Source organism: Sporosarcina aquimarina (assembly GCF_019748715.1).
Classification (GTDB): domain Bacteria; phylum Bacillota; class Bacilli; order Bacillales_A; family Planococcaceae; genus Sporosarcina; species Sporosarcina newyorkensis.
This window is the reverse complement of sequence record NZ_JACLBZ010000002.1, coordinates 1-115,343: the sequence shown is the minus strand read 5'-3', so window position 1 is coordinate 115,343 and position 115,343 is coordinate 1. Positions and strand designations below refer to the sequence as shown.

General features: G+C 42.8%; 121 protein-coding genes, 1 pseudogene and 1 riboswitch (1 of these 123 running past the window's edge). Of the genes and pseudogenes, 103 read left to right on the top strand and 19 right to left on the bottom strand.

All coding sequences use genetic code 11. The features are described 5' to 3' along the window. Together H7J92_RS00725 and H7J92_RS00720 are read left to right on the top strand one after the other, a co-directional pair. A protein-coding gene (locus H7J92_RS00725; RefSeq protein WP_221835023.1) for an LTA synthase family protein crosses the window boundary here: on the top strand, positions 1-1,157 show its 3' portion. The gene continues 736 nt to the left of window position 1, outside the view; 1,157 of the gene's 1,893 nt are visible here — the last part of the coding sequence; the start codon falls outside the window, past its left edge; it ends in the stop codon at positions 1,155-1,157. A gap of 85 nt (positions 1,158-1,242) precedes the next feature. Continuing rightward, positions 1,243-2,319, top strand: coding sequence for a YqgU-like beta propeller domain-containing protein (locus H7J92_RS00720; protein ID WP_221835022.1), 1,077 nt, complete (start codon positions 1,243-1,245; stop codon positions 2,317-2,319). Between the two features lie 50 nt (positions 2,320-2,369). On the opposite strand, the gene H7J92_RS00715 is transcribed toward H7J92_RS00720, so the two are convergent. Continuing rightward, positions 2,370-2,552: a DUF2759 domain-containing protein gene (locus tag H7J92_RS00715; protein WP_009496822.1), complete on the bottom strand. Its 183-nt coding sequence runs from the start codon at positions 2,550-2,552 to the stop codon at positions 2,370-2,372. A 158-nt stretch (positions 2,553-2,710) separates the two neighbouring features. Here H7J92_RS00715 and H7J92_RS00710 point away from each other — a divergent pair, with 158 nt between their 5' ends. Further along, a complete protein-coding gene (locus H7J92_RS00710; RefSeq protein WP_078816546.1) occupies positions 2,711-3,346 on the top strand; it encodes an MBL fold metallo-hydrolase in 636 nt (211 codons plus the stop codon). Between the two features lie 51 nt (positions 3,347-3,397). Here the strand turns inward: H7J92_RS00710 and H7J92_RS00705 are convergent, their stop codons facing one another. Continuing rightward, positions 3,398-3,640 carry a DUF2626 domain-containing protein gene (locus tag H7J92_RS00705; protein WP_009496820.1) on the bottom strand — a complete coding sequence of 81 codons (243 nt, stop codon included), beginning with the start codon at positions 3,638-3,640 and terminating at the stop codon, positions 3,398-3,400. Positions 3,641-3,984: 344 nt separating this feature from the next. On the opposite strand from H7J92_RS00705, the gene comGA reads away from it, so the two are divergent. The 10 genes from comGA (at position 3,985) to gcvPB (ending at position 12,509) form a co-directional block, all read left to right on the top strand. After that, the gene (gene comGA, locus H7J92_RS00700; RefSeq protein ID WP_078816547.1) at positions 3,985-4,989 is read left to right on the top strand and encodes a competence type IV pilus ATPase ComGA; all 1,005 of its coding nucleotides are present in this window, start codon (positions 3,985-3,987) and stop codon (positions 4,987-4,989) included. Beyond that, complete coding sequence (comGB, locus tag H7J92_RS00695; RefSeq protein WP_221835021.1) at positions 4,979-6,031, top strand: competence type IV pilus assembly protein ComGB; 1,053 nt, start codon at positions 4,979-4,981, stop codon at positions 6,029-6,031. The genes comGA and comGB overlap by 11 nt, the downstream gene beginning before the upstream one ends. A gap of 17 nt (positions 6,032-6,048) precedes the next feature. Continuing rightward, positions 6,049-6,372, top strand: a complete 324-nt coding sequence (gene comGC / locus H7J92_RS00690; protein WP_009496817.1) for a competence type IV pilus major pilin ComGC — start codon at positions 6,049-6,051, stop codon at positions 6,370-6,372. 7 nt (positions 6,373-6,379) lie between these two features. Then, complete coding sequence (comGD, locus tag H7J92_RS00685) at positions 6,380-6,814, top strand: competence type IV pilus minor pilin ComGD (protein ID WP_040758117.1); 435 nt, start codon at positions 6,380-6,382, stop codon at positions 6,812-6,814. Next, the gene (locus H7J92_RS00680) at positions 6,807-7,106 is read left to right on the top strand and encodes a hypothetical protein (protein ID WP_009496815.1); all 300 of its coding nucleotides are present in this window, start codon (positions 6,807-6,809) and stop codon (positions 7,104-7,106) included. The genes comGD and H7J92_RS00680 overlap by 8 nt, the downstream gene beginning before the upstream one ends. Continuing rightward, complete coding sequence (gene comGF / locus H7J92_RS00675) at positions 7,103-7,537, top strand: competence type IV pilus minor pilin ComGF (RefSeq protein WP_221835020.1); 435 nt, start codon at positions 7,103-7,105, stop codon at positions 7,535-7,537. Before H7J92_RS00680 ends, comGF begins: the two co-directional genes overlap by 4 nt. Positions 7,538-7,699: 162 nt before the next feature. Next, positions 7,700-8,206, top strand: coding sequence for a shikimate kinase (locus tag H7J92_RS00670; protein ID WP_221835019.1), 507 nt, complete (start codon positions 7,700-7,702; stop codon positions 8,204-8,206). 137 nt (positions 8,207-8,343) lie between these two features. Then, positions 8,344-8,436: riboswitch (glycine riboswitch) on the top strand. A gap of 148 nt (positions 8,437-8,584) precedes the next feature. Continuing rightward, entirely contained in the window at positions 8,585-9,685 is a 1,101-nt protein-coding gene (gcvT, locus tag H7J92_RS00665) for a glycine cleavage system aminomethyltransferase GcvT (protein WP_078816551.1), read from the top strand. Positions 9,686-9,706: 21 nt separating this feature from the next. Next, the gene (gene gcvPA, locus H7J92_RS00660; RefSeq protein WP_221835018.1) at positions 9,707-11,053 is read left to right on the top strand and encodes an aminomethyl-transferring glycine dehydrogenase subunit GcvPA; all 1,347 of its coding nucleotides are present in this window, start codon (positions 9,707-9,709) and stop codon (positions 11,051-11,053) included. Then, positions 11,046-12,509: an aminomethyl-transferring glycine dehydrogenase subunit GcvPB gene (gene gcvPB, locus H7J92_RS00655; protein WP_221835017.1), complete on the top strand. Its 1,464-nt coding sequence runs from the start codon at positions 11,046-11,048 to the stop codon at positions 12,507-12,509. The genes gcvPA and gcvPB overlap by 8 nt, the downstream gene beginning before the upstream one ends. A gap of 53 nt (positions 12,510-12,562) precedes the next feature. On the opposite strand, the gene H7J92_RS00650 is transcribed toward gcvPB, so the two are convergent. Together H7J92_RS00650 and H7J92_RS00645 are read right to left on the bottom strand one after the other, a co-directional pair. Beyond that, positions 12,563-13,828, bottom strand: a complete 1,266-nt coding sequence (locus H7J92_RS00650; protein WP_078816553.1) for an ATP-binding protein — start codon at positions 13,826-13,828, stop codon at positions 12,563-12,565. A 61-nt stretch (positions 13,829-13,889) separates the two neighbouring features. Next, the gene (locus H7J92_RS00645; RefSeq protein ID WP_425516826.1) at positions 13,890-14,243 is read right to left on the bottom strand and encodes a rhodanese-like domain-containing protein; all 354 of its coding nucleotides are present in this window, start codon (positions 14,241-14,243) and stop codon (positions 13,890-13,892) included. A gap of 172 nt (positions 14,244-14,415) precedes the next feature. Between H7J92_RS00645 and H7J92_RS00640 the strand changes: the two genes are divergently transcribed. Both H7J92_RS00640 and H7J92_RS00635 read left to right on the top strand, forming a co-directional pair. After that, positions 14,416-15,249: a lipoate--protein ligase family protein gene (locus H7J92_RS00640; protein WP_221835015.1), complete on the top strand. Its 834-nt coding sequence runs from the start codon at positions 14,416-14,418 to the stop codon at positions 15,247-15,249. 162 nt (positions 15,250-15,411) lie between these two features. Further along, positions 15,412-17,973 carry a vitamin B12-dependent ribonucleotide reductase gene (locus H7J92_RS00635; RefSeq protein ID WP_221835014.1) on the top strand — a complete coding sequence of 854 codons (2,562 nt, stop codon included), beginning with the start codon at positions 15,412-15,414 and terminating at the stop codon, positions 17,971-17,973. 126 nt (positions 17,974-18,099) lie between these two features. Here H7J92_RS00635 and H7J92_RS00630 read toward each other — a convergent pair whose 3' ends face one another. Continuing rightward, positions 18,100-18,648, bottom strand: coding sequence for a carbon monoxide dehydrogenase (locus tag H7J92_RS00630; protein WP_221835012.1), 549 nt, complete (start codon positions 18,646-18,648; stop codon positions 18,100-18,102). A gap of 136 nt (positions 18,649-18,784) precedes the next feature. Further along, positions 18,785-19,780, bottom strand: a complete 996-nt coding sequence (locus H7J92_RS00625; RefSeq protein ID WP_221835010.1) for a DUF1385 domain-containing protein — start codon at positions 19,778-19,780, stop codon at positions 18,785-18,787. Positions 19,781-19,902: 122 nt separating this feature from the next. On the opposite strand from H7J92_RS00625, the gene H7J92_RS00620 reads away from it, so the two are divergent. The 26 genes from H7J92_RS00620 to H7J92_RS00495 all read left to right on the top strand — a co-directional run bounded on the left by H7J92_RS00620 (position 19,903) and on the right by H7J92_RS00495 (position 42,455). Further along, positions 19,903-20,325 (top strand): hypothetical protein, encoded by a 423-nt coding sequence (locus tag H7J92_RS00620; RefSeq protein WP_221835008.1) that lies wholly within the window; start codon positions 19,903-19,905, stop codon positions 20,323-20,325. Between the two features lie 75 nt (positions 20,326-20,400). Next, entirely contained in the window at positions 20,401-20,847 is a 447-nt protein-coding gene (gene aroQ / locus H7J92_RS00615) for a type II 3-dehydroquinate dehydratase (protein ID WP_221835006.1), read from the top strand. Then, the gene (locus H7J92_RS00610) at positions 20,844-21,902 is read left to right on the top strand and encodes a M24 family metallopeptidase (RefSeq protein WP_221835005.1); all 1,059 of its coding nucleotides are present in this window, start codon (positions 20,844-20,846) and stop codon (positions 21,900-21,902) included. Before aroQ ends, H7J92_RS00610 begins: the two co-directional genes overlap by 4 nt. Positions 21,903-21,924: 22 nt before the next feature. Next, positions 21,925-22,482, top strand: a complete 558-nt coding sequence (gene efp, locus H7J92_RS00605) for an elongation factor P (protein ID WP_009496799.1) — start codon at positions 21,925-21,927, stop codon at positions 22,480-22,482. Positions 22,483-22,594: 112 nt separating this feature from the next. Continuing rightward, positions 22,595-22,804, top strand: coding sequence for a hypothetical protein (locus tag H7J92_RS00600; RefSeq protein WP_009496798.1), 210 nt, complete (start codon positions 22,595-22,597; stop codon positions 22,802-22,804). Beyond that, positions 22,804-23,181 carry a SpoIIIAC/SpoIIIAD family protein gene (locus H7J92_RS00595; RefSeq protein ID WP_009496797.1) on the top strand — a complete coding sequence of 126 codons (378 nt, stop codon included), beginning with the start codon at positions 22,804-22,806 and terminating at the stop codon, positions 23,179-23,181. The genes H7J92_RS00600 and H7J92_RS00595 overlap by 1 nt, the downstream gene beginning before the upstream one ends. Before the next feature lie 39 nt (positions 23,182-23,220). Beyond that, the gene (locus H7J92_RS00590; protein ID WP_176132467.1) at positions 23,221-24,120 is read left to right on the top strand and encodes a stage III sporulation protein AE; all 900 of its coding nucleotides are present in this window, start codon (positions 23,221-23,223) and stop codon (positions 24,118-24,120) included. Between the two features lie 15 nt (positions 24,121-24,135). Further along, positions 24,136-24,303: a hypothetical protein gene (locus H7J92_RS00585; RefSeq protein WP_009496795.1), complete on the top strand. Its 168-nt coding sequence runs from the start codon at positions 24,136-24,138 to the stop codon at positions 24,301-24,303. Positions 24,304-24,376: 73 nt separating this feature from the next. Further along, positions 24,377-24,802 carry a stage III sporulation protein AG gene (locus H7J92_RS00580; RefSeq protein ID WP_009496794.1) on the top strand — a complete coding sequence of 142 codons (426 nt, stop codon included), beginning with the start codon at positions 24,377-24,379 and terminating at the stop codon, positions 24,800-24,802. Next, complete coding sequence (locus H7J92_RS00575) at positions 24,789-25,340, top strand: SpoIIIAH-like family protein (protein WP_009496793.1); 552 nt, start codon at positions 24,789-24,791, stop codon at positions 25,338-25,340. The genes H7J92_RS00580 and H7J92_RS00575 overlap by 14 nt, the downstream gene beginning before the upstream one ends. Positions 25,341-25,642: 302 nt before the next feature. Beyond that, complete coding sequence (gene accB, locus H7J92_RS00570) at positions 25,643-26,152, top strand: acetyl-CoA carboxylase biotin carboxyl carrier protein (RefSeq protein ID WP_009496792.1); 510 nt, start codon at positions 25,643-25,645, stop codon at positions 26,150-26,152. A gap of 13 nt (positions 26,153-26,165) precedes the next feature. Next, positions 26,166-27,512, top strand: a complete 1,347-nt coding sequence (gene accC, locus H7J92_RS00565; RefSeq protein WP_221835004.1) for an acetyl-CoA carboxylase biotin carboxylase subunit — start codon at positions 26,166-26,168, stop codon at positions 27,510-27,512. Between the two features lie 16 nt (positions 27,513-27,528). Further along, positions 27,529-27,915 carry an Asp23/Gls24 family envelope stress response protein gene (locus tag H7J92_RS00560; protein WP_009496790.1) on the top strand — a complete coding sequence of 129 codons (387 nt, stop codon included), beginning with the start codon at positions 27,529-27,531 and terminating at the stop codon, positions 27,913-27,915. 340 nt (positions 27,916-28,255) lie between these two features. Then, positions 28,256-28,630 (top strand): transcription antitermination factor NusB, encoded by a 375-nt coding sequence (gene nusB / locus H7J92_RS00555; protein ID WP_009496789.1) that lies wholly within the window; start codon positions 28,256-28,258, stop codon positions 28,628-28,630. A gap of 90 nt (positions 28,631-28,720) precedes the next feature. Then, positions 28,721-29,587, top strand: a complete 867-nt coding sequence (folD, locus tag H7J92_RS00550) for a bifunctional methylenetetrahydrofolate dehydrogenase/methenyltetrahydrofolate cyclohydrolase FolD (RefSeq protein WP_040758111.1) — start codon at positions 28,721-28,723, stop codon at positions 29,585-29,587. A gap of 137 nt (positions 29,588-29,724) precedes the next feature. Next, on the top strand, positions 29,725-31,074 hold the full coding sequence (xseA, locus tag H7J92_RS00545) for an exodeoxyribonuclease VII large subunit (protein WP_078816561.1): 1,350 nt from the start codon (positions 29,725-29,727) through the stop codon (positions 31,072-31,074). Positions 31,075-31,076: 2 nt separating this feature from the next. Then, positions 31,077-31,319 carry an exodeoxyribonuclease VII small subunit gene (locus H7J92_RS00540; protein WP_009496786.1) on the top strand — a complete coding sequence of 81 codons (243 nt, stop codon included), beginning with the start codon at positions 31,077-31,079 and terminating at the stop codon, positions 31,317-31,319. Next, positions 31,312-32,196, top strand: a complete 885-nt coding sequence (locus H7J92_RS00535; RefSeq protein ID WP_009496785.1) for a polyprenyl synthetase family protein — start codon at positions 31,312-31,314, stop codon at positions 32,194-32,196. Before H7J92_RS00540 ends, H7J92_RS00535 begins: the two co-directional genes overlap by 8 nt. A gap of 186 nt (positions 32,197-32,382) precedes the next feature. Then, on the top strand, positions 32,383-34,281 hold the full coding sequence (gene dxs / locus H7J92_RS00530; protein WP_221835002.1) for a 1-deoxy-D-xylulose-5-phosphate synthase: 1,899 nt from the start codon (positions 32,383-32,385) through the stop codon (positions 34,279-34,281). Next, complete coding sequence (locus H7J92_RS00525; RefSeq protein ID WP_221835000.1) at positions 34,278-35,099, top strand: TlyA family RNA methyltransferase; 822 nt, start codon at positions 34,278-34,280, stop codon at positions 35,097-35,099. The genes dxs and H7J92_RS00525 overlap by 4 nt, the downstream gene beginning before the upstream one ends. Positions 35,100-35,576: 477 nt before the next feature. Further along, positions 35,577-36,026: a transcriptional regulator AhrC/ArgR gene (gene ahrC / locus H7J92_RS00520; RefSeq protein WP_009496782.1), complete on the top strand. Its 450-nt coding sequence runs from the start codon at positions 35,577-35,579 to the stop codon at positions 36,024-36,026. 17 nt (positions 36,027-36,043) lie between these two features. After that, positions 36,044-37,750, top strand: coding sequence for a DNA repair protein RecN (gene recN, locus H7J92_RS00515; RefSeq protein ID WP_040758110.1), 1,707 nt, complete (start codon positions 36,044-36,046; stop codon positions 37,748-37,750). A gap of 109 nt (positions 37,751-37,859) precedes the next feature. Beyond that, a complete protein-coding gene (locus tag H7J92_RS00510; protein WP_221834998.1) occupies positions 37,860-38,816 on the top strand; it encodes a SpoIVB peptidase S55 domain-containing protein in 957 nt (318 codons plus the stop codon). Between the two features lie 231 nt (positions 38,817-39,047). Beyond that, the gene (gene spo0A / locus H7J92_RS00505) at positions 39,048-39,842 is read left to right on the top strand and encodes a sporulation transcription factor Spo0A (RefSeq protein WP_221834996.1); all 795 of its coding nucleotides are present in this window, start codon (positions 39,048-39,050) and stop codon (positions 39,840-39,842) included. 338 nt (positions 39,843-40,180) lie between these two features. Then, entirely contained in the window at positions 40,181-41,743 is a 1,563-nt protein-coding gene (locus H7J92_RS00500; RefSeq protein WP_221834994.1) for a flagellar assembly protein A, read from the top strand. Beyond that, positions 41,736-42,455, top strand: a complete 720-nt coding sequence (locus tag H7J92_RS00495; RefSeq protein WP_009496777.1) for a glycerophosphodiester phosphodiesterase family protein — start codon at positions 41,736-41,738, stop codon at positions 42,453-42,455. The genes H7J92_RS00500 and H7J92_RS00495 overlap by 8 nt, the downstream gene beginning before the upstream one ends. A gap of 19 nt (positions 42,456-42,474) precedes the next feature. Here H7J92_RS00495 and H7J92_RS00490 read toward each other — a convergent pair whose 3' ends face one another. After that, positions 42,475-42,717, bottom strand: coding sequence for a DUF2627 domain-containing protein (locus H7J92_RS00490; protein WP_078816586.1), 243 nt, complete (start codon positions 42,715-42,717; stop codon positions 42,475-42,477). 204 nt (positions 42,718-42,921) lie between these two features. Here H7J92_RS00490 and H7J92_RS00485 point away from each other — a divergent pair, with 204 nt between their 5' ends. The 9 genes from H7J92_RS00485 to H7J92_RS00445 all read left to right on the top strand — a co-directional run bounded on the left by H7J92_RS00485 (position 42,922) and on the right by H7J92_RS00445 (position 54,515). Next, positions 42,922-44,019 (top strand): Leu/Phe/Val dehydrogenase, encoded by a 1,098-nt coding sequence (locus H7J92_RS00485; protein ID WP_221834993.1) that lies wholly within the window; start codon positions 42,922-42,924, stop codon positions 44,017-44,019. 115 nt (positions 44,020-44,134) lie between these two features. Further along, a complete protein-coding gene (gene lpdA, locus H7J92_RS00480) occupies positions 44,135-45,562 on the top strand; it encodes a dihydrolipoyl dehydrogenase (RefSeq protein WP_040758778.1) in 1,428 nt (475 codons plus the stop codon). A 13-nt stretch (positions 45,563-45,575) separates the two neighbouring features. Beyond that, positions 45,576-46,580 (top strand): thiamine pyrophosphate-dependent dehydrogenase E1 component subunit alpha, encoded by a 1,005-nt coding sequence (locus H7J92_RS00475; RefSeq protein WP_009496773.1) that lies wholly within the window; start codon positions 45,576-45,578, stop codon positions 46,578-46,580. Beyond that, a complete protein-coding gene (locus H7J92_RS00470; protein ID WP_009496772.1) occupies positions 46,580-47,563 on the top strand; it encodes an alpha-ketoacid dehydrogenase subunit beta in 984 nt (327 codons plus the stop codon). The genes H7J92_RS00475 and H7J92_RS00470 overlap by 1 nt, the downstream gene beginning before the upstream one ends. Positions 47,564-47,581: 18 nt before the next feature. Further along, entirely contained in the window at positions 47,582-48,907 is a 1,326-nt protein-coding gene (locus H7J92_RS00465) for a dihydrolipoamide acetyltransferase family protein (RefSeq protein WP_009496771.1), read from the top strand. 152 nt (positions 48,908-49,059) lie between these two features. Then, positions 49,060-50,733, top strand: a complete 1,674-nt coding sequence (locus H7J92_RS00460) for a methylmalonyl-CoA mutase family protein (protein WP_221834992.1) — start codon at positions 49,060-49,062, stop codon at positions 50,731-50,733. Then, entirely contained in the window at positions 50,726-52,882 is a 2,157-nt protein-coding gene (scpA, locus tag H7J92_RS00455) for a methylmalonyl-CoA mutase (protein ID WP_221834991.1), read from the top strand. Before H7J92_RS00460 ends, scpA begins: the two co-directional genes overlap by 8 nt. A 32-nt stretch (positions 52,883-52,914) precedes the next feature. Continuing rightward, positions 52,915-53,964, top strand: a complete 1,050-nt coding sequence (gene meaB, locus H7J92_RS00450) for a methylmalonyl Co-A mutase-associated GTPase MeaB (protein ID WP_009496768.1) — start codon at positions 52,915-52,917, stop codon at positions 53,962-53,964. Positions 53,965-54,074: 110 nt separating this feature from the next. Further along, a complete protein-coding gene (locus tag H7J92_RS00445) occupies positions 54,075-54,515 on the top strand; it encodes a BrxA/BrxB family bacilliredoxin (RefSeq protein ID WP_009496767.1) in 441 nt (146 codons plus the stop codon). Between the two features lie 229 nt (positions 54,516-54,744). On the opposite strand, the gene prli42 is transcribed toward H7J92_RS00445, so the two are convergent. Continuing rightward, complete coding sequence (prli42, locus tag H7J92_RS17580; protein ID WP_150103610.1) at positions 54,745-54,840, bottom strand: stressosome-associated protein Prli42; 96 nt, start codon at positions 54,838-54,840, stop codon at positions 54,745-54,747. Positions 54,841-54,966: 126 nt separating this feature from the next. On the opposite strand from prli42, the gene mce reads away from it, so the two are divergent. From mce to rnz, 6 genes are all read left to right on the top strand, one after another. Beyond that, a complete protein-coding gene (mce, locus tag H7J92_RS00435; protein ID WP_009496766.1) occupies positions 54,967-55,374 on the top strand; it encodes a methylmalonyl-CoA epimerase in 408 nt (135 codons plus the stop codon). Positions 55,375-55,377: 3 nt separating this feature from the next. Further along, positions 55,378-56,925, top strand: a complete 1,548-nt coding sequence (locus H7J92_RS00430; protein WP_009496765.1) for an acyl-CoA carboxylase subunit beta — start codon at positions 55,378-55,380, stop codon at positions 56,923-56,925. Positions 56,926-57,113: 188 nt separating this feature from the next. Continuing rightward, entirely contained in the window at positions 57,114-58,241 is a 1,128-nt protein-coding gene (locus H7J92_RS00425) for a M20/M25/M40 family metallo-hydrolase (RefSeq protein WP_221834990.1), read from the top strand. Positions 58,242-58,288: 47 nt separating this feature from the next. Next, positions 58,289-58,762 (top strand): chemotaxis protein CheW, encoded by a 474-nt coding sequence (locus tag H7J92_RS00420; protein ID WP_245799411.1) that lies wholly within the window; start codon positions 58,289-58,291, stop codon positions 58,760-58,762. 131 nt (positions 58,763-58,893) lie between these two features. Further along, positions 58,894-60,084, top strand: a complete 1,191-nt coding sequence (locus tag H7J92_RS00415) for a DNA polymerase IV (protein WP_221834989.1) — start codon at positions 58,894-58,896, stop codon at positions 60,082-60,084. Between the two features lie 16 nt (positions 60,085-60,100). After that, entirely contained in the window at positions 60,101-61,048 is a 948-nt protein-coding gene (gene rnz / locus H7J92_RS00410) for a ribonuclease Z (RefSeq protein WP_221834988.1), read from the top strand. A gap of 41 nt (positions 61,049-61,089) precedes the next feature. Here the strand turns inward: rnz and proC are convergent, their stop codons facing one another. From proC to H7J92_RS00395, 3 genes are all read right to left on the bottom strand, one after another. Beyond that, entirely contained in the window at positions 61,090-61,899 is an 810-nt protein-coding gene (gene proC, locus H7J92_RS00405; protein ID WP_009496758.1) for a pyrroline-5-carboxylate reductase, read from the bottom strand. Between the two features lie 90 nt (positions 61,900-61,989). Next, entirely contained in the window at positions 61,990-63,102 is a 1,113-nt protein-coding gene (locus H7J92_RS00400) for a TFIIB-type zinc ribbon-containing protein (RefSeq protein ID WP_221834987.1), read from the bottom strand. Positions 63,103-63,109: 7 nt separating this feature from the next. After that, the gene (locus H7J92_RS00395; protein ID WP_009496750.1) at positions 63,110-64,252 is read right to left on the bottom strand and encodes an SPFH domain-containing protein; all 1,143 of its coding nucleotides are present in this window, start codon (positions 64,250-64,252) and stop codon (positions 63,110-63,112) included. Positions 64,253-64,442: 190 nt separating this feature from the next. Between H7J92_RS00395 and H7J92_RS00390 the strand changes: the two genes are divergently transcribed. From H7J92_RS00390 to H7J92_RS00330, 13 genes are all read left to right on the top strand, one after another. Then, positions 64,443-65,387, top strand: a complete 945-nt coding sequence (locus H7J92_RS00390) for an MBL fold metallo-hydrolase (RefSeq protein ID WP_221834985.1) — start codon at positions 64,443-64,445, stop codon at positions 65,385-65,387. Further along, positions 65,374-66,132, top strand: coding sequence for an SDR family NAD(P)-dependent oxidoreductase (locus tag H7J92_RS00385; protein ID WP_221834983.1), 759 nt, complete (start codon positions 65,374-65,376; stop codon positions 66,130-66,132). Before H7J92_RS00390 ends, H7J92_RS00385 begins: the two co-directional genes overlap by 14 nt. Before the next feature lie 282 nt (positions 66,133-66,414). Further along, positions 66,415-67,251: a squalene/phytoene synthase family protein gene (locus tag H7J92_RS00380; protein WP_009496744.1), complete on the top strand. Its 837-nt coding sequence runs from the start codon at positions 66,415-66,417 to the stop codon at positions 67,249-67,251. A gap of 152 nt (positions 67,252-67,403) precedes the next feature. Then, positions 67,404-68,105 (top strand): LytR/AlgR family response regulator transcription factor, encoded by a 702-nt coding sequence (locus tag H7J92_RS00375; RefSeq protein WP_009496742.1) that lies wholly within the window; start codon positions 67,404-67,406, stop codon positions 68,103-68,105. An 11-nt stretch (positions 68,106-68,116) separates the two neighbouring features. After that, a complete protein-coding gene (locus tag H7J92_RS00370; RefSeq protein ID WP_078816600.1) occupies positions 68,117-69,376 on the top strand; it encodes a sensor histidine kinase in 1,260 nt (419 codons plus the stop codon). Between the two features lie 117 nt (positions 69,377-69,493). Continuing rightward, positions 69,494-70,291: an ABC transporter permease gene (locus H7J92_RS00365; protein WP_040758107.1), complete on the top strand. Its 798-nt coding sequence runs from the start codon at positions 69,494-69,496 to the stop codon at positions 70,289-70,291. Positions 70,292-70,299: 8 nt separating this feature from the next. Further along, on the top strand, positions 70,300-71,772 hold the full coding sequence (locus H7J92_RS00360; protein WP_221834982.1) for a hypothetical protein: 1,473 nt from the start codon (positions 70,300-70,302) through the stop codon (positions 71,770-71,772). Between the two features lie 5 nt (positions 71,773-71,777). Then, complete coding sequence (locus H7J92_RS00355) at positions 71,778-72,449, top strand: ABC transporter ATP-binding protein (RefSeq protein ID WP_139365925.1); 672 nt, start codon at positions 71,778-71,780, stop codon at positions 72,447-72,449. A gap of 336 nt (positions 72,450-72,785) precedes the next feature. After that, a complete protein-coding gene (locus H7J92_RS00350; protein WP_078816603.1) occupies positions 72,786-73,091 on the top strand; it encodes a YfzA family protein in 306 nt (101 codons plus the stop codon). Between the two features lie 15 nt (positions 73,092-73,106). Beyond that, positions 73,107-73,478, top strand: coding sequence for a GntR family transcriptional regulator (locus tag H7J92_RS00345; protein ID WP_221834980.1), 372 nt, complete (start codon positions 73,107-73,109; stop codon positions 73,476-73,478). A 5-nt stretch (positions 73,479-73,483) separates the two neighbouring features. Continuing rightward, on the top strand, positions 73,484-74,350 hold the full coding sequence (locus tag H7J92_RS00340) for an ABC transporter ATP-binding protein (RefSeq protein WP_009496723.1): 867 nt from the start codon (positions 73,484-73,486) through the stop codon (positions 74,348-74,350). Beyond that, positions 74,343-74,948: an ABC-2 transporter permease gene (locus H7J92_RS00335; RefSeq protein WP_009496721.1), complete on the top strand. Its 606-nt coding sequence runs from the start codon at positions 74,343-74,345 to the stop codon at positions 74,946-74,948. The genes H7J92_RS00340 and H7J92_RS00335 overlap by 8 nt, the downstream gene beginning before the upstream one ends. A gap of 240 nt (positions 74,949-75,188) precedes the next feature. Continuing rightward, a complete protein-coding gene (locus H7J92_RS00330; RefSeq protein ID WP_009496720.1) occupies positions 75,189-75,647 on the top strand; it encodes a helix-turn-helix transcriptional regulator in 459 nt (152 codons plus the stop codon). A gap of 80 nt (positions 75,648-75,727) precedes the next feature. Here H7J92_RS00330 and H7J92_RS00325 read toward each other — a convergent pair whose 3' ends face one another. Further along, entirely contained in the window at positions 75,728-76,507 is a 780-nt protein-coding gene (locus H7J92_RS00325) for an NRDE family protein (protein ID WP_009496719.1), read from the bottom strand. Positions 76,508-76,749: 242 nt separating this feature from the next. On the opposite strand from H7J92_RS00325, the gene H7J92_RS00320 reads away from it, so the two are divergent. From H7J92_RS00320 to H7J92_RS00290, 7 genes are all read left to right on the top strand, one after another. Further along, complete coding sequence (locus H7J92_RS00320) at positions 76,750-77,505, top strand: DUF2087 domain-containing protein (protein WP_221834979.1); 756 nt, start codon at positions 76,750-76,752, stop codon at positions 77,503-77,505. 20 nt (positions 77,506-77,525) lie between these two features. Beyond that, on the top strand, positions 77,526-77,882 hold the full coding sequence (locus tag H7J92_RS00315; RefSeq protein ID WP_040758765.1) for a GIY-YIG nuclease family protein: 357 nt from the start codon (positions 77,526-77,528) through the stop codon (positions 77,880-77,882). A 110-nt stretch (positions 77,883-77,992) separates the two neighbouring features. Continuing rightward, on the top strand, positions 77,993-78,406 hold the full coding sequence (locus H7J92_RS00310) for a pyridoxamine 5'-phosphate oxidase family protein (protein ID WP_009496716.1): 414 nt from the start codon (positions 77,993-77,995) through the stop codon (positions 78,404-78,406). A 158-nt stretch (positions 78,407-78,564) separates the two neighbouring features. Then, entirely contained in the window at positions 78,565-79,818 is a 1,254-nt protein-coding gene (locus H7J92_RS00305; RefSeq protein WP_040758104.1) for a Y-family DNA polymerase, read from the top strand. 172 nt (positions 79,819-79,990) lie between these two features. After that, the gene (locus tag H7J92_RS00300; protein WP_009496714.1) at positions 79,991-80,701 is read left to right on the top strand and encodes a cytochrome c biogenesis protein CcdA; all 711 of its coding nucleotides are present in this window, start codon (positions 79,991-79,993) and stop codon (positions 80,699-80,701) included. Between the two features lie 32 nt (positions 80,702-80,733). After that, positions 80,734-81,066, top strand: a complete 333-nt coding sequence (locus tag H7J92_RS00295; protein WP_009496713.1) for a thioredoxin family protein — start codon at positions 80,734-80,736, stop codon at positions 81,064-81,066. Continuing rightward, a complete protein-coding gene (locus H7J92_RS00290; protein ID WP_009496712.1) occupies positions 81,059-81,574 on the top strand; it encodes a CcdC family protein in 516 nt (171 codons plus the stop codon). The genes H7J92_RS00295 and H7J92_RS00290 overlap by 8 nt, the downstream gene beginning before the upstream one ends. Before the next feature lie 59 nt (positions 81,575-81,633). Here H7J92_RS00290 and H7J92_RS00285 read toward each other — a convergent pair whose 3' ends face one another. Further along, positions 81,634-82,044, bottom strand: coding sequence for a DUF2621 domain-containing protein (locus tag H7J92_RS00285; protein ID WP_040758759.1), 411 nt, complete (start codon positions 82,042-82,044; stop codon positions 81,634-81,636). Between the two features lie 132 nt (positions 82,045-82,176). Here H7J92_RS00285 and H7J92_RS00280 point away from each other — a divergent pair, with 132 nt between their 5' ends. The 5 genes from H7J92_RS00280 to H7J92_RS00260 all read left to right on the top strand — a co-directional run bounded on the left by H7J92_RS00280 (position 82,177) and on the right by H7J92_RS00260 (position 84,261). Continuing rightward, positions 82,177-82,401 (top strand): DUF1659 domain-containing protein, encoded by a 225-nt coding sequence (locus H7J92_RS00280; RefSeq protein ID WP_009496710.1) that lies wholly within the window; start codon positions 82,177-82,179, stop codon positions 82,399-82,401. Between the two features lie 24 nt (positions 82,402-82,425). Beyond that, entirely contained in the window at positions 82,426-82,644 is a 219-nt protein-coding gene (locus tag H7J92_RS00275) for a DUF2922 domain-containing protein (protein ID WP_009496707.1), read from the top strand. A 76-nt stretch (positions 82,645-82,720) separates the two neighbouring features. Then, positions 82,721-82,849, top strand: coding sequence for a YvrJ family protein (locus H7J92_RS00270; RefSeq protein WP_078816612.1), 129 nt, complete (start codon positions 82,721-82,723; stop codon positions 82,847-82,849). A gap of 120 nt (positions 82,850-82,969) precedes the next feature. Next, complete coding sequence (locus H7J92_RS00265; RefSeq protein ID WP_221834978.1) at positions 82,970-83,560, top strand: SCO family protein; 591 nt, start codon at positions 82,970-82,972, stop codon at positions 83,558-83,560. 20 nt (positions 83,561-83,580) lie between these two features. Then, a complete protein-coding gene (locus H7J92_RS00260; protein WP_009496693.1) occupies positions 83,581-84,261 on the top strand; it encodes a lytic transglycosylase domain-containing protein in 681 nt (226 codons plus the stop codon). A gap of 48 nt (positions 84,262-84,309) precedes the next feature. On the opposite strand, the gene H7J92_RS00255 is transcribed toward H7J92_RS00260, so the two are convergent. Both H7J92_RS00255 and H7J92_RS00250 read right to left on the bottom strand, forming a co-directional pair. Further along, positions 84,310-84,564: a GlsB/YeaQ/YmgE family stress response membrane protein gene (locus H7J92_RS00255; protein ID WP_009496691.1), complete on the bottom strand. Its 255-nt coding sequence runs from the start codon at positions 84,562-84,564 to the stop codon at positions 84,310-84,312. A 145-nt stretch (positions 84,565-84,709) separates the two neighbouring features. Further along, a complete protein-coding gene (locus tag H7J92_RS00250; RefSeq protein ID WP_343228060.1) occupies positions 84,710-85,258 on the bottom strand; it encodes a cysteine hydrolase family protein in 549 nt (182 codons plus the stop codon). Positions 85,259-85,778: 520 nt separating this feature from the next. Between H7J92_RS00250 and acnA the strand changes: the two genes are divergently transcribed. The 3 genes from acnA (at position 85,779) to H7J92_RS00235 (ending at position 89,353) form a co-directional block, all read left to right on the top strand. Continuing rightward, complete coding sequence (gene acnA / locus H7J92_RS00245; protein ID WP_040758102.1) at positions 85,779-88,493, top strand: aconitate hydratase AcnA; 2,715 nt, start codon at positions 85,779-85,781, stop codon at positions 88,491-88,493. Between the two features lie 120 nt (positions 88,494-88,613). Continuing rightward, the gene (locus tag H7J92_RS00240; protein ID WP_009496685.1) at positions 88,614-89,039 is read left to right on the top strand and encodes an acyl-CoA thioesterase; all 426 of its coding nucleotides are present in this window, start codon (positions 88,614-88,616) and stop codon (positions 89,037-89,039) included. Beyond that, entirely contained in the window at positions 89,039-89,353 is a 315-nt protein-coding gene (locus tag H7J92_RS00235; protein WP_009496683.1) for a hypothetical protein, read from the top strand. Before H7J92_RS00240 ends, H7J92_RS00235 begins: the two co-directional genes overlap by 1 nt. A gap of 28 nt (positions 89,354-89,381) precedes the next feature. Here H7J92_RS00235 and H7J92_RS00230 read toward each other — a convergent pair whose 3' ends face one another. Together H7J92_RS00230 and plsY are read right to left on the bottom strand one after the other, a co-directional pair. Then, complete coding sequence (locus H7J92_RS00230) at positions 89,382-89,678, bottom strand: HesB/YadR/YfhF family protein (protein WP_040758101.1); 297 nt, start codon at positions 89,676-89,678, stop codon at positions 89,382-89,384. A gap of 27 nt (positions 89,679-89,705) precedes the next feature. Continuing rightward, complete coding sequence (plsY, locus tag H7J92_RS00225; RefSeq protein WP_009496678.1) at positions 89,706-90,308, bottom strand: glycerol-3-phosphate 1-O-acyltransferase PlsY; 603 nt, start codon at positions 90,306-90,308, stop codon at positions 89,706-89,708. Between the two features lie 227 nt (positions 90,309-90,535). Between plsY and parE the strand changes: the two genes are divergently transcribed. The 4 genes from parE to H7J92_RS00205 all read left to right on the top strand — a co-directional run bounded on the left by parE (position 90,536) and on the right by H7J92_RS00205 (position 96,449). Next, on the top strand, positions 90,536-92,551 hold the full coding sequence (gene parE / locus H7J92_RS00220; protein WP_009496677.1) for a DNA topoisomerase IV subunit B: 2,016 nt from the start codon (positions 90,536-90,538) through the stop codon (positions 92,549-92,551). After that, the gene (gene parC, locus H7J92_RS00215; protein ID WP_221834974.1) at positions 92,548-94,974 is read left to right on the top strand and encodes a DNA topoisomerase IV subunit A; all 2,427 of its coding nucleotides are present in this window, start codon (positions 92,548-92,550) and stop codon (positions 94,972-94,974) included. The genes parE and parC overlap by 4 nt, the downstream gene beginning before the upstream one ends. A gap of 382 nt (positions 94,975-95,356) precedes the next feature. Further along, positions 95,357-95,935 (top strand): cupin domain-containing protein, encoded by a 579-nt coding sequence (locus tag H7J92_RS00210; RefSeq protein ID WP_221834972.1) that lies wholly within the window; start codon positions 95,357-95,359, stop codon positions 95,933-95,935. 133 nt (positions 95,936-96,068) lie between these two features. Continuing rightward, positions 96,069-96,449 carry a VOC family protein gene (locus tag H7J92_RS00205; RefSeq protein WP_221834970.1) on the top strand — a complete coding sequence of 127 codons (381 nt, stop codon included), beginning with the start codon at positions 96,069-96,071 and terminating at the stop codon, positions 96,447-96,449. A gap of 100 nt (positions 96,450-96,549) precedes the next feature. On the opposite strand, the gene H7J92_RS00200 is transcribed toward H7J92_RS00205, so the two are convergent. Beyond that, positions 96,550-97,425, bottom strand: a complete 876-nt coding sequence (locus H7J92_RS00200) for a LysR family transcriptional regulator (RefSeq protein ID WP_221834968.1) — start codon at positions 97,423-97,425, stop codon at positions 96,550-96,552. A 115-nt stretch (positions 97,426-97,540) separates the two neighbouring features. Here H7J92_RS00200 and H7J92_RS00195 point away from each other — a divergent pair, with 115 nt between their 5' ends. From H7J92_RS00195 to H7J92_RS00125, 15 genes are all read left to right on the top strand, one after another. Further along, positions 97,541-98,515 carry a cupin domain-containing protein gene (locus H7J92_RS00195; RefSeq protein ID WP_221834966.1) on the top strand — a complete coding sequence of 325 codons (975 nt, stop codon included), beginning with the start codon at positions 97,541-97,543 and terminating at the stop codon, positions 98,513-98,515. Continuing rightward, positions 98,515-98,733, top strand: coding sequence for a DUF1450 domain-containing protein (locus H7J92_RS00190; RefSeq protein WP_221834964.1), 219 nt, complete (start codon positions 98,515-98,517; stop codon positions 98,731-98,733). Before H7J92_RS00195 ends, H7J92_RS00190 begins: the two co-directional genes overlap by 1 nt. Positions 98,734-99,232: 499 nt before the next feature. Next, on the top strand, positions 99,233-100,273 hold the full coding sequence (locus H7J92_RS00185; protein ID WP_221834963.1) for a serine hydrolase domain-containing protein: 1,041 nt from the start codon (positions 99,233-99,235) through the stop codon (positions 100,271-100,273). A gap of 401 nt (positions 100,274-100,674) precedes the next feature. Further along, entirely contained in the window at positions 100,675-102,828 is a 2,154-nt protein-coding gene (locus H7J92_RS00180; RefSeq protein ID WP_246602376.1) for an acetate--CoA ligase family protein, read from the top strand. A gap of 14 nt (positions 102,829-102,842) precedes the next feature. Further along, positions 102,843-103,286 carry an FAS1-like dehydratase domain-containing protein gene (locus H7J92_RS00175; protein WP_009496660.1) on the top strand — a complete coding sequence of 148 codons (444 nt, stop codon included), beginning with the start codon at positions 102,843-102,845 and terminating at the stop codon, positions 103,284-103,286. Between the two features lie 15 nt (positions 103,287-103,301). Then, positions 103,302-103,727, top strand: coding sequence for a MaoC/PaaZ C-terminal domain-containing protein (locus H7J92_RS00170; RefSeq protein ID WP_221834961.1), 426 nt, complete (start codon positions 103,302-103,304; stop codon positions 103,725-103,727). 28 nt (positions 103,728-103,755) lie between these two features. After that, positions 103,756-104,916: a thiolase C-terminal domain-containing protein gene (locus H7J92_RS00165; protein ID WP_009496658.1), complete on the top strand. Its 1,161-nt coding sequence runs from the start codon at positions 103,756-103,758 to the stop codon at positions 104,914-104,916. Between the two features lie 11 nt (positions 104,917-104,927). After that, positions 104,928-105,365 (top strand): Zn-ribbon domain-containing OB-fold protein, encoded by a 438-nt coding sequence (locus H7J92_RS00160; RefSeq protein ID WP_009496657.1) that lies wholly within the window; start codon positions 104,928-104,930, stop codon positions 105,363-105,365. 31 nt (positions 105,366-105,396) lie between these two features. Next, positions 105,397-106,593, top strand: a complete 1,197-nt coding sequence (locus tag H7J92_RS17905) for an acyl-CoA dehydrogenase family protein (RefSeq protein WP_221834959.1) — start codon at positions 105,397-105,399, stop codon at positions 106,591-106,593. A gap of 20 nt (positions 106,594-106,613) precedes the next feature. Then, the gene (locus tag H7J92_RS00150; RefSeq protein WP_078816624.1) at positions 106,614-107,747 is read left to right on the top strand and encodes an acyl-CoA dehydrogenase family protein; all 1,134 of its coding nucleotides are present in this window, start codon (positions 106,614-106,616) and stop codon (positions 107,745-107,747) included. An 18-nt stretch (positions 107,748-107,765) separates the two neighbouring features. After that, positions 107,766-109,253 carry an aldehyde dehydrogenase family protein gene (locus H7J92_RS00145; protein ID WP_221834958.1) on the top strand — a complete coding sequence of 496 codons (1,488 nt, stop codon included), beginning with the start codon at positions 107,766-107,768 and terminating at the stop codon, positions 109,251-109,253. A 159-nt stretch (positions 109,254-109,412) separates the two neighbouring features. Continuing rightward, on the top strand, positions 109,413-110,855 hold the full coding sequence (locus tag H7J92_RS00140) for an MFS transporter (protein WP_078816626.1): 1,443 nt from the start codon (positions 109,413-109,415) through the stop codon (positions 110,853-110,855). A 34-nt stretch (positions 110,856-110,889) separates the two neighbouring features. Beyond that, the gene (locus H7J92_RS00135; RefSeq protein WP_221834957.1) at positions 110,890-111,663 is read left to right on the top strand and encodes an electron transfer flavoprotein subunit beta/FixA family protein; all 774 of its coding nucleotides are present in this window, start codon (positions 110,890-110,892) and stop codon (positions 111,661-111,663) included. 29 nt (positions 111,664-111,692) lie between these two features. After that, a complete protein-coding gene (locus H7J92_RS00130; protein WP_221834956.1) occupies positions 111,693-112,679 on the top strand; it encodes an electron transfer flavoprotein subunit alpha/FixB family protein in 987 nt (328 codons plus the stop codon). A gap of 165 nt (positions 112,680-112,844) precedes the next feature. Then, positions 112,845-114,836: a helix-turn-helix domain-containing protein gene (locus tag H7J92_RS00125; protein ID WP_221834955.1), complete on the top strand. Its 1,992-nt coding sequence runs from the start codon at positions 112,845-112,847 to the stop codon at positions 114,834-114,836. 286 nt (positions 114,837-115,122) lie between these two features. On the opposite strand, the pseudogene H7J92_RS00120 reads toward H7J92_RS00125, so the two are convergent. Beyond that, positions 115,123-115,343 (bottom strand): annotated as a pseudogene (locus tag H7J92_RS00120) (IS4 family transposase); the annotation flags it as partial.

The window sequence follows — 115,343 nt, the reverse complement described above, 5'->3', positions numbered from 1 at the left end:
GGAATGTTATCATCGTTTCACTGGAGTCCTTGCAGAACTTTGTGATCAACAATGAAATGGACGGCCACGTGATTACGCCGTTCTTAAACGAATTAACAAAAGACAAAGACACATTTTACTTTAATAACTTCTACCACCAAACAGGGCTTGGTAAAACATCTGACTCTGAGTTTATCGTAGAGAATTCACTATATGGTCGTAACGGAAGTGCAGTATTCTTCACACACAGCGGCAATACGTACGATTCCCTATCCAATCGCTTGGGTGAAAATGGTTATTCCACAAGTGTTATGCACGCGAACAGCAAAAGCTTCTGGAACCGCGATATCATGTACAAAGCAATGGATATTCAAAAGTTCTATGACGTGGAGAGCTACTCAATCGAAGAAGGTCAAGCTGTTAACTGGGGTATGAAAGATATTCCGTTCTTTGATCAATCTGTAGAGTTGATGAAAGATATGAAGAAGCCATTTGCTACACGAATGATTACGTTGACGAACCACCACCCGTTTGACTTGGATGAAGAAGATAAGTTGATTCCTGAATACACTTCGAATTCCAATACATTGAATAAGTACTTCCAAACTGTTCGTTATATGGACGAAGCAGTGAAAGGGTTTTTTGAGGACTTAAAAGAAAATGGCTTGTATGATAATTCCATTATTATCATGTACGGAGACCACTACGGAATCTCCGAAAACCATAACAAAGCGATGGGTATGTACATGGATAAAGAAATTACACCTTTCGATAATGCGGAGCTGCAAAAAGTTCCTATGTTCGTTCACATTCCAGGTTACGGAAAAGGGAAAGTAATGGATGAACTTTCAGGGCAGCTCGACTTGCGTCCTACAATTCTTCACTTATTAGGTATCGACACGAAAGCAGATATGCAATTTGGATCTGACGTGTTTTCACCAGATCACGAACCGTTTGTCATATTCCGTGATGGCCGATTTGTGACAGATAAAAACATCTACACTCAGGAAGTCTGCTATGATATCGAAACAGGAGAGCCGACAGATGAAGCGCAATGTGAGCCGTATGTAGAGCGTGCCACAACTGAGTTAAATTACTCAGATACGGTCATCAATGGCGACTTGCTTCGTTTCAAAGATCAGAAAGATGGCAGTCCGGAGATGAAAGAGAGAGAATAAGTTGATGGAGCTGCGCGGTCGCCTATGCCGCGCAGCTTTTTTCATTTTCATTTTCATTTAATACATCTTGAAAAGGGGAAACGTTTTGAAGCAGACAATCATAATGATCTTACTAGCTCTTTTTCTGGTGGGCTGTGAGCAAAATGAAATAGAGAAAACGGAAGAAAAGAACCCGCTTGTGGTTGATGAAGAAGTATTGTCTGTTAAAACATTGAAAACATCCGAGGAGAACTTGCGGTTTGTGGCGGGCTGGCTTGACGATATGAATATAGCTTATGTAGATCATCATGATGCAGAAGACCGTCTTCAGGTATTCAACTTAAAGACGGGAGGAATACATACGATCTATACGGATGCTTCGATAATTTCTGAAGTACTGATACATCGATCAAAAAAACAACTGCTTGTCAAAACATCAGATACTTCTACAGAGGCGAATATGACTGTGATAGATACAGAAGGCCAAGTGCTGGATGAATTAACTGTCGATTCGTCGGAACTTGAGATTCAGTGGAACGATGCAGAAGCGTCCAAACTGTTGATTTCTGCTTTTCGAGAAGACTGGAGTTATCAGGTTTTCCTATATGACATGAGTGAAAAATCTTTAGAACCTATCGAATTGACTGATCCATTTCCACAATGGATGGGAGAAGATCAGCTCGTTTACCTAGAAGACACTACTATAGTAAAGGAATCGCTTCAAACGAGTGAGAGAAGTGAGCTAGTCACCGAGGTTAATCGCTTTCATGCTTCATCAGAACAACTAGTTGTGGAGATACCTGACGAAGAACAAACACGCTTTACAGTTCTCGATGCAAATGGGGAAGAGAAGCATTCATGGCAGGCTGAACATCCATCGGAAACAATGGAGGATGTTGAATTCACAGATGACGATAATATTATTATGTCAACTAATCTTTCGTCCGATGATCAAGATGGTATGTCTACAATGGTTCAAGTCATAGATGGGGAAGCGATAAAGCGATATGATCCTGAGGTGGAAGGCGGTCTGCTGAATTGTTCACCAGACGGCGGAACGTGTCTTGTAGGCTACCGTATGGATACACTGATTGATCTAGAGACGGGAGGAACCACACAGTGGTTGCAACTCAATGAAGAGGAACCGGTGATTGAAACAGCAGAAGCAATAACGGAAGAATAAAAAATAAGGACATCCTCCAGTATAGAGGTGTCCTTATTTTTTGGAACTGATTATTTGTGTAGCTGTGGCGGGTATCCTGAATATATAACGGTAGCAATTGTAAAGCCTCCGATAACGACAACAGTTACCACATTGAAAATTATACTTAATACATTCCGCTCTTTAAAAGCTTGGACCGTTCCAAAGACTGCTAAGATTGCAATCAATCCAAAAATGACGACCAATAAGTTCATTGAGTAGACACTCCTTTCAACATTGAAAAAATGAATGCCGTATAGCGATATTCCTCCTCTATTGTACTGTTAAACAAACGTTTTGTCGAGATTAAATAATGACGATTGTTTGAAATATGAGCAAGGTTTCATTAATATTAGAAAAAGAGGTGAGTTAATTGAAGATACATATACATCCATTAGGTCCAATTCAGACAAATTGTTATGTAATTGAAGATGAAGAGAAAAATTGTTTGGTGTTTGATCCGGGTGAAGAAGGCGAGGCATTGCTTTCTGAACTGCAAAAATTATCACTAAAGCCTGTCGCGATCATGCTGACCCATGCACATTTTGACCATATTGGTGCAATCGAGACGATTCGAAGTGCATACGATATCCCGGTCTACGTGCATGAAGCTGAAAAAGATTGGCTAGGCAACCCGCAGCTGAACGGATCAGGGAAATATCCGATGTTCCCGGACGTGATTTGCAAACCGGCCGATATTTTATTGAAGGATGAAAAAAACCTGCAAGTGGGGCCTTTCACGATGGAGGTCCGCCATACGCCGGGCCATTCGCCTGGGAGCGTGTCCTATGTCTTTGCAGACGAGGGATTCGCCATTGTGGGGGATACGCTATTTAGAGGTAGTATAGGGCGTACCGATCTTCCGGGAGGTCATACAGAAACGCTTTTGTCTTCTATCCACAACGAATTATTATCATTAGATGAAGAATTGATGATTTATCCGGGACACGGCCCGGCGACGACACCTGGGATCGAACAAGATCAGAATCCGTTCCTGCATGGATTTTAAAGCAAAACAAAAAACAGCTCTCGTGATGAGGCTGTTTTTTGTATGTACGGATTAGTGTCCTCCACCTGGTACATGAATAAATATGGAATAGTAACTGAAACCAACCATGAAGATCATTAAGTATGCTCCGAATAAGTACATGTACATACGCTCTGAAAGTTTCAAGTATCCAAGTAGTACGAAGAAGATAGTGCTTGCGACTAGCAGTAAAGAAGCAGGAATCATGTGTCCAACATAGAACATGACCGCAAAAATACCTGTCCAGAATCCGCAAAGTTTGAACATATTATCCATCTACGCGTCCCTCCTTCACAACAATACAATAAGCTCTTATCCATTATAATAGAACGTCAGCCTAAAAGTAAACTCCAATCAATTTCACATTGTGACAAAAAAGTGTACTTGTTTCGGTGACTTAGACATTAGCTATCCTCAGTATAGCAGAACAATCCAATAAAAATAATATGAAAATTCATTTTCTCTGTGATTTTGAGTTCTAAAAATACATTTTGTCCTCTTATTCACGATGATAATTAAATTATCTTAAATGAATACAATTTTCCAACAATTCATTTCCAATGTATACTCCTGCGTAAGATGAAAAGTGGTCTTTCATCATACGGAGAAAGGGGAGAATTATGGAAATTATAGCGAATCCAATAGAAAAAACGTGTTTTCAGTTACTGGAGAAAGCAATTCATTTAGAGGCTACAGATATCCATTTTGTGCCGACCGCTGAAGGTTATGATGTGACCATTCGCAAGCATGCATTATTCTCGAAAATTGGCCAATTCCCCCATACATTAGGCGGCCGTTTGATTTCGTTTTATAAGTTTTTATCTTCGCTGGATATTAGTGAACAACGCCGGCCTCAAAGTGGCTCCTTTCATCGGTCGTTCTCTGACTACAACTTTTCTTTTCGTATATCAACCATTCCGTCTATTCAATTGCGGGAAAGTGTCGCCATCCGTATCCAGAAACATGACAAGGTTGTACCCCTTCAAGATTTGTGTATAAATCCCCAGTGGAGTAGACAATTATCAGAAGCTGCTGCTCATAAGCAGGGATTATTTCTTGTCACCGGCCCGACTGGTTCAGGCAAAACGACGACATTGTATTCACTGACGGCTCATTGTGTGAACGAGTTAAAGCGCCATGTGATTTCATTAGAGGATCCAGTGGAGAATAAGCACAGCCATTTACTGCAAATCCAAGTGAATGAAAGATCCGGCATTACATATTCTGCCGGATTGAAAGCTATTTTACGGCATTCGCCTGATGTCATCATGATTGGTGAAATACGGGATGCAGAAACAGCCAAAATTGCGGTAGAAGCTGCTTTGACAGGGCATCTTGTACTCAGTACGATCCATGCGAAAGATCCGGTAGGCTGTCTTTATCGATTGCTTGATCTAGGAGTTCACTTAGAAGAACTTAGACAAACGCTCATCGCGATTTCCGCCCAGCGCTTGATTACAAAGCAAACAGGCGAAACAGCCGCCATTTTTGAAATTTTGCAAGACCCATACATCGAACAAGCGGCAGAAGCAATCTCGAAAGGACATCGTTTTTCAATGCCATCTGAACGAAAAATCGATATACAGTCAGCTTTCTATGAAAGAGTGCTAAACAATGGTGTCTAAACTTCTTGGCAGACGTTCGCCTAAGAAAAAGCTGGTGAAGCCTGCAGAGTTTTTGCATAGACTATCTGTTTTGCTGCGGGAAGGTTACACGTTTCATGAAGGACTGATTCTTATCTTGCCTTATCATTCAAAAGAATACGAAAAGAAATTGGCGAAAGTTGAATCCGAATTAAAAATGGGTTTCGGTGTCTCCTATATATTAAAAAGCTTGGGATTCAGCAAAAGTATTATGTTGCCGATTGTCATTGCAGAAGTCGATGGAAATTTAGTTCGCGCTTTGGACGAAGTGGCAATGCGTGTCAACCGTACCGCTGAAAAGCAAAAACAACTACGTAAACTGCTAGCCTATCCCGCTGTTTTATTTTCACTTTTATTCGCGTTGTTGGTTGCTTTTCGCCAGTTTTTCCTGCCGAACTTTGAAGCATTAACTTTGATGCGTGCTAGTCAAGAATCTGGTGTGGTCCGGTATTTACCTCGACTGGTTTCCTCTATACCGGATTTAATTTTGCTCCTGATAACGACAGCAGGTATTGCAATGTTGGGCTTGAGAATCTGGTTGAAGAAACTGACAGCTGAGCAAATGCTGAAGCAGCTTTTACGTGTTCCCGGGCTTGGCCCTTTTTATAGTGCGATGAAGACGAGAGATTTCGCTAACGAGCTAGGCAGTTTACTACAATCCGGTTTGTCGCTGCAAAGCGCACTGAATGTCTTGGTAGAGCAAAAAGAAGATCCTATTTTATCTGCAATATCAGGACAGCTGAGTGCCCACGTCATCTACGGGGAACCATTGCATGAAGCCATTCGGTTAACAGATGGTCTCTCCAGTAGCTTAGCGGATTTTGCGAAACATGGTGCAGACAGTGGATATTTACCGAAGGAGTTACTGATTTACAGCCAGCATACAAGCGAACAGTTAGAAGAGAAGATGAACAAAGGAATTGCTGTTTTGCAACCAGCCTTATTTGGCATACTGGCCGTTTGTATCTTACTATCCTATTTGTCGATCCTACTTCCTGTTTACCGCATGATCGATAGTATTTAAAGAGGAGGAAATAGAAATTGGTAAAAAGATTTTTAAAGAACGAACAAGCTTTCACTCTAATCGAAATGATGATCGTTTTACTTATTATTACTATTTTAGTTCTTATTGCTATACCAAATGTCACAAAACATTCGAAATCAATAGATGAAAAAGGCTGCGGTGCTTATGTAAAAATGGTGGAAGGACAAATACAAGCGTATAAGATGGACGAAAAGAAAACTCCTAGTTTAGCAGATCTCACGTCAAAGGACTATTTACCCGAAACTCCGGTTTGCCCGGATGGTAGCTCATTAGAAATCGATGCGGAAGGTAAAGTGAAGGTTGCAAAGGCAGGAGGATAAACGCATATTGCAAGGAGAACAGGGTTTCACATTCCTGGAGCTTTTACTCGTTCTTTCCATCATCGTTATATTAACTGCGGTCATTCTGCCGTTCAGTGAAAAACGTCTCCTCCAGGTGACTGAAGAAGACGCATTGAAATCGTTTATGGTGGCAGTCCATGAGACGCAGTTGTATGCCATTACGCATCAAGAAGCTACTCGAGTTGAGTTTAGGGATGAAGGAAATGGTTATAGGGCGTATAGAAGTGATAGGACGATATTATTAGAAGGCAAATTTCCAGAAGGAATGATGAAAATCCCGAACGATGGTTTAAGAGATTTGAGTTTTAGTCCTTCCGGGAATATGTCTCCGACAGGCAAAATCAAGATTCGAACAAAAAAATCCGGGCAGAAAACAATCAGTTTTCAGTTTGAAAGGGGAAGGATGATGATCAGTGGATGAAAAAGGACAATCTTGGCCGGAAGCGATGCTGTCCTTAGTAATTATCCTGGTGATTTTTAGCTCGCTCTTGCCTATGGCTACGAAGTTAACATCCTCTGTCCTTATCAAGAAAAACGCCATGATTGCCGCCGAAACAAGCTTTCAGGCTGCCATTCATTTTCGGGCAAACGGCCAGCTTTCAGGCAGCAGAACGCATGAAGGCCGTGACTATCATTGGACGGTGTCTGGCGGAGAAATCTGCGTAACGTACGAAGAAGTACGAGGACTTGGCAGTAAATGTGTGAACCTATGAAGAATCTGGATGAAAAAGGGTTTTCATTATTCGAGAGTATAATTCATTTGATGATTTTTTCTATCCTTATCCAGTTAACGGTTCTTTTCTTTTATTGGAAAGCACCTATTGAAACGAGTTACCAGAATGATTTTCTAGGTGAGTGGGAGTTATTCTCTTTAGAACTCCAGCAATTATTGGAAGAAGTGGAGTTTGTCGCAGTACCTACAAGTACTAGTGTCTCGTTTGCAACGGAGAGGGGGTTGGTTACCATTCAAGTATACCAGCGGCTGATTCGAAAGCTCGTAAATGGACAAGGCCATGTACCTTTATTGATTGGTGTGAAATCATGTGAATTTATAGTGGATGGCAATCGCTTGCACGTATCTGTAGAAAAGGTTGACGGGACCAAGAAAGAAAGGACGTTTGCCATTGGATTATATACAGAATGAAAAAGGAGGGATGTTTGTTTTTGCCATTGTCCTATTATTTTTCGTTAGCCTCTTTCTTTTCTCCCTCGTTTCATGGCATGATAGTCTTTATGGAATATACGATTCTCTCGAACGCTATTATGAGCGAGAAGCAGTCGAATTAATGAAACGGGATGGATGAAAATGAAAAGGATTTACTTAGTAGGATTCATGGGGTGCGGGAAAAGTGCGATTGGTAAAAGACTTCATACGCTCACAGACATTCCATTCTATGATATGGATCATGTAATTGCAGATCAGATGCAATTGACGATACCTGAAATCTTTAATCAATATGGAGAACCATACTTTCGTCAATTAGAAACTGAGTTTTTGCGCTCGTTTCCTGAAGAGTTTTGTATCGTCGCAACAGGTGGGGGCGTGGCAGTAAAAGAAGAAAATATACAGCTTATGAGAGAAACCGGCATGGTGTTTTTCTTAAATGCCTCGTTCCGGGATATTTGGCGAAGAATATCGACTGATGTCAATCGGCCAATTGTTCAACAATCTTCGCGAATGGAGCTAGAGACATTGTACAAGAAACGAAAGCCTAAATATTTGCAGGCCAGTCATTTCACAGTAGAGACGACTGGGAAGTCATTGACAGAAATTGCAGAGTATATTATCTTTCAAATAGAAAGATATCAATAATTATTAAGTTAGAAGGCGAATAATGATTGGGATATTTTGATTATCATTCGCCTTCTGCGCACTTTCAGAAATAGATTGCGCTTTCTTATAATTAATGTTAAGATATCAGTGGCAAGTAAGTTAATTAAATAATGCGAATGATTGCATGGGGAGAGCGCGCATTGGGCGCCGCCGAAGGAGCAAGTAACGAATGTTATGAATCTCTCAGGTAAAAAAACGCATGCAGGACGCATCTCTGGACAAGACCGAAGAAGTTTTCAGGCAAAAGGACAGGGGTTCTCTTATCACAGGGGACCTCTGTCCTTTTTGATTGAACTATTACATACTGATCGATCATCTTAACATCAGCGTCGATCAGACAATGAAGGAGGAAACAGATTGACGAATCAATTATTGCGCACCCCATTATTTGAAAGTTACAAAAAGTATGGAGGTAAGACAATCGATTTTGGAGGTTGGGAATTACCTGTTCAGTTTTCGAGCATTAAAGCTGAACACGAAGCAGTTCGTACAAAAGCGGGTTTATTTGATGTTTCTCATATGGGTGAAGTGCTGGTCAGCGGAAGCGGAGCTCTGGAGTATTTGCAAATGCTCGTCACAAATGATGTATCGAAACTAGCGATTGGTCAAGCTCAATATACAGTGATGTGTAATGAACAAGGCGGCACCATCGACGATTTTTTAATTTATAAGTTAGCGGAAGATCGCTATTTGTTAATTGTCAATGCTTCCAATATCGATAAAGATGTTGCTTGGATGGAACAGCAGAAAACAGAGGATGTTGTCATTGACAATCAATCCACGGATTATGCATTATTGGCATTGCAGGGTCCGGAGGCTCAGACAGTGCTGCAAAAACTGACAGATCAAGCTTTAGAAGAGATTAAATTTTTCCGATTTAAAGAGCATGTACAAGTGAGCGGAGAAGACGTACTCATTTCACGCACAGGCTATACCGGGGAGAATGGGTTTGAAATCTATGGGGCACCACAAGCCATTCAAGCATTATGGCCGAAGATTTTACAGGCGGGTGAAGCGGAAGGTGTCGTGCCTGCAGGACTTGGCGCCCGGGATACTTTGCGTTTTGAAGCTGGACTTCCATTGTATGGTCAAGAACTGTCGGCTGATATTTCACCTCTGGAAGCCGGACTTGGTTTCGTAGTGAAATTAAACAAAGAGGTTGATTTCATTGGAAAAGATGCATTAAAGATGCAGAAAGAGCACGGCTTGCTTAGGAAGCTTGTGGGACTTGAAATGATTGATAAAGGAATTCCGCGCACAGGTTATAAAGTTTTTTCGGACGGTCTGGAAATCGGTCAGGTGACGACGGGTACTCAATCTCCTACATTAAAGAAAAATATCGGATTTGCATTGCTGGCTATCGATTATACAGAACTTGGAACTGAGGTAGAAGTCGAAGTCCGTGCAAAGCGGTTGAAAGCTAAAGTGGTTGAAACACCTTTCTATAAAAGATCATAAGGGAAAAGGGGCAGAAATATTATGAAGCATCGTTATCTTCCAATGACGGAGCAAGACCAGAAAGATATGCTGAACGTGATCGGAGTCTCTTCAATCGAAGAATTGTTTTCAGCTATTCCTGAAAAAGTCCGATTTACTGGGGAGTATAATATAAAACAAGCCAAATCTGAAACTTCATTGTTAAAAGAACTTAGCCGCTTGGCTGCTAAAAACGTGAATGCACAGGACTATGCTTCTTTCCTGGGGGCGGGTGTCTACGATCACTATAAGCCCATCATTGTCGATCATGTCATTTCGCGTTCAGAGTTTTATACGGCTTATACACCTTACCAGCCGGAGATTTCGCAAGGGGAATTGCAGGCGATCTTTGAATTTCAAACAATGATTTGCGAATTGACGGGTATGGACGTTGCGAACTCTTCCATGTATGACGGCGGAACTTCATTGGCTGAAGCGGGAACTCTGGCGGCTGGGTATACACGCAGGAAAAAACTACTCGTTTCTTCCACTGTTCATCCGGAATCTCAAGCTGTCGTCCAATCGTATGCTAACGGGCAATCTATTGAAACTGTGACCATCCCAAATACAGACGGCGTAACAGACATTGAGAAACTTACGGAATTGATTGACGATCAAACGGCTGCTGTGCTCGTTCAATACCCGAATTTTTATGGGCAAGTGGAAGATCTTCAGAAAATGAGTGAAATCGCGCATGCGAACGGTGCTTTGTTCGTTGTATCTGCGAATCCGCTTGCACTCGGAGTTTTAACGCCTCCAGGAGCTCTTGGTGCGGATATTACTGTAGGTGATGCTCAGCCGTTTGGGATTGCAGAATCATTTGGCGGCCCGCATTGCGGCTATTTTGCAGTATCGAAGAAGTTGATGCGTAAAGTGCCGGGCAGATTAGTCGGAGAAACGACGGACGATCAAGGACGCAGAGGCTACGTATTGACTTTACAAGCACGTGAGCAGCATATCCGTCGCGATAAAGCGACTTCTAATATTTGTTCGAATCAGGCGCTAACAGCACTTGCAGCATCCGTTGCAATGACGGCACTTGGCAAAAAAGGAATTAAAGAAATTGCTTATCAAAATATCGCTAAAACAGCTTATGCCCGTCAGGCGTTTGAACAGGCCGGCTTTAAAGTGAAATTTGGTCCAGCACACTTCAATGAAATCGTCATTGATTGCAAAGCACCTATTAAGGAAGTTAATAAGCATTTGCTCGGATCGGGCATCATTGGCGGGTATGATCTCGGTTTGGTCGATGAAAAATTGGCCAATCATGCGTTAATTGCCGTAACAGAACAACGTACAAAAGAAGAAATCGATGCACTCGTGCAAGAACTGGAGGCTTTCCATGCATAACGAAAATCAACCACTCATTTTTGAAATGTCAAAAGCTGGACGTGTCGGTTACAGTTTACCCGAATTGGATGTACCTGAAGTAGATGTAGCGTCTATTTTGCCACAGCCACTCATTCGTCAAGTAGACGTTGAACTTCCGGAGGTAGCGGAACTGGACATCATGCGCCATTACACAGCGCTATCCAGACGGAACCACGGAGTAGATTCAGGATTTTATCCGCTCGGTTCTTGTACAATGAAGTACAACCCGAAGATCAATGAAGCCGTCGCACGTTTCCCTGGTTTTGCACGTGTCCATCCACTGCAAGATGAATCAACGGTACAAGGTGCTTTGGAAGTAGCGTATGATCTGCAGGAACATCTGGCTGAAATTACCGGTATGCCGGCGGTCACATTACAGCCTGCAGCCGGGGCGCACGGTGAATGGACGGCATTGATGATGATCCGTGCTTTCCATGAAGCAAACGGCGATACGGAGCGGACAAAAGTGCTTGTGCCTGACTCAGCTCACGGTACGAATCCTGCTTCTGCCACAGTGGCTGGTTTTGATACGGTGACAGTGAAGTCGAATGACAACGGACTGGTGGACCTGGAAGATTTAAGGTCTAAAGTAGGCAGCGATACGGCCGCGTTGATGTTGACGAATCCGAATACGCTTGGTCTGTTTGAGGAAGATATTCTAGAAATGGCGGAAATCGTTCACGGAGTGGGCGGCAAACTGTATTACGACGGAGCGAACTTGAACGCCGTTATGTCAAAAGCACGGCCTGGCGATATGGGCTTTGATGCGGTTCATTTGAACTTGCATAAAACATTTACGGGTCCACACGGCGGCGGTGGCCCAGGTTCTGGTCCAGTTGGCGTAACGGAGGAATTGGCCGCGTTCATGCCGAAACCGATTATTGCGAAGAAAGAAGATCGTTATGTTCTTGATTATGATGTACCGCAGTCAATCGGCCGCGTGAAACCATACTACGGTAACTTCGGTATTTATTTACGCGCTTACACATATATCCGTACGATGGGTCCGGATGGCTTGAAAGCCGTGACGGAATACGCTGTGTTGAATGCCAACTATATGATGCGTCGTCTGGAGCCTTATTTCGATTTGCCGTATACACAACATTGTAAACACGAATTTGTGTTGTCGGGTCGTCGTCAAAAGAAATTAGGCGTGCGCACGCTCGATATGGCGAAACGCCTCCTGGATTTCGGTTACCATCCGCCAACGATTTATTTCCCGTTGAACGTTGAAGAGGGTATGATGATCGAGCCGACGGAAACAGAGTCTAAGGAGACACTGGATGCGTTTATTGAGGCAATGATTCAAATTGCGAAAGAGGTAGAAGAGAACCCTGAAATCGTCCAGGAAGCACCGCATACGACAGTAATTGGCCGCTTGGATGAAACAAAGGCAGCTCGCAAGCCGGTATTGCGTTACACGAAGGAAGCTTAACCAATAAGAAAAGGAGAGACGGAATGACTCGTCTCTCCTTTTTTACGCGAACATTAGAATCCGATAGAAGAATCGGTATCCCAATCATTTCGAGTGGCTTGCCTATGTTGTTTTTGTAGTTGCCGGATGCGTTCATCGTAAATAATAATGCCTTCGTAATGGTAGGTTAGAGCAATCGACATATACAATTCATTTAATTGAGAAATCGATAAGCCTTTTGTTTTTTTAGCGATTTCATTCGTTGCGTTGTCATTTAATAGTTTCTTACGATCAAGTTTTTCGATATATTGTTTGCGTACATCTTCAATAGGAGAGACGATTTCATACGTACTATCGAAGCGTCCTGCCCGATTGATTAAAGCAGGGTCAATCCGTTCGGGGTAGTTCGTCGTGCCAATGATGAATAAGCCGTCTCTGACGTGCACACCGTCTAATATATTCAAAAAAGTACTTCGCATATGTTCAGGCATGGAGTCAATATCCTCAATAACGAGAATTGCAGGCGCCAGCCGTTCCACTGTAGAAAACACTTCCTGTACGGAATGACTGCCTGTGAATTCCGTGATTTGCCAATAAACAACAGGTGCGTCGGTCGTTCCGGTAATCGAGCGAACAAGTGTCGTTTTGCCGTTACCCGGAGAGCCATAGAGCAAAATCCCCCGTTTATACGGCAATCCGTATTCTTTGAAAAATGCACCGTCGTCATGGAAAAATTCATCGATTGAGCGGTAAAGCTCGTTTTTTAAATGCTCATCCAATAATACGTCGCTTCGTTCAATTTGTTCTCCTAAGCCGTAAGTTTTCTTTTCGATTCCTTCTTCCGTGTCGACTAAATACGTGATATTCGTCTTCATCGACTCGCGTTGCAGATTATTCAATTCTTCAATAAAGTTCTTCACATGCTCTGCCGACGGAGCAAAGACCGTATGTTCCGACCATGTAGAACCAGTGGCGACATAGTAGCTAATATTAGCTATTGCTATTTGATGGTCAGGAAAAAAGATCAACTGATTGTCAATTGTTTCAGCGCTTTGCAAGGCAAAACCACTTGTAGATCCATCTTGCTGAATCTTTTCTGTGGGCAGTGTCTCATAAATGTGGCAAAGTGATTGATAGGGCAATTTTTTACGATGAATCAGTTCAGGGAGCATCGTCTCTGTATACGAAGCGAATTCATCTACTTGAACAATCCGCCAACCCGCAGCGGAGTGCTTGTTAAGTTTGTTTATAATGGCCTGGATGATGACGCTGTAATTTTGGTAATGAGGCAATTTTTCATAGTGGTCCGAGCTGAGAGAGATTAAAAATTCCTGTTTCATGGATTGTGTAATTCTCCTTTAGAAATAGTAAATCCTCCCGATTAAGGAGGATCTAGTATTATTATTTTGTTTTGATCTTGCCTGTCCATTGCTTGAACCCGCCACGTAGTTGATAGATTTCCGTACAACCTTTTTTCTTAAGGAATAAAGCTGCGCGGCCTGTACGGCTTGTGTTTTGGTCGTAAAGATAAATCGGCTTATCAGGACGTATTTCTCTATAGCGCTGGGTGAACTGAGTGAATGGAATATTTCGTGCACCTAAAATATGTCCAGCGTCGAAATCTTTTGGTTCACGGATGTCAATCAATTGTGCTTTTCGGTATCCTTGAATGAATTCTTCCTGTGTTAAAGTGGTAAGAGCTTTTCCCACCCGAACATATGTAATAACGAAATAAAGAATGATCGCGAGCACAATGGCTCCTAAAATATAATACGTCAAAAAAACTTCCCCCTTTTATCAATATCTCTAGTATAAAGATTTTCTAGCATCAGTTCAATCGGAATGATAAAATGTAATGCGTTATTGTTTTTTTCGTTCACGATTTCATATAGCATAAATGCAGTACGATAGACGAAGGAGAATGAATATGACAAAAGCAGTTTGGCATTATATGGATTCGGGTAAGTGTACACCTTCTTTCAATATGGCGCTGGATGAAGCGCTTCTTGACTTACATAGCCGCGGGGAAATCGGGCCGGTTTTGCGTTTTTATGAATGGTCTCCCGCAACATTATCCATCGGTTATTTTCAGCGTATAGAAAAAGATATCGATATGGAAAAGGTAAAAGAACTGGAGTTGGGCTTTGTCCGCAGACCGACGGGTGGCAGAGGCGTTCTGCATGAGCATGAATTGACTTACAGTGTGATTGTCAGTGAGCACTATAAAGGAATGCCGGAATCCGTCACAGAAGCATATCGTGTGATCTCAGGCGGTCTGCTCCAAGGCTTCCGCAACTTAGGTTTGCAGGCGGAGTTCTCCATTCCGGATAAAGACGTGACGGACCAATTAAGGAACCCTAAGAGTGGGGTTTGCTTCGATGCGCCAAGTTGGTATGAATTAGTGGTGGAAGGAAAAAAAGTCGCGGGCAGTGCGCAGACACGTCAAAAAGGAGTGATTCTCCAACACGGTGCCATACTGATGAGTCTAGATGTAGACAAGCTGACGTCTATTTTTAAATATTCATCTCCGGAGTTGAAGGAACGTGTGCGCAGAACATTGCCAGACCGGGCAATTGCAATTGATCGGCTGACAGATCGAGACATCACAGTCGATGAATGCAAAGTGGCCTTTTCACAAGGCTTTGAAAAGGCACTGGATATTTCATTGGAGCCACTCGAACTAACGGAAGAACAAATGGCATTGGTGCGTCAAATTGAGAATGAAAAATATGCCAATGATGACTGGAATTACAAAAAGTAAAGTTAGTTCTTTTGCTTTATTTTTTTAAAGGAAGGTTGTTGTATCAATCTTTTTAAACTCGAATAAAAAATTTGTGGATTGACAAAGTTTCAAGATATAGTAGATTAGGGAATAGAAAGAACACAACATGTTGTGTTCTATGAAGTCGAAGGAGGATGTTATATGGTTACGGTTTCGAAACAAGGCGAGCCATTTCTGGACAAAAAGCAGTTAAATGAGGACATTTCACAATTTCATCAAGTGCACCCGATCACTGAGGATATGAAACTGACGCATAGCGGGGTGTCGCGTCTCGTGATGATCGATCGCTATTCATTTAAAGACACTGAAAAAAAGACGTTGAAGGTAGGAGACTTTGTTGTCTTGACAGTTAGGGAAGATCCGAAATTCCCTGCACGCGGATTGGGATATATTACAAAGTTGGACAAGGCAGAAGGGAAGGCGGAAATTTGGATCGAAGAAGAATACCGCTCTTCCATTGACGATCCTGAGGAACAACACAAAGGAATCATCTCGCGGCCGTTAGATGTGCTAGAGAAACCTCTTGAAGTGTATTACGAACAAATCGCAAAACGGAATGCGACAGGCTTAGCTACTGTAGAGAAAACAGCGGACAGAAGAACGCAATCGTATGAGATGTTCTACGAGCAGTTGAAATCATTAAATTTTGTTCCAGCTGGACGAGTTCTGTACGGAGCAGGTTCGGAAACGGATGTTACATTCTTCAATTGTTACGTCATGCCTTTCGTTCCGGATTCTCGTGAAGGAATTTCAGATCACCGCAAGCAAGTGATGGAAATCATGAGTCGTGGCGGCGGTGTAGGAACGAATGGTTCGACATTGCGACCGCGCAACACACTGGCACGCGGAGTGAACGGAAGATCTTCTGGTTCTGTTTCGTGGCTGGACGATATTGCGAAATTGACACATCTTGTTGAGCAGGGTGGATCAAGACGAGGAGCACAAATGATTATGTTAGCTAACTGGCACCCTGACATTTGTGAATTTATCATCTCCAAGATGCAGAATCCGCGAATTTTGCGTTATTTGATCGAAAACACGGAAGACGAGTTAATTCAGAAACTCGCGAATGAAAAATTGAATTTCAAACCATTGACACCGCAAGAAGAAGCGATGTATCAAGGTATCACGAATTATAAGCAAATTCCTGGCCAAGGCGGCTTCAACGATGCAATCATTCGCGATGCAGAGCTGAAATTGCAGGATGGCGGAACATTTACAGTTCATAATCCGGAATTTTTAACAGGTGCGAATATTTCCGTTACATTAACGGATGATTTCATGAAAGCAGTGGAGGAAGACGGCGATTACGATCTTCGTTTCCCGGCAGTTGAAAATTATTCACCTGAAGAAATGGCGCATTACAACGAACAATGGCACGAAGTCGGTGATGTCCGCGAATGGGAGAGACTTGGTCACGAAGTCCGCGTGTACCGTACGATCAAAGCCCGCGCGTTATGGGATCTTATCAATATTTGCGCAACGTATTCCGCGGAACCGGGCATTTTCTTTATTGATAATGCAAATGACGAAACGAATGCGAAAGCGTATGGACAGCAAGTTGTAGCGACGAACCCGTGTGGTGAACAACCACTTGCACCATATTCTGTCTGTAATTTAGCAGCTGTCAATCTTGCTGAGATGGCAGATAAAGAAACGAAGACAGTGAACTTCGAGAAGTTAAAAGAAACCGTTCGAATCGGTGTGCGCATGCAAGATAACGTTATCGATGCAACGCCGTATTTCTTAGAAGAAAATAAAGTACAAGCCCTTGGCGAACGCCGAGTAGGACTGGGAGTAATGGGGCTCGCAGATCTTCACATCTATTGCGAAAAAGAATATGGATCGCCTGAAGGCAATCAATTGGTGGATGAAGTATTTGAAGCGATCGCAACAACTGCTTACCGCGAATCGATTGAGCTTGCGAAAGAAAAAGGCAGCTTCCCATTCTTGATTGGCAAGACAGATGAAGAAACAAAGGCATTGCGTCAGGCATTTATTGAGACAGGTTATATGAAACGTATGCCTGAAGATATTCGAGAAGCGATTCTAGAGCATGGTATTCGAAATTCCCATTTACTGACAGTTGCGCCAACTGGGTCTACTGGAACCATGGTTGGAGTTTCTACCGGCCTTGAACCTTATTTCTCTTTCACGTATTACCGCAGCGGCCGTCTCGGTAAATTCATCGAAGTGAAAGCGGAAATCGTGGAAGAGTATTTGCAAAGCAATCCAGATGCAGATCCAGAAAATTTACCGAATTGGTTTATTTCATCAATGGAGCTTGCACCTGAAGCGCATGCGGACGTACAATGCATCATCCAGCGCTGGATCGACAGCTCGATATCTAAAACGGTCAACGCGCCGCGTGGCTATACTGTTGAGCAAGTCGAGAGCGTCTATGAAAGATTGTATAAAGGCGGAGCAAAAGGCGGCACCGTGTACGTTGACGGCAGCCGTGATTCGCAAGTCTTGACTCTAAAAGCGGAAGAAAATATTCCGGATACGGAAGAGTTAGTAGAAGTCATTGAACAGCCGAAAGTCGTGCTCGTCAATACAATCCAGGCATTGCGTTCAACGAATGTCACGATCGGTTCAGAAGTAGGCGATACATGCCCGGTCTGCCGACAAGGTACAGTAGAAGAGATCGGTGGATGCAATACGTGTACGAACTGCCAAGCGCAATTGAAGTGCGGGCTGTAAAGAAGAGACATGTTGTTAATTCAAGCACAATAAAACGTAAAGACCGCTAATTCATAATGGATTAGCGGTCTTTACAATGTGTATATACATAACAATCAGAAGTGCTGACGTTAGAAGAGATACAACTTATTCAATTGAGTTGGCAATCTCAACCAGTGTATCAGCAGTTACTTTAGAAACTCTTTTATCAATTCCGAGCACGTATTGCCAATGATCATGTTCAAAAATCAAAAAATTAAATAACGGATGCTCAATATAGAAGGCTTTTTTTCCATTTTTAAGTGTGTAATCTTTCTGATTGGCACTACTTTTAAAAGTCAATTTTTTTTCTAAAGGTCGGACAACAATTTTATAATGGTTTTCTACAATTTCACTATTAATAAACTTGATTTCCAAGGATTCATTGAGGTTGTATTCGGTGTCTTCAGAAAATCTCCCCAATTGATGTGTGAAAGAAATAGAAGGCTTGATCTTTGGCAATTTTAAAACATAGTTAAAATGATTTTCAAATTTTTTTACTGCTTCATCCGGGGATGTATATCCAATTCGAGTGTATACTTCCTCAAGGGAGGGCGGAGTATTGGATGAATTTGCTTTAGCTGTTCCATAAATCAATCCAGAAACTACTACACCCAATAAAGTCAGTAGAATCGAAAAATTCTTTTTCAATTTCATCACCCTAAATTAAATTTGAGTATAGTATGTCCCGCACAATTTCAATCATGCTTTCACGGTAAAGCTCCGGTTTATCTAGAATCAAAAACACCCCAAAAGTCAGAATCCTAATCTGACTTTTGGGGTGTTTTTTAAGTTATGACAGAATCGTTACAGGTTTCTGTTCATCTACTGCTTCTTTTTCAACCGCCACTTCCGGGTTCAACGCGCTGACACCGTACTGTTCCACTTCCAATAACTTCTCAAAAGAAGCAATCGCTACTTCCACTTGCTTATCGTCCGGCTCTTTTGTTGTCAGTAATTGCAACCAAAGTCCAGGATAGCCCAGGTAACGAAGGACAGGTACATTTCGTACAGCATTGGTTAGCTGAAGTACTTCAAAAGAAACACCCAACACAACAGGAATCAATAAAATCCGGTTGACGACACGCAGCCAAAGCGGATCGGTCGGAACTAGGAAATAGATGAGCATTCCAACGATGACTGTAAACAATATGAAACTGCTGCCGCATCGATAATGCAGTCTGGATTGCGACTGGACATTTTCAACCGTCATTTCCATATGGTTCTCATAATTGTTGATCACTTTATGTTCCGCACCATGGTATTGGAAAACACGTTTGATGAGCGGGGTCATAGAGATAAGCCCGATGTACGTCAGCAGAAGGACCAACTTGAAAAAACTTTCCAACATAATCTGTGCGGTTTTACCAGGCGCTATCGACTGGAATAATTCAGCCAAGAAGACTGGCACGAGCGTAAAGACGAACTTGCTGAATAAAAATGTCAGCACTCCGACTGCGGCTACACCTAAAACCATTACGAGCTTCGATGTTTCTTCTTCTCCTTGCTGTTCATCTTCTTCTCCTGGCATCACATCATAGCGGTCACTCGCAAATGTTAGATGTTTTGAACCATTCCCGGCAGATTCGATCAACGCAACAATTCCTCGAATTAAAGGGATTTTCTTGAGTTTTTGACGGACGGGATGTTCTTCCCTCGGTACATGAAAATATTCAATCGTATCATCTTTCCTGCGAATGGCGGTTACCGTATCCTTTTTACCGCCAAACATTACACCTTCTATAAGTGCTTGTCCTCCGTATGCAGGAGGAGTTTTAGGTTTACCCATTACATACCCACACTTTCTGTCGTTAGAAACGATATCTATAGTGTACTAAAAAAACTGAAAATGCACCATTGAGATGTTTAAAAACAGCAAAAAAATCCGACACTGTAGCAGGAGGGATTATTATGCGAATAACTGCAACACACTTCTGGACAGCTCTGATGGCTGCTGTCTTATCTATCTTTTCATTAAAATTTCTACGAGTCTTCAAATTTATCGATTGGTCTCCGGTCGGTTGGTCAGAACGATTACACATATTCACTACGACTCCGGGTTGGTTCAAGTGGACTTTATTAGGAATTGTCTGCTTCGTACTTTTTTTTCTTTTATATATGATCACGCTCTTTACATCCAAAATTCCACCTTCAGTATCGTCTCTGATCATCACCATCATTGCGCTGATTTTCATTGAATGGGCAATCTATGTAAACGCAGAATTAACAATGAAGCAATTTTTGAAAAAACTATCTATTCCATTTGCTTGTCTACTCGCGATGGTCATCCGATTTGTTATCGGCACATCCGTCTATATGAGAAAAACGTTTTAAAATCGAAATAGAATTAGTTTGTCAGCCTAACTCATTGTGCTAAAATAGGAAGGAAAATGAGTGGGAGGGAATTAGATGGAACTGTTACTGTTAAATGGTCCGAACTTGAATCGTTTGGGCAAGAGAGAGCCTGATATCTACGGGGCGGAGACATTGGCAGATATAGAAGCAAGAATTCAGCGGTTGGCTGACGAATCAGATATAGGACTGTCTTGTTTCCAATCCAACGTAGAAGGAGAACTCATCGACCGGATCCACGATGCAGAAGATGCGGGAATTGACGGAATCATCTTTAATCCAGGTGCGTTCACACATTACAGCATTGCGCTCCGGGATGCCATTGCATCCATATCTGTTCCAGTAATCGAAGTCCATATCTCAAATATACATACCCGCGAAGAGTTTCGTCATACCTCTGTCATCGCGCCGGTTGCGGCAGGGCAGCTTTGCGGATTTGGTACAGCAGGATATGATCTCGCCTTCCATGCATTTCTGCTAAAACGAGGGGGGAGAACGTCTTGAAAATTGAACAATTGCGCAAACTGTTGGACGAACAAGAATTGGATGCATTACTCATTACGAGCCCTTATAACCGCCGCTATATGACCAACTTTACAGGTTCTGCGGGATCCGTGATCATTTCTCGCAACGACGCCGTTTTCATTACAGATTTCCGTTATATGGATCAAGCGAATACCCAGCTTACGGGCTATCGTATCGTTCAGCATACAGGAACGATGATTCAGGAAGTCGCCCATCAAGTGAAAGAAATGAAAATCAGCAAATTAGGGTTCGAAAAAGAACATCTTACCTACAGTCAATTCGAAATGTATGATAAACATGTAGATGCACAACTAGTCCCTGTGGCCGGCCTGGTGGAAAAACTTCGTCTGATTAAGACACCGGGAGAAATTGAAATATTAAAGCAAGCTGCCGCCATTGCGGATGCGGCGTTTGTTTATATTTGCTCCGTCATCAGAGCAGGAAAAACAGAACTGGAAATCGCCAATGAACTGGAGTTTTTCATGCGCAAGCAAGGCGCAACATCCTCTTCATTTGACATCATTGTCGCTTCGGGCGAAAGAGGGGCTTTACCACATGGGGTTGCTTCTGATAAAGTGATTGAGAATGGTGATTTTGTTACAATGGACTATGGTGCGCTCTATAATGGATATATTTCTGATATTACCAGAACAGTATCTGTAGGCCAGCCTTCTGCTAAACTAGTAGAGATTTATGATGTGACATTGACCGCACAGCAATTAGCGGTTGAAAATATCAAGCCTGGCATGACAGGGATTGAAGCAGACGCAATTGCTCGCGGTTACATCAAGTCAAAAGGCTACGGAGATGCATTCGGTCATTCAACGGGTCATGGGATTGGCATGGAAGTCCATGAAGCACCCGCCTTATCGTACCGCTCAGAAACGGTCTTGGTGCCGAGCATGGCCGTGACGGTGGAGCCGGGGATTTATTTGCCTGGGATCGGCGGTGTTCGGATCGAGGATGACATTCTGATCACTGAAACGGGCAATGAACGATTGACTAAGTCTACAAAAGAACTGCTTATTTTATAATCGATTAATTGGAGGAATACGAATGATTTCAGTAAACGAGTTTCGTACAGGATTAACAATTGAATTTGACGGTGATATTTGGCGTGTTATGGATTTCCAACACGTAAAGCCAGGGAAAGGCGCAGCATTCGTTCGTTCGAAATTGCGTAATCTTCGTACAGGCAACGTCAATGAAAAGACGTTCCGTGCAGGTGAAAAAGTAGAAAAAGCACAGATCGATAACCGTCGTATGCAATATCTATATGCCAATGGCGATGAGCATGTTTTCATGGACAATGAATCGTATGAACAGCTTGAACTTGCTTCTTCACAGCTTGAATATGAATTGAAATTCTTGAAAGAGAATATGGAAGTGCATGTCATCTCTTATAAAGATGAAGTGCTCGGGGTTGAATTGCCGAGTACTGTAACATTGGAAGTAGCAGAGACTGAGCCTGGTATCAAAGGCGATACAGCGAGCGGTGGTTCCAAGCCGGCTAAAATGGAGACTGGATTAGTTGTACAGGTTCCGTTTTTCGTCAATCAAGGCGATAAGCTGATCATCAATACAGAAGAAGCAGAATACGTTTCACGCGCATAAAGCGATCAAACATACCCGAAACACACGAGAATAGCTCTCGTGTGTTTTTTTGCGTATTGTCATATCGCCCGCACGCTATTCATACAGTGGACCATGGAGGAGGCGTAGCGGGATGGAATTGAACGATTTATTGCGCATCGCCGGCGTCGGATTGGTGATTGGTGTTTTGCATGTGTTTTTTGAGCAGACAGGAAAGAAAGAATTTTCATTTTTTCTATTTTTCCTAGCGTATCTTTATATTTCGATTGAATTGCTGATGTTTCTTCGCGTGTTTTTCACGGAAATTACAGAATTCTTCAGCTGGTTGTCGATGGCGATGTAATGGCGGTCATCTTTCAACTGTTTATTGTCTACATCTTGTTGCTCTTATTATCTTTTGCCGCTCCCGCATTGCATCCGATTCTCTATACGACGCTATTTTTGCTTACGGCAGTGTATGTTCTATTTACATTTTTAGTGCCTTTTGCTACTTCTGTCCTGTCACTAGTCGAGAAGGTGCCGGTCCCTTACACCACCTTATTAGTTGTCAGCGCGGGACTGTACTATATGGGTGAGCTACTGGCACTTCAAATGAAAGATGAGGGATACGGAGCGTTTGCGCGGTTATTTCAGACGGTCATGAAAATCGTGATTCTGACGCTTTGGTTTCCGTCCATTAAACAATTGATTGAAACCATTCACGCTTTGATTCCTTGGTAGGAGGATCGGAAACTACTACAACGAATGGACGAGACGTCTATGCCTGATTTTCTGAATTCCATAATCGCCGAAGTATTAGGACCTTTTTTCCTGCTAATGGTCATGTTACTGATCACGTTACTAGTCGATTTTTTTCTGCCGGCGTTCCAAAAATGGACGAGGTTTGTGCTGCTTCTCCTCGTTTTACTTTTACTGATGGAACCGGCAACCGAAAGCTTTCGACAAATCCAACTCATCACCCACTCGATCGCTTCTTTATTTCTCGGAATGTATCCACTTATCGCAGCAATGATTTTAGCATCAGGCGCTACGTTCAGTGTGGTGAATTTCCAGCCTGCGATGTTGTTGTTTGCTCAAGGTGCTGTAGTCTTTGCGGAAAAGTTTTTGCTGCCGATTTTATCGACGGCGCTGTTACTGGATATCCTTACTCGGTTGATGCCTGAAATCGTTTTTACTAGGATGGCAGATTTACTGAGAACATCGTTGCTTGCGATAGTCTCTGCTATGGTAGCGGCCTATTCGATTTTTATTACAGCTGGCGGTGCGTTGACTTGGACATTGTCCGGTACATTAAATGAACCGATAAAGGAGTTGATCCGCCAGAATATCCCGCTGATCGGTTCACTTTTGACGGATACACTCGGCTCAATCGGCCGCTATTCTTCCGGTGCAACCGCCTATATAAGCATCTGGCTGTTGCTTTCCATTTGGACAGTAGCTTTGTTGCCGGCATTGAAGATATTATGTACTGCTTTCTTATTCAGATGGACTGCGGCGTTAATCGAACCATTTTCTCAAAAAGAAGTATGCGGATTACTTGATGATATAGGACGTACTCTTTTTGTTCTCTGCGCTATATCTTTTCTCATTTCATTTGCGTTCATCTATACGACGATCTTTATCGTAACGTTTATTAAAATGATGACGCTTGGGAAGTGAGGAGGGGGTACTCTGATGCATCTGTTTCTAACCGGTCTTGCAAACCTGGTGTTGCTTGCGTTGATTCTCCAATTGGTAGCATCGGAGGAAATGGAGAAAGCCTTTGTTCCGTTAATTAAATTAGCGATTGGATTGTGGATCTTACAATTTTTTTTACAGGCTGCAGGTCATAAGTTGTTTTAACTCTACATACTATGCAAATGTAGAATCCCATTTGGTAACTGAATGAAAGCCACTATGAGATGGTGATGGAAACATGCAAAAAACAAAGAAAAAATCCCAAATGTTGTTAGTCGGTCTTATGATGATTGTATTTGGCATCTTGTACATCACCAGCACGGAAAGTCTAGGAGGGGAAAACCGAAAAAAAGAAGAGCAGCGTCTGCAATCCACATTAGAAGAAACGCTTGAACAAATGGAGGGACTAGGGAAAGTTACGGTTTACTTTCATTATGACGAGAGAGAAGTCGAGAGTTCATTGGCTGGGTACTTTTCGATCTCCGACACTCAGGCTAAAAATGAATCTAAGTTAAAAGGCCTGCTCGTTGTGGCGGAAGGAGCCGAAGATCAGGCTGTGCGAAACGAACTCTCACAATTACTAGCCAACGTCCTTCAATTGCCTGAACATCGTATTGTTATCGTGGAAATGAAGAAAAGGGGGAATCATCTTGAAAGCAAATAAACGAACAGTTTGGTTTTTAACATTACTCAGTCTTGTAGCAGTCATCTCCATCTACTACGTCAAAAAAGAGGCACCTATGCCGTTTGATGGAATCGCGATCTTCACGAAAGAAACAAAAGATGCGACGAAGTTACTGGAGAAAGAAGGTAAAACGGATGAAGTGAAACCAGTCTTTGCCGAATCGTATATCTTCCAGGATATGCGAATGGAAGTACGAAACGAGCGCAGTGAAATGGTGGAGCAGTTAACCGCAAAAATGACTTCCTCCGACTTTACAGCAGAAGAAAAAAATGAAATCTTTGATGAGATTGCAGAATTGCGCAAAGTAAGCTCCACAGAAGCTTTGATGGAAATGCAAATCAAAGCACTGGGCTACCCGGAAGTATTTGTCCGAGGAGAGGAAGAACGTGTAAACGTTACAGTCCTATCAAATGAAGAGCATTCACCTCAAATGGCGGATGAAATCACTCAATACATCATGTCAAGCTGGGATGGCGCGCAAACTGTCAAAGTGGATTTTGCTGAATCAAAAGAATAAACAGTTCAACCAGGGGCCTCGATGGCTTCTGGTTTTTATCTTTATTCAGCAGAAAACTCTCACTGAACAATAGAATGCAGGATAAGATCGCTACATCCTGCGTCACGCAGACCTAATCACAATTCAAAAACTGAACGCAATAAAGTCACGATGTTATTGATCATTTAGTAAAGTGTATGTTAGAAATAATTGGGACTTTTCTTTGATTAATGAATAAAATACGATTTTACTATTCCAAATTTATAGTAAAACGTCTATCATAGTAGAAGATAGGAAGAATAAAATAGTCAGGAGAATCAGTTATGTTGAAAATTCAAGAAATTCGAGAAATTATCAAACTAATCGATCAATCATCCATCCAAAAGTTCACGTTCGAATCGGACGGTGGAAAAATTAAACTAGAAAAAAGTTCTGGGGAAACGCTTACAGTGGTTTCTGATGCTCCGTTAGCAGCTCCAGCTCCACAGGCAGTACCGCAAGTTGCGGCTCCAGTTGCAGCGCCAGCAGCTCCGGCTCCTGCAGAAACACCAGCACAAGCATCAGCACCTGTTGAAGTAGCAGAAGATGCATCATTGCACAAAATTACTTCGCCAATGGTTGGTACATACTACCAAGCTTCTTCACCTGACGCTGCTCCATATGTTAAAAAAGGCGATAAAGTCACAGCTGAATCCATTGTTTGTATTGTAGAAGCTATGAAACTATTTAATGAAATCGAATCCGAAGTATCCGGGGAAATCGTTGAAGTGTTAGTGCAAGACGGTCAACTTGTAGAATACGGACAACCTTTATTCCTTGTTAAAGAGAATTAAGGGGGACTGACAAATGAAAAAAGTATTAATTGCAAACCGAGGAGAAATCGCAGTACGGATTATCCGTGCTTGTAAAGAACTGGGCATTCAAACAGTGGCAGTTTATTCAGAAGCCGATCAAGAGGCGCTGCATGTCCAACTGGCCGACGAAGCTTACTGCATCGGACCTCGCTTATCAACTGACAGCTACCTGAATTTCTCGAATGTCATCAGTGTAGCGAAAGCAACTGATTGCGACGGGATCCATCCAGGCTATGGGTTTCTCGCGGAAAATGCCAGCTTCGCAGAATTATGTGAAGAAGTGAATATTGAATTCATCGGACCTACATCTGAAGCAATTTCGAAAATGGGTACGAAAGATGTAGCGCGAAACACGATGCAAGAAGCAGGCGTTCCGATTGTTCCTGGTTCTGACGGAATCGTGGATGACGCAGATCACGCTTTAAAAGTTGCAAAAGAAATCGGCTTCCCTGTTATCATCAAAGCTACAGCTGGCGGCGGGGGGAAAGGAATCCGTGTCGCACGCGATGAAGAAGAACTTGTAAAAGGCGTGAACATCACGCAAAAAGAAGCTGCTGCAGCATTCGGTAATCCAGGGGTCTATCTTGAAAAATACATCGAAGTTTTCCGTCATGTAGAAGTACAAGTATTAGCAGATAAATTCGGCAACACGATTCACCTCGGAGAACGTGATTGTTCGATTCAGCGCCGTATGCAAAAGCTAGTCGAAGAAGCGCCATCTCCAGCTTTGACTCCGGAGTTGCGTAAGCAGATGGGGGAAGCTGCTGTCAAAGCTGCTGAAGCCGTCAATTACCGCGGTGCAGGTACAGTAGAATTCATTTTCGACCATATCAATCAAACGTTCTATTTTATGGAAATGAATACGCGCATCCAAGTGGAACATCCTGTTACAGAGATGATTACTGGTGTCGATTTAATCCAACAACAGTTGAAAGTAGCCTCTGGCGAAAAACTATCGATCAAACAGGAAGATATCCAAGTGAACGGCTGGTCGATCGAATGCCGTATAAATGCTGAAAACCCAGAAAAGAATTTCATGCCTTCACCTGGTCAAGTGACTATGTACTTGCCCCCTGGCGGTTTTGGAGTACGTGTGGATTCAGCTGTTTATCCAGGGTATGCGATCCCGCCATTTTATGACTCAATGGTCGCGAAATTGATTGTACATGCCGATACGCGCGAGCAAGCGGTCGCTCGGATGAAACGTGCATTGGATGAATTCGTAGTTGAAGGTGTACATACGACGATTCCATTCCATTCTAAATTAATGGATCATGAAGTATTCCAATCCGGTGACTTTGATACGAAGTTTTTAGAGAAATATGACGTCATGAATTAATTGGAGGAGAAGTGTAATGGCTGATAAAACAAATCCATCGTTTGTCGGAATGACACCGTCTGGAGATGCTGCACTTGGACGTGTCCAACTCGCGCCTGAAGTACTTGAAGTCATCATAGGCATTGCCACGGCGGAAGTCGGTGGTGTTGTTGCCACTCAAGGGAATTTTGCGACAGGAGTTGCGGAAAAACTGGGTAAAGTGATGTATGGTAAGGGTGTGAAGACCGAGTGGGCAGATGAAGGACTGAAGATCGATGTGTATTGCATTATCGAATATGGCCATTCAATTCCTGCAGTTGCGGCAGAAATTCAAAATGAAGTTCGCCAAGCGATCTATCATATGACTTCACTTACTACTCATGAAGTGAATGTTCATATTACGGGCATTCAATTCGATGAATAATCTATAGAAAAGTAAAAGGGGCTATCCTGAAAGAAATATCTTTCAGTGATAGTCTTTTTTATGTGATTCAGAAGAGTAGGTAGCGCAACGCACATTTCCTGACGATATCGACTGTCACGAGTTAGTTGTAAAAAAGCATTTCTTGCAGCCGGAAAATAGCCGTCTGCAAGTCAGGTGAACATATCGGGCAGCCTCTTTTTTCCTTGATCTGCATCTATTCAAAGTTCTTTGTCTCTAAATCGCAATGGTTCGCACAAAATCACAGGATTCTACTAGTTCTTTTCGTGGCTTTTGTGCTATCATTAGGTTTTGAAGATGCGCGGCAGAGGAGATAAGAAATATGAAACGACGAGAAGCACGTGAAAAGGCAATTCAAACGCTGTTTCAGCTGGACAATAGTGAAATGAATGTAGACGAAGCCATCGGATATGTAGTCGATGCGCCTCTTAATACGTTTTACGAACAATTGGTTCGAGGCACAGCGGAAAACTTGACGGAAATTGATAACGAAATCACAAATAAATTGGAAAACTGGTCGATTGACAGACTGCCGAAAATAGAACGTACGGTTCTGAGGCTTGCTGTTTACGAGCTCCTGCACAATAAAGAAGTTCCTGACCGAGTGATCCTAAATGAAGCGATTGAATTGTGTAAAACATTTGGAGACGAAAAGTCCGGTCGTTTTGTCAACGGTGTATTATCTAAATTCAACTGATTTCGGCTCACTTCCCATATGAAGTGAAGTATGCACGTTAGAGCTCGATCAACTTTCAATACAAATAACAAAATGTTTGGTGGGAAAATCATGTCTAGTAAAAAAATTGATGGAAAAGCAATTGGACAAGAAATCCGAGAAGAACTGAAAGAACAAGTGGCTTCTTTAGTGAAACAGGGCTATCAACCTGGACTAGCTGTTATTTTAGTTGGAGAAAATCCGGCATCTCAGACGTATGTTAAAAACAAAGAAAAATCCAGTATCGAAGCAGGCATGAAATCTGAGCTGATCAAATTGCCTGATACGGTTTCTGAAGAAGATCTTTTAAAAGAAGTAGAAAAATTGAATCAAGACGATTCGATCGATGGGATTCTTGTACAACTTCCATTACCGAAGCATATCGACGAAAACAAAGTCATTCGCGCCATCAGTCCTGAAAAAGACGTCGATGGTTTCCATCCGATGAACGTCGGCAAAATGCTGATCGGTCAACAAACGTTTCTGCCATGTACACCATATGGCATCATGCAATTGCTCGAACGCTCAGGAGTAGAAATCGCGGGCAAACACGCTGTCATCATCGGAAGAAGTAATATCGTAGGCAAGCCGATGGGACAGCTGCTGTTGCAAAAAGACGCCACTGTCACCTATTGCCACTCACGCACAAATGATCTTAAAAGCTTCACGAAACAAGCGGACATTTTGATCGTTGCCATCGGCATGGCAAAATTTATCACAGGCGATTACATTAAAGAAGGTGCTGTTGTCATCGACGTCGGCATGAACCGCGACGAAAACGGCAAACTTTGCGGAGACGTAGACTACGCATCTGCAGAACAAGTAGCCAGCGCCATCACTCCAGTCCCAGGCGGAGTAGGCCCGATGACCATCACTATGCTATTGAAGAACACAGTAGAAAGTGCAGAAAACAAATTGAATTCCCGGACTAAGAACTAAGAATCATGTAGTTTTATTGTCTTTTCTTAAATCAAAGGTGCATAATCAAAATAAATCAGCACTCATTTCAGTAACTTTAACCGAGAGACGCCAATCCCAGGCGCCTCTCTATACATAAAAGGGCAGGTGACAACAACATGTCCAATCAAACTTTTTTAACCGTTCAAGCGCTAACAAAATACGTCAAACGCAAATTCGACGCAGATCCACATCTGCGAAACGTCTATGTAAAAGGAGAACTCTCCAACGTCAAGCTCCATCCATCTGGGCATATCTATTTTACGTTAAAGGACGACAAAACGAGAATTCAGGCAGCTATGTTCCGCTCGCGTTCCAATACACTCCAATTCAAACCTGAAAACGGCATGAATGTATTGATAACAGGAGATGTCACGGTCTATGAAACTGCCGGGTCCTACCAATTATACGTTCAAACGATGGAGCCAGATGGGATTGGGGCTCTTTATCTAGCCTTTGAACAGTTGAAAAAGAAGCTGCAGCAAGAAGGACTCTTTGAAGCCAGGTTCAAACAACCCATCCCACAAACCCCTCAGACGATCGGGATAGTCACTGCAGAATCCGGGGCGGCTCTGCGAGATATGTACTCTACGATCACCCGCCGCTTCCCGATGACTAAGATGTACTTGTTTCCTGCATTAGTTCAGGGACGTACTGCAGCGCCATCTATCGTGCAGGCAATCGAACAGGCAAACAGAACAGCGGATATCGATGTATTATTAGTCGGCAGAGGAGGAGGATCCATAGAAGATCTATGGGCCTTTAACGAAGAAGAAGTCGCACGGGCGATCTTCTCCAGCAGAATTCCGATCATCAGTGCGGTAGGACACGAAACAGACACGACAATAGCGGACTATGTCGCAGATCTTCGTGCACCGACGCCGACTGCTGCTGCTGAAATGGCGGTTCCAGATCAATTGCAATTATTTCAGCATCTGAAAAATCAGCAGCGTTCCATGTATCTAGCTGTCCAAACATTACTCAGACAGCAAAACAAGCGTTTAGAAACCGCACGGTCTGCCTATCCTCTACAATATCCTGATCGATTGTATCGGCCATTTATAGAAAAAATGGACAATCTGGAAGAACGACTACGGCGCAGCGGCAACACATTGATCCAGGAAAAGCGTATGGTTTTCGATAATTTATATGCTGGTCTGCAGTACTACACACCTATTCGCCGCATCCAGCTCGAACAACAACAGACAAAACAGTTGGCAATGCGAATGAATCGTGCCGCCGAGCAGAACGTCAAACATCAGCAACAACGTTTTATCTCGCTCACACGCATGATGCAAGCACTAAATCCACTGCAAGTAATGGAAAGGGGATTTTCGATCGCCTATCAGGAAGATGAAGTCGTCAAATCGATTGAAAACCTTTCTGTTGGTGAGAAAATGACCGTACAAATGTCAGATGGGTCAGTTCAAGCTGTTGTAGAAAACATAATTCCGAAGGAGGTCAAGTAGGGATGGCAGAAGAAAAAGAAATGCAATTTGAACAAGCAATGCATCAATTAGAAGAAATTGTGCAAAAGTTAGAGGCTGGGGAGGCTCCCCTGGAAGATACAATTACATTGTATAAGCAAGGGATGGAGCTCTCTGCCTATTGTCAAAAGAAATTGCAAAACGCAGAGAAACAACTGATTCGAATGATTGATCAAGATGGAAAAGAAGCTCCATTTGATCCGACAGAAGGTGAATCGAATGAATGAGAAATTAAAAACATTTATGGATGAAAAAATCCCTGAAATCGAAAGAGAATTGACGAATCAATTGGCAAAGTCGGATATTCCCGATATTTTGCATGAATCGATGACGTATTCCATACAAGCAGGCGGTAAAAGAATTCGGCCTTTACTAGTCCTAGCTGTTTTATCAGACTTACATTTGGATTCTGCAGATGCATTAAAAGTTGCTGCTTCTGTTGAATTGATACATACATACTCATTGATACATGATGACCTGCCTTGCATGGATGACGACGATTTCAGAAGAGGGAAGCCGACCAACCATAAGAAATTCGGAGAAGACGTGGCTACATTGGCAGGCGATGCGATGCAAGCTTTGGCATTCCAAGCATTGGCAGACCTGCGGGAAACACCGCCAGCTGCCGCAATTGAATTGGTCGGTTTATTGGCAAAAGCTTCCGGCGCTCAAGGCATGGTAAAGGGGCAAGTTCTGGATATGAAGGGCGAACAGCAAGTGTTGCCTTTAGCTGATTTAGAAGAAGTACATCTGCATAAAACAGGTGCATTGTTGGCATATTGCATCGATGCGGGTGCAGTTTTAGCCGAAGCGACGGCTGACCAAAGATTCCAGTTGGCTCGTTTTTCTCGAAATATCGGTCTTGCCTTCCAAATTCAAGACGATATATTAGATGTCACGGCTACAACTGAACAGCTGGGTAAACCTGCAAACAGTGATATGACGAGTGAGAAATCGACCTATCCATCCTTACTTGGAATCGAAGGCGCACAAACTCAGTTAAAAGCACGTCATGAAGAAGCAATCAATGCCTTGCGTTCGATTGATTTGGAGCATTCTATATTGCATTTGTTGGCGGACTATATTATTGAGCGGAATAAGTAGAACGAGACCATTATATTTGTCACCGGCGATCTTACTGTTATAATGTAGAAAACAAACAGTAAACTCAATGTCTGGGTAAAAAAAGTTCCCTTTTGGAAGTCGCACGCAACACGTATAAGACGGTTCATGCGATTGATTGTGCAGGAATAGAAAGAATTACTTACTTGATGAAGGTGTGTGATCACGATGGATCTTACAACGATTACAAATCCATCTTTTATTAAAGAGCTCGATAAAGAACAATTACAGGGATTGGCGGCAGATATCCGCAGTTTCTTAATTGAAAATTTATCGGTGACAGGCGGTCATATCGGACCCAATCTAGGTGTCGTTGAATTGACGATCGCCTTACATCGGATTTTTGACAGTCCGACTGACAAAATTTTATGGGATGTTGGGCACCAATCATATGTCCATAAAATCTTGACAGGTCGTGCCGGAGAATTCGATACTCTTAGAAAATATAAAGGATTGAGCGGTTTCCCGAAAATGTCGGAAAGCATTCATGATGTGTGGGAAACCGGTCACAGTTCAACATCTTTGTCTGCGGCCATGGGAATGGCTGTTGCGAGAGATATTAAACATGAAAAAAGCTATGTAATTCCGGTCATTGGAGACGGAGCGCTTACCGGTGGTATGGCACTGGAAGCATTGAATCATATCGGTCATGAGAAGACGAATATTACCGTGATTTTAAACGACAATGAAATGTCCATTGCTCCGAACGTTGGTGCGTTGCATTCCATTTTGGGTAAGTTACGTACGGCTGGAAAGTACAACAATGTTAAAGACGAGCTGGAATTTATTTTGCGGAAAATTCCTGCGGTTGGTGGAAGAGTTGCAACAGCTGCAGAGCGTGTAAAAGACAGCTTGAAATATTTGGTCGTCAATGGTGTGTTTTTCGAAGAATTAGGGTTCACCTATTTAGGTCCGATTGACGGACATGACTTTACCGAATTAGAACGTTCACTGCAGTATGCAAAGAAAATGGAAGGACCGGTCCTGCTTCATGTGATTACGAAAAAAGGAAAAGGCTACAGTCCGGCTGAGATGGATAAAATCGGTACTTGGCACGGCACGGGTCCTTATAAGATCGAGACGGGTGATTTCGTAAAGTCTCCGGCGAAAGGTCCAGCATGGAGCGCGTTAGTGTCTGAAACCGTTCGTAAGCTTGCGAGAAAAGATCGACGGATTGTTGCAATTACTCCTGCTATGCCTGTAGGTTCAAAACTTGAGTCTTTTGCGGCAGAATTTCCGGATCGCTTTTTTGATGTCGGAATCGCTGAACAGCACGCGACGACAATGGCGGCTGGACTTGCAGCAACAGGAATGAAGCCGTTCTTGGCTATTTATTCTACGTTCCTGCAACGCTCCTATGATCAGATGCTGCATGATATTACAAGACAAAAATTGAATGTCTTCATCGGAATTGACAGAGCCGGTTTAGTCGGTGCAGATGGTGAAACACATCATGGGGTCTTTGATATCGCATTCTTGCGTCATATGCCGAACTTGGTCATTATGATGCCTAAAGACGAAAACGAAGGTCAGCATATGGTGAAGACGGCGATCGAGCATAATGAAGGTCCAATCGCTATGAGATTCCCTCGTGGAAACGGTTATGGCGTTCCAATGGATGAAGAACTCCACACCATTCCAATCGGTACATGGGAAGTGTTGAAAAAAGGTGAAGACGCGACCATTTTAACATTCGGTACGACAATTCCAATGGCGTTTGCAGCAGCAGAGCAAATGAAACAGCAGGGGAAAAATGTATCGATCGTCAATGCGCGCTTCATTAAACCACTTGATACCGATTTATTGGATGAATTATTTAAACAGGGCAAGCCGATCATCACAATTGAGGAAGCAGTGCTTGCGGGCGGCTTTGGCAGCGCGGTCCTTGAATATGCGGCAGAAGTGAATCACACATCTACGATTATTGAGCGAATTGGTATTCCGGATGAATTCATTGAACATGGAAATGTCGATGACTTATTAATGGAGATCCACATGACGCCGGAACATGTCGCCGAAGTCACGATGGAAGCTATTAAAAAGGCTGCAGAAAGAGAAACCGTATGAACCCTTCGATGAAAAAAGAACGTGTAGACATTTTACTGGTGGAACGCGGCTTGATCGCATCTCGTGAACAAGCAAAACGTTCCATCATGGCAGGTCTCGTCTACTCCGATTTGACAAGAATTGAGAAGGCAGGAGAAAAAATTTCTGTCGATGCGCCTTTGACCGTTAAAGGACCTGTTATCAAATATGTAAGTCGGGGCGGCTTGAAATTAGAAAAGGCATTGGAGTCTTTTCCTATTTCTGTGAAAGGAAAAATCGTTTTGGACATCGGCGCTTCCACTGGCGGTTTCACGGATTGTGCCCTACAGAACGGTGCCGCTCATTGCTATGCTTTGGATGTCGGCTATAACCAGCTTGCTTGGAAAATTCGACAAGATGAACGAGTGACTGTTATGGAACGAACGAACTTCCGCCATGCAACAGTTGATTTATTTTGCGAGGGCTTGCCTGAATTAGCTACCATCGACGTATCGTTTATTTCTTTATCTCTGATTTTGCCTGCGCTAAAGAAAATCATTGTGCCGGGCGGTCAAGTTGTTGCTCTCGTGAAGCCACAATTTGAGGCGGGGAAAGAGAAAGTTGGAAAAAAAGGAATCGTACGTGAAACGGCTACACATCTAGAAGTTCTTGAAAAAATTGCGAATATGGCGGTTGCTGAAGGGTTTTCAGTAAAAGGAGCGACGTTTTCTCCTGTTACGGGTGGAGAAGGGAATATAGAGTTCTTGTTTTATTTAGAAGCAGAAGATCCCTCTACGTCACTTTTTACATCAGAAAACTTCCATCAATTAGTCAAAGAGGCACATAACGAATTAACATAACGCGCAGAGAGTTGCGCGTTTTTTACATGCTATGTATAATTTTAAGTTAGGTCAGGTCAGGCATGTTGGTTAACCAATAATTCACATAGTTATTTTTGAAATATGCATAGTAAATGCAGCAAGTGAGTCCTTTTAACAAGTGAGTACAGCATGGGTGTAGCTGTGGGATTTGCGCTCCAGACGGTACGCTTTCCGGAGGGCGTGGCTTGAGCCTCCTCGTCCGCTGCGCTACCTGCGGGGTCTCAAGGCACACGCTAATCCTCCCGGAGTCGACCGTCTTCCGCTCCAATCCCTAAATTGCATAAGCTAGGCAATATTATTTTCATTTGTAATTAGGAAAAACCTGTTCATATACTTGTCGTGCCTTTTCCAAAACAGCACACGAATTAGTTTGCTGAATTCGAAGTGAAGGGCCTTTAAAATAGTTGATCAACATGTTAGAAGTTAGGTATAGAAGAGAATCGGAGTGATTGAAAATTGAACAAAGGACAGCGCCATCTTCGGATCAGAGAGATTATTACGAATAATGAAATCGAGACGCAGGATCAACTGGTAGACAGTCTGAAACATGCAGGAGTAGATGTGACACAAGCGACTGTATCTAGAGATATAAAAGAATTACATCTAATTAAAGTACCTTCGCCTTCAGGCAATTACAAATATAGTCTCCCGCCTATTCATCGGTACAACACAGAAGAAAAGTTAAAACGAATGCTGGAGGATGCATTTGTCGGTATCGACAGCGCAAGTCATTTTATCACGTTGAAAACGCTTCCCGGCAACGCGCAAGCTGTCGGTTCGTTAATTGATAATTTGGATTGGGAAGAAATGCTTGGGACGATTTGCGGCGATGATACATGTCTGATCATTTGCCGGGAAGAATCGATGACCGATTACGTAAAAGATAAATTATTAGCAATGCTATAAGTGAGGTGAATAGTTCTTTGTTAAGCGAACTTTCGATAAAAAACTTTGCCATTATAGAACAACTTGAAATCACATTTGAAGAAGGCTTGACCGTTCTGACAGGTGAAACAGGTGCCGGAAAGTCAATCATTATTGATGCAGTGCAATTATTGGCAGGTGGGAGAGGCTCGCAGGAGTTTATCCGACATGGGACGACAAAAGCTGAACTTCAAGGGATGTTCACAGTTGATGTCAATCGACAGGCTGTGATGGACAGATTAGAAGAATTCGGTATAGAAGCAGAGGAAGGCGTCGTCATTTTGCGCAGAGACCTGAACGTAAATGGAAAGTCAGTTTGTCGTGTCAACGGCAAATTGGTGACCATAGCAATCTTGCGTGAGATTGGTGGTATGCTTATTGATATTCATGGGCAGCACGAGAATCAGGAATTAATGAATGAACGCCGCCATATTCATTTACTTGATTTTTATATTGGAGAACCAATTGAGCGTGCTCTGTCTACATATACCGAGATTTATGATAAATATAAAAAACTTCAACAGCTCATCGCTGCGAAAACACAGGATGAACAGCAAATCGCTCAGAAAATTGATCTTTATTCATTTCAACTGGAAGAGATCGATGCTGCAAATTTGGTTATTGGAGAAGAAGAGGAATTAGAGGCTGAACGCGTGAAATTGCAGCATTTCCATCGACTCTTTGATCGCTTGAATACTTCCTATGAGGCAATTGCCCTGGAATCTCATGGTTTGGATTGGGTTGGTAATGCGATGAGTGATCTGGAAGAAGCAGCATCGATTGACACGGAATTGGTACCGTTGTCGGAGACTGTGAATTCTTCATTTTATTCACTGCAAGATGTTTCGCATGATTTAAAACGGCTGATCGACAGTATGGAATTTCAGCCAGATCGTTTGAATTTTGTCGAAGAGCGTTTAGCGTTATTTCTGACATTAAAAAGAAAATATGGAAAATCGTTAGAAGAAATTTTGTTGTATCGGGATAAAATTGCCGATGCACTTGATCAATTGGTGAATCGTGACGAAAGATTGCATCAAAACCAAGAATTATTAGCACAATACGTAAAAGACTTGGAAATAGAAGCGAATGAATTATCGATTATTCGAAAAAAAGCTGCGCTTCGTCTTGAAAAAGGAATAGAGGAACAACTGAAACAACTTTATATGGAAAAAGCAACATTCAAAGTGCAAATTCAACAGAAAGAGCCGAAACAATTTGATGCGAACGGTTTTGATGAAGTGGTTTTCATGATCTCCACCAATTTAGGAGAACCGTTAAAACCACTTGTAAGAGTAGCTTCAGGCGGCGAATTATCACGAATGATGCTGGCGTTGAAAACCATATTTTCTCAGCATCAAGGCGTGACGTCCATTATATTTGATGAAGTCGATACGGGTGTAAGCGGAAGAGTAGCACAATCCATCGCAGAAAAAATTGCAATGATTGCCAGTCACTCCCAAGTCCTTTGTATTTCGCATTTACCGCAAGTTGCCGCGATGGCAGATCATCATTATTTAATTAAAAAAGATATCCATGACGGCCGAACAACAACAGCGATTCATGATGTCATGAAGACAGAGCGGACAGAAGAATTATCTCGAATGTTGTCGGGTGCTGAAATCACACCTTTGACACTTCAACATGCAGATGAATTATTGACGTTGGCCAGCCAAAGGAAACAAGCTTTTCGTAAAGATATTTAGTTAAATTATTCCCTAACCAATTCAATTTACACGCATTGTTTATTTTACCCTTTCATACTTTCCGGGCGATCGGACATACCAAAGGTATCTTTCGTTGAGGAGGTGAATCATGGGATGGAATAAATCAATTAAGACTTTTTTGGCCACACTTCTGATGCTCTACATGCTGCCTGTAATTGCCAATGCCGAAGAGGAATTCCTTATTCCGATGGGGGATTCAATCGGAATCGAGATGGATTTAAGTGGGATTTACGTAACAAGCGACATTTTGATTGGTCAGGAACAATGGCTGAAAAAAGGGGATATCATTCAAGAATTGAATGGAGAAGAAATAAAGCAACTCGTCCATTTTGAACGGTCGGTGCAAAAGCATGATGCTGCTACGATGAAGATAAGCATTATGCGTAATGGAGAAAAGCAAACACTCCAGGCAGATTTGCAGCTCATTAAGCGCGTCACGCCTTTTTTGAAAGACCGGACTGAGGGGACAGGTACCCTGACGTATGTGGATCCGAAAACCGACACATACGGAGCGCTAGGCCATCAAATTATCGACAGTACGCTCGAATCGCCTCCTGCTTTTGAAAAAGGCGCGATCTATTTATCGGAAATTAATCAAATCAAGAAAAGTTCGCCGGGTTCCCCAGGTTATAAAATCTCTTCGATTGTAGATCCAAATAATTTGCTTGGGAATATTCGGATCAATAATGTCTATGGGATTTTTGGCAGTTGGAAAAATGCTTACAGTAAAGTGTTGGCAGAACCACTTGAAATTATGCAGCCTCTTGACCTAACGGTAGGTCCTGCAGAAATTTATACGACTGTACAAGGGTCGACCGTAGAAAAATTCACTATCCAAATCACGAAGATAGAAGAAGAACAATTCCAAATCCTGATGACAGACCAAAAGTTGTTGAAAAAGACTGGCGGCATATTACAAGGCATGAGCGGAAGTCCTGTGATCCAGAATGGAAAATTTGTCGGTGCAATCACTCATATGTTTGTCGATGAGCCGGAAAAAGGGGCCGGTTTGTTTCTTAAAACGATGAGAACGAACGAAAAGTGACAAAACTGCCTATGCAAAGTTTTTGCATAGGCAGTTTTCCATCCTATGTGCTGCCTGTTGAAAATAAAAAAGAAAAACGTCGAAATACATAGAAACCATCGTACAGAAGTATCAATTTGAACGAAATTAAAAGTTAAAGTAGAAATTGCCAGAAATTTCACTTACGATGATAAGAGGGATTCAACGAATGCTAGCATTTTTGCTCAGATATTATTTCAGGGGGAATGGATAATGGATAACGTTAAAATTGCGATTGTGGATGATAATAAAGAGTTGGTCAAAACGATGGTGTCTTATTTTGAAAAACATCCGGAGATCGATGTGATTTGGACAGCGAATAATGGACAAATATGCTTATCGATGTTGGAGCAAGAACGCCCGGACATTTTATTATTAGATATTATCATGCCTCACTTAGATGGTATTGGAGTATTGGAAACCATACATGAAACCGGCGGCATGGGGAATATGCAGATTATGATGCTGACTGCTTTTGGTCAGGAGAATGTCATGACGCAAGCAGCTGGATTAGGTGTATCCTACTTCATGCTAAAACCTTTTGAATTTGATAGATTGATTGGACAAATCTTGAAAATTGCTGGAAAACCAAAAACGACTACACCATCATACGTTGTTCAGGAATCAACACAGCCGACAGGAGCAGTCACTCAAAAAGTATTGGACACTGCCATTACATCCATGATTAAAGAAATTGGCGTACCTGCGCATATTAAAGGCTATGCATTTTTACGTGAAGCCATTCAGATGGTATATACCGACGTAGAGCTTTTAGGTTCTGTCACTAAAATCTTATATCCGGATATTGCAAAAAAATACAATACTACCCCTTCTCGAGTGGAACGAGCAATTCGACATGCAATTGAAGTGGCTTGGAATAGAGGGAATTACGATTTAATTTCCAAAACTTTCGGTTACACAGTGCATCATCTAAAAAGTAAACCTACCAACAGTGAATTCATTGCAATGATTGCTGACAAAATCCGTCTGGAGCATATGGTGAGCTAAAACATTGAAATGATAGCGCTTTAATTGGTTGGTAAACTGAAATATTCACAGTAGTATACTGCACTTCAATAGTGAAGCCATAGTCTTATACTTAAAAAGCTGATGAATAGTTACATTCATTGGTTTTTTATGTTCAATGTGAGAAAGAGCAATAAAGACAAAAAGACTCTTCTATTGATAAGACGGGCCATGGGTGAATCGTCAGGTTGAAAATATTTTATTAGAATAAAGATTATGTGAGTGAGTGGAAATGCTTATTTGCAAATAGTTCAAGCAGAAAGACCTTTCCCCCGGTCTGTTAATCTTCTATACTAAGGGAGAGTAGGGGAGGGATTTTGTTGTTAGTAGAAAATGAACATTTTATCCTTTTTGAAGAAAATAATAAAGTCATCATGAGAACAAAAAAAGAAGGCTTTCCTATCAAGTCCTTAGATACAGTAACATCTGGTTTCCCGAGATTGAAATTGCACTCATTCAAAGAATTAATGAAAGCGCTACAAAATGAAGGAGATCATGAAATAGGGCTTTATGCCGCTCCTTGTGAGTTGTATATTTCTCCTAGTAAACTGAAAGTCGAACTGCATATTTATGCGACAAAAGAAGAATTTGCAGAAGGTAAAGAGCATTTCTTGCTTCAGGCAGAGGAACTATTAAAGCAAAATGGAGTGGTATATCAATCTGAACAACTCCGTACAATCCCTTTTGTTCCCGGCAATCCAATGACGGCTGCTGTCGGTCAAGAACCTGTAAAAGGGCAAGATGCCGTTGTCCGCTATATCGAAATGCCGGATCGCAAGCCAATTATCCGGGATGATGGCTCGGTTGATCATTATGAATTAAACTTTGTTACCTCCATTGCGAAGGGTGATTGGATAGGAGAGAAAGAACTTGCACAAGAAGGCATCCCTGGATTTAATGTATTCGGAGAAGTGATTGCCGCTAAAAAAGGCGAAGATGTGAAGTTGTTCTATGATCGCAAGTCCGTCGGCGAGTTTGAAGAGGACGGGAAAGTGATTCTTCGTGCTCTGCACGGCGGGGCATTGGAACAGACGAACGGCGTAATCGGGGTAGGCAAGCAGCTGGTTATACCGGACGATGTCGGGACAAAGACAGGATCCATTACATTTGATGGTTCTGTCCAAATCTATGGAACTGTTTTGGCGGGTTTTTCCGTGAATGCGACCGGTGATATTTCAATCGAGGGCAAAGAGGGGATCACAAACGCTAAAGAAATCCGTTCAGAAGATGGGGATGTCTATATTAAAGGCGGTGTGTTTGGAGCAGGAGAAACGGTTATCGAAGCGAAAAATAACGTATACGTCAAACATGCAAACAACTGCAAAATTTATGGCAAGCAAGTGAATATCGGATTGTATTCATTAGGCTCTGAAATATACGCCGATCACATCAGCATCGACCCTCATAAAGGAAAAGTGATTGGGGGTATTACGGAAGCACTATTTTCGATTGAATGTGCGTTTGCAGGGAATACACACGAACGATTGACAAAACTCACTGTAAAAGGTGTCAATAAAGAGATGGAACTTGAAGAGATTCAGAGATTGGCCGAGCAATTGAAGAACGAACATGAAGATTTAAAGAAAATAGAGCTTACTTTGAAGAAGATGGAAGGAACCAGGGCAAGTTTGACTGGTGAACAACTCAACATGTTGGAGAAGATGAAAACGACCATGCAAGCAAAACAACAACAGATCATGGATCTAGATCAAATGATCAAAACAAAATTGCAGCTCGTACAAACAGCAAGCTCTCCAAAGATCAACATAACGAAAGAAGCTTATCCTGGAGTGAACATCCAAATTGGAAAGATTTCTACGATGTTGAATCGTGTCACAAAAGGGGTTTTTGAACTAACTAGCGAAGGAGTATTGAATGTCTAAAAGTCAGGTGTTTGCACATCGAGGTGCATCTGGGAGTCATTTCGAGAATACGATGAGTGCTTTTCAGGCAGCAGCAAAAAAGGGAGCAGACGGCATTGAATTGGATGTTCAGCAAACAAAGGATGGACAATTGGTCGTCATTCATGATGATAATCTGCTGCGCCTGGCAGGGATTGATCAGCAGGTTGATAACTTAACCGCAGAAGAGCTGGGGCAGATCAGGATAGGGAAAGGTGGAAGTAGATTTCTTTTCGGGCATCCTATCCCGATTTTATTTGACGTAATTTCTTTTTGTCAGCAAAACGGCTTATCATTAAATATCGAGCTGAAGGAAACTGTCTATGGGCAGCCAGCTGTCATCGAACGAATTTTGCATTATATCGAGGGAGTACCAGATGTTCATATATCCTCTTTTGACTATCCAACGCTGCAGCTGGTCAGACAACAAGACCCTTCTGTGGAAACGGCCCTGCTTTTGAAGAAAGCAACAGTGGATTGGGATTGCTTACCTGCATATGATGTGGATGCTTTCCATTTCCATAAGCGTTTATGGAAAGAACCTTATCTGACGCCTTTGTTGGAAAGTCAGAAGACGCTGCGAATGTATGGCGTGACGGGCAAGGAGTCGTTCTTAAGTCAGTCGCCCCAAATAGAGGGATGGATCACTGATTACCCTGCGCGTGTTCAGAGAAAAATAAAAGGATCAAGGTAGTTGAAATACCTTGATCCTTTTATTTCATGTCTTTTTTAAATCGGTCAGCCACTCTGCCGTTTCTCCGATCGCGTCGCAGCAAAAATCCTGCAAAGAATCCTAACCCTGCTGCGAATAATAGAAAACCGCCTAAAAACTGCAGCCAGATGAATGGAAATGGCTGAAAAAGTTGCCCGAACAAAGAATCACGCATTAATTTAATACCGAGCGCTGCTGCAATTCCTGGAATTAAAAGAACGATAAACGCAGCTAGACGTGCCATAAGATTCAACCCCTTATCCTATTTAATTTTACCGTGTAAGGATGGATTGTCAAGGCTTGCGGCATCATGTAGGATGGAGATATAGACATTGTGTTAACAAGCATGAAAAGTATATTGATATTTGTCAAAGTTGCTTTCTTGCGGTAAGAAATCTAAAATTAATTACATACAAATACTATTTTACTAACTTGGAGGGATATACGAATGGAAATGTTTACTTACATGGAAGATCACGACTACGAACAATTGGTGCTTTGCTATGATAAAACATCTGGATTGAAGGCGGTCATCGCGATTCACGACACAACACTTGGGCCTGCATTAGGCGGTGCGCGTATGTGGACGTATGAGAGCGAAGAAGCAGCGATTGAAGATGCGTTACGTCTAGCAAAAGGAATGACATACAAAAACGCGGCGGCCGGTCTAAATCTAGGTGGCGGAAAAACGGTCATTATCGGCGATCCGAAAAAAGATAAAAATGATGAATTATTCCGTGCGCTAGGACGCTACATCGAAGGTTTGAATGGTCGGTACATTACAGCTGAAGACGTAGGAACTACTGAATTCGATATGGACTTGATTCACTTGGAAACAGACTATGTAACAGGCATTTCCTCCGGTCAAGGCACTTCAGGGAATCCATCTCCGGTCACGGCTCTTGGGATTTACAAAGGGATGAAAGCTGCTGCCAAAGAAGCTTTTGGCGATGATTCATTGAAAGGCAAAACGATTGCGGTCCAAGGTGTCGGAAATGTAGCGTATACTTTATGTGAGTATTTACATAATGAAGGTGCTCATCTGATCGTTGCTGATATAAATAAGCAAGCAGTTCAATGCGCAGTAGAAGCATTCGATGCAAAGGCTGTCGAGACGGATGAAATCTATTCTCAGGAAGCAGATATCTTCGCTCCATGTGCACTAGGCGCCGTCATCAATGATGAAACGATCCCGCAATTTAAAGTGAAAGTGATCGCTGGATCAGCCAATAACCAATTGAAAGCACCGGAGCATGGAGATCGCCTGCATGAAATGGGAATCGTTTACGCACCGGATTATGTCATTAATTCTGGCGGCGTCATCAACGTGGCAGACGAACTCATAGGATACAATAAAGAACGCGCATTGAAGCGTGTCGAAGGAATTTACGATACAATCGCCAAGATCTTTGAAATTTCAAAAAGAGACAGCATTCCTTCCTATCAGGCTGCCGATCGTTTAGCAGAAGAACGGATCGCAAGAGTGGGCGCAACGAGAAACACCTTCTTGCGCAACGAAAAGAACATTCTTTCAAATAAAAAATAAATAGTACTACCTAAGTAAAGGAAGCGGCAGACAGCTAGTAAACTGTATGCCGCTGAAATTGCGTGCTTTCTTTACAGTAGGACATTCAAAACATAGATGGAAGGGGTCCTATATTTTGAGCAATGAATACGACTTAGTGATCTTAGGCGGCGGAACTGGCGGGTACGTGGCAGCCATCCGTGCAGCCCAGCTCGGCTTAAAAACAGCCATCGTGGAAAAATCAAAGCTAGGCGGAACGTGCTTGCATAATGGATGCATTCCAAGCAAGGCGATGCTGAAAAGTGCAGAAGTATACCGCCTTGCTCGTGAAGAAGCGGACGAATTTGGTGTCAAAACAGGTGAGGTCTCGTTAGATTTCCCTCAAGTGCAAAAAAGAAAGAATAAAATCGTGGATCAATTACATGCAGGCATCCAAAGTTTAATGAAAAAGGGAAAAATTGACGTCTTTCAAGGAAAGGGAAGAATCCTTGGAGCTTCCATTTTCTCTCCTATGCCTGGAACCATTTCAGTAGAGATGGACAATGGTCAAGAAAATGAAATTTTATTATTAAAGAATTTAATCATAGCGACCGGGTCAAAACCGAAAACGCTGCCTGGACTGGACATTGACGAACAACAAGTGTTGACTTCAGACGGTGCACTTGCAATGAAGGACCTCCCAGCTTCGATTACAATCATAGGCGGTGGAGTGATTGGTATTGAATGGGCATCCATGCTGAATGATTTTGGTGTCAAAGTAACAGTTCTTGATCGTTTGAAGCAGATTTTAGCTACTGAGGATCGCGAAGTGGCGCTAACTGTACAAAAAGCATTAGAAAAGCGTGGCGTCACATTTGCATTAGGGGCCGATATCAAGACCGACACTCTCCAGAAAAGAACGGATAGCGTGACGATCTCTTATAAAATAGGGGAAGACGTACAGTCGGTCAGCAGTGAAAAACTGCTTGTTTCTGTTGGACGGTCACCGGTCACAGATGACATCGGGCTTCAGAACACGGATATTCAGGTAGAGAATGGGTTTATTCAGACTGCCAAAACCTATCAAACGAAAGATCAGCATATTTATGCGATCGGCGATGTCATCGGCGGCCTTCAATTAGCGCATGTCGCGGAGCATGAAGGACTATTTGCTGTCGATCATATCGCGGGGATCACGCGAGACTCGATCGATTATGAGTTGGTACCTAGATGTGTCTACTCATTTCCTGAAACGGCTGCTGTAGGTTTGACTGAACAGCAGGCAAAGAACAGCGGCTTAGCAGTGAAAATCGGTAAATTCCCGTTCAAAGCGAATGGAAAAGCTTTGGTAAATGGACATTCGGATGGATTTGTCAAAATTATAGTGGATCAACAATCCAATGATATTTTAGGTGTTCATATGGTAGGTCCGCATGTCACGGACCTCATTTCTGAAGCGGGGCTCGCCATGGTGCTGAATGCGATACCTTGGGAAGTTTCCACGACCATTCATCCCCATCCAACACTGTCAGAAGCATTCAGTGAAGCGGCACTAGCTGTAGAAGGACTCGCCATTCATATGTAAAGGGGGAAGCGAAATGAACAATCGGCACATTGAATTAGGATTGACAGATGAAGCGGTTTTACAAATGTACGAGACCATGTTAATGGCTCGTCGCTTGGATGAACGGATGTGGTTGTTGAATCGTTCAGGAAAAATCCCATTTGTCATCTCGTGTCAAGGGCAGGAAGCGGCTCAAGTTGGCGCTGCATTTGCGCTGAATCATGAGAAAGACTGGATTGCACCTTATTATCGGGACATGGGTGTAGTCTTGCATTTTGGTATGACACCTAAAGAGTTGATGTTGTCAGCTTTTGCAAAAGCCGAAGATCCAAACTCGGGTGGTCGACAAATGCCAGGTCATTTCGGCCAGCGTAAAAATAGGATTTTAACAGGTTCATCTCCTGTTACGACTCAATTACCGCATGCAGTTGGAGTAGCGCTTGCGGCTAAAATGAATAAAGAAGATTTTATCACTTTTGTGACGTTAGGCGAAGGTTCATCGAATCAAGGAGATTTCCATGAAGGGATGAACTTTGCAGGAGTCCATAAATTGCCGACCGTGGTGATGGTTGAAAACAATAAATATGCCATTTCTGTTCCTGCCAGTAAACAACTTGCTTGTGAACATGTTTCGGATCGCGCAGTAGGCTATGGCATGCCGGGCGTAACGATTGACGGTACGGACCCTCTGAATGTCTATGAAGCAGTTAAAAAAGCGGCAGACCGCGCAAGAAGCGGAGAGGGACCAACATTGGTAGAAGCGGTGTGTTATCGTCTGACAGCACATTCATCTGATGATGATCAACGCCTGTACAGAGATGCGGAAGAATTGGAAAACGAAAAGAAGTTGGATCCGTTACTGACATTTATCCATTACTTACAAGAAGCAAATGTATTGACCGAGGAAAAGCACAATGAAATAGAAGAACGGGTCAACCAAATTGTAGATGAGGCCACGGAATATGCGGAATTGGCTCCTTACGCAAAACCTGAACATGCATTGCGCTATGTGTATGATGAAAAGGGAGGCGAAGCCTAATGACCGTTCGTTCATTTATAGATGCCATCAACTTAGCGATGAAAGAAGAAATGGAACGTGATGATCAGGTATTCGTACTAGGGGAAGATGTCGGACGAAAAGGCGGTGTATTTAAAGCGACGACCGGACTCTACGATCAGTTTGGAGAATATCGTTCTCTGGATACGCCTCTTGCGGAATCGGCAATTGCTGGTGTTGCGATTGGTGCAGCGATGTATGGGATGCGTCCAATTGCGGAAATGCAATTTGCAGATTTCATCATGCCTGCAGTCAATCAAATCGTTTCTGAAGCGGCAAAGATTCGATATCGTTCGAACAATGATTGGTCTTGCCCAGTCGTGATACGAGCTCCATTCGGCGGCGGAGTGCACGGTGCACTCTATCACTCGCAATCGGTTGAATCGATGTTCGCCTCGACGCCGGGGTTGAAAATCGTCATCCCATCCACGCCTTATGACGCCAAGGGACTGTTGAAAGCAGCTGTGCGGGATGAAGATCCAGTGCTATTCTTTGAACATAAGCGGGCTTATCGTTTAATCAAAGGGGAAGTTCCGGATGAAGATTATGTTCTTCCAATCGGCAAGGCAGATTGTAAACGTGAGGGGGATGATCTGACCATCATCACCTATGGTCTGTGTGTCCATTTTGCTTTGCAAGCAGCAGAACGATTGGCGGAAGACGGCATTTCAGCCCATATCCTGGATTTGCGTACTGTCTATCCGTTAGACCGTGAAGCGATCATCGAAGCAGCTTCGAAGACGGGGAAAGTGTTGCTAGTGACGGAAGATAATCTCGAAGGCAGCATCATGAGCGAGGTTTCCGCTATCATTGCCGAACATTGCCTATTCGAACTGGATGCTCCGATTAAACGGTTAGCAGCACCTGATGTACCTGCCATGCCTTATGCACCTTCTATGGAGAAGTTCTTCATGATGAATCCGGAAAAAGTAGAGCAGGCGGCGAGGGAATTAGCAGAATTCTAGTTTAAGGAGGCGTGTGTTATGGGGATTGAAAAAATTACCATGCCACAGCTCGGTGAGAGTGTGACAGAAGGTACGATTGAAAAGTGGTTAGTCGGAGTCGGTGATACGGTTAGCAAATATGATGCATTAGCGGAAGTTACAACGGATAAAGTGACAGCCGAAATTCCATCTTCATTTGCTGGTAAAATCACTGAAATTGTCGCACAAGAAGGCGAGACGATAGAAGTTGGCGAAACGGTTTGTCTGATTGAAGCAGAAGAGACCGGGCAAAAACCAGTTGTCGAAGCATCTGTTCAAAAAAATGTCCAGCCAGCTGAAGATCAAAGAGCAGAACAGCCGAAAGAGAAACAACCTGCGAAACCAGCAGCTATAGGGAAAGCGGCTGGAAGATATTCGCCTGCTGTCTTAAAACTGTCGCAAGAACACGATATTGATCTGAAGCAAGTGGTAGGAACAGGTCGTGAAGGCAGAATTACGAGGAAAGATATTCTAGCGTTCATTGATGGCGGAGGAAATTCCGCGTATGAACAGCCGGAAGTTCCTTCCAAACAAGAACAGCCGGCACAGCAAGAATTAGCTTCTTCTAACGATAGACAGTCCGGAATTGAGCAAGACATTACACCAACTATTCAACTCGAAAATGGGGATATCGAGATTCCTGTGACGAGTGTCCGACGTGCCATCGCCAAAAATATGGTTCGTTCAGTAACGGAAGCTCCGCACGCATGGATGATGTTGGAAGTAGATGTAACAGACCTGGTATTGTTGCGAGAAAATGTGAAAGCTGAATTTAAAGAAAAAGAAGGCTTTAATTTAACCTACTTTGCATTCTTCATCAAAGCTGTTTCCCAGGCATTGAAGGAATTCCCTGCCGTTAATTCTATGTGGGCAGGGGATAAGATCATCATGAAAAAAGATGTCAATATCTCGATTGCTGTAGCGACAGATGATGCTTTGTATGTACCGGTCATCAAACAAACAGATGAAAAAACGATCAAGGCACTTGCGCGTGATATACATGAACTGGCAGGGAAAGTCCGCAACGGCAAATTGCAGACGAAAGACATGCAAGGCGGCACATTCACCGTTAACAACACAGGTTCGTTCGGTTCTGTACAGTCTATGGGGATTATAAATTACCCTCAGGCCGCTATTTTGCAAGTGGAGACGATCGTTAAGCGGCCAGTTGTCATGAATAATGGGATGGTAGCTGTGCGTGATATCGTCAATTTATGCTTATCTTTAGATCATCGTGTATTGGATGGTTTAGTATGCGGTCGTTTCCTGGCACGCATAAAAGAGTTATTGGAAAATATGTCAAAAGAAACGACATCACTTTATTGAGAAAAAACAACTTTCAGTCTAACACCTGAAGGTTGTTTTTTAGGAATGATTTAGAAAATCAGGAGAAAACTTCTGATTTTTCTCTTTCTTCATATAGCTCTCTACGGTACACTAGAAACATAGATGGTTTAAAAGAGGGAAGGAGCACCATTATGCCTATACATAAAATGAAAACATTCACATTTACAGCACCTTCTTACGAAGACTGGGAACATGCTGCTGTGCAATCGCTAAAAGGGAAACCTTTTGAATCGCTACGTACAAAGACGGCAGAAGGAATTGATTTGATGCCCCTGTACACGAAAGAGCATCTGGATCAGCAAAAGGTTTCACGCGTTACGAAGCCTCATTTTGGATGGACGATCGCGCAACCTGTCAGTGCAGAAAATGGGCAGCAGTTTCTGTTGAATTTAAAAGAATCATTGGAAAGAGGCAACCAAGCTATCGTTTACAATGGTTTAACGCCTCTGTTCTGGCGTGAGCAGGATTTGCGGGAGTTGGCGGAGTTGCTGACGAAATATCCGATTCTTTTTACAGAGATTGAAAAAGAGGATCCTATTTTGCAAGCCTTTACATTTGTGGACTTACAGGATCGTGGAAATGTAAAGGGTATCTTTACTAGCAGCATCGGCGTTTTGCCAGAAGGATTTTCTGAAATCAAGACGAAAGGGGCAGATCTCTGGTTAGCGCATCATGAAGGAGCCGATGCGGTTACGGAACTAGCTGTAAGTCTGGCTATTGCCGCTGAACTTGCCGAAGAAGCTGCGACTTTTGAAGAATTTACAAATGGATTTTATGCCCGTTTTGCTACAGATACGCATTTCTTTATGGAAATTGCGAAATTCCGTGCTTTCCGTGTGTTATGGAAATTATTTAATGAAGCGTACGGAGTCGAAGATCCGAAGCAAGTCCCATTACTTGCGATTACTTCCTTGCGCTCTTATTCGAAACTCGACCCATACGTTAATTTATTGCGTGGCGGGAATTCCGCGTTCGCTGCTGTTCTTGGAGGAGCGGATTGGTTGACGGTGCTTCCGCATGACGTGCTGACAGGCACTTCGTCCAGCTCGAATCGCTATGCGCGGAATATCCAGTTGATATTGAAGGAAGAGACGCATATCGATCAAGTACTCGACCCGGCAGGTGGTTCGTATTTTATCGAGACATTGACAGCGGACTTGATTCGCAAAGCGTGGAACAAATTTTTAGCGATAGAAGAGAGCGGCGGCTATCAATCATTTTTGCAGTCTGGCGAACTTAGTGTGTTGTATGCGAATCGGCAAAAAGAGACAGCTAGCGGTAAAAAGTCACTGATCGGAACGAATGTCTATGCGGAATTGACCGAGGCGAATTTTGATCATTCCCCGGCTATTGCGGTTTCCAAACGCTTGGCTGAGCCATTTGAAAATCTACGTGCGAGCCGAAAAGAGGAACTGCCAAAGACCGTTTTACTGAACTTTGGTGCGTTGAAAGATTATAAGCCTCGTGCGGACTTTGTCAGTGGATTTCTGGCAGTTGGAGGAATCGAAGCGATATGGAGCCCTTCTTTTGATTCAATCGACCAAGCGCTCGTTTGGATTCAAAAAGAACGGCCGGATTACGCAGTGATTTGCGCACCTCCAACACAAGTAGAAGATATAGTTGCAGACTTCTTGAAAGAAAAATCAGCCGAATGCATCGTCGATGTTGCTGGAAAATATGATCAAGAAGTTTCCGGTCAGTGGATTGCAAATGGATTGCATGGCTTCATTTTTGCCGGTCAAGATAAAATAGCTAAGCTAAATGAAATTGCAGACATCAAGAAAGGAGGTCATTCAGTTGAGTAAACCAAATTTTCGTAAAGTGGATCTTGAACGATCATTGAATGAGCTGTCACAACAGACGCAGTCTAAAGAAGCTTTTACGACCAATGAAGGAATTGCTGTATCGCCGGTTTATACTTCAAAAGACATTAAATCAACGGAACATTTATCCGATTATCCTGGAATCGCACCGAATACACGCGGTCCCTATCCAACGATGTATGTGGCACGGCCATGGACGGTTAGACAATATGCGGGCTTCTCGACTGCTGAAGAGAGTAATGCTTTTTATCGCCGAAATCTCGCAATGGGACAGAAAGGATTATCTGTCGCTTTTGACTTGGCAACCCACCGAGGTTACGACTCCGACCACCCGCGTGTAACAGGTGATGTGGGAAAAGCAGGTGTTGCGATTGATTCAATTGAAGATATGAAGATTTTGTTTGACGGAATCCCGCTTGATCAAATGTCTGTCTCGATGACAATGAACGGCGCAGTCTTACCGATCATGGCATTTTATATCGTAGCGGCAGAGGAGCAAGGCGTCTCTCCTGAAAAACTGTCAGGAACTATCCAAAATGATATTTTAAAGGAATACATGGTGCGGAACACGTATATTTTCCCACCAGCCATGTCCATGCGGATTATCGCAGATATATTCGCTTATACTTCCCAAAACATGCCGAAGTTTAACTCCATCTCTATTTCAGGCTATCATATGCAGGAAGCCGGAGCGACAGCGGATATTGAACTTGCTTATACGCTCGCGGATGGTCTCGAATATGTCCGTACCGGATTGCAGGCAGGAATTGACATTGATTCCTTTGCTCCGCGATTGTCATTTTTCTGGGCGATCGGTATGAACTACTTCATGGAAATAGCGAAAATGAGAGCGGCACGCAAAATTTGGGCGCAGATGATGCAGTCGTTTGATCCGAAAAACCCGAAAACGCTTGCTTTGCGTACTCATTCACAAACTTCCGGTTGGAGTTTGACAGAGCAAGATCCATTCAATAACGTCACACGTACGCTAGTGGAAGCAAATGCAGCAGCGATGGGCCATACTCAGTCCTTGCATACGAATGCGCTGGACGAAGCAATTGCATTGCCGACAGACTTCTCTGCACGAATCGCACGGAATACTCAATTGTTCTTGCAAGAAGAGACGATGATGACAAAAGTAATCGATCCGTGGGGCGGCTCCTATTATGTAGAGAAATTGACGGAAGAATTGATGGAGAAAGCTTGGGACTTAATAGAGGAAATCGAGTCGTTAGGCGGCATGGCAGAAGCAATCGAGACAGGGTTGCCGAAAATGAAGATTGAAGAAGCGGCTGCGAAACGCCAAGCTAAAATTGATTCGCGTGCAGAAACAATCGTAGGCGTAAATAAATACCGACTCGATACGGAAGATGCAATCGATATTTTAGATATCGACAATACACTTGTGCGCCAAAAGCAAATAGACCGTATTAACGAAATGAAAGAGAGTCGTAATGAACAAGATGTCCAAGCTGCACTGTCGGCGATTAAGCAATCTGCTGAAAGTGGAGAAGGCAACTTGCTGGCATTGGCAGTCGATGCAGCGAGGGCGCGTGCGACAATCGGTGAAATTTCAGATGCAATTGAATCTGTATCGGGCAGACATAAGGCGGTGATCCGTTCAGTGAGTGGTGTATACAGTTCCAACTTCTCCAATGAAGAAGAGATTCAGGAAGTTAAAGACATGACAGACGAGTTTCTTGAAAATGAAGGGCGCCGTCCGCGGATCTTGATTGCCAAAATGGGGCAGGATGGACATGACCGCGGAGCGAAAGTAATTGCATCTTCATTTGCAGATTTAGGATTCGACGTGGATATCGGACCCTTATTTCAGACTCCGGAAGAAACCGCGCTGCAGGCAGCAGAAAACGATGTTCACGTGATCGGAGTTAGTTCGCTGGCGGCAGGTCATAAGACATTGGTGCCGACATTGCGGGAAGAGTTAAAGAAAATCGGGCGCGAAGATATTTTAGTCGTCGTCGGTGGGGTAATACCTGCGCAAGATTATGATTTCTTGCGTAAGAATGGCGCTTCCGCAATCTTTGGGCCGGGTACGGTGATTCCGGTGGCGGCTCAAAAAGTAATTGAGGAAATCTACCGACAGTTAGGTTATGAGGAAGTGATGGATTGACGAACAGGCAAAACGGACGAGATGATTCAGCAATGCATGTGATGCGCGGAATAGAATCGACACATGATGGGTTTGTTGCCTCTTCACGTAAACGCTTTGTTAAGAAAGATCCCACCGATACAAACCTTGATTCTTTACGCACGGAAATTGAAAATGGTTCACGCTTGCATTTGGCCAAGGGAATTACATTGTTGGAAAGTACAAAACAGAGTGATAAGCGATTAGGACAAGATATTTTGACAAAACTGTTACCGAAGACTGGTAATTGTATTCGAATTGGCATTACAGGAGTTCCCGGTGCAGGTAAAAGTACATTTATCGAAGCCTTTGGTTTGATGCTTGCCGATATGGGCTATAAAGTCGCAGTGCTCGCGGTTGATCCTAGTTCGACGTTGACCGGCGGTAGCATATTAGGTGATAAAACCCGTATGGAGGAGCTGGCACGTCATCAAAATGCATTTATTCGGCCTTCTCCTTCCGCTGGTACACTTGGCGGGGTGCATAAGAAAACACGTGAAACGATGCTGCTTTGTGAAGCTGCGGGTTATGATGTCATCTTGATTGAAACGGTAGGCGTTGGGCAGGGTGAAACGCTCGTTCGAGGCATGGTCGATTATTTCCTGCTCCTGGTGTTAACAGGCGCAGGAGATGAACTTCAAGGGATGAAAAAAGGGATTATGGAGCTGACAGATGGCATCGTTGTCCATAAAAACGATGGAGGCAATAAGCCGCTTGTGAAGAAGACTGTCAGAGAATACAATCGTATTTTACACATGTTACAGCCGGCTTCTCCTGGCTGGACGTCCACTGCCCAGGCAGTTTCTTCCATTGAGCGAACTGGTTTGAAGGAAGTGTGGGAGACCATTCTGCAGTTTCAACAAGAAATGATCGATACGGATTATTGGCAAACTAGACGCCAACTTCAAACAAGAGATTGGTTCCACTCGATGATAAAAGATCATTTGATTGATTCGTTTTTTGCGGAACAAGGTCGGAAAACTCAAGTTAAAGGGTTGGAAGAAGAATTATTGGAAGGTACAGTCACTGTATCCGGTGCAATCGATCGATTGTTTTCTTCTTGATTACTTCTTGATTTCTAGTCTAATATGCTATGATTGAAGAGGATGGCCAATCGTTGTTTAACGGTTACGGCTATCACAATTATACGTAACAAGAAGGGAGATATTGTAAAATGACGATGAACTTTGATTTTTACATGAATGATATTACAAGCCAAGCGAGATCTGAGATGGAAGCGAGCGGCTATGAGCAATTGCAAACACCTGAACAAGTGGAGGAAGCATTCAATCGTCCAGGAACTACTCTCGTTATGGTGAATTCAGTTTGCGGCTGTGCCGGCGGAATTGCACGCCCGGCAGCTGCACATGCGGTTCATTATGATAAGCGCCCGGACCATTTGGTAACCGTATTTGCAGGGCAAGACAAAGAAGCGACAGCTCAAGCACGTATGCACTTTGGTGAAGACCATATTCCATCCTCACCTTCATTCGCACTATTGAAGGACGGAAAACTCGTCTCTGAAGTAGGTCGTTTCGAAATTGAAGGTCACGATCCAATGTCCGTCGTCGTGAACTTGCAAAGTCAGTTCGAAGAGTATTGTGAAGAACTCTAACAAAAGCGGAATGCGCTGTTTAGCTTCTACAGACGCTGGAGGTCCGACAGCAAAAGGCGTCTTTTTGCCTTTTGAAGTTGGACTGAAGCGATCCGAGAGGCTAGCGCATGGAGCAGGATGAAACAAAAGCGGAATGCGCTGTTCCGCCTCGACAAACGCTGGAGGTCCAGCAGCTGAACGCAAAATAAAAACAGTTCGCATGTGTATACTTGCGAACTGTCACTATAGCTTAAAGTAACATACTGAGGCCCATGACTAGAGTGGAAGCAACCATAGCCGCCACCATAATATAGACAACTACTTTTTGAATTTTTTTATTACTCACGCAACAAGACTCCTTACACGTTGAAATAGGTTTAGCTCTATTTTAACAGAATCATGGATTTTCACAACTAGAATGACTGTTCTATAGAAAGAATCAATTACAAGTTGCCAAGGGGAGAGATGTCCTATGAATAAGGTAGATCATATCGGGATTGCGGTTAAGAATATAGAAGAATCAATGGACTACTACATACATACACTCGGATTGGAAGTCATGGCGATTGAAGAAGTGGCGAGCCAAGGTGTCAAAGTGGCTTTTATCGATGCGCATAATGTGAAAATCGAATTGCTTGAGCCCATGACGGAAAGCAGTCCAATCGCTAAATTTATAGCTAAGCGCGGTGAAGGAGTACATCATATTGCATTTGGCGTCTCTGACATTCGCACTAGAATGAAAGAATTACATGAAAAAGGGGTTCAGCTGCTGCAAGATGAACCGAAACCTGGTGCTGGCGGAGCGAAAGTTGCGTTTTTGCATCCGAAATCATCTTATGGTGTGCTGTATGAATTATGTGAAAAGACTAAGGGGGAGTAAGGGATGGATATTTACGATAAAATTAATGAGCTATATGACAAAAAGCGGGAAATTGAGCTGGGCGGCGGGGACGAGCGAATCATTAAGCAACATGAAAAAGGCAAGCTGACTGCTCGTGAACGAATTGAGCTATTGGTGGATGAAGGATCTTTCGTGGAATTAAACCCATTCGTAGTCCATCGTACACGTGATTTTGGCATGGACAAGCAAGTAGGGCCTGGGGATGGAGTGGTAACAGGATATGCAAAAATCCACGGCCGTCCAATTTACTTGTTCTCACAAGATTTCACAGTGTTCGGTGGAGCTCTTGGAGAAATGCATGCAATGAAAATAGCGAATGTGATGGATTTGGCAGCTAAGAATGGTGCACCGTTCATTGGATTAAATGATTCGGGTGGTGCGCGAATCCAAGAAGGCGTATTATCTCTTGATGGATATGGAGAGATTTTCTATCGGAACTCGATTTATTCCGGCGTGATTCCACAAATCTCTGTTATTTTAGGGCCTTGTGCAGGTGGCGCAGTTTATTCGCCTGCTATTACGGATTTCGTCATTATGACAGATCAAACGAGCCAGATGTTTATCACAGGACCGAAAGTTATTGAAACCGTTACAGGTGAGAAAATTACTTCAGAAGGTCTTGGCGGCGCGAAAGTGCATAACACAATTAGTGGGAATGCACACTTGCGTGGTGAAAACGAGGAAGTCGTACTGAATAAGGTGCGTGATTTACTGTCCTATCTGCCGCAAAATAATAATGAAAAAACACCGGTTCAGCCATATGAAGAGCAGGATGATTACCGCGAGAATTTAGCGGACGTTGTACCTTACGAGACGATCCGTCCATATGACGTGCGTAAAGTACTTGAGCAGGTAGTGGATGAAGGTACGTTCTTTGAAATTCAACCGGAATTCGCAAAAAATGCGGTCGTTGGGTATGCACGTATGAAAGGTGAAACAGTTGGCTTCATTTGTAATCAGCCGAAAGTCATGGCTGGGGGGCTGGATATCGATTCTTCCGATAAAATCGCACGTTTTATTCGCACATGTGATTCATTCAATATTCCGTTGATCACGTTTGAAGATGTGACAGGCTTCTTCCCGGGCATCAAACAGGAACATGGGGGGATTATCCGTCACGGAGCGAAGATTCTTTACGCATATTCTGAAGCAACCGTGCCGAAAATCACATTGATTTTGCGTAAAGCATTTGGCGGTGCCTATGTCGCACTGAACTCCAAGTCCATCGGTGCAGATGTTGTCTATGCTTGGCCAAATGCTGAAGTAGCGGTTATGGGAGCAGAAGGTGCGGCAAATATCATTTTTGCGCGTGATATTGCGAAAAGTGAAGATCCGGAAGCAACTCGTACAGCGAAAATTGAGGAATACCGTGAAAAGTTCGCCAATCCATATGTAGCAGCTTCACATGGTATGATTGATGATGTCATCGATCCTCGTGAAACACGTATTAAATTATTGCAAGCATTGGAAATGATGCGCAATAAAACAGAAGACCGTCCGAAGAAAAAGCACGGCAATATACCTCTATAAATCAATCACGCCTTAGCGTAATTGCTTCCAGATTTTGAATTGTGCAAGCCCAATTCAAAATCTGTGGAGGTATAATCTTTGTTCAGCGGGTGTTTGGACACCCACTGAACAGGAAATATACCAGCATTCATCTCAACAGCTATAGAGGTGTGAGTCTTTTGCTGAATAAAGATAAGGGAGTCTTTCTTTTGAACAAACAACGATTACTAGATGAATTTTTGGAATTAGTGAAAATTGATTCAGAGACGAAAAATGAACGACAAATTGCGGATGTCCTGACGAAGAAGTTGGAAGCGCTCGGTTTTGAAGTGACGGAAGATGATACAAGTGAAAAAACTGGTCATGGCGCAGGAAATTTAATTGCCAATTTGAAAGGCTCTATTCCTGAAGCAGACCCGATTTATTTCACTTGTCATATGGATACGGTCGTACCGGGCCAGCAGATCCAGCCGGTAGTTAAGGATGATGGATACGTCTACAGTGACGGCACAACGATTTTAGGTGCAGATGATAAAGCCGGGATTGCAGCACTTCTTGAAATGGCGAAAGTTCTTCAAGAACAAAACAAACCGCATGGCGATATTCAGTTCATTATTACGGCAGGCGAAGAAAGCGGATTGGTCGGCGCAAAAGAAATGAATCCCGACGCATTAAAAGCAAAATACGGCTTTGCAATTGATAGTGACGGGAAGGTTGGCGGAATTGTTACCGCAGCTCCTTACCAATCAAAACTATGGACAACAATTTACGGCAAAACCGCGCATGCAGGCGTAGCTCCGGAAAAAGGAATCTCTGCAATTTCACTTGCGGCTAAATCCATTGCGGGGATGAAACTTGGACGAATCGATCAAGAGACGACAGCGAATATCGGACGATTTGAAGGCGGACAAGCAACGAATATTGTCTGCGAAGAAGCATTCATTCTTTCGGAAGTTCGCTCGATTAATCCTGAAAAAATGCAAAAGCAAATTGATTCCATGACAGAAAAGTTTGCAACGACTGCCAGCTCGTTAGGCGGACAGGCGGAAACGAAGACAGAGCTGATGTATCCGGGCTTTAATTTAACTGAACAGGAACCAGTCGTACAAGTCGCAATGAAGGCGATCCGAAAAATTGGCCGGGAGCCGAACATCATGACGAGCGGCGGCGGAAGTGATGGCAATGTGTTTAACGGAATGGGTGTTCCGACAGTGACGTTATCTGTAGGATATGAAGAGATCCATACGAAAAATGAGCGCATGCCAATCGAAGAACTGAATTTGCTGACGGAATTATTGCTTGAGATTGTCGAGCAAGCGGCTACGACTGCTGAATAACAAAACTACTAAGAACTTACTTCTCCTGTATGAAAGAAGGTGCAGCTATGCAAACTGTTATTGTGCGAACTGGCAATGAAGAATACGCACTGCCAGTAGAATCGGTCGTCTCTATCGAAAAACTTGAATACATCACACCTATTCCTCATTTACCCGATTATTTACTGGGTCTGATGAAGTCGCGCGGGGAATTGGTGCCTATTTTAGATTTCAGTCAAATTCTTTATCACAAGCCAACTGCACGAGATGAAGAATCTCATGTCGTTGTGCTGGCTACTGATCAGCTGGAAGTGGGACTACTCGTGCTGGATGCGAAAGAGATATTGGATCTGCCTGAAGAAAAGTTGACTTCAACGGCACTCAAAGCTTATTCCAAAACTCCTTACTTTACGACAGTCGCGAACTTGGAAAATCGTGTGATTACCGTCATCGCCCCTAATTTATTGGCCAGTTCTCTTGCAGGTATGGATGAAATATCTGCATATGTGAACGAACAGCGCCAATCGTCGGAAACGGATTGATTGAATATCACATGAATAGAATGTCGACATATTAAGAAAAAGCGGCAAGCTAAATTTGGCTTGCCTTTTTTCATTTCTTTGGATGTTTGATATACTATAGGGAGAGAATTCAGTGAAAGTAAGGTGTACATATGACGGATCTGATAGCAGCAAATCCACGAGTCATCATGCATCTTGATATGAATAGCTTTTTTGCTTCGGTGGAACAGGCTGCCAATCCGGCATTAAAGGGAATTCCCCTTGCGGTGGCAGGTAATCCAAAGGAGCGAAGAGGGATTTTAGTGACGTGTTCGTATGAAGCGAGGGCTTTTGGTGTCTATACTACAATGACGATAGGTGAAGCCAAGCGACTCTGTCCTAATTTACATATCGTACCGCCGCGCCATGAACTGTATCGCCAAATGTCCGATTCTGTCTTTGAAGTGCTGCGTAGTTATACAGAATGGGTAGAACCCGTTTCCATTGACGAGGCGTACATCGATACGACAGAAATCGGCGGCTTAACACATGCTTATGAACTCGCCCGCGAAATACAGATGCGTATTTTTCAGGAACTTGACTTGCCGTGCTCAATCGGTATTGCACCCAATAAATTTTTGGCGAAAACAGCTTCCGACATGAAAAAACCAATGGGTATAACCATTTTGCGGAAGCGTGAAGTAGCAAGAAAACTGTGGCCGTTGCCTGTCCTCAAAATGCATGGCATTGGAAAGCGAACTGAAGAAAAGTTGCATAGTGCAGGTATCCATACAATCGGGGAACTTGCGGTCGCTGAAAAATTAAAAATAGAAGCACTTCTAGGAAAGAATGGTATGCGCCTGCAGCAATGTGCAAATGGAGTCGATACACGACCGGTCGATCCGGAACGTGCGGATGAACGCAAAAGTATTGGGAGCTCCACTACATTACCCGTAGACCTCACGGAAATGGAGGACTGCATTCCTATATTCGAAAGACTGGCAGCCAAAGTGGCGACCCGGCTAGCTGTTAAATCACTGGCAGGCGTCACCATCTCAATCCAAATCCGCTATGCGGACTGGCAAAACACCACGAGAAGCCGAACCATTCATCAGCCTGTCTATCTAGCTGAAGACATTACAAAAATCGCTTTGGAGTTATTTCGTAGACATTGGAACAATGAACCTATCCGCCTTCTGGGTGTCACTGTCGGCAATCTCATCGAACGAAATGAGATGGTCGAGCAACTAACCTTCGATAACTTCGAACAGCAAGAAAAGGAATACCAAATGGATCAACTTGTATCCAGCCTAACCGACCGCTTCGGAGAGGGAGTCATTAAAAAAGGTTGGACAAATAAATAGAAAGGAGCCTGACTAAATGGATATTGAATTTTTAGGCACAGGAGCCGGAATGCCTTCCAAACAGCGAAACACTTCCTCACTTGTTCTGGACCTTACAGATGAAAATAGAGAAAACTGGCTATTCGACTGTGGTGAGGCAACCCAGCACCAAATGCTTTACAGCGCAATCAAGCCAAGGAAAATCACGAAAATTTTCATTACCCATTTGCATGGCGACCATATTTTTGGTTTACCAGGATTTCTCAGCTCACGCGCATTTTTAGGTGGTGAAGCCTCGGTCGATTTATACGGTCCGGCTGGGTTAAAAGAATGGCTCCAGCACACCTATCAAATCACCGGCACTCATCTGCCTTACGAGCTAAACATCCATGAAGTAGCAGATGGACTGATTTTTGAAAGCGATCAATTTAAAGTGTATGCAATGGAAGTCCAGCACGTCGTAAAAAGCTACGGGTATCGGATCGAGCAGAAAGATTTGCCGGGCACGTTATTGATTGACCGAGCCATTGAACAAGGGGTTCCAAAAGGTCCGTTGTTGCAGCGCTTGAAAGAAGGTCAGGATATCGAACTGGACAACGGCAAGACAGTGTTCAGCCGAGACGTGACGTCGGAACGGAAAAATGGCTTTATCATTACCGTGATTGGAGACACATCCTATTGTCAATCATCCATCGAACTTGCCCGAAATGCAGACATTCTCATTCATGAGGCCACATTTACAAAGGAATATGCAAAAGGTGCTCGGGAATACGGTCATTCAACGATCGTCGATGCAGCTCAAATTGCAAAAGAAGCACATGTCAAAAATTTGATTGTCAATCATATTAGTGCTCGCTTTATGCCAGGTGAAATGGCCGCATTTTTTGCTGAAGGCGAAGCGGTGTTTCCGCAGTTGTCCATCGCAGAAGATTTCATGCGTTTTCAATGGAAGAACGGCCAGTTGACTTGCCTGACAAAAAAATAAGCATCCATGCCCGCCTTAGGGGATGGATGCTTGTTTTTCTATTAGGTTAATGCACCTAACTCGCGTGATCTTGCCTCCGCGCTGTTGATGCAATCTGCAATCACCGATTTGAATTGACGATCTTCCAGTGCTCGCAATCCGGCAGCTGTCGTGCCGCCTGGACTCGTAACATTCGTGCGTAACGTACTAGGTTCTTCGCCGGTTGTTTTCAGCATAGCCGCAGCACCTTCAAGTGTTTGTACGATTAGTTCACGGGCATCATGAGCTTCCAAACCTCTTGCAACAGCAGCTTCTTCCAATGCCTCGACTAAGTAATAAATATAAGCGGGACCGCTGCCGGAAAGAGCCGTCACCACATGTAGATCATCTTCCTCCACCACTTTGACGATGCCGATCGCACCGAGCAGGCTAAGGATCGACTGCTTCATTTCAATAGAAACTTCGTCATTGAATGCGATGCCGCTAGCCGATTTTCCGATCGTTGCGGAAGTATTCGGCATTGAACGGGCGATGGGGCGTTTACCAAGACCTTGTTCAAATGTGTCAATCGAGGTTCCCGCAATGACTGAAAGAATTGCTGTGCTGTCGGCTAGGAACGGATGTATATCAGCCATGACTTGCTGAATATCTTTTGGTTTCGTTGCCAAAACAACCAAGTCGATTTCTTCCATGAACGAGCGATCTTCGCATACTTTCGTGATGCCGTAACGAGATTCCAAATCACATAGCCTATTCGCATCGGAACGATTCATTACATAGATTTGTTTGCCGGGGAGTACGTCCTGTTCCACGATTCCCGCAATAATTGCTTCCGCCATCGAACCGGCGCCTACAAATAAAATTTTCTCCATTTCTATCCATCCTTACTGCTCGTACGTTTTTATTTTCACTGAATTATGTCATGCACCTAACGAAATGTCAAACAGAGGTCGGATGGGCCGTCAGCTGTCAATAAACAGATAGACGATGAATAAAACAACTAAGACACTGATCGATACTAGAACTACCTTTAAAATACTAATAGGATAGTTTCCTGATACTTTACCTGTTTGCCCATTCACTATAAATTGATAGACCTTTTGATTGAATTGAAACGATGAAATCCATAATGGCAGCAAGACATGTTTATATGTAATATCCGAGTAATCGGTCGAGACATTCACGACCTCGACAATATCACCCGCAATGCTTCCTTCGATTCCATTGATGATCCGCTGTTTCATATAATCCTGTGCTTCCGTGAATCCTTGTTGCAGGGAGACAGAGTAGCGTTCCGCCAAAAATCCAGACATATATTCTACTTTGTAATCCGTTAAGCTGGCCATTTGGAAAGGCTGCACTTTTTGCAGTAATTTAGGTTCTACTCTAGTAGAGGCTTTTATGAGCACATCATCGAAAAATTTTCGATAATTCCCGCTCTCCCGATGCCAGCGGATTTTACGCACTTGCTCCGTCACTTGTTTTGCCTTGCCATCCTCATAAACGGTACGCGTCTCTGTAACGTAATAATAATTTCCTACACGTACAACATAACGGGAACTGGTCTCGCTATCATATGTCCAGTAGGGTAGATAGGCTCCTGAAATTTTTTGAAGACGATAGGACACTTTCAGTTTTGAAGGTGCAAAGAAATGTCCTTTGATCCATTCCTTGAATTTGGCATGTGCTTCATCTTTGGAAATGTGGAAAGGGATCATGAGCCCTGGTTGGATGCCCGCATCTTTTTCAGTTACCGCAATATGCGATGATCCGCAAAATGAACAGAAGTCTGCTATGGCATTTGCATCGAGAACAGACTCAGCACCACAGCTATCACAGGAAAAGACTCGCTTATCTTCTTGCCATAAGTGATAAAGACTGTCGCCGGCTGCATTAAAGTCCAGCTCGACATTGTGCTTAGTCGTAGCTTCAATCGCCATCTCATGACTGCATGAAGGGCATTTCAACCCTCCTGTCTCTGGATCGAACTTTGTATTACTACCGCAAGAAGGACACTTGATATTCTCTGTTTCTTCAACGATTGTGGATGATTGTTCATCTAATGAAGTCAACATTCATCCCTCACTTCGCGTCCAATGTCTCACCGCACTCAGCGCAAAATTTCGCGTTTGGTAGGTTCGCATGTGAGCACGCTGGACAGATCTTTTCGGTAATTTGCGCGGAACCGCATTCATTGCAAAACTTTGCATTTTTCGGAATCTGCGCTTCACATTTGACGCATGAGACTTTTTCAGTTTCAACAGATTTCCCGCATTGACCGCAAAATTTTGCATCTGCATTAATGGTAGCTTGACAATGTGGGCAGGATTTCGTTGCAGGGGCAGTGGTTTGTGTGGGTTGAGTATTCGGTGCCATCGCATTTGCCATAACCTGACCCATTGAAACACCTGCGCCCATTCCCATACCTGCCCCCGCCAAACCGCTGGAATCGTTCTTTGCTACATCCCGAATTGCTTCTGCCGCCTGATACTGCTGGTATTGCTGCATATCGCCAAGGACGCCCATTGTCGTCCGTTTATCCATCGCCTGTTCGACCTCTTTAGGAAGTGAAAGGTTTTCAATATAAAGGGACGTGATGTCAAATCCGAATGAAGAGAAACGCGGCATCATCTTTTGCTTGCCTTGTTCGCTTAGTTCATCGTAATGCATCGCTAAATCGAGTGCCGGTATTTGGGACTCTGCAAATAAGTCGGATAGCCCGGAAATAATCATTTTCTTCAACTGACCTTCAACAGAATTCGTATCATAGGAGCTGTTCGTACCGAATAATTCGCGTAAGAACACAACTGGCTCAGATACCCGATATGAATAAATTCCATAGCCGCGAAGACGGATCATACCGAAATCCGGGTCACGCATCATAATCGGATTGGACGTACCCCATTTCTGGTTAATAAATTGCTTCGTATTGATAAAGTACACTTCTGCTTTAAAAGGTGAATCAAAGCCATATTTCCAAGACTTTAACTTCGTCAGGATCGGCATGTTTTGTGTATAGAGAATATGTCTGCCAGGAGTGAATACGTCCGCAATTTCACCTTCATTCACCATAATTGCGACTTGTGATTCCCGGACTGTCAGTTCTGCGCCCATTTTGATTTCATTATTGTGAACTGGAAACTGATAAACTAGTGTATTGGCATCTTGATCCTGCCATTCGATTACTTCAATAAATTGGTTTTTGAAAAAGTTGAAAATCCCCATTGAAACCCCTCCATTTAGACAGCATATTGCAAATACCGCTATTTCTTGTAGTATACCATACGAAGAATAAACGATTTGGTTTCATCTACATGTAAATATTTCAAAAATAACGAGAATGGATACGTGACGCATAGGAAAATAAAGAGTACAATGTACTGAACAGTCATTCATTTCAAGGGGGAACTTTTTTATGATAGAAAAGATTATAACACCTACTCCATTTGCAGTCGGAGATGTGAATTGTTTCTTACTAAAAGGCGATACACTGACATTAGTCGATGCAGGGACGAAGACACCAGAGGCATACGAAGCACTGCAACATAGATTACGAGAAATCGGTTACTCATTCAAGGACATAGAACAAGTTTTCGTTACCCATCATCATCCCGATCACTGCGGGTGGATTGAAGCATTCGATCGTGCAGAAGTACTCGGCCATCCCTATCTCAATTATTGGCTGACGCGCGATCAAGATTTTCTGGATCGACATGATCGATTTTATGAAAATTCTCTTCATGAAGAAGGCGTGCCTGAAGAATATTCTAAATGGATAAAAAGATTTCGTCGCTCTGTCGATTTGATGGGTAATCGTCCTGTCGATCGGATGGTGAATGAAGGGGATGATTTGCCGGGCCATCCGGGCTGGAAAGTGCAAGAATCATTAGGTCATGCACAGAGTCATTTATCGCTTTGGAATGAACAAGAGGGAATCTTAATCGGTGGCGATCTTTTATTGGAAAAGGTTTCGTCCAATCCGCTGATCGAACCACCTTTTAGAAAAGAAGAAGACCGGCCTCGGGCGTTGCTTCAATATAACGCATCACTTGAACGTTTACTCGATTTGCCCGTCAACATTGTTTATGGAGGGCATGCCGGAGAAGTCCATAACGCACATTCGCTTATCAAGGAACGCTTGGAGAAGCAGAATGATCGGGCGATGAAAGTGCTCGGCATGCTGCGTGAACAGCCACAGACCGTTTTTGAAGTGACCAAACGCTTGTTTCCGGCAGTGTATGAAAAAGAGCTTGGATTAACATTGTCCGAAACGATTGGTCAGCTTGATTATTTGATTTCCAAGGAATTGATTAGGGAAACGGCAGATGAGTCGGGAGTTCATCAATATGCCAGCTGTTAAATCCATCTTAATTACCGGTGCAACGAGCGGGGTCGGTTTTGAACTGGCCAGGCGACTGGCATCGGTAAAAGGGATGCGCGTAATGGCTACTGGTCGCAATGCGAAAGCGCTGCAAGAACTGCAGCAAGTAGGGGTGGAAGGTTTTTGTGCTGATTTGCGGGATGCCAAACAACTGGACTGGCTCGTGTCACGTATAGGCGAAGTGCCGGATGTAATCGTTTATTCAGCAGGAGTTGGCAGATTTAATTTCGCTCATGAAGCATCCGACGAAGAGATGGCAGAAATGCTTGAAACGAACGTGCTTGTTCCGATGCAGCTGACGAAACGTTTGCTGCATGCTATGATGGAACGAAAAAGCGGACATTTGCTGTTCATCGGTTCGCAGGCGGGGAAAGTCGCAACACCCAAAACATCGGTCTATGCGGCGACGAAACATGCCCTCATTGGCTATACGAATGCATTAAGAATGGAAGTGGCTCCGTATCATTTGGATGTATCAGTCATTCATCCTGGACCGATAGATACACCGTTTATCGAATTAGCGGATCAAACAGGAAAGTATAAGCAAGCTATGGGGTCCCAACTGCTCTCCATCGATACGGTAGTGCGTGCTGTCATACAGACGATTCGTGAACCGAGGCGAGAAGTAAACTTACCTAAAGTTATGGGTCTGACCAGTAAACTATATGCTCTTGCTCCTTCTTTAGTAGAAGTTATTGGACGTCCTTTTTTCTATAAGAAGTAACTGGATAGTTAGAAAGTGAAGAAAATGCTTACGTTGTTATTATGTAAGCATTTTTTTGCGCATAATAATATTATGTAAACTAGCATTGTCTCGATGGAGAAACCATCTGCAGAATGATATCGTCATAAAGGCTGGATGCTGAAGGGCGCATCCGGCTTTTTGTTTGGATTTTGACAATCCATTATAAACATCTTAATGTTACAATGAATGATATAATGAAGGAATCATATTTAATTGAAAATATTTTTTGACAGCCATGATTATTGATGGAGGGATCCCAAAGTGAAAACTGATACAAAACTACAAAAAGATGCGATGAAAGTATTGAAAGAAACAAGCCGCACATTTTTTATTCCAATTAAACTACTTGAACCTGAAGTAAGAGAAGCTGTAGCATCCGCTTATTTGTGCATGCGGGCCATCGATGAAATTGAAGATCATGAACAAATGGATGTTGCGGATGTCGTAACGTTACTGAACAAAGTCAGCGAACTACTGGAAAATAAAATCGCAACAGGCGCACCCATTGCGGAAGCGCTGGACAAGCTATTTGCTCCTTATCAATCGCAATTGCCGGAAGTGACATTGCGCCTTGCTGATTGGGTGGAATTTTGCCCTGACACGGTCACCGATAAAGTACTTGAATCGACTGCGATTATGGGCAGAGGCATGGCGAAGTGGGCAGAAAAAGATTGGGTGATCCATACGCGCGAAGACTTAGACGATTATACATACTACGTTGCCGGATTGGTAGGTGTCATGTTGACGGATATTTGGCGTTGGTACGATGGAACCGAAACAGACAGGGATTTGGCAATTGGCTTTGGACGAGGCTTACAGTCTGTCAATATCCTGCGTAACTATAAAGAAGACGCGGAGCGTGATGTGAATTTCTTCCCGGACGGTTGGAAACTGGATGAAATGTTCAGTTTTGCAGAAGAGAACTTGGCGTTAGCGGATGAATATATTCAGGACATCGAGACGAAAACGATCCTGAACTTCTGTAAGATTCCGCTTGCTTTGGCGCACGGTACATTGGATGCGCTGAAAGAAGGTCGGGAGAAAATGTCTCGGACTGAAGTGATGGTTGTCGTGAATCAAGCGATGCGTTCTAAATAAGATGAATGATACGAGTAAAGTGGAGATGGCGATGCTGGACTTATTCATTAGTAAATACGAATGAGTCGACAAGACCCTAGCTTTCGCTTTCTTGCTGACTCGTTTTCGTTTTTTTGACATACAGCACTTATCACATTAGAGGGGTGTTTGTAATGAATGTATTAATTGTTGAAGATGATCAAGCTATCCAAAAGTTTTTACAAAATGCATTAGAAACGTTACCACAAGTATTTAATGTTTACCTTACAGACAGTGCGGCAAAAGCTATGAATTTGGCACAAGATATTAAAATAGATTTCTTTATTGTGGATATTCAGCTAGTTGATTACAAGGGAACGGACTTAGTCAAACAGTTACGCACCATGCCCGCTTATATGTATACTCCTATTGTTTTTGAAACGGCTGTTTTAACGGAAGAATTGTATGCATACCGAGAGCTTAAATGTTTTTATTATTTAGTGAAGCCGTTTACTCAGTTAGAATGCCAAAAGGTGATCCAAGATGTCTTGCAGTATTTGTCACACTTTGAGATGGATGAGGGAAAGATCCGTATTGAACAGAAAGGATTCATTTTTGAGTACCTATTAAAAGATTTGTTTTATATCGAATCTTTTGGTAAGAAAATTTGTTTACATATAAAACGTGATGGAATCTTACTGAATGAAATGATCTCAAGTTATTCATTAAAGGCTAGCATGGAATTACTAGATGATCGGTTTGTGCAAGTACATAAAAGCTTTATTATCAATCAAGACATGGTAGAACAAATAGATAAAGTGGGGCAAACAATCCGTTTACGAGGCGTAGATACCCTTATTCCAATTGGCTTAAAATATCGTCAGTATATCTTATAGGAGGAAATAGTATGAGCATTCTATCAGATATTCTGGCTCTTTGGCTTATTACCTGTTTGTTTTTCCGTGAACCCATCAAATTTAAATGGGCACACGTATTCTGGGTGAGCATCATTTCATTATTTTGTTTGCTAAGTGATACCGATGAGCGAGGGTTAATCATGACGCTTAAGGGGCTTGGAGTTTTACCTGTGCAATATGTACCTGGTCTGATTGGTTTTTGTTTTCTTACACTCGTAGCGAATAGTTATCTATTTAAGCGTAGTCACTTAACCATTCTTTTGATGACAATGCTCAGTTTAATGGTCTGGATGATGGTCCGAATGCAAGCAGTCTTGTTGACGATGCTTTTACCGCTAGAAATCGATTGGAATCATTTGATTTGCTTAGCTGTGGTACTAGGTCTTGTTTTCTTCATTCGCAGACATTTTGCCTATACAGAATTCGAACAAATGACATTGATGCAACAGCTATTCATGAGTATAATCTTTTTTTCCTTTTTGGGTATGTATCTGTTCCAAACAACAGAAATTACTCAATTGGGTAGCTGGCTTATGCTGTTAGGATCGATCTTTGTCTTTTTATTACTAACGTGGTTATTTTTTGAACAAAAGAAACAACACGCGTTGAAAGCCCGAATCTTAGCTACAGAAAAATATTTACCGATTATTGACGAGCTAGTACTAGAGGTTCGTGCGAGACAGCATGAATTTTCTAATAAAATGTTGGCTATTTCAAGTATTCTTGAAACGGCTAATACGTTAGAAGAGGCAAAGCATGAAATTACTCGTTACACTGGAAATGTAAAAATGCTTTCTCATCAACAACAACTGTTAACGATGGATCATAAAATTGTTGCTGGTTTTTTATATACAAAAGTAAAAAGAGCCGAACAAATGGGGATTCAGGTAGTGATAGATAATTCCATCTCGCTTCATGAAATGGCTTGTGAAGACGTGGATTTAATTGAGGTGCTCGGCATTTTACTTGATAATGCCTTTGATGCTAGTCAAAGTGGAGACACTGTATATGTCACGCTTAAGCAAGAAGAAAATCAATATATGTTACAAGTAAGCAATCCATCACCTTATATTTCAAACGATCATTTCCTAAAGATGTTCGATATTGGATTTTCAACGAAAAAAGGCATGCGAGGTTTTGGGTTGCACAATGTCCAACAAATTGCCAAACAATATAAGGCTCATATTCTTTTGAAAAATGAGCAGAGGACAGGAAACTATGTCACAATTGGTTTACGTTTTCAGGAATAAACGAAGGTTTTACGGGAATGAAAATATTTTCATTCCCGTAAAACCTTTCTTTGTTCTATAACCATTGTAGCCAGTAAACGGCTTCGTTATAGTGAGGGCAGGAAGGAGGAATAAAGCTTGAAGCGATTAATTAGGAATGAATGGCGGAAAGTAAGAGTGGCAGTCGGTTTCACAGCCGTACTTGCTATGCTAGCCGCTATAATCTGTACATTAATTATTTACAAAAATTATGCATTAGAAGCACAACTGGAAGTGTATGAGGTGGGTTTTGAGATCTTTAATCTAATTTTCCCGTTGCTTGCAGTCATTCCCACAGGTTGGCTTATGTATTTTGAGCGCAAAAATGGATTTATTAACTATACGCTACCACGTGTGAATAAAAAGAACTATGTATTTTCGAAATGGATCGTAAGTGCAGGAAGCGGATACTTAGTTGTTTTCTGCGTTTCGATGATAAGTGTACTTGTTGCATTATATGTTGTCCCACCCATTACGGTCCAATTGTCATTGGTTAATCCTGAAACAGGTGAGTTGATGGGAAAAATTGTACAAACTCATATTTATGGAGAGCAATTTTTGGAGCAGCCTTTCCTATATGGTCTTGTATTAAGTTTATGGAAAGGCATTATAGGTGCATTGGTTGCAACACTAGGGTTTGTATTTAGTTTATATAGCCAAAACTTATTTGTTATTTTAACAGGACCTTTTGTTTATGTATTACTAGAGAATTTTTGTTGGTCTGTTTTTGGACTTGAGAAGTACCGTTTGGTTACGGCTTTTGAACCGTCACTTGTGTGGGTAGAAGCTATTTCATGGACCAGTTTTGTCACGGGACCTGTTTTGCTTTTATTAGTTATTCTCGGATATCTTGTGTACAAACGAAAAATAGTAAATGCACGCATTTATGAATTGTAGGTGAACATATGAAAATGCTCATTCAGCAGCATTTGAAATTAGTAATGACGAAATCTCTTTTGCTTGTAGTGATCATTTTCGCATTGACTGCAGTAGCAGACCGCAAAACTTACGAAGGAAATTTCAGTTTGTTTGTTCTTCATCTCATGACGAATCACTATATCATAATTTTTATTATGACGCCGGTTTTCTTCCTGTGCGTATCAAAATTATATACAATGCCACGTATGTTTGAATTAATCCGTATGAAAAAGTTTTATCGTTTTATGTTTATGAGATGGGTAACAATCACGCTGTTTTCTACTGTATTTGTAGGGATTATTGGTATGATTTCACTAGTGGTCTCAATTGGATTGCCTATGAGAAATGACTGGCATAGCTCGCTGGATGCAGATATGATGCAGTACTATATGGGTACATTTAGTAGCCCGTTACAAGGTATTCTTTATACCGTGTTATTTTTAGTCACGGGTTACAGTTTCATTGGCTGTACATTTGTAACTATGGCACACTTTTTCTCAAGAAAAGCTACTTATTTTTGTATCGTATTTTTATACATCCTTATGATATTATCTATCAAAGTGCCCTGGGTCGAAAAGATACCTTTCATCACAATCAATCGTTATATTGTGTTACATCATAACTATTCTGGGGATTACCCGCTTTGGTGGACACTTATAGCGATAGTCATACTAAGTCTCTTGCAAATTTTTTGCATTGTACAGTTTTGGCACTGGACACCAGCATATCCTAAAAAGTTAAAAAAGGGATTGTTCTATTATTACACTCGTATTTTCTGGATACCTAGATTAGTGCTGGTTTGGTGTGCAAGTTTAGTTATTTTAGCAGTGACAAAGGCAATATTTAGTGAGGAAACATTGAATGAGTATGTAATACGTTTCTTTTACGGATTACCCCTAGGTTCTATACATGTCATGACATGGTTGGAACAAATGATTTATATCGGAACACCGATTTATATGTTCAGTATATTTTTGCAGTCATGGTGTCATCCAAGAAATATGGCATTGTTTATACGTATACGAAAGAAATCCATATGGGGAACAACTGTTTTAGGTCATATACTATTAGTAGCAGTTGTCTATGTTGTATTGTCAGTCGCCATTTTGTTACTTGTAGGTATATCTTTTGATAAAATTTTGATGATCGATTGGCATTTACTGACATATGTTATCCTTATTAAAATACTAGAATTATGTAGCATGCTGACGTTAGTATTCTTGTTATTTATTGTAACCAATCGAGTGACATGGTCATTTCTAGCTAGCATGAGTTTGTATCTATTGAATGTGTTTCCAGTAAGTTGGTTGTCGTACAATGTGGCAGGGATTGGTCAATTAGCACGTATAGAGGAAATGGGAAGAACGATGTTAGACATGTCGAGTAGTGGTTTTATTGCCCTCATCTGTATGATTGGCATTATAAAATGGAAAACGTATAAATATTTTGAGAGAGGGTGAAATGGGTGGTATATGCAATTGAATTACAAGATATATCAAAACAATTTTCAGGTCACGAAGTATTAAAAAATATTCAATTAAAGATTGGACAAGGTCAAACGGTTGGGATTGTCGGTGGGAATGGTAGCGGTAAATCAGTTCTATTTAAATTGATATGTGGATTTGTTGTGCCGACTAGTGGGCAAATAAAAATACGACAGCAAGTTCTAGGAGAACAAATCGATTTTCCGGAAGGTGTAGGCGTCTTTATCAACGAACCTGGCTACATCGAACTTTTTAGTGGCTTTAAAAATCTACAATACTTGGCTGCCATTACGAATCGTATTACCGATAAGCAGATCGAGAAGGCGATGCAATTAGTTGGCTTAAACCCTAAAAATAAGGCAAAAGTAAAGGATTACTCCCTGGGTATGAAACAAAAGTTAGGAATTGCACAAGCTATTATGGAAAATCAAGATATTTTAATTTTAGATGAACCTTTCAACGCACTGGATTATAAGACATATCAAGACGTAAAAGAAATTATTAAACACTTAAAAGAACAGCAGAAGACCATATTACTGACAAGTCACCATTTTGCTGATATTGAAGAGTTATGTGATGAAATATTTGTTATCGAAGATGGTGAATTGATCCCTTTAACGGATCATTATAAAAAACAATTTATGAAAAAATAGGTTTTATGAATTTGAGCGGATGTAAATTAGTACAATTAGAAGTTGGAAGTAGGCGGATTTTTTAAAGGACTTTTACTTAATAGGAGCATGTTTTGGGGGAAAACCTCAAAACGTGCTTTTTTTGTTTGCTTCTTAAACAAATGGAGTTGAGATCCAATATATTTCAGCTTGCCTTATTTCATGCTGTTTTAGTCTTACCGTGCTTCTGATCTATTCTTTTTAAATTAGTTGAATAATGTTTCCTGTTTGTATATAGTGTATATATAGAACATATACATTGTGCAGTTCGAATTTAAAAAACGATCAAATATTGAAGTAGAGAGGAGATGGGTCCAATTGTTAGGCACAGTAAAAACATTTCCTACTAAGCGAGCGAAACGCTGGATGCTCACCATTGGAATATTTTTAATTGTTCAGTTGGTCTTTATTGCTGTGGATGGCACGTTCCTTGAACCAAACATAAACGATAGCGGCAACTTGTTCGCCAGGACAGGAAGGTGGATTTTGAACTTAAAAATCTTTACAGAATGGATCACTCTGTATTCCTATCCATTTTTTAATATGTTTACAATCATCCATATTCTGGCGATATTCATTCAAGCGATACAGGACATTCATTCTATTATATTTTCAAAAAAATAGTGAAGAGGGATTGGCATGCAAATAATCATTTTCAATAGTTCAAAGGAGCCAATTTATGAACAAATCACGAATCAAATTAAATCGTCTATTTTAGCAGGAGAACTGAAGGAGGGGGATGTAATACCTTCCATGCGAAAACTCGCAAAGGATTTACACATCAGTGTAATAACGACGAAACGGGCCTATGAGGAATTGGAGAAGGCAGGTTTTATCTATTCGATTGTCGGAAAGGGATCTTTTGTCGCTGAGCAAAATTTAGAGATGATACGAGAGAAGAAGTTAAAGGTCATTGAGGAGCAACTTAGTATGGTCATAGCGAATAGCAGGGAGATTGGCCTGTCGACTGAGGAGCTGCAACAATTATTGAACATTTTATCCGAGGAGTGAAATGAATGGAAAATGTGGTTGAATTAAAAAATGTCACGAAGAAATTCAAAGGTTTTTCCGTAGAAAATATTGATTTGCAGGTAAAGAAAGGTTTTGTAACGGGATTCATTGGAGCCAATGGAGCTGGTAAGTCGACAACGATAAAAATGATCATGAATCTACTAAAACCGGATACCGGGGAAATTAAAATTTTCGGGTTGGACTATCAGACACATGAGAAGGAGATCAAGGAGCGTATTGGATTTGTCTACGATGGCAATGTATTTTTTGAAGGACTGAATTTAAAGGATATAAAACGCATCGTTGCGCCGGCTTACAAACATTGGGATGATACGTTGTTTGAGCAATTTGTGGACCAATTTGAACTACCGCTTAATAAAGCAATAAAAACATTCTCAAAAGGGATGCAAATGAAGGCTTCATTAGCGATCGCGCTCTCACATCATGCAGAGCTGATTATTATGGATGAACCGACAGCAGGCTTAGATCCCATTTTCAGACGCGAGTTGCTGAATCTTTTACAGGAATTCATGGTGGACGGCAATCGGACGATTTTTTTCTCTACTCATATTACAACTGATTTAGACCGCATCGCAGATTATATAGCTTTCCTGCAGAGAGGCGAATTAGTATTTAATCAATCGATTCACGATGTAGCTGAAAACTATGCGCTCGTTAAGGGAAGGGTGGAACTGCTGGATCGAGATACAGAAAAGGCCTTCGTTCATATACATCGTGCGCCAACAGGATTTGAGGCATTAACGAATAATGTGAATGCGGTGAATAATACGTTCGGGAATTCGGTTGTCATTGAACGGGCATCATTGGAAGATATCATGTATTACATGAAAGGAAGAGAGAGCTATGTTTAATTTGATCAGACGAGATGTCATACTTCAGAAAAGGCTGCTGTTAACCTTTATTCCTTTTATCGCATTCTTTATTATTATGGACTCACATCCAGCCCTGATTTTTCTCGTTGCCAGTATTTTCATTCCCTTTAATGCGTATGGTTATGATGAAAAAGCGGAGACGAATATACTATTAAATTCTTTACCTTACACGCGCAGGGAAATTATCGCGTCACGCTATCTTGGCGCTATCATCTATATGATATTAGCTATTGGGGTGACGAGTCTGGCACTATTTGCTTTGGATAAATCATTTACGATGACTGATATTGCGATTGGTGGCGGCTTATTCTTATTATTTTCCGCGTTTACCTTTCCGTTATTCCATATATTTAAACCGGGTAATATTACAACGGTTGTTCTTATTGGCTTTATCCTTTTGGCAGGTGTCGTACCGCCTATTGTGATGTTTTTTGCTGAACATTTAACAGCGATCACTGATTTTATTGTCAACGTACCCACTACATATTTATATTGGGGTGCTGCAGCTATTATCCTGGTAGCTTATACTGTATCTTGGGGAGTTACCACTACCATTTACCAACGAAAAGCATTCTAATTGAATTTTTTATTTTAGAAATCTGCTGAGTGAATTAGCCTCCGCAGGTTTCTTTTCTTTGTGAATTAAACATTTTTGAGAATGCTAAAATTAAAGATATTTCGATAAATACTGCATGCTTATGGTAGACTAGCAATAAGATATTCAACTAAATTACAATATTTATTACTATACTCTCTAAAAGTAACTAAATACTTTAAAAGTGTATTAATACACTTTTAGTGTAAAAGGGGTGTTTAGATGAATAAACAAACGGTAATTGATCTAGTGTTACCTAGGTTGAAGTTGATTCGTACAGAAATGGATTATACGCAAGATCAGATGGCGGATATATTGGGGATTTCGAAGAAGACTCTTGTGCAATTGGAGAAAGGTCGTCAAGAGTTGAGTTGGACGGTTGCTGTGGCGATTTGCGCGTTGTTTCGGGAAAGTGCCCTGCTGCGCTCTGTCTTAGGGGATGATCCGGTAGAGTTGGCTGAGATTGCCGTACATCCAGAGGTCCATATGCGTGAGCTCGCAACAAGTGGAACTGTCAATTGGTGGACGGAGATCGGACAATGGCAGCATTATAAGCTCCAACAGCATACGACGGGCGGTCATTACCGGATTATTGGGGAAGAGGATAGGCGACTTTTCAGCACGGCAAATCGAGAAAAAGCGTTAGCGGAATTTAAAAAGTATATGGATATAACATCTTAGTTATTTCGATATAATGATGAAATTGATTATGTGAAAATAGTTTATTTGTTTTATTGGAATAATAAAACCGGCTACCTGTGTTATGAGGTCGCCGGTTTTTCTATTTCAAATGAAAATTTTTGTGTGGTGGTAAATTCACCATTCTTGAATGTTCGCTCTTCAAAATATACGCGGTCGTCTGAATCTATTAAAACTACGGTTGTGCAACGAGTCCCGTACCCTTCAGAAGTAATGAATATGGAGGATAGCAAACTTTCCAACTCTTCCCCCACCCCTGTATCAGGCAGTTGTTCAAGTGGAAAGCCTTCCGCCCGCTGCATCATTTCGAACAAGATATCGACATCGATTTTATCTGCAGTTTTCGTATAATCGCTCAAAAGCCTTTTCGTTTCTTCGACTTTTGGCCAAGGTGTATCGAGCAATGCGTTGCTAAGTCCGTATGTGCCTGTTGTTAGATACCTGATTGACTGTTCCATATTTGAGTAATAAAACAGTTCTTCGCTTGATCCGGCCAATACATTGAAACCAGTGTACTCGTCATGATTTGCATGCAGTTGCTCCATAAATTCACGTGGCGGAGTCTGTGATTGTAAATAGGAAGAGACAATATGCCCTCTTGATTGTTTTCCTTTGATCGGAAGTGAGAAGTCACGATAATTGGTCAATGCGGCAATTTTTCCTTGTTTATTGATGCCTAGCCAAGTCCCCATTTGTTCTAAGTCTCGCCCCGCTAAGATATCCGGATGGTCTTGCCAAAATTCGGCGGGAGCTGTCGGGCGATCATACGCTTCGTCTCGATTTGCCATGAGGATGAGCTTGTATTTTGGATGGCTCTGTAATTGGAAAGCTAGTAGACACATTCTATCGAACCTCGCCTTTTATGTAGTTTTGGTTAGTGTACCATGTAAACGCCGGCTAGATAAATTTTCTTGTTTTGTTAACAGACATTCATTCGTTTCGTTTGGATATTTTAAAACGCAGAATGAAAATGTTTGGTTTTTTATTGACACACTGATATGTTGAAGCTATTATAATCAATATAATGCAAACGAATCTTGAATGTGTTTGCTTAAAAATCAACTTTAATTGGATGTGTTTAGTAATGGATCTGTCTGAACTTTTTTGGAATGCCACGATGCCAGAATTAAAACAAGGCTATATTTTGGAAAAAGACTGTTACATTTGCTTGCTGTGTGGCAAGGAAGTTGAGAAGGGAATTATTTACCCTTCTGAAAATATCCTCTATGAAGCGGAGAGATATATGAGGCTGCATATTGAACGTACTCACGGATCGGTATTTGATTATTTGATCGGTTTGGATAAGAAATTGACTGGTCTTACAAGTCATCAAAGCCAGCTTCTTCATCTCTTTTATCAAGGCAGGAATGATAAAGACGTACAGCAGACGTTAGGGATCGGCAGTACGTCTACTGTACGGCATCATCGCTTTGTCTTGAAAGAGAAGGAACGTCAAGCGAAGACGTTTTTAGCGATGATGGAATTACTGAAAGAAAAGGACGAATATGCACCAGCTTTCATACCGCCTCATAAGACGGCTAAAATGGTCGATGACCGATACGCTGTGACGGAAAAAGAAAAACAGGAGACCATTAAGAAGTTTTTCCCTGATGGAACGACTGGACGGTTAGAGAAATTCCCACCAAAAGAAAAACAGCGCCTAATTGTTCTGCGGGAGCTTACGAAGCGGTTTGACAATGAAGTCACTTACAGTGAACAGGAAACAAATTATATTTTAGAAGAAGTTTATGAAGATTATGTGCTGATCAGAAGGTATTTAATCGAGTATGGATTACTGGACCGTACGTCAGATGGGAGTCAATATTGGCTGAAATCATAATGAGGAAGCAGGAGATGCAAATGGATCGAAAAAAAGAATTGAAACAGTTATATAAAGAGACGAAGATCGAGGCGGGTGTATATCAAATTAAAAACACCGTAAATCAAAAATTGTTTATTGGCAGTACACCGAATTTCAAAACATTAAATGGGGTGAAATTCAGTCTGAATACAGGTGTGTATATGAATAAAGCGCTGCAAGAAGAGTGGAACACATTTGGAAAAGAAGCGTTTCAAATAGACATCCTGGAAACCCTTAAAAAGAAGGAAGGTCCATTTTACAATGCAAAAGAAGCGCTGATGGAACTGGAGGATAAGTGGTTGGGCTGTCTTCAGCCTTATGATGAGCAAGGATATAATGTCAAGAAGCCTTCTTGATCTTGGAATTCGTGGTTTGTCCGGTCACTCGAATGGATTGCTTCTCTCTCAAAGTTTAGAAAATGATCATTTGGGAAGAGTAGAAGTAATCGTGAAAGGAGCGATCGTTGATGAATGCGATGGATACAGTGAAGAAAATTTTAGATGAAAGTTTTATTGGTACGATGGCGACGGTTGATAATAATAAGCCGTATAGTCGGTATATGACGTTTGTGAATGATGGCTTGTCGCTCTACACACCTACGAGCAACCAGACGGATAAGGTGGAGGATCTAGAAGATAATCCGTATACCCATATTCTAATCGGTTATGAGGGAGAGGGATTTGGTGATGCGTATGTCGAATACGCAGGGCGTGTATCCATTTCTTCAGATGAACAGATCAAGAAGAAAATTTGGAATAATCAAATGAAAAAATGGTTTGATGGTCCCGAGGATCCGAAATTGGTGATTTTGAAAATTGAACCTGAAGCCATTCGTCTAATGAATAAATCCGGAGAACCGCCACAGGATATTTCTCTTTAAATAAGGACAAAAACAGCCTATTGTTTGGCTGTTTTTTTGTTCAAAAAACCTACTACGCCCAATTTTATGTCATTTATCCGCCAACTCCCATTGATTGAACTCTGTGTGAGTGGGTAATATAGGGGTGAGGAACATTCGTTCTTATGGGGGTGAAGGTCATGACAGAGCACTTGCCACACAGACAGATCGCTTGTTTAGATATGCGCAGCTTCTACGCCAGCTGTGCTGCTGCAATGGAAGGGTTGGATGTGATGAAGGTGCCAATTGCGATTATCGGCGATATTGAGCGTAAAGGCGGGGTTGTCCTTGCTGCGTCTCCGCCGCTCAAAAAACAGTTCGGCATCAAGACAGGTATGCGGCTATATGAGATTCCAAACGATGCAAGTATTCATTTGATTGAGCCGAAAATGCAATTTTTTATTGATGTTTCGATGGAACTGACGAAGTTATTGAATCGCTATGTTCCGAAAGAAGCAATCCATGTATACAGCATTGATGAAAGTTTCGTCGATTTCACAGGGACAGAAAAGTTATGGGGCCCCTTAGATGACATCATCTATCGGATACAGGATGAGTTGTATCGGCAGTTTCAACTTCATTCCGCCTGCGGGGTTGGTCCGAATATGCTGTTAGCTAAGCTGGCGCTTGATTTGGAGGCGAAGAAAACAGGTGTGGCATACTGGACATACGAAGATGTGCCGAAGAAGCTTTGGCCAGTATCACCTCTTCGGAATATGTGGGGAATCGGCAGAAGAATGGAACGCACATTGGAAGACATGGGGATTTATTCTGTGGGCGACCTGGCAAGAACACCGCTTGAGCGTCTGGAAAAGAAATTTGGCGTCATGGGAAACCAGTTATATTACCATGCGCACGGAATTGATTATTCAACGCTCGGATCGGTTTTGATCAAAGGACAAATCAGTTACGGCAAAGGTCAGACCTTGCTGCGAGATTACATAAAGATGAATGAGATTTTAACCGTTCTCCTGGAGATGTGTGAGGACACTGCTATGCGCGCACGATTGGCAGGCAAGAAAGGTCGCACTGTGCAACTGTCATTCGGCTATTCCAAACATGCCTTAGGTGGCGGATTTCAACGCAGAAAAACGCTGGCGGAAGCAACGAATGAAACCTTGGTCATCTACCACACATGTGTAGAACTGCTTGAGACTTACCACGATGGCCGACCCGTCCGCCACATTTCCGTCACCCTTACCAATTTAGAAACTGAACACGGCATCCAGCTCGACTTGTTCAAACCAACCAACTGGAAACAACAGCGGATCGGTCATGTAATGGATGAACTCCGCCTAAAATACGGCTCCACAGCCATACTCCGCGCCGTCTCCATCACTTCCGGCGGGACTGCTTACAGGCGAAACAAGCTAATTGGCGGGCATTATAAATAAAAGCGGAAGACGCCGTTTAGCCTCGACAGGCGTTAGAAGACTGTCAAAAAGATTTCACAAACAAATGGGGCGTAATCTATACGCGGTTTTGTTACGATAGGGTGGGAGAGTTGGGGGGATAAAATATGCCTGCCGTCAATCTACTATTGCTTAGCGTGAAGGAGGAAATAGTTTGGGAACGGATGTGAATATATTTTTTGCGTTCGGAGCGGGTTTTCTAAGTTTCATTTCTCCGTGCGTCTTGCCGTTATACCCAGCCTTTATATCGTACATCACCGGGATGTCGCTGGATGATCTGGGGGATAAGTCAAAAGGTATGAACCGCACCGGTATTTTACATACGTTATTCTTTTTACTCGGATTTTCCGTTGTGTTTGTCTTTCTGGGATTCAGTACATCGTTTATCGGAGCGATATTTTTACAGTATCAAGATTTGATCCGTCAAATTGGTGCGATCTTCATTGTCCTTTTTGGTTTGATGACCATTGGATTATTCAAACCTGAATTTCTGATGAAGGAGAAAAAGCTGCAATTCAAGAATCGGCCGGCCGGTTATCTCGGCACTGCTTTAATCGGGTTAGCGTTTTCCGCTGGCTGGCAGCCTTGTATGGGGCCAATAATTGGAGCGATCATTTATTTGGCGGCTACAAATCCGGCTTCTAGTATGTTGTATATGATGTTGTATGTTCTTGGCTTTGCGATTCCGTTCTTCTTCTTGTCTTTCTTCATCACAAGAATTGGTTGGATTCGAAAGCACAGCATGAAAATTACCAAAGCGGGCGGATATCTCATGATTGCATTTGGGATTTTGCTGTTCTTTAATGGAATGGTGTACCTGACTAGTTTGCTCAGCCCAATCTTTGGTGATTTCCAAGGTTTCTAATTAAAGGTCATGAAACAGAAAAGAGGTGTACTATGCAGGAACTTACTTCTTTTGAAGAATGGCAACACGTATTGAACGAATCCAAGCAATTACTATTGTTCGTCAAGACCCATCATTGTTCTGTTTGTGAAGGGCTGTACCCTCAAGTGGCGGCACTTGAAAGTCGTTATCCTTTTCCTTTTTACAGAGTCAATGCAGCGGAAGTTCCTGAACTGGCTGGCCAGCTGGCACTCTTTACAGCACCTGTCGTATTGCTGTTTCATCAGAAGAAAGAACTGGCTCGTTTTGCTCGAATAGTCCCAATGAATGACTTGACGAAACGGATGGATGAACTGGTTGAGTGGGGGAACGTAGAGGATGCTTAAGTTGCAAGAGTTGGTAGATTATATTTTCACAAGCATTCCGCCGGTTTATTTGATTATTGGCTCTACCGTGATTTTTATTGTCATGACAACATTCGTCTATACAATGCGTGCAAGAGCCGCGAGTAAACCCATTCAGGCGAAGAAGATCATTTTGCCGCCGTTGTTCATGTCAACTGGAATGCTGATGTTCTTGTTCGATGAATTTCAAGTGCCATGGATACAAGTGCTGGAAGCAAGCCTCGTGGGATTGGTTTTCTCTGCTGTTCTCATTAAAACCACAATGTTTGAAATGAAGGAAGACGGAATTTACTTGAAGAAATCGAAAGCTTTCCTCGTGATCCTATTCAGCTTGTTGATTTTACGGATGGTCGGCAAGCTCGTGCTCAGCAGTTCGATAGATGTAGGAGAATTAGGTGGCATGTTTTTCATATTGGCATTCTCGATGATTTTGCCATGGAGAGTCGGCATGCTTGTGAAATTTAAAAAGCTTGAAAAGAGCGCAAACTAAAAGCAATCTGTCCATTGATCACTTTTGATCGTTTGGACAGATTGCTTTTTTATCATTTATTAGCCGAATAAATGTTCATACGGCTGCATGTCGACTTCCATCTCATTCAGCTTTTTACGCAGAAAATTATGGTCTCGTTTGGGTGTCGCAAGAATATAGCCTTTAATAATATGGTCGAATTCAATTGTTTTTGCTCGGTCTTCTAGCGCAATTTGGCCAATTTTAGAAGCGATTTTTTGTTTTGCTACATCCCGGAATAGTTCAGGAACCGGTGTAACCAATTCATTCAACATACCCTTTGCTTCCGTATTCCATAAATGCAGGGATTCATTGACATAATGCTCTTCCCAATCGAGCGTCGATTTGCCGTCTTCTTTCGGAAAGACTTTAAGAAACTTTCGGAACATAAAGAATCCGCCGATACCGAATAAGCCAATTAGTACAACGCCCCAAAATAGGATAAACCACATAAATAGGTCTTGCACTGTTTTTCACCTCTTCCATTCTACTATCCATTATAAAAGCATTTCAAAAATATTTCACTAACAAAGTATCTTTTTTGTTCTTTCGTTCTATGTAAGGGATGAAAGGAGGTGAGACATATGGCAGCTTCACTAGAATTCAGTCAGGCAGTAGGCAAGATTCACTTCAATGCAGGGACGAATGAAAAGGGTAACATCATTCGTAAGGTAAAGACGTATAAACACATTACAAGAGAGTCTACTGCAACGGACTTGAGCGTAGCATTCACGCAATTAGCGTCACTTTCTAGCTATTTGATGATGAAGGCGGAGAAAGTGGTAACGGAAGAAGTGCAGGATGACTAAAAAAACAAAAGGAGGAATTCACACATGGCAAAAGTATTGGAATTGACATTTCTGACTGCAGTAGAAACACCGGTCAAACTAACGGTCGATGAGCCGCGAGAAGACATCACGGAAGAGCAAGTTGAGTCGGTCATGCAGCGAGTGATCGAAAGTGGTGTCTTTGTGGCAGATGACTCTCAACTCGCGTCTATTAAAAGTGCACGGATCGTTGAGCGGGATGCGCGCACCATATTGACTCGTTAATAATGCAAGAAAATCGGCATTCAGTTCTCTACTGGACGCCGGTTTTTTTACTTTGAAAAGAGAGGAGGAGTGGACTATGGAGCAATGGCTGCAACTGATCCAGGATATCGGGTTTCCGGTCTTTGTATCATTTTATCTGTTACATCGTTTGGAAGTAAAGCTGGAAGCGATCCATGAAGTTCTCTCAGATATTAAAAACCGCTGAACTTCATCAGAACTTCATGAAACCGTCAATGTTTAGCCAAATAGGAACAGAGCTCCGCCTTGTTTGGCAAACGAACTTTCGATATGATAAAGTGACTATCAGAAGCTGGAGGAATTGATTATGAAGAAAAAGTTTTTTGTACCGCTGATGCTTATTTTTGTACTCATGCTGAGTGCGTGTGACGGCGGATTCAAAGCGGACCATAAGTATAAGGTGGAACCATTTGAATTTACCAATCAAAATCATGAAAAAGTATCGAATGAAGACTTGAAAGGTGATGTGTGGTTGGCACAGTTCATTTTTACGGTCTGTACGTCTGCCTGTCCTCCAATGATGAATAATATGGTGGAGTTGCAGGAAAACTTACAAGCAGAAGGTGTGGAGGATTACAAAATCGTATCCTTCAGCATTGACCCTGATGTCGATACACCGGAAGCTTTGAAGGAGTATATGCAAGCATTTGGCCCTCCTGATGAAAGTAAATGGGAGATGCTAACGGGATATGATATGAAAACAATTGAGAAGCTAGCGGCCAGTTCATTTAAGACTGCTGTAAAAGACATCCCAAATAGTGATCAAGTGTTACACGGTACTGCTTTTGGCTTAGTTAACCAAAAAGGCGAGGTTGTAAAACTATATGATGGGTATAGCGACGTACCATATGATACAATCGTCAAAGACATGAAAGAATTGATTAAAGAAGGTAACTAATTTTAGAAAGAGGTGGGGCAATGAAGAAAAAGAAGGTCAGCCGGTCGATCCGCATCAAAGTCGCCTTCTTGATCTTATTAATTCCCGTTGCCGTCACCGTCTTCACGATTGCTGCGATACTTTGGACGAGCATTGAGAAAAGCGATGTCATTCGCAAGTCTGCTTCCACGCTTTTGAGTATCCAGGATCGACAGACAGGAACCGTGATACCTGAAGAATACATCCCCATCTATATAGCTGCAGCTGAAAAATATGATATCCCATGGACGCTTCTCGCTGCACATCATCGGATCGAGACGAGGTTTTCTACAATGAATACCGATGTTTCACCCGCCGGAGCCGAAGGACCAATGCAGTTCATGCCGTGCACGTTTGTAGGATGGGGTTATCCTGGCTGTAAAGACCTTGGGAAAGGTGATATTCCTCAAAAGGATAAAACGAATCCCGATGTGATAAAGAAATATGGCGGCTATGGTGTAGATGCAAATGGTGACGGTATTGCCGACCCGTTTGATATCGAAGATGCGATATTCAGCGCAGCGAATTATCTCTCCAAAAGTGGAGCAGCAGACGGAGATATAGAAAAAGCGATTTTTCATTACAATCACAGTGAAACCTATGTAGAAGACGTTCTCTGGTATTTTAAGGAATTTGAAGACCAACGCAAGGAAAAAGAATCAAAAATACAAGCAGCTAAATAAAACGTGGAGCCACCGTTAAAGGTAGCTCCACATTTTTTAGCGTCTAATTTAAGATGCTTTGCGCATACTCTTCATAATCAGACTTACGATGAAGACAAGAACAATCGCACCGATTAATGCTGGCAAGAAGTAGAAACTGGAAATCTGAGGACCCCATTCACCCAGCAGCGCACCACCAATCCATGCACCCACGATACCTGCAATAATGTTACCGATAATACCGCCTGGAATATCTCTACCTACGATAAGGCCAGCTAACCAACCGATAATCCCTCCGATAATTAAGAACCAAATAAAACTCATGCTGTTCATCTCCTTTAAAATTTTGTATCTAGTACGTGCTTATTATTTGTATTACCGTCTTTTTAATACATGAAACATCTTTTATTCTGTTTGGCGAAATAAAAAAGTTCAGACAGAGTAATTTCTGTTGAACTTTAAGGGGAAATTAATTAGAGATCACTGTTGCACCGAGTGTGTTTTGGAAATGAGACAATGCCCAGTCATGGCCCGCGGGATTGAAACTTGCGACGCCGCCTTCATGAATAAAAATTTTATAGCCTAGATTGTAAGCGTCTATCGCAGTATGTAAAATGCAGATATCTGTACAGACACCAGTCAAATGGATTTCCCTGATGTCTCGTGCGCGCAATTGGATGTCCAAGTCGGTTCCTGCAAATGCGCTGTATCTGGTTTTATCCATCCAAATGATTTCATCCGAATGTTTACTATATAGATCATGCATCTTACCATAAAGATTCCGACCGAATGTGCCGCGGATGTTATGGGCGGGGAACAGAGCATTTTCAGGATGATACGGATCGTCTTTTTCATGAAGATCATTAATGATAAAAACAGGCTGCTGCTGTGCAAGAAAATCTTTTGTTAACTGTACGATATGATTCTCCAACGCGATACCGGGTTCGCCGCATGTTAAGGCTCCGTCTATAGCCACAAAATCAACTGTATAATCCACGACAAGCAATGCTTTCTTCAATTCCATCATCTCCTTTCTGTTAGTTTGCCATAGTGGCGGTTGAATATCTAGACATATGTAAAGACAATGCGGTGAGAAATTTCTCTTTTCCCAAGGAGAACACCATGAAACTCGCTACTCACAAGGCAAATATTAATGCCTTACCAAAGGGGATGTGCCCAGAAAGCGCCCCTGCCTGGAGGGCAAATCCCGAGGAATACACCCGTTCCTTCCTGTGTGTTTCCTTTCCAAATTAGGATATCCATTTTTAAGTGAAAGACTATGAGAGAACTATAAAATGGATTTTCACGAATCTGCCATAATGTAACAAAAAAGCACATTAAAGTAGGAATAAGCGGTCTATTTGAGAATCGAAAAGACTAATTGAGAATTCTTAATGAAATTTGATTTAGTCATTACCTTTTCTTATGGAGCCCTATAAATTATATGTATTTTACTAATCTCCTTTGCTATACTATGATGGAGTAGAGGAAAGATGTGCATTTATAATCTTTCAGTACATAAAGGAGGAAACCAAATCATGGCAAAAAGCAATTTACACAATAGCCGAAAGTCTTTCGAAGTAAATGGAAAGACGTATAACTACTACCATTTAAAAGCTTTAGAAGAAGCAGGTCTTACAAACGTTTCGAAACTTCCTTATTCAGTGAGAGTATTACTGGAATCTGTTCTTCGTCAACACGACGGATATGTGATCAAAGATGAGCACGTTGAAGACTTGGCGAAATGGGGATCTGTAGTAAATGCAGATGCTGAAGTGCCATTCAAACCTTCACGTGTAATCCTTCAAGACTTCACAGGAGTACCTGTTGTAGTTGACCTTGCATCTTTACGTTCTGCAATGGATGAATTAGGCGGAGATCCAAACAAGATCAACCCTGAAATTCCAGTAGATTTAGTAATTGACCACTCCGTACAAGTAGACAGCTATGGTACGCCACAAGCTCTTCAAATGAACATGGAGCTTGAATTCGAGCGTAATGCTGAGCGTTACCAATTCTTAAGCTGGGCACAAAAAGCATACGATAACTACCGAGCAGTACCACCTGCAACAGGTATCGTTCACCAAGTAAACCTTGAGTATCTTGCTAACGTTGTCCATGCGGTTGAAAATGAAGATGGATCTTTCGAAACATACCCGGATACACTTGTCGGAACAGACTCCCACACTACAATGATCAACGGTATCGGCGTACTTGGATGGGGTGTTGGCGGTATCGAAGCAGAAGCAGGAATGCTTGGACAACCTTCATACTTCCCAATTCCTGAAGTAGTTGGTGTCAAGTTGGTTGGAGTACTTCCTGAAGGAACTACTGCAACAGACCTAGCACTTAAAGTAACTGAAACGCTTCGTGCACAAGGTGTAGTAGGAAAATTCGTAGAATTCTTCGGTCCTGGCGTATCGAACTTGCCATTGGCTGACCGTGCGACAATCGCAAACATGGCGCCTGAATACGGTGCTACATGTGGATTCTTCCCGGTTGACGAAGAGTCACTGAACTATATGCGCTTAACAGGCCGCGATGAGAACCATATCGAAGTAGTGAAACAATACTTGATCGAAAACGATATGTTCTTCACTCCTGAAAAGGAAGAGCCGAACTTCACAAATGTGGTTGAAATCGATCTAAGTAAAATCGAAGCGAATCTTTCTGGTCCTAAGCGTCCACAAGACTTGATTCCTCTATCTGAAATGCAACAGTCTTTCAAAGACGCAGTAGTTGCACCAGAAGGAACACAAGGCTTTGGTCTTACACCGAAAGAGCTTGAAAAGTCTGGAACGATCAAATTCGAAGATGGACGTAAAGTAGAACTGAAAACTGGTGATGTTGCGATCGCAGCAATTACTTCTTGTACAAACACTTCCAACCCTTACGTTATGTTAGGCGCGGGACTTGTTGCGAAGAAAGCTGTCGAAAAAGGACTTGTTCCTCCAGCATACGTCAAAACTTCATTGGCACCAGGTTCAAAAGTTGTTACTGGCTACTTGAATGATTCCGGCCTATCCGAGTACTTGGACAAAATCGGATTCAACACAGTTGGTTACGGATGTACAACATGTATCGGTAACTCCGGTCCATTGCTTCCTGAAATCGAAAAAACAATCGGTGACGAAGATCTACTCGTGACTTCTGTTCTTTCCGGTAACCGTAACTTCGAAGGACGCGTACACCCATTTGTTAAAGCGAACTACTTGGCTTCACCTCCACTAGTTGTTGCATATGCACTAGCTGGAACAGTGAACATTGATTTCGCAAAAGACCCAATCGGTCAAGACAAAGACGGCAACGATGTATTCTTCAAAGACATCTGGCCTTCCACTCAAGAAATTCAGGATGTAGTGAAAGCTACTGTAACGCCTGAATTGTTCCGTAAAGAATATGCGCGCGTATTCACGGAAAACGAAGCATGGAATGCAATCGAAACTACTGATGATTCTCTTTATGATTTTGATGAGTCATCTACTTATATCCAAAACCCTCCATTCTTCGAAAACCTTTCGAAAGAACCGGAAGATATCCAAACACTTGCAGGCTTGCGTGTTATCGGTAAGTTCGGTGATTCCATCACGACTGACCACATTTCACCAGCTGGGGCAATCGGTCTAAATACACCTGCGGGAATCTACTTGCGTGAAAACGGCGTAGAGCCTCGTAACTTCAACTCATACGGATCACGCCGTGGTAACCACGAAGTGATGATGCGCGGTACGTTTGCGAACATTCGTATTCGTAACCAAATCGCTAAAGGTACAGAAGGCGGGTTCACTACGTACTGGCCAACTAAAGAAGTTATGCCGATCTATGATGCAGCTATGAAGTATCAAGAAGATGGCACAGGACTAGTCGTTCTAGGCGGTAAAGACTACGGAATGGGCTCTTCACGTGACTGGGCTGCTAAGGGAACAAACTTGCTTGGAATCAGAGCAGTTATCGTAGAAAGCTTCGAGCGTATTCACCGTTCGAACCTAGTGATGATGGGTGTACTTCCACTTCAATTCATCAATGGCGAGAACATTGAATCTCTTGGCTTAACAGGCGAAGAAGAAATCGCGATCAACATCGCAGAAGGTGTTAAGCCGCGTTCAATCCTGAAAGTCGTAGCGAAAGCTCCAGACGGCAAGGAAACTGAATTTGAAGTGCTTGCACGTTTCGATTCTGAAGTTGAAATCGACTACTATCGTCACGGAGGAATCCTGCAAATGGTTCTACGTGATAAGTTGAAATCAAACTAAGTATATGATTTAAGAAAAAGATGTCCGACTTTGTTGGGCATCTTTTTTCGTGTCGTTTGGAATGTTATTGCAAGCAATGTTTTTTTGCGTTCGTTATACTAGAGGATGAGGTGAGTTTGGATGTTTTACAGTGAAAAAGAAATTGAAGTTCGCTATGCGGAAACAGATCAGATGGGTGTCGTGTATCATGCCAATTATTTGATTTGGATGGAGGTTGGACGTACATCGCTCATTCAGGACCTAGGCTTTCATTATGCACAGCTGGAGAAGGATGGCTATTTATCGCCGGTTACCGAGCTGTCAGTGAAGTACAAGACATCCATTACATACGGAGAGACCGTAACCGTCCGGACATGGGTGGAATCGCATGGTAAACTGCGTACCGTCTATGGCTATGAAATCTTGCATGCAGATGGAACGGTTGCTGCAACTGCTGTCTCTGAGCACGTAGTAGTAAAAAAAGACAATTTCCGCCCTGTTTCATTACGGAGAATTCATCCGCAATGGGATGCAAAATATACGGAAGTTCAGCGTGGAGAAGGCTGATGGCTTTCGGAATTAAGCGACAGGAACTGTATGCTTGGAAAAGAGCAGTAGAACAAGGGGAGATTGCTTTTTTAACGCATTATTGGCTAGACGATCGGTTTCCGGATACGAACACAGTCACAAAAGTCGGGTGCAGCGACCTGAAGAAGCTTATCAATTGGGGGAAGCAGTATGGTTTGCGCCAAGAGTGGATTCATGCAAGAGACGAGTACCCGCACTTTGATTTGATGGGTGAACGACAAGTGGAGATTTTGAAACAGGAAAATTGTTTAGATCAATTGACGCGATTAAAAAATGGTAAGAATAACATGTGAGTTATTCTTACCATTTTATGTAGTGATTTTAAGATGCCTTCTCATAGTGAAAAGCAAGTTCTCCATGATTTACATCTGTATCCACATGTAAATCATGACCATCGAAAAACCAAAGATCCCGTTCTTCAATATAGTAATGTATACCATCTATGACCGTTTCCACAGCCAATTCATCGGGAGTTTCTTTCGTTATTCCCATCGAAAAACCGTCGTGCAATGGGCTAGATCCTCCATACCGTGCAAAAAACTTTACATAATCGCCTGAAGAGGCTTCCATTTCATCTTTGAACCAATGAACTGCCTTTTCGGATATATTGATATTCATGATGGGTACGTCCTTTCTTTTCATGATTTACAGCCATTTGATCTTAGGTTCTGTTCCTGCTTTGATGCGGCTGATATTGTCTCGGTGTCGGTAAAAAATGAAGAAGCCCATTAACGCAACGACTAAGAATAAGTATAGGTCTCCTGTCATCAGATAATAGATGAGGCAATAGATGGGTCCGAGAATTGAAACAATGATTGAAGTTAAGGATACCATTTTTGTTAGTTTCAATGCGATCAAAAACGTAATGATGACCAAAAGAAAAATCGGCCAATTGTATCCTAGCAGGACACCGCCTGAGGTGGCCACAGCTTTCCCGCCTTTAAGGTTCGCAAAAAGAGGGAATATATGTCCGAGCACGGCTGCAACCCCGAGCAACAATGGATGCATCGCAGTATCATGAAAGTACGGTAATAAAGGCAATAAAACGGCTGCAGTTCCTTTTAAGATATCGAGCAAGGTGACAACGATCCCTGCTTTTTTTCCGAGAACCCGGAAAGTGTTCGTAGCACCCATATTTCCGCTGCCATGCTGCCTGACGTCCGTTTGATAAAAAATCTTCCCGATCCACAAAGCGGAAGGAATCGACCCAAGCAGATAGGCTGCCAGAATGATCATATAATTTTCCATAATGAACCCCTTTTGCGTGATTAAATGTTTGCATTAAGTTTAGCAGAAGAGTAAGTTCTGGACAATGACTGATTTGTGCAGGTTGAAGAACGCTTTTAAAAAATATCTGTCGGAAGATGTCGTTCATTAGGTTGTCACCTTTTCCGCGTTGCAATCCTAAGATTTCTTCTATACAATAGGTTGAGCTGAAACAAAACGTTGATTTGACAAGGTTTATCAGAAGATGTATGATAAAATTAAGAGAACATTTGTTTGACGGGGGTTTCATTTTGACGAAACAGAAAATACAAAATACGTATGATGATAGTTCCATTCAAATTTTAGAAGGCTTAGAAGCTGTTCGAAAAAGACCGGGAATGTACATTGGTTCCACGGATACTCGAGGGCTTCATCATTTAGTTTACGAGATAGTCGACAACTCGGTAGACGAAGCGTTAGCAGGGTTCGGAGCAGAGATTGATGTGACGATTCACTCTGATGGCAGTGTCAGTGTTCGAGATTATGGACGAGGCATGCCAACAGGTTTGCATCAGTCCGGGAAGCCTACAGCGGAAGTCATTTTAACTGTACTGCATGCAGGCGGTAAATTCGGACAAGGCGGCTATAAGACAAGCGGCGGATTGCATGGTGTTGGCGCATCCGTGGTTAACGCCTTATCTGAATGGTTGGAAGTGACGATCTTTCGGGAAGGCAAAAAGTTCCGTCAGCGTTTTGAAAACGGCGGACATCCTGCTACCACGCTAGAGCAAATCGGCACGACAAAAGAAACGGGCACGATCATTCATTTCAAACCGGACAAAAAAATCTTTTCAACGATCAAATATCAATATGACACACTAGCTGAGAGATTACGTGAGTCAGCTTTTTTATTGAAAGGATTAAAGATTGTCCTGCAAGAAGAAGGTACCGATAAAAAAGATGTTTTTCATTACGAATCAGGTATTGAAGCGTTTATCGAGTATTTGAATGAAGAGAAGGATGTTCTGCATGACGTTGCATATCTAGAAGGTGAAGTGGAAGGCATTGAAGTCGAATTCGCCTTCCAGTTTAGCGATGGCTATGCGGAAACTATTCTTTCGTTCGTCAATAATGTCCGGACGAAAGACGGAGGGACACATGAAACAGGCGCTAAAGCAGCGATGACACGTGTTGTTAATGAGTATGCACGCAAGACCGGTTTGCTGAAGGAAAAGGATAAGAACCTGGACGGCGCGGATATCCGAGAAGGGATTGCAGCGATTGTCTCTGTTCGTATCCCGGAAGAAATTCTGCAGTTTGAAGGCCAGACGAAAGGCAAGCTCGGAACGAGTGAAGCCCGTACCGCGACGGACGCAGTAGTGTCTCAAAAGTTACTCTACTTCTTGGAAGAAAATGCTGAATTAAGTGCGAATCTTGTGCGTAAAGCGATCCGTGCACATCAAGCCCGCGAAGCAGCAAGAAAAGCGAGAGAAGATGCACGTTCCGGCAAAAAACGCAGAAAATCCGATACATTATTATCAGGAAAACTGACACCTGCCCAGTCCCGTAATGCAGCTAAAAATGAATTATATCTAGTGGAAGGTGACTCTGCAGGCGGTTCTGCAAAGCAAGGACGTGACCGTACGTTCCAAGCGATTCTGCCGCTGCGTGGTAAAGTCATCAATACGGAAAAAGCCAAGCTCGAAGACATCATGAAAAATGAAGAGATCAACACAATTATTCATGCGATCGGTGCAGGAGTCGGAGCAGATTTTCAAATCGAAAACGCTGCATACGACAAAATCATTATTATGACGGATGCCGATACAGACGGCGCCCATATCCAAGTATTATTGCTGACATTCTTTTACCGCTATATGAAACCTTTGATCGAAGCAGGGAAAGTGTATATCGCACTGCCGCCATTGTTCAAAGTGTTCAAAGGGTCAGGCAAGAGCGAGAAGCTGGAGTATGCGTGGACAGAAGACGATCTGGATGAAGCGATGAAGAAGATCGGTAAAGGCTATATGCTCCAGCGCTATAAAGGGCTTGGAGAAATGAATGCTGACCAATTATGGGAGACGACGATGAATCCGGAAACACGGACACTCATACGTGTGACGATTGAAGACGGTGCGAAATCCGAACGTCGTGTCACGACATTAATGGGTGATAAAGTGGAGCCGCGTCGAAAATGGATCGAAGAAAATGTCGATTTCGGCTTAATTGAAGAACATAATATATTAGATAATGCATTTATACATGTTGAGGGGGATATGGAATGACCCATTCAGAAACTTTTCAAGATCTTCCCTTAGAAGAAGTGATTGGCGACCGATTTGGGCGTTACAGTAAATACATCATTCAAGACCGTGCGATTCCCGATGCCAGAGATGGTTTAAAACCAGTTCAGCGTCGGATTTTATATGCGATGTATCATGAAGGAAATACCCATGATAAAGCATTTCGTAAATCGGCAAAAACAGTCGGTAATGTCATTGGTAACTACCATCCGCACGGTGACACATCTGTTTACGATGCGATGGTACGGATGAGTCAACACTGGAAGCTGCGCCATGAAATGATTGATATGCACGGAAATAACGGATCTGTTGACGGCGATTCAGCTGCGGCAATGCGTTATACGGAAGCAAGACTATCTGCCATTGCCAGTGAAATGTTGCGCGATATCCGTAAAGAAACGGTTGATTTCGCTCCAAACTTTGATGATACGGAACTTGAGCCGACGGTCTTGCCGGGACGCTTTCCTAATCTACTTGTCAACGGAGCGACAGGTATTTCAGCAGGCTATGCGACAGACATTCCGCCTCATGCTTTGCATGAAGTCATCGATGCGGTCTTTATGCGACTAAAAAATCCCGAAACTAGCGTTGAAGACTTAATGACCGTGCTTCCAGGACCGGATTTTCCAACAGGCGCCATTATTCAAGGAACCGACGGCATACGCAATGCGTACAAGACAGGCAAAGGACGCTTTGTTATCCGCGCTACGTGGGAAATCGAGCAGTTGAAAGCCGGTAAATCACAAATTGTCGTTACGGAAATACCGTATGACGTCAATAAAGCGAACTTAGTGAAAAAAATGGATGAATTGCGCCATGACCGCAAATTGGATGGAATTGCAGAAATTCGTGATGAATCCGACCGGACCGGATTGCGAATTGTGGTGGAACTGAAGAAGGATATGGACGGCAATGCCATCATGCAATATTTATTGAAACATACCGATCTGCAGATCACGTACAACTTCAATATGATTGCGATTGCCGGAAGACGTCCTATGCTCATGTCGCTTCCAATGCTGCTCGATGCGTATATCGATCACCAAAAAGAAGTCATTACAAGACGCTCCACATATGATATTCGAAAGGCAAAAGACCGTTTGCATATCGTGGATGGCTTAATGAAAGCCTTGTCTATACTGGATGAGGTCATTAAGACCATTCGTGCGTCAAAAGATAAAAAAGATGCGAAACGAAACTTGATCGATGCATATCAATTTACGGAAGTCCAAGCCGAAGCAATTGTTTCTTTGCAGTTATATCGTCTGACGAATACGGATATCACCGAATTGAAAGAGGAAAAAGAAGAACTGCGCATGTTGATTAATGAACTGGAAGAAATTCTTGCAAGTGAGAAGAAACTTGTAGCTGTTCTGGTGAAAGAACTGAAGGCTATTCGCAAACAGTTCTCTGAACCGCGACGTTCTGTAATTGAAGAAAAAATAGAAGAGTTGAAAGTGGACTTGGATATTTTAGTGCCAAGCGAGGAAGTCATGGTGTCTGTAACGAAAGGCGGCTATATTAAGCGCACTAGCATGCGCTCGTATTCGGCGTCGAATGGTACAGGCCAGGAGATGAAGGAATCCGATTATAATTTATTGGAAGCTGCGATGAATACACAGCATCATCTCTTATTGTTCACGTCATCCGGGAATTATATCTATCAGCCTGTCCACGAGCTCCCTGATATCCGCTGGCGCGACTTAGGGCAGCATCTATCAAGTGTTGTCGGACTTGAGCCGAATGAAGAGCTGGTGGACGTTATCGGGCTCGAAACGTTTGATGAAAACTTGAGTATATTAACTGCAGCTTCAAACGGCAATGTGAAATTATCTAAACTGACCGACTTCCAGGTACAGCGCTATAATCGTTCATTCAAAGCAATGAATGTGAAAAAAGGCGAGACACTCGTAGGTGCGCAGGTGGTCACAGGTCAAGAAGACGTGTTATTAGTGAGCAAGCAAGCATATGCATTGCGATTCTCTTTATCTGAATTGGCCATCACTGGCATACGTACAGGAGGCGTCAGAGGGCTTCATTTGAAGGCAGAAGACGAGCTGGTAGCATTTGAAGTGATTACAGAGCAAGTCAAGAATATTTTCGTTGCGACTCAGCGCGGGTCGGTGAAAAGAATGAACATTTCAGAGTTCGAAGTGGCTTCACGAGCACTTAGAGGCGTAACGGTACTAAAAGAGTTGAAATCCAATCCATATCGGGTTGTGGATATGAAGGCAGTGAAGGAAGACGAACAATTTGTATTATTGACGACAAAAGACCAAAAAATTGAGATTGATCCGATGTCATTGAAGAATACGAATCGACAATCCACTGGTAGTTCTATTGTGGACGAAGCGAAAGAAGGAAAGATTGTCCAAGTGGCTGTAATGAAGAAGGAAGATAAATAAAAACAGAAACCCGCCCGAAGAGTCAGGATTAGCTGACATTTCGGGCGGGTTTTCTTTTTCTGTGACAACCTGCCCTTTCATCGTCAGATCAAGTAAATGTGCAGCGGGCATTTGGCAAGGATCTTCTCATTGTCTTTCTTAGATATCTGGTAGCATTGGCACAAGATATGGAAATTTGGAATATGCAGTACAATTATGCTGATAAAAGATTTTTTCACGGAGCGTAATTACAGAAAACACTAAATTCTTATATGCTTTATAAGTTGAATGGAAAACTAAGTCAGTAGGCTGTCGAAGCCAAATATCAGTATCGATAATAACAACCTAACTACCTAGTGCATATGCTAAGTTTATGATCATATGGATTAGGAGGTATATTACAGTGAATAACCCTTATTTTATGTATCCTTGTCTAAACCTTTGTTACAGTTATGTACCAATGTGTAACTGTAATACTATTTGGAATTACGGCTATTGGAATATTTCAGATGCAGCGGACTCTCCGAACCATTCTTTAACGTATCCAAATAGTTTTAGAAATACAAGCGATCTCGTGGTAAAAGATCATGGAGAAAACCCTTTTGTAGTAAACATCAGTCAGGCTGCCAAGCAAAATAATACCTATCGTGACGCTATCTGGACCGGAAAACACCTACAAGTTACCTTAATGAGTATTAACGTTGGAGAAGATATAGGATTGGAGATTCATCCAGACGTTGACCAATTCCTGCGCATTGAGGAAGGCCAAGGACTTGTCCAGATGGGAAAAAGCAAGGATAACCTAAACTATGTAAGAAACGTTGGTAATGATTCTGCCATTATGATACCCGCTGGTATATGGCATAATGTAACCAATACGGGTAATTCTCCGTTAAAGCTTTATTCAATCTATGCACCGCCGCACCACCCATTCGGTACTGTTCAAGAAACGAAAGCTGATGCAGAAGCCGAGGACCATTAAGACGTGAATGAATGATCAATTTCGTTGTACTTTGACGGAATTGATCATTTTTAATTTTGCTGTTATACTTGAATGTTTTAAGAATTGATCATTGAAAACGGGTAAACAATAAAGGGTAAAAGGAGAAACGTGAATGATTACTAAAATCGGTCAAATTATGCTTTATGTAACTAATCAACAAGAAGCAGTTGATTTCTGGACGAAAAAAGTAGGCTTTATTATCGTTGCGGAAGAAAATGGACAAGGAATGAGATGGATTGAAATAGCTCCCTCAAAGGATGCGGAGACCAGCATCGTATTACACAATAAAGAAGTAATTGCTAAGATGTCTCCTGAGTTAAATCTTAGTACTCCATCTTTGATGTTTACAACAGAAAACCTCGATAAATTATATAACGACTTAGCAAATCAACGTGTTACTGTCGGAGAGATTATGGAAATGCCGACTGGTAGGGTGTTTAACTTTGCTGATAGTGAACAAAGTTATTTTGCAGTTGTGGAAAAAAGTAACTAACATTTTCAAGTTTCAAGAAATGATGCCAGATCCTAAACAACTTCGAATTGTTTAGGATCTGGCATTTTTTCGAGAATAGGCCTCTGCATCTCTGAGGATTCTACACAACACTCCGAGCCACCCGATCTGCAATCTCACAAAAAGTTTTCACAAGAATGGATTGGTCACTGCGCCGATACGTAATGCCCATCGAGACGAGAGGCAATTGTTGAATGGACTCAATGTAGACGACTTCTTGTGTATGAAGGTTCATGGTCGATTGAGGAACAATGGTGATGCCGATTCCTACGGCAACTAAACCGATGACTGTTTGAAATTCGAGCGCTTCTTGTTGGATGACGGGATTACATATGCCTAGGATTTCGGTGTAGAGGCCGGGCCATGTTCTAGGTGATAATAATACGAACGGGTATGGCTTTAAATCGTCCAGGGTGACTGCTTTTAATTCGAGTAAGGGATGCTGTTTCGGGACCGCGAGTACGCAAGGATCAATGGAGACGATTTCGGTGTGGAGTGTGTCATCGAGGACAGGGGGTCTTAGGACACCGACGTCGATTTCGTTCTGTCGCAGTGCTTCGAGTTGGTCAGGTGTCGATAATTCAGAAAGGTGAACTTGGACGTCGGGGAATTGGTGTCGGAATTCCCGTAACACAGCAGGGAGAATGTCATAGGTAGCAGAACCAACGAATCCGACGCGCAAAGACCCAAGTTTTCCAAGATGAATCCGTTTTGCATTTTCAATTGAACCTTCTAGGGAATCGATAATTTTGACGATATCCTGATAGAATTGTTGTCCTGCCTCTGTTAATTCCACGCTTCGGTTCGTTCTAGAAAAAAGTAGAATATCCAATTCTTTTTCCAAGTTTTGAATTTGCATACTTAATGGTGGTTGTGTAATATGTAATCGTTTTGCCGCGCGACTGAAATTTAATTCTTCCGCCACAGCTATAAAATAGCGGAGCTGTCTTAATTCCATTGTTGCGTCACCAACTTTCTAACTATTCGAAAAACGTATCGTTGTTATATGAATTATATACTTCACGAATGATGACTAGCAAGCTAAACTTACAGATAACAAATGAATGGAGGAGATGTCATTGTCAACAAATGCACAGGCGGGAAAATTTGCTATTGGGGAAGCGGTGGAAAATTGGACGGGGAACGCGCGGTTTTTGGAGTATACCAATGCGGCGGATCCAATTGGAAGCGGTATCATCAGTCCGATACCCGCCAAAGAATTTGGTCCGGAGCTTTATCATGCTGGTGAAACGAGAATCGTCACATTAGACCTGAGTAGAGAATTAAAAACCGATTATTTGGCGACAAGTCCTTCGTTGCTTGCGCAATTTATGCGCATCAATGCGGGGGATTCCATTCAAACGGAACCGAATGCGACGAGTGAACTTTACTATATTATTTCAGGTGCAGGGCACACGGAAGTGAATGGGGAAACCATTGACTGGAAACAAGGAGATTTTGTCACATTGCCATCTGGATCGAATAGTATTCATACGGCGAAAGAAGATACAACGATTTATTATATTGTAGATACGCCTCTTCTTGATTATTTAGGCGTAAAGGCGACAGAGGCCCGTTTTAAACCGACGGTATATACAGCGGAAATGGCGAAAAAGCATTTGGAAGAAGTGGCGAATGCTCCGGATGCACATTTGAAAAATCGAATCTCTATTTTGTTGAACAATGAAAAGTTTGATCAAACCTTGACGATTACGCATGTGTTGTGGGCGATGCTCGGCATTGTACCGGTCGGATCCAATCAGGCTCCCCATAGCCACAAATCGGTTGCTCTCGATTTTGTTGCGTATGCGGCACCTGGCACGTATACACTGGTTGGCGATCAAATTGATCCGAAGACCAATGAAATCATTGATCCAATTCGCATCGACTGGGTGACAGGCAAGGCATTCGTTACACCGCCGGGGCTTTGGCATTCTCATCATAACGAATCGGACGAAGCAGCTTATATCATACCTATTCAAGATGCCGGCCTGCAAACCTATCTGCGCACACTCGATATTCAATTCACGCATTATGATGAAGCTTAATGCGCGCTGTTAAATTTTGTGAAAACAATCTTCGCAGAACCACATCTGAGCAGGCTAAGGAAACCCTTGAAAAGGAGTATTCAGAACTTGTGAACGTCTATGAAACGGGATGCTTCAGACGCTGTCTGCGCTGTAGAGTCAAACCGTTTTGCCAGATTCAATTGCAAACCATTGAAGCAGAGGATGCGGAGGCATTGGTGGAGAAGGTCATTCGATGAACGAGAAATCGTGCAGATTGAGTATTGACGAGGTGAATTGATAGACTGAATTAAATCCTGACAGTCGAATGCATGACCGATGCAGCATATCGTGAAGAAACAAACAAACAAAGCGGAGATCGAAACCCACTCGAAATGTCAGGATTACCTGATAATTCGAGCGGGTTTTGTTTTTGTGCGAGCAAAACGATTGCTCTCTCTAACGTTGGATTGAGTAAATGTGCGGTGGGCGGCTAGTTTGGATCGTTCTGTGGGTGGTTTGGTGCGGTGCGGTTGAGTAAATGTTCGGTTGGGAGGTTTTTCGTTCGGTTCAGCTGTGTTTTGGTGCGGTGCAAAGATACATTGCCACGGTCGGCGGACTTGCCTTTTATGTCCTGCATGTTGTAACAAAAATTTTTCAGTAGCGGCTCCGGATTGTGGCATATTGGGTAGTAAATAGACGTAGTTTTAAAAAGATTTAATTGTCTGCAATACGACCGGGGAGGATCAAGATTTTATTATGGAAAGAACTAAACAAAAAATCGACAGGATCTTTGAACGAACGACAAAAACCAATCAAATACATGAAGCCGTGCTCTTCGTGGAAAACATGGATGGCGACTTTTCTTACGGCACTGGATACGGTGGAAAGAATATCGATACACCATTCCTTATGGCAAGCATCACAAAGCTATTTACTACTACTTGTATTTTAATTTTGAAAGAGCAGGGAAAACTGTCGCTCGATGATGAAGTAGCAAAATATTTAACAAAGGATACGCTGAGCCAACTTCATATGTACAAAAGACAGGACTATTCCACGGGGCTGATCCTATCTAATTTATTATTTCAAACTAGTGGATTGCCTGATATTTTTGAAGAAGGCAGTAACAAGGCAAAAAAACGTGCGATCTACGAAGATCGGCAATTTAATTTTGATGATAAGATCGCGATGACTAAGCAACTGAAACCACATTTCGTGCCTGGTACGGGAAAAAGGGCTCACTATTCGAATATAAACTTTGATTTACTTGGAGAGATTATCGAAACTGTCACGGACTCGACATTGGAAGATGTGTATCAACAATTTATTTTTGACCCATTAGAACTCAGAAAAACCTGTCTCCTGAAAAGTGATGACGATGTCGTTCCAGCTGTTTATTATAAGGATATCGTCTTGTATCGTCCAAAATTCATAAGAAGCAGCCGTGCCAGTGGTGGTATTTCTACGGCACGTGAATTAATGATATTCCTCAAGTCATTCTTTGGAGGAAAGTTATTTAATCAAACCATTTTCAATGAATTGAAAACAATGAACAAGTTGCAAGTCAGCATGTATCCTATTCAATATGGCGCTGGATTTATGATAGTACCCCTAAGTGGTCTCGCCACTCTGTTTACGGGTAAAGGGGAGCTGGTAGGGCATTCCGGCTCAACGGGTTCGTTTGCCTTCTATCATCCTATGCAGGACATCTTTTTTGTTGGAGATGTAAATCAAATGGCGAATCCGGCACTTCCTATACGGTTGGCGATGCGGCTTGCTGTTTCTGTGGGATCATAACTTTTGGCATCTTCGAAATATACCGATTTGTGATGAGGAAAGAAGTTAAATAGAGATAAAAAACGGTTTGCGACCCTATTGCAAAGCGTTTTTTTGATTTGATTACTAGACTTTCAGCTGTAGAGTGAATGGTATGGAAAAGCACAAGAAAAGCGCTTGTCCCGCTCCATTGTCGCGGTGATCGTTCACGAGAGTCGGGGGCACGTATACTGATTGAAAAATTGAAAAATTTAAAAACTCTTTACTGTCGAGTGTCCGCCACTCCATTTACTATTTTTCCAGACCTAATAAAATTAATTACTTAATTCAAAAAAGAAAAAGTAATGGAAAAACCACTTTGCTATGATTCTATTCAAGCAAGTAAATAGAAAAAGTTGATAAGAAAGCGTAGAGGTGAAGAGATGATGAAAATGATGAATGAAGTACTACCATCGAATATTGAGTTGGATCCCTTATTCAACCCAAAAAGAGTTGCCGTACTAGGTGCTTCGGAAAACACGAATAAAATTGGTTACTTGCAATTGAAAGCGCTATTAGACGCAGGCTTTGAAGGCGAGATCTACCCCATCCATCCTACATCGAAAGAAATTGGAGAATTACCTTGTTACGCAAGCGTTGGCGATACACCGGAACAAGTCGATTTGGCTATTCTCTGTGTCGGCATTCATCAAGTAGAGAAATGTTTGATCGATTGTGGCAAAAGCGGTGTCAAGGCGGCGATCGTCTTTGCATCCGGCTACTCGGAGATCGGAGAAGAAGGAATTGTTGCACAAAACCGCCTGAAAGAAATCGCGGAACAATACCATATGCGATTGATCGGCCCGAACTGTGTAGGTCTTCTCAATACAACAAATGGCTTGATGGGGACATTCTCTCCAGGACTCACGAATGTGCCGCTTGGCAAGAAACGTGAAGTGGGATTTGTTACGCAAAGTGGAGCGTTTGGCGTGTTGACATATATTGCGGCAGCTCAACATGGTTTGACGTTTAATTACTTCGTCAGTGTCGGCAATGAAGTCGATGTGAGCTTCTCCGATGTTATTGAATACATGTTGCATGACTCAAAAACAAAAGTAGCAAGCGGCTATTTGGAAGGCGAGAAAAACGCAGCCAAGTTACGGAAACTAGCGAAATTCGCGCTTCAAATCAATAAACCGATCGTCATCATGAAGTCCGGACGAAGCAGCGCAGGCAGTCGTGCAGCGGCATCACATACCGGCTCATTGGCTGGTGCTGATAAAGTATATGACGGATTCTTCAAGCAAGCAGGCATTGTGCGTGCGGACGATTACGATGATATTCTTTCATTCTCTAAATTATTCTTGGCCAATAAACTCCCGACAGGCAAAAATACAGTTATCGTCACGAGTTCAGGCGGCAGAGGAATCAACGAAGCGGATCGTTGTGAGTCGTACGGATTAAACATCCATGCGCTAAGCGATAAAGTACGAAAAGAAATTGAGAAAAACATTCCTGATTTTGCAAGTGCTTCCAATCCGGTTGATTTAACTGCAGCCGCATCGATTACCAATCCAGAATTGTATCTCGCACCATTAAAAGTACTAGTCAATGATCCGGATACGGACATCATCTTATTCCCTGAGTTCCCTATTCACTGGGATGAAAACACACCGCTCCTTCAGGAATTCGTTGAGATATGCAAGAACTCGGATAAGTTCGTGATGATATCGAACTTCCCGCTAAAAGGCATGTCTATTCCAAAAGGCGTCCAGTATCTCGAGGACAACGGTATCCCGTTCATTCTCGGTGACATGAATCCTATCCGCTCGTTGGCAAAATTAGTGGATTATGCAGAGGCTTACAGAAAGGCGCACAAAATCAGCGATGGGCCGGCAAGAACAGAACTGGACGTATCGAACATCCGGCACTTGTTACCCGCAAACCAAACGTTGAGCGAATCGCAGTCGAGCGAAATTCTCTCCGCGTACGGTATCCGCACAGCGAAGCGAATCACTGCCAAGACGGAGGATGCTGCAGTACAAGCTGCTAATAACATGGGGTATCCGGTTGTCATGAAAATCGATTCGCCTGATATTCCGCATAAGACGGAAGTCAACGGCATTCGGCTGAATGTCCAGAACGGGCAGGAAGTGCGCCAGGCGTTCAAGGAAATCTACGGCAGTGCAAAAGAACATTGCCCGACAGCGGATCTTCACGGCATATCCGTCCAGGAAATGTTGCCGGAAGGTGTGGAAGTCATCGTCGGTGTAACAAGTGATCCGACATTCGGTCCTGTCATTATGTTTGGTCTCGGCGGTGTCTTTGTAGAAGTCTTCAAAGATGTATCTTTCCGTGTCGCACCGATCACAAGACAAGATGCTATCGATAAGATGGAAAGCTTGAAGGGCTATCAAATCCTACAAGGCGTACGCAATAAAAAGCCCGTCGATCAAGAAGCAATCATCGACGTGTTATTGAAGGTTTCTAGATTAATTGAAGACTACTCGGATATTATTCAGGAAATAGACATTAACCCGTTAATCGTTTACGAAGACGGAATTGTAGCGGCAGATGCATTGATCATCACCAAATAAGAGGAGGATGGAAAATGGACTTGGATAAAAGTGTTATAGGCTTAATGAGCGACGAATACGTGTTTGAAGTCGAAAGTCGGCATGTCGGCCAATTCGCCACTGCCATCGGAGACGACAATCCACTCTATACAGACGACAGATATGCGAAGGAGTCGGCATACGAAGGGCTAATTGTCCCGCCCACATTCCCGATTGCGATGAACGACAGCAAAGTAGAAATGCCCTTACAACTTGACCATCGGCGGATGTTGCACGGTGAGCAAGAATTCCTCTACTACAAACCGATCCGCATAGGAGATCAACTACGTTGCCAGATCAAAGTAAGTGATCTGTATGACAAAGAAGGAAAGAGCGGAAAAATGCAGTTCTTGAAGCTTGATACGGAAATGAAAGATCCAACAGGCGAACTGGTCTGTATTAGCCGAATGAATATCGTCTATCGCGCAGCGAAAAACTAATGGGAGGGACTTCGTATGATCAAAGATTGGGTGTTGGAAGAATTGACTGTGGATCAGAAACTTGAACCGATGGTGAAGCCGCCGATTACGAAAGTGCAACTAGCACAATATGCAGGTGCTTCCGGGGATTTTAATCCGTTGCATCTGGACGATGGTTTTGCGCAGAAAATCGGAATGGATGGCGTCATAGCGCACGGCATGCTCGTAATGGGTTTCCTTGGGGAATATGTGATGAAAATTGCTGGCAAGGGAGCACGCGTCGCAAATTTTAAGATGCGTTTCGGCAAAATGACGGTACCGGGCGATGAAATACGCTGCACGGGTGTTGTCAAACGAACATATGAAGAAGATGGCAAGCGATGGATCGCACTAGATCTGACGGCCGAGAAAGTATCGGGAGAAGTAGTCGGATCAGGCAGCGCCATCTTACAACTGACATAAACAGACGTGAAATAGGAGGAATATATCTATGGGAACTATTAAGGACCGCTATGCCATTGTAGGCGTAGGAGAGAGCGAACGTTCAAGAAAATCGGGAAAAACGCCTCTGCATTTGGCGCTCGATGCGGCCAACGCAGCAATCAAAGATGCGGGCTTGAAAGCGACGGACATCGACGGATTCATGAACTATAACGAAGGGGATTCCTGTACGTCCCACCAACTAGCAACCTATCTTGGTGTACGACCGAAGTATGTTAAGGATATCCAGGGCGGCGGAGCGAGTACGGAAATGCTCATTGCGGATGCAGTGGCGCTCATTGAAGCCGGCCAGCTGAACACGGTATTGATCTATCGTTCCATGAACGGTAGCTCGGGAACTCGTGTAGGTCGCGGATATGATCCCGATATGCTGCAGAGAGCGCTCACAGGCGGAAGCTTCGTGATTCCGTACGGATCGGCAAGCCCATCGCAATGGTTCGGCATGTATGCGACACGTCATATGCATGAAACGGGCATTACGAAAGAACATCTCGGGCACGTGTGCTTGAGCTTCTATGAGCATGCGCAACGAAATCCAAAAGCTTTCCTGCATGGTAAGCCGTTAACGATGGAAAACTATCTCGCTACACCGGATATTAGTTCTCCATTCAATATTCATGATTCATGCCTGGAACTCGATGAAGGAAATGCGATCATCGTAACGTCTGCTAAAAAAGCAAAAGACTGCGCGTCAAAACCGGTCTATATCATGGGGATGGCGGCAAGACAATGCCATCCGCACGCTCACTACTGGAACGATATCGACCAGGTTGCTTCTGATTACGTAGCGGAAGAGCTCTATGAAAACGCTGGTGTGACACCGGACGATATCGATGTTGCCTCCATCTATGACTGCTTCAGCTGGGTTGTTATGCGACAGCTTGAAGCATACGGATTTGCGAAACGTGGAGAAGTGGGAGATTTCGTTGCAGAAGGCAACTTGAAGATCGGCGGTAAACTACCAACCAATACAGCGGGCGGCATGCTATCCGAAGGTTACACACACGGAATGAACAATGCCATTGAAATCGTCAGACAGCTGCGCCATGACTACAAAGGAACCGACCGCCAAGTAGAAGATTGCAAGATCGGTATTTGTACCGGTTGGGCTGGACCGGATATCGCAGGCGCCATGATCTTACGAAACTAGGAGGAATAACTATGACACAAGCAAAGACTGCTTACCAAAAACCCATTCCATTGAAAGATATAGATAATGCTCCGTACTGGGATGCAGCGGACAAACACCAACTAGCTCTGCAAAAATGTGATGACTGTAATGCGTACTCACAACCGCCGGGCCCTACGTGCGCAAAATGCGGAAGTGAAAACGTCAGCTGGGAACAGTTCGGCGACGATATTAAAGCCACAGTCTATTCGTATGTGGTTTCCTACCGTCCATTCTTACCAGGTTTCCAGGATGAGTTACCGACGATTATCGCACTCGCACAGCTTGACAAAGTGCCAGAAGTGAAAATTATGGGCAACATCTTGAATTGCGAAGAAAAAGATTTGGAAATCGGTATGCCGATCCAAATGACATGGGTGGATATTACGGAAGACCGTGCATTGCCACAGTGGATTCCGGCTACAAATTGATCGATAAATGAGATAGAAAGGATGAGCGAGTGTGGATTTCTCTTTTACAAAAAAAGAAGAAAAATTTAGAATCGAACTACGAACATGGCTTGAAGCAAACCTTCCTGAAGGCTGGCTAGAAGGCAAGCGCGACTTGCCGGAAGACCTGGATGAATACTCACGTGTGTTACGTGCATGGCAAAATAAATTGTATGAAGGCGGATGGGCAGCCATCGCCTGGCCGAAAGAATATGGCGGCCGCAACGCCAGCTTGATGGAAGAAATCATCTACCACCAAGAAATGGTACGCGTCAAAGCGCCGCCACTCATCAACTATATCGGGATCCATATGGTAGGTCCTACATTGATCGACATTGGGACGGATGAACAAAAAGAGAGATACTTGAAAAAAATCCTAACAGGTGAAGAAATATGGTGCCAAGGCTATTCAGAGCCGGGCGCAGGGTCGGATTTAACAGGCCTGAAAACACGTGCAGTAAAAGACGGTGACCGCTGGCTCATCAATGGTCAGAAAGTCTGGACAAGTTTTGGCCACGTGGCGGATAAATGCTTTCTTCTGACAAGAACGAGTACGCACCCAGAAAAGAAGCACCGTGGTATTACGGTGTTCATGATGGATATGCATCAACCAGGAGTCGAAACGTTTCCGATCGTGCAGATGGACGGACACAAAGACTTTAACGAAGTGTATATGACAGACGCTGGAGCGACAGATGCAGATATCGTCGGACAAGTAGACTCGGGCTGGCATGTTCTGATTGCCTTGATGCTCCATGAGCGTACGGGGATCGGTGCAGAACTCTTCACACTCGAAAAGCAATTCAACGATACAGTGGAACTGGCACAGCAGTATAAAGTAAATGGCAAACCATTGATTGAAAATCCTTTAGTCAGACAAAAATTGGCGAATTTCTATGCCCGCGTGCGCGGATCGCTCTTGAATTATTATAAAAACCTGACCACTACGATCAAAAACGGTCAACCAGGAGCGGAAACATCCATCGATAAATTGGTGGTAACTGAATTGAACCAGGCACTCTCTGCATTTGCAGTGGAGATTCAAGGACACCAAGGCGTGCTATTTGATAAGGATGCCGCAGCGGATCCGAAGTGGCAACATTTATTCCTCGCATCATTCGGACAGACAATCGGTGGCGGTACGAGTGAAGTACAACGCAATACGATTGGCGAGCGCGTACTAGGCTTGCCGAAAGACATGGGACGTTAATTGACTTGGAGGGATAAAATATGGACTTTTCACTGACAGAAGAGCAAGAAATGTTCCGTGGACATATCCGCAAAATGTTGGATAAATTCGGCGGTACACAGTTGGCTCGAGAAATGATTGACAATAATCCGGAAAATCTGAAGAAGGTGTACACGACATTAGCTGAACTTGGATGCAGTGGCATCAACATTCCTGAAGAATACGATGGTATGGATCTGGATGCACTCGATCTCGTTCCGACGTTCGAAGAGATGGGACGTTCACTAGTACCCGGCTTATTCATGGAAACTTCAGCGTTGGTAGTACCGACGCTGAAGAAATACGCCACAGAGGAGCAGAAGCAACAGTATCTGCCAGCGGTTGCCTCAGGAGAGAAACTGGTTTCATTCGCAGCACTGGAGCCTTTCAACGACTTCTCCCCAGCAGGTATCCAATGTACATTAGTACAGCAGGATGGACAGTATGTGCTTAACGGCACGAAGACGCTTGTACCGGAAGCGGAACTTGCGGATGCATTCCTCATATTGGTACGCACAAACCAGGAGGATCAAGAGGACGGATTATCTCTTGTGTTGATCGACAAGACAGAAGGGATGAACATCGAGAAACTATCTTCCTTTGACGAATCAAAACATGTAGCGAAAATCGAATTCAATAATCTAGTCATCAAAGAAGATCAAATTATAGGTGAAGTAGACAAGGGATGGATGCAGCTTCAAGAAGGTCTGTTGTACTTCAACGCTGCGCTTAGTTCATACATCGTCGGCGCAATGGAAAGTGTTGTCAATATGGCGACGGAATATGCGAAGATTCGGGAGCAGTTCGGCCAAGCGATCGGACGTTTCCAGGCGATCAAACACAGTATCGTCAACATGAAAGTGAATTTGGAAATTGCCCGTTCACTGAGTCATTATGCCAACTGGGTAGTAGATACGGACGAATTCGATCGAGAAGCAGCAGTATACAGCGCCCGTACATATGCGACGGAGAAATTCATCGAAGTTTCGGCACATAATATCCAGATTCACGGCGGAATCGGAATCACGGAAGAAATCGATTGTCATCTATTTGTAAAGCGCGCTCGCTATTATGATCAGTATTTAGGTTCCACCCCTTTCTATCAAGAAAAAGTAGTCTCTTCACTAGGCTGGTAATTTGAAGGAGGAAAATATATGACGAACGTATCCGAGAAATCCAAATTGACGACTTACGGCAATATCATCAACGGCAAGATCGTACAAGCGAAGGACGGGGCCGTAGCCGACAGTATCGACCCGTCAACAGGCGAAGTGTGGGCAAAGATCCCGTCAAGTAAGAAAGAAGATGCAGAACTCGTGATCCAGGCGGCACGCGGAGCATTTGAAGGCTGGGCTGACCTACCGGCACGTACACGCGGCGATTATATGCGCAAGATCGGGGATATGATACCCGAGTACGCTGCAGAGCTGCTTGAACTTGAGACGCGTAACAACGGCTGGGTACTGGATGAATATGGCTATCTCGCGGAAGTATTGAAGCAAGTCTGGTACGATGCAGCGAGTGCGGCAACATTAGTAGGCGGACAAGGGCGCACTGTACAGATGGGTACAGGAGATTTCGGTTTCACTGTACGCAAGCCGTACGGAGTAGTAGTCGGAATATTACCTTGGAACGCACCATTGTTTACATTTACGATCAAAGCTGCTTATGCGCTCGCAGCAGGCAATACAGTAGTGATTAAGCCGGCTGAAAGCGGAGCGGTTGGATCTTTGCGCTACGGTGAATTGATTTCACAAATTCTGCCTCCTGGCGTACTCAATGTCATTTCCGGTTCCGGTCGCGAAATTGGAGATTATCTTGTCAGTCACGAAGAAGTGAATAAAGTGAGTTTGACAGGTTCAAAGGCAACAGCGGAACGCATCACAAAAGCAACTGCCCATTCACCGAAGTCATTGATTTTTGAACTGGGCGGCAAGTCACCGAATATCGTTTTTGAAGATGCAAATATCGAGCAGGCGGTACATGGATTGATCAACGGAATCTTTACTCCGAACTCCGGCCAGATTTGTGTGGGTGGTTCACGCATGTTGATCCAGCGCTCTATTTACGATGAGGTGATAGGTCGCTTGAAAGAGTTGATGACGGACAAGGAATTTGTCAAGCACGGTAACACACAAGATACTACTAATACAATGGGACCTATCGCAAATGAAGCGCAATTCAAGTCGGTTTGCAGGTATATCGACGAAGCGTCAAAAGACGAGTATGAGGTAGTGTTCGGCGGAAAATACGGCGGACAGGAGGTTCTGCCGGGTCAACCTGAATTCGCGGACGGGTACTGGGTACAGCCTACACTCGTGAAAGTAGCGGACAACAGCACGAAACTAGCTCGTGAAGAAATTTTCGGTCCTGTGGCGGTTGCTATTCCGTTCGATACGGAAGAAGAAGCCATTCAAATTGCCAATGACACGAACTTCGGTCTGGCAGCGGGCGTATGGACGCAAAATCTCGGTCTTGCACATCGTATGATTGATAAGCTTCAAGCGGGTAATGTATGGGTCAATACGTACGCTAGAGTAGGAGCGGACCTGCCGTTTAGCGGTGTAAAGGAAAGTGGTTACGGTACGGACTCGATTTTGGATTATTCACAGGAAAAAGCTTGTGTCATTAATATCGGCTAAATAGCCAGTAACACTCTGATCTGTGGCGGGAGAGCTTCGGTTTTGCTCTGAGCAGACTGAAACTCCTTCTGCGGATTTACTTTTTTAGACCACAGCTAGATGTGACATAATAACCAAAGCTTGAAAACCATTCCATCATCGATAAAGGGAGGCCACTATATGAGTGAAATGGCATTGAAAGATAAATCGATTAATAGAGGTTTTTTATTCATAAGTTTCGGAGCATTCTTTATTATGTTAAGTTTAGCAACCCATCTTCCCGCATACCCGCATATGATTGCCGAATTTAATCTGACGCCGGGATACGCAGTCTGGATGCAACTGGGTCTGGCTGTTGGTTTAACAGGATTCCAGCCACTACTTGGATGGATTGGAGATTCGTTCGGATTGAAGATCGTCATCCTAATTGGCGGTATTTTCATGGTAATCGGATCATTGCTCGTAGCATTCTCGTTTTCTTTCTGGGTGCTCGTTCTCGGTTTATTCTTTAAAGGTATTTCGGGCGCGGCGATTGCGCCATCGGGGATTGCCTATGCCGGTAAATTCATGGTCGGGACACAGCGGGGGAAGGCGATTGGAACGTTTGCGGCGTTTATTACAATCGGTGCGGTATTTGGTCCGGTCATCAGCGGTATGATCGTCGATACGATGAACTGGCAGGCAAGCTTTATATTCACTGCTGTTCTTGGTGGTTTAGGCATTGCACTCTTTGCTTTTGTTCCACACGTCAAAGCACAAGCACGTAAGAAGTTGGATGTTCTTGGTTTGATTTTCGTTATCGCTCTATTGCTCGGTTTGCTGACGATTCCAACATTCATTAACAGCTTCGGAATCGAATCTGGAATGTGGGTTCCATCATTGCTAGTATTCGTCACTGCGTTGATCATCTTGATCGTTGTAGAGAAAAAACAAAAAGCACCGTTGCTCGATTTAGAGTATGTTGCGAATCGGAACTTCTGGGTACCTACGACGATTGCGGTATTCATCCTTATTGGATACGCAGGTGTGATGTACTTGCTGACATTCTTTGTACAAAACGTACAAGGAAAAGACGCTACGACTGTAGGTTTCCTGCAGATGGCAGTGTTCCTCGGGACGTCGGTCGCAGCATATTGCAGTGGAAGAGTTTTAAAGAAATTTTCGGCCCGGACCATTATGGGATCGGGAATTCTCATCTTTTCTTCCGGGATCATCATGTTGAGTTTCGTTAATCTTACGACATCGTTTGCTTATTTGTTCACGGCGATGAGTCTGGTGGGGGTTGGAGCTGGTCTCAAAACGCCGGTCGTCAAAGCATTGGTCGTTTCCAAAGCTTCCGTGCAACGGATGAATGTCGTGACGTTTACGAACACGGTAATAGAAAACCTTGCACAGAGAATGGGCGCTTCGTTTGCGTTGGTCGCGTTCTCAATCTTCTCTGCAAGCGGTAATAACGTCGGCGCGGTAGTGAATACATCTTTCGTCATCATGGGTTTCATCGTCATTGCACTATTATTCTTGCCGTTAATTCCTAAAACAATTCACGGGATCCATACAAGTGAAGAGGATTTAGTTGGTACGAAAATATTGCCGAAACCTTTAAACACTGAAGAAATCAAATAATGGTAACTGTAGAGTACAAGGAGGAGACTTATACATGAATATTTATGTCTTACTGAAAAAAACATTCGACACGGAAGAAGCAATTTCCGTGTCAGGCAATCAAATAGATGAAAGTGGTGCGGAGTTCATTATTAATCCGTACGACGAATACGCAGTCGAAGAAGCGATCCAGCAACGCGACAAGAACGGCGGAACGGTGACTGTTGTGACAATTGGTGATGAGGACTCGGAGAAGCAATTGCGTACGGCACTTGCGATGGGCGCAGATGACGCGGTACTCATCGATACGAGTGACGACCTTGATGAAGGTGATCAATTCACGACAGCGAAGATTCTTGAGACATTTTTTGAAGGAAAAGAAGCGGATTTGATCCTAGCAGGCAATGTGGCAATTGACGAGGCAAGCGGACAAGTAGGACCCCGTCTAGCGGAGCGCCTAAATATGCCTTTTATTACGACGATCGTCAAGCTGGATATTGAAGACGGCACGGCGGAAATTGAGAAGGACGTCGAAGGGGATCTCGAGAAAATTGAAGTATCCTTGCCGGTGCTCGTAACGTGCCAGCAAGGACTGAATGAGCCAAGATATACGTCCCTTCCTGGTATCATGAAGGCGAAGAAAAAGCCACTTGAGCAACTTGAGCTCGATGATTTGGATCTCGATGAAGACGACGTGGAAGCGAAGACGGCAACGATTTCTATTTTCTTGCCTCCTAAAAAGCAGGCAGGGCGCATTTTGGTAGGTGAGACAGGAGAGCAAGTCAAAGAACTGGTCAGCTTATTATCCAATGAAGCGAAAGTAATCTAAGCAATCTACGAAACGAAAGGAGTTTTACTATGAGTGAAAAGATACTAGTAATCGGGGAATTGCAGCAAGGGGTTCTTCGTAAAGTAAGTTATGAGACGATCGCAGCGGCAAAACAAATAAACGAAAACGTAGAAATTCTGGCATTGGTACTAGGTGACGGAGACTTGCAGCAACCGGCTGAAGAAATGATTCACTATGGTGCAGATCGTGTCATTACCGTCTCACATGCTAACTTGAGCAATTATACATCGGAAGGCTACGGACAGGTCATCATGGAAGTGATGGAGGACGAGAAGCCATCCAGCATCATCATGGGCCATACGTCAGTCGGTAAAGATGTGACACCTAAAATCGCAAGTCGCCTGGAACTTGGATTGATCTCGGATGCGGTGGCAATTGAAAAAGAAGACGATCAAGTAGTCTTCACTAGACCGATCTACTCAGGTAAAGCGTTTGAAAAGAAAGTGATGAAAGACGATGGACTGCTATTCGCCACGATCCGTCCGAATAATATTTCCGCATTGGAGCCTGACTCTAGCCGAACGGGTGACATCATAGCAAAAGAAGTGGATGTCAAAGACTTGCGTACGATCGTCAAAGAAGTTATCCGCAAGAAAACGGAAGGCGTAGATTTAATGGAAGCGAAAATCGTTATTGCTGGCGGACGCGGCGTCAAGAGCGCCGAAGGATTCAATGCATTGTATGAGCTAGCGGACTTGCTAGGCGGCGCTGTAGGGGCTTCTCGAGGTGCCTGTGATGCAGATTACTGCGATTACTCGCTGCAAATCGGTCAAACAGGAAAAGTGGTTACGCCCGATCTCTATATCGCGGTAGGTATTTCCGGAGCAATTCAGCATATGGCAGGCATGTCGAACTCCAAAGTGATTGTCGCAATCAACAGCGATGAAGAAGCGAATATCTTTAAGATGGCAGATTACGGTATTGTTGGAGATCTGTTCGAAGTTCTTCCGTTACTCATCAAAGAAATAAAATTAGAAGGTGCGCTCGTATCATAAGTGCCTGTTTACCATAAAAAGCTCGTACAGTTCAATTTATGAACTGTACGAGCTTTTTTGTCTTAGTCTATAACGCGACTAACTTTTTTACCGCGAAAGCGAATAGATAATTCTGTAAATTCATGATATACTACTTGAAACTTACGGTTTATCGGGGGGACTATTTTGAACAATTACGATTTACTGTTAAATGACACGAACTGTGAACTGACCCATCATCAAAACATCGCAAATAAAATCGACCACTTCCAAGTGATCATTATACACGATCACCGGCATAACTTCTTTGACTATAACTACTTAATTAATTTTCCATCTGAAAACGTACGAAAAAAAGTGGATGCCAACCGTATTTTCCCGAGGGGGAAAAACGAGACATTCATCGTCCGTCAGCAAGACTACGAAAACAATATTGATTTATTTTTCAAGATTCGTGTTGATGCGAGACGCGAAGTGCTCGCGAAATCGACAGAGTTCATGGTCGCTAAATTTTTTAGTACTTATGAAGGTCATCTTGCACCGTTGTTTGTGAATAAGCCAACACTCAAATGGGAAATCCTAAATAAATTATATGCTAAATACGATAAAATGGTACGTGCACATACACGTCTAAATGATGAGAATTCTTGGAATGTATTCAGCACGTGGTATAGGACGTATTTAATGAACCATACCGTCAGTGAGATGATCAAAAAGCATGGATACGATACTCTGAACGCTCTTGAAAGAGAAATATTGAATGTATTATTCCTCGAAGAAATGAGGATGAATTTCGCTTCCAACGATAGCTTTCTGAATAAATTTACCGCTGACGTCAACGTTTACATCGAAAAAATGCTTTCGGAAATACTTGCGGTGTTTGAATTAGAAAAAAATTCAATGGAACAGATCAATGAATTACTCGGAGTCGGCGAGCAGGTTTCCGTACATCAGCCTATTGAATCAACAGCAAAAACGAATAATCTTGTTGTCATGAGCAATGCTATCTATCAATTCATTACGGAAGCGATTTCTAACCAAAACTTTGTCTGCGAGCTCGGTCAATGGCCACGAGCAACTATTCAAGGTGCTAGATTAGCAGGTTCTTTACAGCTACTTCCGCGTGAAGAGGATCGAACAGCAAGTCGTATGAATCAACTGCATAATGATGCTCAGATGTTATCAGAAGTCGATGTGGACGTATTAGATTCTCTATGCCATTTGTATTTGGCGCAATTAGGTGACCGCGTAGAAATCCGCTTCGATGATCTACTGACAATCCGTGGACTGAAGACAAAACTTGGAGGAACAGGTAGGCGCGGTGGTTATGAAAAAGAACAACGTATCCAAGTGTTGAAAGCGCTTTCAAATATACAGTCACTATGGATGGAACTTGAGACGGTCTTAGTATATGAACAAGGTAAACCTGTCAACAAGAAGATGCAAGGGCGTGCGTTCATTTTTTCGAATGAAGACGGCAGTCCATGCGAATTGAATGAAAAGTCACTACCAGACCGTCTATATGTAACGATTGGGGAAGTTTTTGAGCCTTTCTTGCAAGGTGCTGCCAGACAAGTAAAGTTATTACCGAATCAAGCGATTGAATTCAATCCGTATCAAAGGAAATGGGAGAAAAAACTCATCCGTTATGTAAGCTGGCGTTGGCGTACTCAGGCACGAAAAGCAAGCTATTTGCAGCCGCATAAAATCAGTACATTACTCGAAAAAATCGGTATACAAATAGATTCACAAGCACCTTCACGTATTCGGGACCGACTGGAGAAAGCCCTTGACCTATTGGAAGAAGAAGGCGTAATCACATTTTGGCAGTACAATCATTGGAACGAGGACGGTATGTCGAAAAAAGGATGGCTACGTATCTGGTTAGATGCTACGATCATCATCGCGCCACCTGACGAGATTGTTAGCTATTATGAGCCGATTGAGAGAAAGAAATCAATCAAGACACCAAACAATTTTTCCTTAGCGCAAACTAAAGAAGAAGTTTGCAAGAACATTGGTAGTGTTTTTAAGGAATGCCGCATCAAACGTGGTTTAACACTAAAACAAGTATCCGACGAATTGAATATTTCGACATCCTATATAAGCAATATTGAACGAGGTGGATCATTACCGTCACAAACTGTCTATAAAAAGATGAAGGACTGGATAACGTAAGTCGGAATGACTTAATATGTGTCAGCTTCACTCAAATACGTAGTTAATGTTTAAAAACCGAACGTACAGGCACTAAAATAGTGTGATACTAAGCAAAGCTCATTTTTTGTCGAGCTTTGCATTTTTATATGTACAATTCCACTAGTGTCGCATAAATAAGTTCGAAATATTCCGTCTATACTTTTCGGCTTTCAAGTGAAAAAACGAAGACAGCTGAACAGAGACAGTAAGCATCCATTTTTTTACTATACCTTTTGGCTACTGTGACAGAAACTGATTGCCTGCGTTACGGCACGCTTTTTCCTTCAATTTTTCGAAGCCAGATATGCGCGGACTTCCATAAAGAAGCTTTCAAATAGCGGCTGATCTGCAAGTAGGTTCGCTTACTTTTGGTCCGCAGCTGTGCCAGGACATTCAGGCAGTAGACGATCATCGCAAGGTACACTTGGTTGTGCACACCCTGCTGACTTTGTGTGTAGAACTTCTTGATGTTCAAATGCTGTTTCA

Bases quoted from the DNA above. Each gene is read 5' to 3' on its own strand.
- H7J92_RS00715 (WP_009496822.1), bottom strand. From the start codon at position 2,552: ATGAACTTATTGGTCGTCATTTTTGGATTGATTGCAATCTTAGCAGTC.
- H7J92_RS00705 (WP_009496820.1), bottom strand. From the start codon at position 3,640: ATGGATAATATGTTCAAACTTTGCGGATTCTGGACAGGTATTTTTGCG.
- comGA (WP_078816547.1), top strand. From the start codon at position 3,985: ATGGAAATTATAGCGAATCCAATAGAAAAAACGTGTTTTCAGTTACTG.
- comGB (WP_221835021.1), top strand. From the start codon at position 4,979: ATGGTGTCTAAACTTCTTGGCAGACGTTCGCCTAAGAAAAAGCTGGTG.
- comGF (WP_221835020.1), top strand. From the start codon at position 7,103: ATGAAGAATCTGGATGAAAAAGGGTTTTCATTATTCGAGAGTATAATT.
- H7J92_RS00670 (WP_221835019.1), top strand. From the start codon at position 7,700: ATGAAAAGGATTTACTTAGTAGGATTCATGGGGTGCGGGAAAAGTGCG.
- gcvPA (WP_221835018.1), top strand. From the start codon at position 9,707: ATGAAGCATCGTTATCTTCCAATGACGGAGCAAGACCAGAAAGATATG.
- gcvPB (WP_221835017.1), top strand. From the start codon at position 11,046: ATGCATAACGAAAATCAACCACTCATTTTTGAAATGTCAAAAGCTGGA.
- H7J92_RS00650 (WP_078816553.1), bottom strand. From the start codon at position 13,828: ATGAAACAGGAATTTTTAATCTCTCTCAGCTCGGACCACTATGAAAAA.
- H7J92_RS00640 (WP_221835015.1), top strand. From the start codon at position 14,416: ATGACAAAAGCAGTTTGGCATTATATGGATTCGGGTAAGTGTACACCT.
- H7J92_RS00635 (WP_221835014.1), top strand. From the start codon at position 15,412: ATGGTTACGGTTTCGAAACAAGGCGAGCCATTTCTGGACAAAAAGCAG.
- H7J92_RS00630 (WP_221835012.1), bottom strand. From the start codon at position 18,648: ATGAAATTGAAAAAGAATTTTTCGATTCTACTGACTTTATTGGGTGTA.
- H7J92_RS00625 (WP_221835010.1), bottom strand. From the start codon at position 19,780: ATGGGTAAACCTAAAACTCCTCCTGCATACGGAGGACAAGCACTTATA.
- H7J92_RS00620 (WP_221835008.1), top strand. From the start codon at position 19,903: ATGCGAATAACTGCAACACACTTCTGGACAGCTCTGATGGCTGCTGTC.
- aroQ (WP_221835006.1), top strand. From the start codon at position 20,401: ATGGAACTGTTACTGTTAAATGGTCCGAACTTGAATCGTTTGGGCAAG.
- efp (WP_009496799.1), top strand. From the start codon at position 21,925: ATGATTTCAGTAAACGAGTTTCGTACAGGATTAACAATTGAATTTGAC.
- H7J92_RS00600 (WP_009496798.1), top strand. From the start codon at position 22,595: ATGGAATTGAACGATTTATTGCGCATCGCCGGCGTCGGATTGGTGATT.
- H7J92_RS00595 (WP_009496797.1), top strand. From the start codon at position 22,804: ATGGCGGTCATCTTTCAACTGTTTATTGTCTACATCTTGTTGCTCTTA.
- H7J92_RS00590 (WP_176132467.1), top strand. From the start codon at position 23,221: ATGCCTGATTTTCTGAATTCCATAATCGCCGAAGTATTAGGACCTTTT.
- H7J92_RS00585 (WP_009496795.1), top strand. From the start codon at position 24,136: ATGCATCTGTTTCTAACCGGTCTTGCAAACCTGGTGTTGCTTGCGTTG.
- H7J92_RS00580 (WP_009496794.1), top strand. From the start codon at position 24,377: ATGCAAAAAACAAAGAAAAAATCCCAAATGTTGTTAGTCGGTCTTATG.
- accB (WP_009496792.1), top strand. From the start codon at position 25,643: ATGTTGAAAATTCAAGAAATTCGAGAAATTATCAAACTAATCGATCAA.
- accC (WP_221835004.1), top strand. From the start codon at position 26,166: ATGAAAAAAGTATTAATTGCAAACCGAGGAGAAATCGCAGTACGGATT.
- H7J92_RS00560 (WP_009496790.1), top strand. From the start codon at position 27,529: ATGGCTGATAAAACAAATCCATCGTTTGTCGGAATGACACCGTCTGGA.
- nusB (WP_009496789.1), top strand. From the start codon at position 28,256: ATGAAACGACGAGAAGCACGTGAAAAGGCAATTCAAACGCTGTTTCAG.
- folD (WP_040758111.1), top strand. From the start codon at position 28,721: ATGTCTAGTAAAAAAATTGATGGAAAAGCAATTGGACAAGAAATCCGA.
- xseA (WP_078816561.1), top strand. From the start codon at position 29,725: ATGTCCAATCAAACTTTTTTAACCGTTCAAGCGCTAACAAAATACGTC.
- H7J92_RS00540 (WP_009496786.1), top strand. From the start codon at position 31,077: ATGGCAGAAGAAAAAGAAATGCAATTTGAACAAGCAATGCATCAATTA.
- H7J92_RS00535 (WP_009496785.1), top strand. From the start codon at position 31,312: ATGAATGAGAAATTAAAAACATTTATGGATGAAAAAATCCCTGAAATC.
- dxs (WP_221835002.1), top strand. From the start codon at position 32,383: ATGGATCTTACAACGATTACAAATCCATCTTTTATTAAAGAGCTCGAT.
- H7J92_RS00525 (WP_221835000.1), top strand. From the start codon at position 34,278: ATGAACCCTTCGATGAAAAAAGAACGTGTAGACATTTTACTGGTGGAA.
- H7J92_RS00510 (WP_221834998.1), top strand. From the start codon at position 37,860: ATGGGATGGAATAAATCAATTAAGACTTTTTTGGCCACACTTCTGATG.
- spo0A (WP_221834996.1), top strand. From the start codon at position 39,048: ATGGATAACGTTAAAATTGCGATTGTGGATGATAATAAAGAGTTGGTC.
- H7J92_RS00495 (WP_009496777.1), top strand. From the start codon at position 41,736: ATGTCTAAAAGTCAGGTGTTTGCACATCGAGGTGCATCTGGGAGTCAT.
- H7J92_RS00490 (WP_078816586.1), bottom strand. From the start codon at position 42,717: ATGGCACGTCTAGCTGCGTTTATCGTTCTTTTAATTCCAGGAATTGCA.
- H7J92_RS00485 (WP_221834993.1), top strand. From the start codon at position 42,922: ATGGAAATGTTTACTTACATGGAAGATCACGACTACGAACAATTGGTG.
- H7J92_RS00475 (WP_009496773.1), top strand. From the start codon at position 45,576: ATGAACAATCGGCACATTGAATTAGGATTGACAGATGAAGCGGTTTTA.
- H7J92_RS00470 (WP_009496772.1), top strand. From the start codon at position 46,580: ATGACCGTTCGTTCATTTATAGATGCCATCAACTTAGCGATGAAAGAA.
- H7J92_RS00465 (WP_009496771.1), top strand. From the start codon at position 47,582: ATGGGGATTGAAAAAATTACCATGCCACAGCTCGGTGAGAGTGTGACA.
- H7J92_RS00460 (WP_221834992.1), top strand. From the start codon at position 49,060: ATGCCTATACATAAAATGAAAACATTCACATTTACAGCACCTTCTTAC.
- meaB (WP_009496768.1), top strand. From the start codon at position 52,915: ATGCATGTGATGCGCGGAATAGAATCGACACATGATGGGTTTGTTGCC.
- H7J92_RS00445 (WP_009496767.1), top strand. From the start codon at position 54,075: ATGACGATGAACTTTGATTTTTACATGAATGATATTACAAGCCAAGCG.
- mce (WP_009496766.1), top strand. From the start codon at position 54,967: ATGAATAAGGTAGATCATATCGGGATTGCGGTTAAGAATATAGAAGAA.
- H7J92_RS00430 (WP_009496765.1), top strand. From the start codon at position 55,378: ATGGATATTTACGATAAAATTAATGAGCTATATGACAAAAAGCGGGAA.
- H7J92_RS00420 (WP_245799411.1), top strand. From the start codon at position 58,289: ATGCAAACTGTTATTGTGCGAACTGGCAATGAAGAATACGCACTGCCA.
- H7J92_RS00415 (WP_221834989.1), top strand. From the start codon at position 58,894: ATGACGGATCTGATAGCAGCAAATCCACGAGTCATCATGCATCTTGAT.
- rnz (WP_221834988.1), top strand. From the start codon at position 60,101: ATGGATATTGAATTTTTAGGCACAGGAGCCGGAATGCCTTCCAAACAG.
- proC (WP_009496758.1), bottom strand. From the start codon at position 61,899: ATGGAGAAAATTTTATTTGTAGGCGCCGGTTCGATGGCGGAAGCAATT.
- H7J92_RS00400 (WP_221834987.1), bottom strand. From the start codon at position 63,102: ATGTTGACTTCATTAGATGAACAATCATCCACAATCGTTGAAGAAACA.
- H7J92_RS00395 (WP_009496750.1), bottom strand. From the start codon at position 64,252: ATGGGGATTTTCAACTTTTTCAAAAACCAATTTATTGAAGTAATCGAA.
- H7J92_RS00390 (WP_221834985.1), top strand. From the start codon at position 64,443: ATGATAGAAAAGATTATAACACCTACTCCATTTGCAGTCGGAGATGTG.
- H7J92_RS00385 (WP_221834983.1), top strand. From the start codon at position 65,374: ATGCCAGCTGTTAAATCCATCTTAATTACCGGTGCAACGAGCGGGGTC.
- H7J92_RS00375 (WP_009496742.1), top strand. From the start codon at position 67,404: ATGAATGTATTAATTGTTGAAGATGATCAAGCTATCCAAAAGTTTTTA.
- H7J92_RS00370 (WP_078816600.1), top strand. From the start codon at position 68,117: ATGAGCATTCTATCAGATATTCTGGCTCTTTGGCTTATTACCTGTTTG.
- H7J92_RS00360 (WP_221834982.1), top strand. From the start codon at position 70,300: ATGAAAATGCTCATTCAGCAGCATTTGAAATTAGTAATGACGAAATCT.
- H7J92_RS00345 (WP_221834980.1), top strand. From the start codon at position 73,107: ATGCAAATAATCATTTTCAATAGTTCAAAGGAGCCAATTTATGAACAA.
- H7J92_RS00340 (WP_009496723.1), top strand. From the start codon at position 73,484: ATGGAAAATGTGGTTGAATTAAAAAATGTCACGAAGAAATTCAAAGGT.
- H7J92_RS00335 (WP_009496721.1), top strand. From the start codon at position 74,343: ATGTTTAATTTGATCAGACGAGATGTCATACTTCAGAAAAGGCTGCTG.
- H7J92_RS00330 (WP_009496720.1), top strand. From the start codon at position 75,189: ATGAATAAACAAACGGTAATTGATCTAGTGTTACCTAGGTTGAAGTTG.
- H7J92_RS00325 (WP_009496719.1), bottom strand. From the start codon at position 76,507: ATGTGTCTACTAGCTTTCCAATTACAGAGCCATCCAAAATACAAGCTC.
- H7J92_RS00320 (WP_221834979.1), top strand. From the start codon at position 76,750: ATGGATCTGTCTGAACTTTTTTGGAATGCCACGATGCCAGAATTAAAA.
- H7J92_RS00315 (WP_040758765.1), top strand. From the start codon at position 77,526: ATGGATCGAAAAAAAGAATTGAAACAGTTATATAAAGAGACGAAGATC.
- H7J92_RS00310 (WP_009496716.1), top strand. From the start codon at position 77,993: ATGAATGCGATGGATACAGTGAAGAAAATTTTAGATGAAAGTTTTATT.
- H7J92_RS00305 (WP_040758104.1), top strand. From the start codon at position 78,565: ATGACAGAGCACTTGCCACACAGACAGATCGCTTGTTTAGATATGCGC.
- H7J92_RS00295 (WP_009496713.1), top strand. From the start codon at position 80,734: ATGCAGGAACTTACTTCTTTTGAAGAATGGCAACACGTATTGAACGAA.
- H7J92_RS00290 (WP_009496712.1), top strand. From the start codon at position 81,059: ATGCTTAAGTTGCAAGAGTTGGTAGATTATATTTTCACAAGCATTCCG.
- H7J92_RS00285 (WP_040758759.1), bottom strand. From the start codon at position 82,044: ATGTGGTTTATCCTATTTTGGGGCGTTGTACTAATTGGCTTATTCGGT.
- H7J92_RS00280 (WP_009496710.1), top strand. From the start codon at position 82,177: ATGGCAGCTTCACTAGAATTCAGTCAGGCAGTAGGCAAGATTCACTTC.
- H7J92_RS00275 (WP_009496707.1), top strand. From the start codon at position 82,426: ATGGCAAAAGTATTGGAATTGACATTTCTGACTGCAGTAGAAACACCG.
- H7J92_RS00270 (WP_078816612.1), top strand. From the start codon at position 82,721: ATGGAGCAATGGCTGCAACTGATCCAGGATATCGGGTTTCCGGTCTTT.
- H7J92_RS00265 (WP_221834978.1), top strand. From the start codon at position 82,970: ATGAAGAAAAAGTTTTTTGTACCGCTGATGCTTATTTTTGTACTCATG.
- H7J92_RS00260 (WP_009496693.1), top strand. From the start codon at position 83,581: ATGAAGAAAAAGAAGGTCAGCCGGTCGATCCGCATCAAAGTCGCCTTC.
- H7J92_RS00255 (WP_009496691.1), bottom strand. From the start codon at position 84,564: ATGAGTTTTATTTGGTTCTTAATTATCGGAGGGATTATCGGTTGGTTA.
- acnA (WP_040758102.1), top strand. From the start codon at position 85,779: ATGGCAAAAAGCAATTTACACAATAGCCGAAAGTCTTTCGAAGTAAAT.
- H7J92_RS00240 (WP_009496685.1), top strand. From the start codon at position 88,614: ATGTTTTACAGTGAAAAAGAAATTGAAGTTCGCTATGCGGAAACAGAT.
- H7J92_RS00235 (WP_009496683.1), top strand. From the start codon at position 89,039: ATGGCTTTCGGAATTAAGCGACAGGAACTGTATGCTTGGAAAAGAGCA.
- H7J92_RS00230 (WP_040758101.1), bottom strand. From the start codon at position 89,678: ATGAATATCAATATATCCGAAAAGGCAGTTCATTGGTTCAAAGATGAA.
- plsY (WP_009496678.1), bottom strand. From the start codon at position 90,308: ATGGAAAATTATATGATCATTCTGGCAGCCTATCTGCTTGGGTCGATT.
- parE (WP_009496677.1), top strand. From the start codon at position 90,536: ATGATAAAATTAAGAGAACATTTGTTTGACGGGGGTTTCATTTTGACG.
- parC (WP_221834974.1), top strand. From the start codon at position 92,548: ATGACCCATTCAGAAACTTTTCAAGATCTTCCCTTAGAAGAAGTGATT.
- H7J92_RS00205 (WP_221834970.1), top strand. From the start codon at position 96,069: ATGATTACTAAAATCGGTCAAATTATGCTTTATGTAACTAATCAACAA.
- H7J92_RS00200 (WP_221834968.1), bottom strand. From the start codon at position 97,425: ATGGAATTAAGACAGCTCCGCTATTTTATAGCTGTGGCGGAAGAATTA.
- H7J92_RS00195 (WP_221834966.1), top strand. From the start codon at position 97,541: ATGTCATTGTCAACAAATGCACAGGCGGGAAAATTTGCTATTGGGGAA.
- H7J92_RS00190 (WP_221834964.1), top strand. From the start codon at position 98,515: ATGCGCGCTGTTAAATTTTGTGAAAACAATCTTCGCAGAACCACATCT.
- H7J92_RS00185 (WP_221834963.1), top strand. From the start codon at position 99,233: ATGGAAAGAACTAAACAAAAAATCGACAGGATCTTTGAACGAACGACA.
- H7J92_RS00180 (WP_246602376.1), top strand. From the start codon at position 100,675: ATGATGAAAATGATGAATGAAGTACTACCATCGAATATTGAGTTGGAT.
- H7J92_RS00175 (WP_009496660.1), top strand. From the start codon at position 102,843: ATGGACTTGGATAAAAGTGTTATAGGCTTAATGAGCGACGAATACGTG.
- H7J92_RS00170 (WP_221834961.1), top strand. From the start codon at position 103,302: ATGATCAAAGATTGGGTGTTGGAAGAATTGACTGTGGATCAGAAACTT.
- H7J92_RS00165 (WP_009496658.1), top strand. From the start codon at position 103,756: ATGGGAACTATTAAGGACCGCTATGCCATTGTAGGCGTAGGAGAGAGC.
- H7J92_RS00160 (WP_009496657.1), top strand. From the start codon at position 104,928: ATGACACAAGCAAAGACTGCTTACCAAAAACCCATTCCATTGAAAGAT.
- H7J92_RS00150 (WP_078816624.1), top strand. From the start codon at position 106,614: ATGGACTTTTCACTGACAGAAGAGCAAGAAATGTTCCGTGGACATATC.
- H7J92_RS00145 (WP_221834958.1), top strand. From the start codon at position 107,766: ATGACGAACGTATCCGAGAAATCCAAATTGACGACTTACGGCAATATC.
- H7J92_RS00140 (WP_078816626.1), top strand. From the start codon at position 109,413: ATGAGTGAAATGGCATTGAAAGATAAATCGATTAATAGAGGTTTTTTA.
- H7J92_RS00135 (WP_221834957.1), top strand. From the start codon at position 110,890: ATGAATATTTATGTCTTACTGAAAAAAACATTCGACACGGAAGAAGCA.
- H7J92_RS00130 (WP_221834956.1), top strand. From the start codon at position 111,693: ATGAGTGAAAAGATACTAGTAATCGGGGAATTGCAGCAAGGGGTTCTT.